This is a genomic window from Methanomassiliicoccus sp., from assembly GCA_012719175.1.
Taxonomy (GTDB): Archaea; Thermoplasmatota; Thermoplasmata; order Methanomassiliicoccales; family Methanomassiliicoccaceae; genus UBA6.
On record JAAYAX010000011.1, the window covers coordinates 115344 to 229125 of the forward strand.

Consider the following 113782-nt stretch of genomic DNA (forward strand, 5'->3'; position numbering starts at 1 on the left):
CTATCCTCATCACCATCAACGAGGACGGGCTGATCGAGGAGAGCGACCACATCAACAACAACATAACCAAGGCCTTCGTCATCGATGCCCCCAACGCCAAGATCGACCTGAACCCCCTGGAGGGTTCAGACTACAAGCCTGGTGAGAGCATCCTGGTGACCGGCAAGGTCACCAATGAGAACACCAGCGAGGCCATTTCCGGCGTGACCGTCACCGCCTACCTGGTCAAGAACGGACAGATGGTTGGCGAGCCCTTCACCGCCAAGACCGGCGCCAAGGGTACCTACACCATATCCCTGTACGTGCCTGACGGTGCCAGCGGCGACTACCAGGTGCACACCTCGGTGACCATCGGCGACAAGACCACCAGCACCTTCAAGAACGTCAGCATAAAGGGCGTGACGGAGGGCGGCGTCCCCTGGTACCTGTACCTGGTGATCCTCGCGGTCATCGCCGCGGCCATCTTATTCTTCTCCGTATGGCTGTACAAGTACGGCCTGGGGAAGATGGTGGAGTGCGGCGAATGCGGCGCTCTGATACCTGAGGCCTCGAAGCGCTGCCCCAAGTGCGGCGTGGAGTTCGAGGTCGGTACCGCGAAGTGCAGCGAGTGCGCAGCATGGATACCGTCCAACTCCTCCACTTGTCCAGAGTGTGGCGCCAAGTTCATCAACGAGGCCATCGCGGAGGAGGAGAACGCCTACCTCGCCAAGATGAGGGAGCAGTACGATGCCTACGCCGAGACCTTCCGGGCCGAGGCCAAGGTGGCCATGGGCAAGAAGTACTCCGACACCAAGTTCACGGAGTGGTGGAAGAAGCAGCCGACCTTCGTCAGCTTCGAGAGCTGGCTGTCCAAGGAGGAGGAGAAGCGCAAGTTCAGCGGATCCTCCTGCCCCACCTGCGGAACCCTCAACCCCCGCGGCGCCACCATCTGCCACAAGTGCGGCTCCAACCTGGAGCAGCCCAAGGCGGAGGAGCCCAAGGCGGAGGAGCTGAAGGTGGACGCGGCGCCGGCACCGGCCGAGGAGGCCAAGACGGAGAAGGCTCCGGCCAAGCCCCTGAGGCGCATAGTGCGCCGGCCAGTGGAGAAGAAGGCCGTCCCCAAGCTGGAGGACATGAAGCCGGTCGAAGGCCAGGAGGCTCCCCTCGAGGAGAAGCCGGAGGAGAGTCCCGAGGGGAAGAAGCCTGAGAACTGAGGCTAGGCGGAAACCTCTTCCTAAACCTTTCCTTCTTTTATCTTTATCCTATCTGCACCAACTCGTTATCGCAATCTTTAATCGACACCGGAATAATGTCGGGTGGATGAACACGAGCTGTCCGCAGTGCGGGGGCGGTGTGCCTGACGGTGACAACCTCTGTCCCTTCTGCGGCGCTTTTCTGGAATCAAGAACAGATGCCGAAGTCGCAGGGGGCAAGGACGCCACCAACCTCAAGACCGAGGTCCTGCGGTGCCAGAACTGCGGCGTGGTGATGAACGGGGGGGAGAGGTTCTGCGGCCGTTGCGGCTTCCTCGCCGATGATCCATATGTCTGCCAAAGCTGCCAGGCCAAGATCGGCCCGGAGGACCGGTTCTGCACCAGCTGCGGACGTCTGCTCCGCCCGGACAAGCTGTACCGGTCCCGGTCCCGCCCCATCGCCGCTCTGATCCTGGGACTGGTTCCCGGATTGTTCTCGATATGGGGGCTGGGGCAGTTCTTCAACCTGTCATTCTACAAAGGAGCGCTGTTCTTCGTCCTGGGGGTGGCACTGCTGCTGGTGGCGCCCACCGCGCTCATAGTGACAATAAGCGGACTGCACGACCTGGCGGGGATCGCCGTCCTGGGCGCGGTGCTGTGGTGCGCTCTGTGGGTACTGCAGGCGATGGACGCGTACTGGGGTGCAGGCGGAGAATAATAAAAGAAAAAAATCAGGGAACGGCTCAATCGGCCATCTTTTCCTTGACCTCTTTCATGACCTTCTCGGGGTCCTTGTAGTACGCGGACACGATCTTGGCCACCTGTCGGTAGTTGTTGACCCCGATCTTCTTCATGTACTCCAGGATCTCGATGCGGCGCCGCACCTCCCTCTCCATCTCTCGGGGGGACCAGTTGCGCACCGCGCGGACCTTCTCGTAGGTGTAGGAGTGCCCGGAATAGGTGAAGCTGTCGTCCGCGGGGTTCCATGTGAACACCGAGTTGGTGATGAGCTCCCCGGTCTCGGGGTCCATGCCCACTATCTCCGTCAACCCCTTGACGCGACGGGTCATCTTCGTCCCCACCTTCACCTGTCCCTGCAGCAGCACCAGGTTCAGTGCGGTGAGAAGGGCACGGGGCAGATCGATGGGTTCGTTCTCCAGCCTGTGGACCATGGCTTGCACGTCCTCGGCGTGGAAGGTGGAGTAGGATATGTGGCCGGTGGCCATGGCCTGGAAGACGACGTATGCCTCCTTGCCACGGACCTCACCGACCATCAGGTACTGGGGTCTCTGCCTCAGCGCGGCGGTGAGGAGGTCGAACATATTGATCGATCCGCTCAAGGCCCCGCTCTTGCCCCCGAACCCCTCCCTGGTCAGGCCAGGGATCCAGTTCTCATGGGGAAGGTTCAGCTCCCTGGTGTCCTCGATGCTAACGATCTTCATCTGAGGAGGGATGAACAGCAGGATGGCGTTGAGGGTGGTGGTCTTCCCCGACGCCGTTCCCCCGCAGACCAGCATGGATGAGCCGAACTCGACGGAGATCCACAGGTATGACATCATCTCCGTGGACATGGTCTTGAACTTCAGCAGGTCGACGGGGGTGAAGGGGTTGTCCTTGAAACGCCGGATGGTGAACGACGATCCACGCTTGGTGACATGCTTCCCCAGTGTGGCGTTGAGCCTGGAGCCGTCGGGGATGGTGGCGTCCAGCAGGGGGTTGGCCACCGAGATGTGCTTGCCGCACTTCTGGGCCAGCCACACCACGTAGGCGTCCAGTTCCTGTTCGTCATCGAAGGTGATGTTGCTCTTTATGCTCCCATACTTGCGGTGGTAGATGTACAGGGGGATGCCCACGCCATCGCAGGACGCGTCCTCGATGCTGGGATCGAACATCATGACGTTGATGACCCCGTATCCGGTGAAGTCACGGCGCAGGAAGTACAGGATCCTCTCCTTGGAGATGGGGTTGAGGTTCACGTTGAGCTTGGACAGCACCCTCTCGGTGGCCTTGTTGAGGATGTCCCTCTTCTGCTCCAGGTCGTTGGTCTCGGCCAGATTGAGGGATATGATGAGGGAGCTCTTCAGGAGGTCCAATACGTTGTGCTCGTCCTCCGTTAGCATGGGCTCGATGACCTCATATAGGTACTCCCCGGCCACGGTATCGTACTTTATCCTGACGAAGGAGTACGGTTCCTCTATGGGTGTGACCTCCACCTCCTCTATGTTGGGGTCGGAGATCTTGGGTATCTCGGTTATGGCCGACGCTTCCGTGGTGGTGCCGGAGGGCAGCCTGACCCTCATGGGCTTGCTTCGGACCTTCACCAGGAAGGACATATAGCGGGAGGCCACGGAGAGCTTCTCCTTCTTGACCTTATTCTCGTCCTCGAACAGAGGCTCGATCTCTTCTTGCCGCATCGCTTCGTCCATGTCAGATCAACCTCGTTCCTAATAGACCTATCAGCAGCATGATGAAGCTGTGCTTCAGGCCAGTGGATATCTGCCCATCCGAGAGCACACCTGCCAGTATACCATCGCCGAACGCGTGTATGACCACGGATATGATGAACAGCAGCTGCACCGTGGGTATGATGTTGACGCGGATGGTGGCTATGGAGCTGGTATCGATCCCTGCCTTCTCTGCGCCCTCGGCCACCGCCGCCCCCGCCTCTGTCATCTTCGGCAGGAAGGTGGAGTTCAGGATGAAGATGGTGGCGATGAACACCGCGAACGCGATGTAGATGACCATCATGTAGGTGGACATGGCGATCTTGCGCTCGGCCTGGTTGAGCATGTTCTCGCGGGCATCGTGGGCGACCATAGTGAGCACGTCCGCGACCGATCCCCCGGCGTCGTTGGCCTTGATGATGATGGAGGTCATTCTCCTGATCAGGGGTGTGTCCACCCTCTCCGCGAACAGGCGCATGGCCTCGGATGCAGGCACCCCCCAGTCGATCTGGGCGGCCATCCGGCGTATCTCCGGGGTCAGCTTGCCGTAGCGGCCCCGGGAGGCCACCTTGATGGCCTGGGCCAGGGTCATGCCGAAGCGGCCGGCCTCGGCCACATCCCGCAGGAACTCCGGAAGGCGCTTCTCGATCTCCTGTATCTTCTTCCTCCGGGAGGACACGTAGAACCCATATGGCCCGCTGATGGCCATGAGCGCCAGGCTCACATAGTCTATCCATAGCAGGGGGGTGTCCAATCCGCCGATACCGTCCAATAGTCCGATGACCAGTAGTATCGCCGCTATCACCGCGGATACCATGAGGATGGTGCGGCTGTAGTCGAGCTTCTGAATGTCCAGTTGATCCAGGTCCATTATGTCCTCGGCCATGCCATCACCTCACATCGTTGACTCCTTGGTCATGTTCCAAATGAAGAATATGAAACCGAACTGGCTCATGGGGATCATGAGCCCGATCACCAGTTGCAGCAGAAGTATGGTCATGGAGCTGTCCCCGCCACCACCCGGGACAATGGCCATTATGGCCATGATGACCACCAGGAATAGCGGGAACGCGACCACCACGGTGACGAACGACTCCGCCATTAGCCCCAGGCTTTCCAGCTGGGACTTCATCTCCAGCTTTCCCTCCTTCTCGTACTGCTCCGCCTTCTGCAGGAAGTAGGGCTTGAGCTGCCCACCGGAGGTGGAGCTGGTGACCACGCCCTGCAGGAACTCCTGGAACTTTACCGACGGCGTCCTCTGGGCGGCGCGGTTGATGGCTGTAAGGATATCGATGCCCAGGAGCTCAGTGTCACGAGTGATCCACTCCGCCTCGTGCTTTATCTCACCATAGATGTCCTGCTTGGCAAGCTCCTTGAAGATGACGTCCACGTTGACATCAGCGGACGCCATTGCGGAGATGAAGCTCATGGCCGCCCCTATGCGCTTGTTGATGTCGCGGGCACGGGTCTTGGCCTTCGAGCCCGGGATCGACATCAGGACCATGTACGTGAGCAAGGGAGGCATGGCAATGAGCAGTACGGTGAACACCAGCACCAGGGCCGGTTGGACGTTGAAGAAGGCCAGGAGCAGACCTCCGAAGAGGGCGGCTATGGCCGTGCTGATGGCGAACACGATGAAGGTGCTCATCCAGACGTAGGCTACGTACTCCTCGGGCCTCATCCTCATGTGGGCCTGCAGAAGTTGCTGCTCCAGCTTGGGATTGGGCTTAGCTCGTAGCTTCGCCGCCTTCCCCATCGTCCTCCAGCACAGCATCTGATAGGGAGTGAGGGCGATGTAGTCGGGAATGACCCCTTCAGGCAACTTGATGATATGGGGTCCCCAGACCTCAGTATGCTCCGAGGTCCTCTTGGTCTTCATGTAGTTCTTGTTCTTGGCATCGAACTTGGTGAATGAATCGGAGATATCAGGCGCCAACGGCGATCCCCCCTTCCTGCAGCTCCCGGCGGACCTTGGTAACGGTCTTGTCCGGGTCCTTGAGGTACTGGTTGATCAGCTCCCAGATCTTGTGGTGATCGGTGATATCTCTGAACACCATGTACTTGATGAGGTCCACCCGCCGGTCGAACTCGGCGGACATCTCCTCGTTGGTGAGGTTCTTCATCTCCATGATCTTGTCGAAGAGGAAGCTGTGGCCCTTGAACACGAAGCGGTCCGTGGCCTGGTCCCACTCGTACACCGTGTTGGAAATGAGCTCATTGGTGTCGGGCTCGAAGCCAACGATCTCGATGACCTGCTTCATGCGCCTGGTGAGGTCCTGGCCTACCCTGACCTGAGATTGTATGATGACGTTCCTGAGGGCCGTGAGCAATATACGGGGACAGTTGATAGGCTGGTTCTCCAGCCTGTTGACCATTGATTGGACGGAGTCGGCGTGCATGGTGGAGTAAGTGGTATGCCCGGTGGCCATGGCCTGGAACATAGTGTACGTCTCCTTACCTCGGACCTCTCCCACGATGATGTAGTTGGGCCTCTGACGCAGCGAGGCCCGCATCAGATCGTACATGTCGATCTCTCCTGCGGTCTTCCCGTCCGGACCCCTTTCTCCCACACCGGACCGGGTCGTACCCGGGATCCAGTTCATGTGCGGGAGGTTGATCTCACGGGTATCCTCCATGGTAACGATCTTGGCGCCGGGAGGAATGAACAGTGCCAGGGAGTTCAGCGTGGAGGTCTTCCCCGACGCCGTGCCGCCGCAGATGATCATCGATTCCCCGTTCTCCACGCCCAGCCAGAAGTACGCGATCATCTCCGCGCTGGCGGTCTTGGACTTCACCAGGTGCACGGGGGTGAAAGGCTTCTCCTTGAACCGCCGTATGGTGAAGGTGGAGCCTCTTGTGGTCACCTCGCGGGCGTACGTGGCCTGTATACGGTGACCTTCCGGGGATGTGCCGTCCAATATGGGGTTGGACACCGAGATCTGCTTACCCGATCTCTGGCCAAGAGCGACCACATAGTTATTGAGCGCATCCTCATCATCGAAGATCAGTCCGGTCTTGAGGCTTCCGTACTTGCGGTGGTATATGAACAGGGGGATGCCCACTCCGTCACAGGAGATATCCTCGATGTTCTCGTCGCGCATGAGGATGTCCACCTTTCCGTAGCCGACGAAGTCGCGCAAGATGTAGTAGTTGAGCTTCTTCTTCAGCAGAGGATCGACCTTCATCCCCCTGCTGGTGAGATATGACTCCACGCTCTCCACCAAGTATTCCTTCTTGTCCAGGCTGGTGAGCTTGGTCCACTCGTACCCCAGGGCACGTCCCAGGGTGTCCTTGATAAGGAGGAGGAGCTTCTCATCATCCTCCGTGAGCTGGGGCTCCAGCGACTCCATGAAGTACTCGCTGGTCTCATTGTCATAGGTGATGCGGGCGTAGCTGTATGGCTCCAGCACCGGGTACAGCTCGACCGATTCCACATGCGTGTTCTCTATCTTGGGTATCTCCGTGATGATGGAGCCTACGCCCTTGGACCACTCGATCTTCTGCTTGACCTCGGCCTTGGAGAGCATGACCCTGCCGGCCCTGTTGGGAGCCACCCTCCGTATGAACTTCAGGTACCTGTCCCGCGCCTTCTCCACGGCCCTATCCTTGGGGGGCTCAGGATCGACCATTTTGGTCCTCTTCCCCTTCTTGTTCATCGGTTCGGCCTCATGCATGTTCTCACCTCAGGACGTCAGCATGGTCATGCTGACGTAGGCACGGTTGTAGGCGATGGTCCCACAGTTGTTCAAGGTCAGGCTTATCTGCACAACATCATCGGAGGCGACCACAGGGAGCGCGGGCGTGAGCACGTAATCCGTACCTGAGACCAGGCCTGCACCGGCCAAGGCGTCATTGAAGTATCTCCACCATGCCGCACCGTAGGTGGTGTTCATGGTCATCTTCCATGTCTTGTCCCCGGCCGCGGCGTACGTCTGTGCATCTATGTACAGCAGGTCCAGGCTGAATCCCACGGTCTCCGAACCGGTCAAGGACTGGTTGGTACCGATTATGTCCACCTCAGTGAAGCCCACGTTGATGCTCCCGGCGTTCTTGGATATGTCCAGGTTAGGGAAGGCCCTCATGGTTTGGCCATCCTGCTGCTTGATGAGGATGGCCCCGTTTTCATACGCTATCCACTGCTGCACGTAGTACCGGTTGGGCGCGTACAGTTCTATCTTACCCCCACCGGAGACGTCCACCTTGATGTCCTCAGTGGTGGTCGCGTAACTGAACTGAATGTTCAATCCGGTTGTGCCCACTCCTTGTGGGACCCGCGATATCAGTCCAGCTGTGGGAGTGGCGAACACCGGCACCCCCTCCGAGCCCACGGTTATAGGCGCGTACATGTTGAGCGAGGTATCTCCCGTCGTCCTCTCCTGGGCGATCATGCTGTCGACCTTCCCCTTGAGCTCTCCGAACTGGTCCATGACCTTGTTCATGTGCGAGCGCTCATTGTCCAGCATCCATGCGGGGACATAGGAGTTGACGATCAGGGACATGAAAGCCAGGAAGACCAACAGGGCCATGATCGTACCGATGGTGGAGGCGACCCCCTGGCGGTCCTTCTTTAAAAGAGCTACCCTGCGAGATCTTGTCAGAGCCCTAGTGCGCACTGGTACCACCATGATCCTTTACTCCACAATCGAGCTTTGAAAAACATGGGCTCCATCTTAAAGCCTTCTAGCTGGATTGCAAAAACACATAGTGACATGTTGGAACAGATAATTATATTCAAGATGACACATGAATAAAGTTGCATGGCCATGGCCGGCGGGGTGATTATCAGAAGCGTGAACGAAGGCCCTCACGGCCCGGTTCAGACCGCCTTCCTATCGTTTATCGGAACGCTTTGCCGACCTCATGCATTCTATTTTCTTGGGTCGGCTCGACTAGGAAGATTTATAATGCGGGTGCCGTTTACTCACCGGCAACGCCGCAGTAACTCAGCTGGGAGAGTGCAAGACTGAAGATCTTGAAGTCGCTGGTTCAAGTCCGGCCTGCGGCACTCCTTCTAATTTTCTGATCCCTGGTGCAAATCTCTATTAGTGGTCCCGGTTATCGCCTCTGGGGCGCAACAATGCAGCTATTGGGTTTTGAGACCAACACCATCGAGGCCAAACGCTTCTCCAAGGCTGGAGAGCATATGGCGAACATCCGCATAGATCACAACAGCACAGTCACTCAGATCAGCCGTTCCTCCGACAGGACGGCCTCCGTGGAGTTCAGGTTCACCGTCAACTACGTGGGGATGGGATACATCAAGATAGAGGGGAACGTGCTCTTGGAGGGCGAGGTCGATCCGCTCATAAAGGAATGGAGCGCCACTTCGTCGATGCCCAATGAGGACGCGAACATCGTTCACAATATCGTGGTCTCCAACTGCATTCCCACCGCGCTTCTCATCGCCCGGGACATAAGGCTCCCTCCCCCATTCCCCTTGCCCCGCATCAACATCGAGAAGAAGGCCGGGCCCGCCCCTCGCACCCAGCCGGGGCCGGAGTTCGCCTGAGGGTTGAGCTTAAGGAATGTCGGCATGCACAATGCATCGACCTGAGCCCGTCCCTCTTTGATCGGAGGGCGCACCCTCACTTGATGTGGTCCAGAGCGAAGGACCCGATGCTTAGGCCATGGCGGGTGGCAGTATAGCGGATATACGACCGTGACTGCACATCCGTTATTCCCTTGATCATGAAGAACAGCTTCAGCTGGTCGACCTTGAAGTCCACCATTCCGTCCATGATGGAGCCGAGCATCTGTATCTCCTGCTCGCCGTGCATACCTTTCTCGATGGTATACATGGAGACGGCCCGGTCCCTCTTCCTCCGGCCGCAGAAGGGGCTAAGGAAGCGGAACGCGGTGTTGGGATCAGAGTAGGCGATCAACGTGGATATGGTGCGGAAGGCCAGGCGATAGTACTCATGCTTCTCCCGGAACGCCTTGGCCGCTTCGTCCACAGCCTCCATGATCTTGTCGTGGGCGGTGGGCTCGTCGATATATACTGTATATTTGTCGACGGTGGTGTCTCCCATGCTTCGGGAGTAGGAGTCGACGTACTTGACCAGCCCCAGGGCCTCGTAGTCCTCGTATGACGGGAGGACCAGCTTCATCTCCTCCCTCAGGTCCGAGGTGGTCTTGTCGGTGGACACCCATATGGCAGGGATGCCCTTCTTCAGTCCCTCGGCGATGAACTGGTTAACCATGGTCTCCTTCCCCACGAAGGGGGGGCCGTGCACCAGCACGTTCGAACCGAAGGGTATGCCTCCCAGAAGGAGGTCGTCCAGGCGGGGGTTGCCGGTCTTGACCTTTGCAGAATCGGCCTCCAGGGCGATGTCCGCCTCCTTGTGCTTGAGCTCCTCTTCGATGGCTCCCTGTTCCCTGGTCCTCAGCTCCGCTTCCTTGTTGCGGATGTACTCCTCTTTGGCCTTGAGGTCCCGCTCCTTCTTGTCGACCTCTGCCTTCAGCTCGTCCAGGCGCTTCTTCAGCTCCGCTTCCTCCAGGCCTCCGGTGATGCGCTTGGCCTCTTCCAGGCGGCGCTTCTCCTCGGTGACCTTGCGCTCGCGGAAGCTGAGGTCCTCCTCCCTGCGGGCCAGCTCGTTCTCGCGGTAGCTGATGATCTCCTTCAGCCCTTTGAGCTCATCCTCCCTCTCGTTCAGGAGGTCCCTCAAGCTATTGACGGTATCCTGCATCTCCAGGACCCTTCTCTCCCGGTCCTGGTAGCCCTTGAGCTTCTGCTCCATCTCCTTGTTGGCCTCTGGCTTGGACATCTTGGAAAGCTTCAGCTCGTCATCTCTCAGCTTGATCTCTATCTCCTTGGCCCTCAGGTCCGCCTCCGTCCGCTCCAGCTGGGCACGGAGCTCGGCCTCCTTCCTCTGCGCCTCAGCGTCCTTTTCGCTGATCTCGGCCTTGTACCGTTCCAGCATGACCGGGTCGCCCAAACCGTTGAGGTTGATGGCCCTCTCCCTGGCCTCCAGATCGTTCTCCCTCTCCCGAAGCTGCGCCTCCCTCTCCTGAAGCGACTCCGGGGTCGTGGCCGAGGCACGCTCCCTGAGCTCACGGTTGACTGTGGTCAAACGCTCGACCTCGGCCCTCAGGCCGGCAACCTCCTGGTCGCTGATCGAACCTCCACCGGAGGATAACGTCTTCTTAAGGGAGGCGATCTCCATTTCGTACAAGGCTATCTTCTGCTCCAGGGCAGGGTCCTGGTCCAGAACGTTGGTGGTGCCATAGAAAGTAGGCTGCTGAGAGGGGTCCTCCTCCAACCATGCCATCAAGGTGGACTCTCCCGCCATCCACCTGCGCAGATCGTCAGCTCTGGCTGCGGCGATGTCCCCTGTGCTTGGGACGATGGCGGTTGAATCTCCGTCGGCCTCGGAGGCACCCTCCTCTCGGGCCTTTCTTTTACGTGCCAATTGCGCACCTGTGGTTATTGAGTATCTTGGAGAGCGTTTGAGGGCATATTAACGATTTCCTGCTATTTTATTCTCAATTGATAATACGTCCCGCCCCTATGGGGCGGGGTAAAAAACGGCCTCAATCTGACCCTATCCAGCATGCTAATCAGTCCGGATAGCTAGAAACAAAAACATATATACCGACATCCTCATTCGATTAGGATAGCGAGAGCGTCGCGTGGAGTTCTAAGCATGGAGAAGCAGATACATGTCAAGATCGACAAGAAGAGCGACTTGACTCTCCGTGAGGTGCTCAGGAAGATCGAGGAGATCCAGGCCGAGCATCCCGAACTAGACGTCTTCTTCGACGGGGACATATATGCGATCTGCAGCCGTCCCCGCAAAGTCCCCGAAAAGGTGTGATCACTCTAACGGTCTTCGCATCCTCCGCTCTCGATGCTGCCACATCCCCTTCTAGTAGGTTAAACTTCTGGTGCCTTGCCTGCTTCTTCCTCGTCACCAGCATCGCTGTCCCGCTTCCCAGACCCTGGCGGCCACGGGTAAAATGAGCTAAGCTTAATAACGCTGATATCATCACCATATATTGACGGGCGGCCGATGACCTGAGCAGGGCGTACCTGACGGTCTGTCGATGCTTTCGTCGAAGTGCTGAGTGGATGATCATGAAGAAGAAAGACCTCCTCAAGAAGACCGTCAAGCACGTTGACGCGACCAAGTACGACTCCACGCCTATCATTGACAGCATGCGCGAGATGTCTTTCACCTCTCGCGACACCGCGCGGGCAGCGGATATCCTGAAGATGATGGTGGAGGACAAGGATTGCACCACCTTTCTTACGCTTGCGGGGAGCACTAGCGCCGGCGGTTGCATGAACGTCTACGCGGATATGATCAAGTACAACATGATCGACGCCGTGGTAGCTACCGGGGCCTCCATAGTCGACATGGACTTCTTCGAGGCCTTGGGCTTCAAACACTATCAGGGAACGCCGTTCATCGATGACCACATGTTGCGAAACAACTACATAGACCGCATATACGACACCTACATAGACGAGGAGCAGCTCCAGAAGTGCGATTCCACAATAAAGGCGATCGCTGACAAGTTGGAACCGCGCCCCTACTCCTCCAGGGAGTTCATCAGGGAGATGGGCAGGTACCTCACCAAGAACGCCAAGAAGAAGAACTCCCTGGTGGAGCTGGCGTTCAAGCACCACGTCCCGGTGTTCTGCCCCGCGTTCTCGGACTCCAGCGCCGGCTTCGGCCTGGTGATGCATCAGGCCGCCAACCCCAAGGAGCACATATCTATAGACTCCGTGAAGGACTTCTTTGAGCTGACGCGCATCAAGATGAACGCCAAGACATCAGGGCTGTTCATGATAGGGGGCGGGGTCCCCAAGAACTTCGCACAGGACACCGTGGTGTGCGCGGAGTGCCTGGGAAAGGACGTCCCCATGCACCAGTATGCTGTGCAGATCACCGTAGCCGATGTCCGTGATGGCGCCTGTTCCAGCTCCACCCTGAAGGAAGCAAGTTCCTGGGGGAAGGTGGAGACCACCTATGAGCAGATGGTCTACGCCGAGGCCACCACAGTGGTGCCGCTCATATTCAGCTACGTCTACCACAACACGGACCTCAAGAAGCGTCGAAAATACGAGTGGGCGAAGATGCTGGACACCAACTCGGACCTTGCGTGAGCAGGTCCCACCCTCTCATCCTTTTTTTCGGGCGTACCTTTTATGGGGTAGCAGGCAATGGCGCCAAAGGAACACCATGTCACGCCTGGGCCGTCCCACCATCGCCTTGTACAACTCCTACGATCCCCGCAACTTCCGTGAGGCCCACCGCCGCGCGCTGGCAAGGGCGGGACCCCTGGCCCTGGCCTTCGACTTCAACCTCGTGACCTTCGGGTTCCCCTTCCCCCAGGAGCTGGGCACTCCCCAGGAGATCGCGGACTGGGTCGCCACCACCACTTCCATAGGGGAGAACGGACAGTTCCTCAGGGAGCTCACGTCCAAGGGGCGGTTCCAAACCTTCCCCTACCCCAACCGGGGCTTTCCCCCGCAGCTTGGAGAGGCGGTCCTGACCACGCGCAAGCCCGAGGAGGGTAAGAAGGTGAGCTTGGACGAAATCATCATCCTTCTGAGACAGGGGCGGAGCGTCATGGTGGTGTTCGGGCTGGGCCCCAAGGGCGCTCCCCGAGAGGTGTTCGATATGGTCCGTAAACACTTTGACATCACCCCTGGAGGCTTCTCATTGGAGACCTGCACCGCCATGGGAGCGGTGGTGGGGGCGATCGCCCATCGGCTCGCGGTGTAGGCCATCCCACCGCCATCTGGAAGGTGCTAGCCATATCCATCTGGATGTATTATTATAGGCTGATTACCAATAAAGCGAACAAGATACTAACTGTTATATCGTAACCTCGTCCAACGGGTCTCGGGGACCGAGCAGGTCCATCCTCGGCAACCTGAGGAGAGATGGGTACATGATCAAGAGAAGAGCAATCATCGCGTTTCTGGCGCTGACAATGGTCGCTGTCATGAGCAGCGGGGCATTGTACGCGTATTTCAACGATACCGAGACCAGCAGCGGCAACTCGTTCACTGCCGGTACCATCGATCTGACCGTGGACGCCCAGAACCCATGGGCTGCTACCGCGTTCACGGCCGAGAACCTGGTGCCCGGTTCCACGGGATTCAAGACCATGCTGCTGACCAACGCTGGCAACTCCCCCGGTACCCTGACCGGACGCCTGACGAACATCAACAATGGAGCAGGCTCCACCCCCGAGCCGGAGGCGCTTCTGGGCACCGATGCTGGTGAGCTTGGGGACAACATGATGATAACCGTGTGGGTGGACAGCAACAGCAACGGTATCGTCGACGGGACGGAGACCACCGCCTACACGGGCACGGTCAACTCCGCCACCACCAGCTGGAACCTGGGCTCGCTCGCAGGAGGGGCCACCTCCAAGGTGTCCGTCAAGTATCTGGTCCCGACCTCTGTGGGAAACGTGATCCAGGGCGACATCTGCACCTTCAGCATCGAGTTCACCCTGACCCAGACATAGGCCTGGACGCATTATTCCATGGAGGGTTGAGGTGAGGTTCAGGCCACGTCAAATAGGGATCGTCGCGATAGCAGCGTTCCTAGCACTGGCGCTGGCGGGTTCCCTGGCCCCGGCCTTAGGATGGAGGATGGACGTGGTGCGGTCCGGAAGCATGTCCCCCGCCATCAACGTTGGGGATCTAGCAGTGACCTCCCCGGAGCGGCCGGAGGACCTGGCGGTGGGCGATGTAGCCTGCTACCGGACCTTAGATGGCTCATTGGTGTGCCACCGCGTCATCGCAATGGACAGTGCCAGCGCCATCATGGTCACCAAGGGCGATGCTAATGAGGATGCGGACCCGTATCCCGTAGCCTATGGGGATGTGGAGGGTAAGGTAGAGCTCACCGCACCCTACCTGGGTTACGTGGTTAACTTCCTGCAGGGACCGCTCGGGTGGGCGGCCATCGTCCTCTTGGGGGTGCTCATCATCGTCAACGAGGCCAAGGGAGAGAACGGCAAGAGCGACGCCCAGGGCCCCAAGGAGGGAGGCGAGTGATCCCCAGAAAGGTATGGGCGATCATGCTCGCGGCCGTGACGCTCATCTCCTTAGGTACAGGGGAGATCGCGTGCCACTACGTGGACACCGAGGTCTCATCGGTGATCTACACGTCTGGGGGGATACCCCTGCTGTGGAAGCAGACCAGCATGGAGGATTACGCCAGCGGCACAGCGACCGGCACCGACGTTACTTCTTATCCAGGTGACATCATGCTCCAGCCATCGGAGACGGGATCCTTTACATCAGCGGTCTTCGACACGGGTAAGGCGGGAACGATATTCGACCACGCGTTCTGGGACCGTATCCTCCCCGCAGGAACCTCGATAATCGTAGAGGTGCGAGCGAATGATACCCTCTCCGGAGGAGTCCCGAACGATGCCTGGGAGGACCTGGGAGATGGCACCCATGCCTCTCTCGAAGGATTGACCGGACGATATGTGCAGTGGCGCGCCGTTCTGACCAGTGAGGTGCTGGGCGAAACCCCGGTGCTGGAAGAGGTGAGGCTATACTACCGTCTCGCTTAGGGCGAAGGCATAGGCTCACCCGAGCAGCGGCCTGTCTTATCGCTTTAATGTTCCTCGTCTCCTTCCCCCTGCCGGGGGCGGACGCTGCCAGCGGGGCCGTGGACCTGGTCCTGGGGGGACAGGGGAGCGTGGCCTGGAGCGCCGGCTCCATGATGCCCGGGGACACAGGTACCACCACCATCGAGATCCGCAACGCCGGCTCCATCACCGCCAACCTGATGATATGGATAAGCAACGTCCAGGAGACCGATCTGCGGGGCGACGGGGCGGCCCTAAGCAAGTACCTGCAGTTCCATTTATCATCCAACGGCCTCCACACCTCCTTGTCCTTACCTTCTCCCCTGAAGGACCTCCCGGACCACCCTGCCGATGAGAACCAGCTCCTGATCGGTCCGCTGTCCGCGGGGGAGTCGGTGACCGCCATATGGTCCTGGGAGTTCGTGGATACGGGCACTCCGCAGAACGACGCCCAGGGCGATGGCCTCAGCTTCAGCATAAATTACCTCCTGGTGGACATACCAGTGGGCGGGAGCTCGTACAACTTCGTGATCGTTGACTTCCTGGGGAAGGAGACCGTGGTCGGCACCGACATCAACGGGAACACCCTGGAGACGGTGATCGCCACCGACCGGACAGGCCGCTTTAGCCTCCACCTTCCGGAGGGGACCTCCATCACCACATCCGACAGTATGGTACCCACCAGGATCACCCTATCCGTGGCCAACGCCTCGCTGTTGCCCACCGGCCCCCCGGGGGCGGAAACGGTGGCGGCCTACAGCTTCGATGGACGCCTAGGCAACGGTACAATAGTGAAGGTGAACTTTTCCCCCATGCCGGAGATCGTAGTGGGGCTTAATACCTCAGCGCTGCCCCGGGGCTCCACCATCCTGGGCCTGTACCAGCTGAACGGAGGTTCCTGGGGTCGATTAACGCCGATATCGGAGACCACCGTGACCTGGGAGGTAAGGAGCTACGTGAGCAACACCGGGGCCCTGGCAGTGTTCGTGGCCTCGGGCGGCACCGTGGCCCGCCTGGCCGTCCATGACTTCAAGGTCACCATGAACGTCAACGAGATGTGGTGGCCCCTGGTCCTGATGACCAGCCGCGGAGGGTCCATCACCGCGACCATGGCGATAGTGAACGAGGGGAACAGCTCTGGAAGCTATGACCTCACTATGATCCTGGACGGGGAGCAGGTGGCCTCCGAGAAGGTCGCCCTGGAGCCGGGGGAGGCCAAGAACATCACCTTTCGGGCCACCAACCTGGCTGACGGCGCGCACGAGGTGACCGTGGGCGGTGAGACCCAGAGCTTCGTAACCGGCACCACGGTGGAATGGCCATCCCTCATCGTCCTCGTCACGGCGATCGTCGCGGGGGTGTTCCTGCTGACCAGGAAGAGGAAGCCCAAGAAGGAGATGCCGGAGATCCTGAAGACCGACTACAAGAAGAGGGTCGTCCGGGAGCTGGGGGAGATGAACCTCTCCTATTCCGAGCTGTCATCCCTTACCAATATCGAGGACGTGCACCTGCAGAAGGTCCTGGAGGAGCTGCTGGAAGAGGGCAGGTTGGTCCATTTCCGGGAGAAGGGGACGGAGATGTGGTCCCTTGCCGGTAAGCGTTGACGCCCGACCGGCCGTGGGGACTCTCAGTACTTGTTGTAACGTATGTCGAGCGACGGCACGGTCACTCCCTCCCCGGAGATGACCGTGCCCACGACGCGTGCGCCATCCCCATAGATGGAGCGGACCTTCTGAGCCTCCTCGGGAGGGCACACCAGAGCGAAGCCCATGCCCATGTTGAACGTCTGGTACTGCTCCGCCAGCTCCAGCGAGCCGATGTCCGCCAGCACCTGGAAGATGGGATTCACGGGCATGGGGTCCTCGATCACGATGCCTATGCCCTTGCGCATACGCAGGAAGTTGCGCAGCCCACCGCCCGTTATGTCGATCATCCCATGCACCGTGCACTTCTCCACGATCTCCAGCACCTTGCGGACATAGATCTCCGTGGGGGTCAGCAGCTCCAGGCCGATGCTCTGTCCCAGCTGCGAGAAACTCTGGTCCAGGCCGATGCCGTTGGACTCCAGGACCTTTCTCGCCAGTGTTAGGCCGTTGGAGTGCACGCCCGATGACGGCAGCCCCACGATAACGTCGCCGGGGGCGACCTTGGAGCCGTCGATGATGCGCTCCTTCCGCACCATGCCCAGGCAGCAGCCCGAGAGGTCCAGCTCCTTCATTATCTCGGGAAGCACGGCCACCTCCCCTCCCACCAGATCGCAGTTGGCCAGCTCGCACCCGCGGTTAAGGCCGATGCCGATCTCGCCCATGAGCTCAGGGTCCGGGTGGTCAATGGCGAGGTAGTCCACGAAGGAGATGGGCTCCGCCCCCACGCAGATGGTGTCGTTGACGTTCATGGCCACGCAGTCGATGCCGATGGTATCCCATTTGCCCATGGCCTTGGCCACTAGGAGCTTGGTGCCCACGCCGTCGGTGCACAGGGTGAGGGCCACGTCGCCGAAGTCAATGAGCCCGGTGAACTGTCCCGGGAGGTCGATCATCCTGACCGGTCCCGACCGGCGGAAGACCAGCTGCTTGACCAGTGCCTCGATGGCCTGCGATTTAGCATCAATGTTCACTCCCGCCTGGGCATATGTGAGGGGCTTCTTGCTGCCGGACATACTGACCGATACGGTATCCTCTCCAGGACTTGAAACCTTTTATCGGCAGGAGGATAATCTTTAAGGACGAGGCGAGAATTGCTCATTCATGAGCAAGCGCTGGCTTAAGGAGAGGAAGCAGGACTTCTACTACCGCAAGGCCAAGCAGCTGAACTACCGCTCGCGGGCCTCGTTCAAACTTCATCAGATAAACGAGCGCTTCGGCATCTTCCAGGAGGGCGGATCGGTGGTGGACCTGGGTGCGGCTCCCGGAGGATGGCTGCAGATCGCCAAGGAGCGTGTGGGGCCCAAGGGGAAGGTGGTGGGGGTTGACCTGCAGCACATCGCACCCTTGGAAGGAGTGAGCACCATTCGCGGGGACATGACCCGGCCGGAGACGGTGGAGGAGCTCAGGTCCCTGCTCGGGGGCAAGGCCGATACGGTCATCTCCGATATGTCCCCCAACATCAGCGGCAACTATTCTATCGATCATGCGCGGTCCGTGGACCTGTGCACCCATGCCCTGGAGTTCGCCCTCCGGACCCTGAGGCCCGGCGGCTCCCTGGTCATGAAGATATTCGAGGGGGACATGATGAACGAGTTCATCTCGGAGGTCAAGAAGAGCTTCTCCTCTGTCCGCCTGCACTCCCCCAAGGCGTCCCGTTCCAGCAGCTCGGAGATCTATATCGTGGCCAAAGGGTTCAAGGGGTATAGGGAGGCGGCCGCTCCAGATGATGGCGGACCCGCTGGCCTAGAGGCCTGATCCGCAACTTAATATCAATACTGATTTCTAGATATTTACTAATTATATACTTACCTAGATGATTTCGTATTAGGGAGCGGAGAACCCCCCCTAATCAGAACCTCAATCGATCATCCATTTTTCCTCCGCCGCTCCCACCTTTTTCTCCTCACTATGTTCGCTCTCCCTATCCTATCGGCACGTCTGGAACGTAGGGGTGATTCTTTAAATTCAACCCCTGCTATTCCTTGAACCATGATTACCTATCTCACGATAACATTCAATACCGAGGGTGCCCGCCCATCAGAGGTCATGGACGCCCTTCACGGCCTGGGTTTCGAGCCCACCACCGGAAGCTACGATTTCATCTACCGGTGGGGCAACAAGGCGACGGTGGAGGATGCTATCTATCTCGCTGACAAGGTGCATCAGACCCTCAAGGGGAAGCATGTTCTGTTCAAGCTGCAGACAGTGAGCGACTACCTCTGAGGAGCCATGCCGACAGGCAAGATCGTGTGCATAGGTCAGAACTACCGCGCTCACGCAAGGGAGCTCAACTCCCAGGCCCCGGAGGAGCCCATGATCTTTCTAAAGCCCTCCTCCGCCCTGATAGGGGACGGGGAGGACATCATGGCCGGGGACGTGGGGAGGGTGGACCACGAGGTGGAGCTTGCCCTCATCATCGGCAGTACCGCCAGGAACGTTACCGACGAGGAGGCGTTGAGCAAGGTCTCACACGTCGCCGTGTTCAACGACGTGACGGCCAGGGACATGCAGAACAAGGCACGCAAGGCCGGGGACCCCTGGACCTTATCGAAGAGCATGGACACCTTCGCCCCCATGTCGCAGCCCGTCCCCTATTCTTCGGTGGAGGATGTTCATCGGCTGGAGCTCGTTCTTACAGTCAACGGACAGGTAAGGCAGAAGGGGAACACCGCGGACATGGTGTTTCCTCCCGAGAGCCTGATCTCCTACATCTCGAGGTTCATGACCCTTGAGGCGGGGGACATCATAGCCACCGGAACACCCGAGGGGGTCAGCGCGCTCCATGACGGCGACCTGGTGGTGGCGTCCATCCCCGGTGTGGGGACGGTCAGCAACCGGTTCCGGAGAAAGTGATCAGTCCCAGAAGCGCTTGGTCCTGGCGTACGTGAGCTCGGCACTGAGGATGTCCCGCAGAAACTCGTCCTCGTCCTCATAGAAAGACGACAGGACGCGGGCGGCGGTGTCCGGCCCTATGCCCCTTCCGGCCAGGGTGACCATGGCCCTCTTCCCATGCTCCCTGACCAGGCTGGCGTTCTTGAACATCCTCTTGATCTCCTTCGTCTCCTCCTCATTGGGCTTGGCCTTCTTGAGAAGGGCGATGTCCTGTTTGTTGTAAGGCAGGAGGGCGGCCACCATCTGCCCTCCGCAGCGGGGGCAGAATATCCGGTCAGGCGCATCCTGAGGCTTCATACGCCACTGGGTATGGCAGTTGACGCAGGACATGCTCATGACCTCTGCCTCCAGCCTCTTCTTGAGCGCCATGAGGATGGTGTGGTCGGCACGCTGGGGCATTATAAGCTCTCGGGAGTGCTGCAGGCCCGCACGACCCATGGTGGTCAGCCCCATGGTGCGGAAGGTTATCTCCCCGCTCTCGATCCGCCGCATGGCCTTGACGGTGCCTTCAACGTCGAAGTCCTCCCACAGCACCTTCCTCACCGCCTCCTCGAACAGCACCGTGTCCTCGTAGGCCTCGGCCAAGCGGGTGAAGTTCACCTGCCGGTAGTCGGCATCGCGCTCGATGGCGCCGAACTTCTTGGCCACGAACACGAACCTGAACCTCAGGTAGGAGGAGGACTTCAGGACCAGACGGACCAGGCTCTCCACCCCCTCCGATCTAATGGACCTCAGGGTCTCGATGATGAGCTTGGGGTCAATGTCCCGGGGAAGCTCGATGACAATGCGGTAGGGGTCGGTGTGCACCCCCACGCTCTCCCCCAGGCGCGCTGTCAGCAGGACCGAGAGGATCTTAGAGATGGTCTCGTTGACCTGGGTCCCGAAGCACATGTTCAGCACCGCCATGCGCTTCCCCATCTCCAGCGTCACCATCTGGTCGGAGGGCACCGCCCCGTCCGCGTCCTGCTTGCCCAGGTACACCTTCAGTGCCTCGATGGCATCGGCATCCCCGGTGTAGTCGGCGTAGGAACGCGTGCGGCGGAGGCGGCCCACCTCCTGGGCCACCTCGAAAGGTACAGGCAGTTCCTCGCCCACCCACGAGGGGATGGAGCCGATGTCGCGAATCTGCTCCACCAACAACTCATCCTCCCTGACCTCCACGATCCTCCACGTCTTACCGTGGGTGATGAAGGCCGCGTACGGCTCGGCGAAGGACACCACGAACGACTCGTCCAAGGTTCCCATGATCCGCCGCGAGGAGATGTCCCGTATGAGGAACGTGCGCTCGTCCGGGATCATGGACAGGTTGTCGTAGAAGTACCGCATCCCCCGGTTGCTGCGCCGGTACTTCTCCTCGTTATCGAAGAGCAACCCTATCCTGGTCAGCTGCTCCATGACATCATGGAACTCCTCCCGTGGCAGGTTCCGGAAGGGGTAGGCCCGCTTGATGACCTGGTAGGCCAGCTCCTTCTCCACCTGCCCTACCATGGCCATCGCCACCAGCTGGTTGGCCAGCACGGACAGTGGCCTCTCCCGCACCCGGAGGTCCTCCAGCTCCCCGGCCATGGCCCGCCGGGCAATGACCAGGCTCTCGGCGACCTCATCCGGATTGGAGGCCACTATAGCCCCCTCGGAGCGCTCCCCCACCGAATGTCCCGCCCTCCCCATGCGCTGTATGAGGCGGGAGACCTGGCGCGGGGAATTGTACTGGATAGCGTAGTCGACGGAGCCGATATCGATGCCCAGCTCCAGGGAGGAGGTGCAGATGAGGCCCTTGAGACGCTCGTTCTTGAAGTCCTCCTCCATCTCGATGCGCACCTCCTTGGACAGCGATCCGTGGTGCACCCCCACCTTGAACCCCTCGTCCCAGATGTGGAAGCGGGCGGCGATGGCCTCGGCGGTGTCCCGGGTATTGACGAACATCAGGGTGGAGCGGTGCTCCTCGATGAGGTCCTTGCACCGCCTCATCCCCGAGATCAGGTGCGGGTCGCTCTGCAGGCGGCCGGCCAGGTCCCGGTCCTCATCGACGACCGGTGGCGACTGCACGTTCACCTGCAGGTCCTTGGAGATGTGGGCGCGGACGGTCCGCACTTCCCGTCGCTCTCCTCCGAGGTACCTCGCCACCTCCTCCACTGACCCCACGGTCGCGGATAGGCCGACGCGCTGGAACTCCCCGGATATCTCCACCAATCGCTCCAGGGCGACCGCCAGCTGCGCTCCCCTATCGTTGCTGGCAAGCTCGTGGATCTCATCGATTACCACATGCTTCACGCGGGACAGATGCTCCCTCAGCCTCTTACCGGTGAACAGCACCTGCACCGTCTCGGGAGTGGTTATGAGAACGTCCGGAGGGTCCCGGGACTGATGCTGCCGCTCCGTCTGGGAGGTATCCCCGTGCCTCACCGCCACCTTCAGGTCCAGAGCGTCCCCGAACTCCGTGAGCCTCTTCAGCATATCCCGGTTGAGAGCCCGCAGGGGCGTGATGTAGATGCATCTTATCCCCTTGCCTGGGGTCTTCATCAGCTGATGGAAGATGGGCAGCATGGCGGCCTCGGTCTTCCCTATGCCGGTATGGGCCACCAGGAGCAGGTTCTCGCCCCGAAGGATATAGGGAATGGCCTCCTTCTGAGGGCCTGTGGGCTCATGGATGTCCTTGTCCCGGAGGACCTGCTGGATACGTTGATCTAGCTGCTCAAAAACCATGGCCAGGCGACAATTCGAGGGCACTTCGGTATTTCAACCTATCGCCTGGTTGTTCGAACGCGATATCTGTCGACAGCAGCGCGTACAGTGTAGCATAAGGAAAAAAAGGTACGTCTGGAAAGGGTTTACGCTTTCTGTGCGGAGGCCTTGGCCTTCTCTGCTGCAGCCGCAGGCTTGGCAGCGCCCTCGGCCTTCGCCGGCCTTGCCGCCACCTTGCCTTCTGCCTTGGCGCCCTCGGCAGCGGCCGGAGCGGCATTGGGATCGGTGGCATCTAGCAGCAGCTCAGATATGTCCAGCACCTTGATGTCCGCGCCGATCTGCTTGGCCCCTGCCTGAAGGTTGAGGACACAGAACGGGCAAGTCGTTACCAGGATATCCGCACCGGTGGCGATGGCCTCCTTCACCCTCTCCGCGGCTATGTTGACGGCGAGCTGGTTGTACCCGCTCTTGTAGCCGCCTCCCGCGCCGCAGCAGCGCGAGCCCATGCGGTTGCGGGGCATCTCCACCAGCTCCACGCCGGGGATCTTCTTGAGCACCTCTCGGGGGTCCTCGAACACTCCTCCGTGCCTACCTAGATGGCAGGGGTCGTGGTAGGTGATCTTGGCCTTGATATCCTTGGTGAACTTGAGCTTCTTCTCCTTGATCAGCTTGTTCACGAACTGCGAGAAGTGGTACACCGGGAAGGAGGGGTTGGAGAAGTACTTCCCGTAGTCGGTAGAGGAGGTCTTGAAGCAGCCGGCGCAGGTGGTGACCATGGCCTGGGCCCCCCTCTTCTCGACGGCCCGGATGTTGTGCTGTGCGAACTCGGTGGTGAGACCGGTCTGCCCGGTCCTGAGCATGGGGGAGGTGCAGCAGTACTCCTCTCCTCCCAGAATGTCCAGCTTAACGCCGGCGCGGTGCAGAACGGTGGCCCCGGCCTTGGCGATCCTCTGCATCCTGTACGATCCGGTGCAGCCCGCGTAGAAGATGATGTCGGGATGTTCGGTGTGGGGTATCTCTGACGGCCACCAGTCGCCGCGCTTCTCCCTCGGCTCGTTGTAGGGGTTGCTGAAGTCCTTGATGCTCTGGGCGAGCTTGGAATGCGCCGGCAAGGGACCCTTCCCCTGGTCCACGACCCACTCCCTGACCTTCTCCCAGAACTCCGCGAACTCGATGTTGACGTGGCATACGGTCTCGCACTGGGCGCACCCGGTGCAGCTGAACAGGGCGTCCACGAACTCCTGGTCGACCTTAACCTTGCGTCCCAACAATGTGTCCATCGGGGAGCGCTTCATCAATTGTGTAAGGTAGAATACCTTGCCCCGGGGAGTAACGGACTCCCACGGCGTCTGCTCGTAAGTGGGGCAGACCCGTACGCAATAACCGCATTGCAGACAAGCAAGAAGTTCCCTATTGATATCCGGCATCTTTACCATGGGTGTACCTCTAAGAATTAGAGCCTGTTATCACCTGTTAATAGCGATACGGAACCACAGTATGGAAGAAAACGTCTTTAAACTATCGACGGAACAGAAACGGACATTGGAGGATGTCCAGATCCATCCAGGCACCCCCTACGGGGCATCGCCGCAGGACTTTCATCCATCCAGGATGGGTTCGTAGCCATACCAGCTTCCGCCCCTTTTCAGGTACTCCAGGTTGTCCTCGAGGGTCTTCTGATGCCCTCTCTCCCACTCCACGAGGCGCTGCATCAGCGCCTTCAGCTCCGGGTCCCGGGTCAAGGAAGCGACCTCGCCGTACATGCGCACGGAGGCCTTCTCCACCTCAATACCCATCTCCACCGCCCTTATCTCATCCTGGGAGGAGAAGCATGCTCCTGGGGGGACATCGGGGAAGGGACGTTGGGGAACGATATTGGCGTACTCCGGGTCCGGAGCGATGGTGTCTACGTTCTTTCCCGGGAAGATCCTGTCGACCTGCCTTATCAGCCAGGTACGGTGGTCCTTCTCATCCTTGGCCAGGCTACGGAGGATCAGCTTTCCCTCCTTGTCCTTGACGCACTCGCTCATCCGCAGGTAGAAGTCCCTCCCGTAGGTCTCCACCTTTATGGCCGCCGCGAGCAGGCCCAGCTGTTTGTTGAGGATCTGCTGCTCCATCTTCCAATCGCTTCTCTCAGAACCCATATCCCTCACTCAGTAAGAGATTGATGCCATCGCTATAAAAACATCTTACCATTATTGCCTCAAAAGGTCAGCATAAAGGCTTGCTCAAGGCACGTCCAGAGGACCTCCGGTACCTGCGAACTATGGTAGCTGACGAGGAAATATTTATGAATGACCAGTGGTTTGCCCGCCAAGAGGGCATGGCCAGAACGTTAGAGGTTGAACATCGAAAAGGAGCGCCGCCCCTCAAGCTGGTCCTTCGATGAACGGTCAAGAGCTTTTCGGTTTGTTCATCCTTACCTCGCTCCTAGGAGCGCTGGCATCGCTTTCGATGGGAAGATGGTCCAAGGCCTGTCGGGTGGTGTCCTTCTCTTTTTCCACCTTATCCTCCATGTTGGGACTGGCCCTGGCCCTGGAGGTGCTGCTGGGGAGCGGGACCGTCGTCCTCACCCTCCCCACGGCCGTGGCCGGCTTCGGCACCTTCTCCTTTGTCATCGATCAGTTATCAGCATTCTTCCTGCTGGCCATCTCTATCCTGGGAGCATGCGTATCCATCTACTCACTGGGCTACACCAAGGAGTACGAGGGCAAGTACAGCCTGGGGACCATGGGGCTGCTGTTCAACACCTTCCTGCTGAGCCTGGTCCTGGTAGTATCGGCGGACAACGCCATCCTTTTCCTGATAATGTGGGAGACCATGTCGGTCTCCTCTTACCTGCTGGTCATGTACGAGAACAGGAAACAGGACAGCGTGTCCTCGGGTTTGCTGTACGTGGTCATGACCCACCTGGGCACCGCCCTCATCACCGTGGCGTTCATCATAATGTGGCTTAACACTCCCGGCGACCACTCCTTCGACTTCTCGGCGTTCCGGGAGCTCGGCGCTCTGGGCGCGATGCCGGAGCTGGCGAGGAACGTCGCGTTCATCCTATTGCTCATCGGCTTCGGCACCAAGGCCGGCCTGGTGCCCCTGCACGTGTGGCTGCCCCAGGCCCATCCTGCCGCTCCCTCCAACATCTCGGCCATGATGTCCGGCATCATGGTGAAGACCGCTGTCTACATGCTCATCCGTTGCTACTTCGACTTCCTCGGCACCTGGGACACGTGGTGGGGCCTCCTGGTGCTTCTCATCGCCTGCATATCAGCGCTGGTGGGTGTGCTGTACGCCTTGATGGAGGAGGACCTGAAGCGGGCCCTGGCCTACTCCACGGTGGAGAACATCGGCATAATCTTCATCGCCCTGGGGGCGGCCATGGTCTTCGAGTCCTACCATCTGGTCGATCCTGTGGCCAACGCCCATCTGGGCGACCTGGCGGCGCTGGCCCTGATCGCTGCATTGTTCCACACCCTTTCCCATTCTCTCTTCAAGGGCCTGCTGTTCATGGGGGCGGGGGCAGTCCTCCATGCCACGCACACCAAGAACCTGGAGGAACTGGGAGGCCTGGCCAAGAGGATGAGGTGGACGGGGGTGCTGTTCTTCATCGGGGTGCTGTCGATCTCCGCCATCCCTCCCTTCAACGGTTTCGTCGGGGAATGGCTGATGTTCCAGTCCCTGCTGCTGACGCAGAACATCACCGATCCCATGGTAAACCTACTTCTCCCCGTGGCCGTGGCCGTCCTGGCCCTCACGGGGGCACTGGCAGCCGCCTGCTTCGTGCGCATCTTCGGAGCTACGTTCCTGGCCAGGCCGAGGAGCAGGCACGCCGCGGAGGCCCAGGAGGTCCCCCGGAGCATGCTCGTGGGCATGGGGATCGCCGCCGGGCTGTGCGTGCTCACCGGCGTTCTCTCGATATTGATAGTTCCCGAGATCGACAAGGTGACCTCCTCCCTCCTCGGTGTGAGCATCGCCGGGAAGCTGGTCAACGGCCTCATCCTCAGCCCGCCAGCAGGGGAGTTCTCCAGCATGAGCCCCCTGGCCATCGGCGTTCTGCTAATGATCGCCATACCCGCATCCCTGGCCATCTCCCGTTTTCTAGGCGGCAGGCACAAGGTCGTGACCGGGGACACCTGGGACTGCGGCACCCCCCTAACGTCGCGCACCGAGTACAGCGCGTCCGGGTTCTCCGAGCCGATCAACCGCATCTTCAAGTCCGTGTACCGGCCGCACATCGAGGTGAGGACGGAGTACACCACATCCTCGCTCATCAAGAGACGGATCTCCTTCTCCCGTAGCATCGAACCGGTGTTCGAAAGATATCTCTACGCTCCCACGATCGGCCTGGTATTGGCGTTGGCCAGACGCCTGGGGTTCATCCAGAGGGGAAGCATACAGGCCTACCTGGCGTACATCTTCGTCGTCCTCCTGGTACTGCTGGTGGTGTTCCGATGATCGTAGAGGTCCTGCAGACCATCCTGCTCGTGGCCATCGCGCCCCTCATCACCGGCATCATCCGCAAGGTCAAAGCCTATCTGCAGAGCAGGACCGGCCCCAGCATCCTTCAGCCCTACCGGGACCTGAGGAAGCTGTTCTCCAAGGGTTCAGTGGTATCAAAAGATGCCTCCTGGGTCTTCACCATCACTCCCTACGTCTGCCTGTCCGCGATCATGGTGGCAGCCCTCCTCGTCCCAGTAATCTATGCCCGGACGTTCGGGTTCGTGGGCGACCTCATAGTGCTCATCTATCTCCTATCGATGATGCGGTTCTTCATGGCCCTGGCGGCCCTGGACACCGGCTCCGCCTTCGGGGGCATGGGGTCCAGCAGGGAGATGTACATCTCCTCCATCGTGGAGCCCACCATGCTGCTGTCCATCTTCGCCATGGCCCTGGTCGCGGGGACGACCTCCCTGGGCAACATCGCCGACGGCATCGCCACCAACGGCTGGGACCTGGTGGCCCCCACCCTGCTTTTGGCCGCGGCGGCCTTCTTCATCGCCACCTTGGCAGAGAACGCCAGGGTGCCCTTCGACAACCCCGCGACGCACCTGGAGCTGACCATGATCCATGAGGCCATGCTCCTGGAGTACTCGGGAAAGCAGCTGGCGCTGATGGAGATATCCTCAATGACCAAGCTCATCATCTTCCTGGCCATCCTTTCCAACGTATTCTTCCCCTGGGGTATTGCCACCGACCTCACGGTCCTGTCCCTGACCGGTGGCCTGCTGGCCTTCCTGGTGAAGGTCCTGGTGCTGGCAGTGACGATCGCGGTCATCGAGTCCGCGACGGCCAAGATGAGGCTGTTCCGCCTGCCCAACATCCTGACCGTGGCCTTCATCCTCTCCCTTCTCGCTGTCATGTCCTTCTACATACTGGGGGCGACCTGAATGGCTTTCTCCACCACCACCATCATCGACGGCCTGGCCGCGGCCATCCTGCTCACCACCTTCATAGCCATCGCCAGCAACCGTATGTTCTCCCTGGTCCGCCTGTTCGCCCTGCAGTCAGTGGCCCTGGGGCTGCTGGCGATGTCCGTGGCCTCCATCACCGGCGCGGGGCACATCTACGCCGTGGCGGTCCTGACCATCGGCATAAAGGGAGTGGTCATACCCTGGATGCTGCTGTACGTTATGGACAAGATAAGGACCACCAAGGAGGTCGAGCCCCTGGTCAGCATACCCCTGTCCCTACTGCTGTGCGGGGTCCTGACCGCAGTGGCGTTCTACATAACGGAGCCCATAATCTTCACCAGCGGGACCATCACCACCATCACCAAGAACTGTCTGGCCATCTCCCTGGCGGTGGTTCTCATCGGCTTCTATACCATGATCGCGCGCAAGAAGGCGGTCACCCAGATCATGGGGCTGCTGACCATGGAGAACGGCCTGTTCCTCGCGGCCATCTCCGTCACCTACGGAATGCCCATGATCGTGGAGCTGGGCATCTTCTTCGACATTCTGGTCGCGGTCCTCATCATGGGCATGTTCGCCTTCCGCATAAACAAGACCTTTGACAGCGTGGACACCACCATCCTGAGGAGGCTGCACGATTGATCGAGTATATCCTCCTCATACCCCTGATCATCGCCGCCTTATGCTACCCTCTGCGCAGGAGGGCCTTGGTGGAGGCGGTGGCGGTGGCAGGCTCGGCGGTGACCCTGATAGCATCTCTGTCGATCTCCTACGAGGTGTTCACAACCGGGACCCTGGACGAGGGCCTGCTGTACATGGACGCCCTGTCCGCCTACGTTCTGCTCCTGGTCTCCCTGGTCGGACTCCTGGCCTGCTTTTACTCCATATCCTACCTCCGCCGGGAGCTGGAGGAGGGGGAGATCACCGAGCTGAAGCTCAGGAACTACTACATCTTCTTCCAGCTCTTCGTCTTCACGATGCTCCTGGTCACCGTCTCCAACAACCTGGGCATCATGTGGATCGCCATAGAGGGCACCACCCTGGCGTCCGCCTACCTGGTAGGTCTTTACGACCGTGACACCTCCATCGAGGCCGCCTGGAAGTACCTCGTCATCTGCTCCGTGGGCATAACCCTGGCCCTTCTGGGGACCATCATCGTCTACGCCTCCTCCATACAGGTCCTGGGCGAGGAGTCCAACGCCCTCAACTGGTCCACCCTGCAGGCCAACGCCTCCGCCCTGGACCCAGGGCTCCTGAAGATATCATTCATATTCATTCTCGTGGGGTACGGCACCAAAGTGGGGCTGTCACCCATGCACACGTGGCTGCCCGACGCCCATTCTCAGGCCCCCACCCCTGTCTCGGCCCTGTTGTCCGGGGTCCTGCTGAACTGCGCCATGTACGGCATCCTCCGCTTCCACATGATAGTCTCCGGCTCCTCGCTCGGTGCCGGTTTCTCAGGCGGACTTCTGCTCTTGTTCGGCATAATATCCGTGGCCACCGCGGGGGCCTTCATCATAATGGCCAAGGACTACAAGCGGATGCTCGCATACTCCTCCATAGAGCACATGGGCATCATTGCCATCGGCTTCGGCTTCGGGGGCTTCTGGGGCATCTTCGGGGCGCTCTTCCACATGCTGAACCACGCCCTCGCCAAGACCCTCCTGTTCTTCGGTGCGGGTAAGGTCCTGCAGCGCTTCCACACCAAGGACATCGACAAGGTGCACGGCCTCATCAAGGTCCTGCCGGTAACTGGTGCGCTGTTGCTAGGCGGAGGGCTGGCCATCACCGGGTGCCCGCCCTTCTCGCTGTTCCTGAGCGAGTTCATGATAATGGTCGGGGGGCTCAGCTCGCAGAACTATCTGGGCACCATACTATACATCGTGCTGCTGATCATCGTGTTCGCGGCCTTCCTAAAGCACATCGGGGGCATGGTCTTCGGGGAACCACTGCTGGAGGAGAGGCCCTCCAAGGAGAGGCGGGGCACCGATGTGGTGATGATGGCGGTCCTCCTGATCGCCATCCTGGCGTTGGGCCTGTACGTCCCCGAGTTCTTGAACGAGGTTCTGGACCAGGTATACCGCCTGTTCGTGCCAGGGGGCGGAGCATGACCGTGGAGAAACTGCGCCGGATCGTGGAAGAGCTGCCTCCGGAGCTGTACTCCAAGGTGCGTGCTGCGAAGGTACGCGGCAACGACCTGCGTCTGCTGACCGGGATAGACGACCTCGCTTCCCTGGCCAAGCACATCCACGGAGCACACCAGGCCTCTCTGGTCACCATGCACGCCACCGATGACCGGGCGGCGGAGGACTGCTTCAAGCTCTACGTGGTGCTGTCTCCCCGAGGGATCGACGCCTACGTCACCATCATCGCCCCCCTCGAGCCCCGCTCCCAGAGGTTCGTGTCCCTCACCCCTCAGATCAATGAGGCGGATTGGTACGAGAGGGAGGTCCAGGACATGTTCGGCCTGGAGGCCGTCGGCCATCCCGACCCCCGACCACTGGTCCTTTACGATGATTGGCCCCAGGGCGAGCACCCTTTGCGGAAGGACTTTCCGCTGGACCGCCGGCCACCGCGGGTCAGGAGCGCGTACCATTTCACCAAGGTCGAGGGCGAGGGCGTGTACGAGATACCCGTGGGCCCGGTGCATGCGGGGGTCATCGAACCGGGCCATTTCCGCTTCTCCGTAGCCGGGGAGCCCATCATCAACCTGGAGGTACGGCTGGGGTACGTCCATAAGGGGATAGAGAAGATATCGGAGAGCACACCCTATTGGAGGGGGACCCACCTCGCCGAGCGCATATCCGGGGACAACTCCGTCGCCCACTCCACCGCCTACTGCCAGACCGTCGAGGCCCTTGCCTCGGCGGAGGTACCGGAGCGCGCGGAGTACATCCGCACAGTGATGCTGGAGCTGGAGCGAATATACAACCTCATCGGGGACATATCCGGCATTGCCCTGGACACGGCCTTCAGTGTAGGCGCCGCCAACGGCTACCTGCTGAGGGAGAAGGCCCTCAACCTCAACGAGTGCCTGACCGGCTCCCGGCTGCTGCGCTCGGTGAACGTCATCGGCGGGGTGAGGAAGGACCTCTCCGCCAACGATAGGGAGAAGACCCTCTCTGCCCTCGTGCGGCTGAAGCTGGAGTTCGAGGACCTGGTGGACCTGATGATCACGTCCACCTCGCTTCTGGACAGGGTGGAGACCACGGGTAGGCTGTCCATGGAGATGGCCGTGAGGCTCAACGTGGTCGGCCCAGTGGCGAGGGCTAGCGGTGTCGACCGTGACGTCCGCAGGGACCATCCCTACGCCGCGTACGACAGGCTGAACTTCCTGGTGCCCCGGGGAACGGCCGGCGATGTCAACGCCCGGACCAGACTGAAGATGGACGAGGTGAGGGAGTCGTTCTCGCTCATCGACCAGGCCCTGGACGGCATGCCCGCCGGCCCCATCCGTACAGTGGTGGACAACATCCCCGCGGGGGAGATAGCCATGTCCCTGGTGGAGTCCCCCCGGGGGGAGCTGGTCCACTGGATCCTGGCCGGGAAGGAGAAACCTTACCGGCACAAGATACGGGACGCGTCCTTCTGCAACTGGCTGGCGATGGAGGAGGCGGTCCTGGGCAACATCGTCCCCGACTTCCCGTTGATCAACAAGAGCTTCAACCTTTCATATTCGGGGAACGACCTGTGAGGTGCCAAGATGTTCAAGTTCCTTAAGCTGGGAGTGCTAAAGAGGGGGGTTCAGACCAAGCCTTACCCGCAGGAGCCTGTGGTGCCCTACGATGCCTTCATGGGTCTGCCGGAAGTAGACGGGGCGGCGTGCGACCGCTGCTCGCATTGCGTGTCCGTCTGCCCGGTGCAGGCCATCTCCCTGACCGAGGAGGGCGTGGAGATATCCACGGCCCGGTGCATCTTCTGCGGTGACTGCGCGGAGGCATGCCCCAAGGCCATCAAGATGAGCCGGGAGTTCGAGCTGGCCGCGACGTCGAAGGAGGACCTTAGGGTGGTGTACCGCCATGGATGAGGAGACCGAGAGGCTGGGGGAAGAGCTCAGGAACAAGGTGAGGGAGGTCTTCGGCCGCTCCCTGGCCATTAGAGAGGTGGACGCGGGCTCGTGCAACGGCTGTGAGGTGGAGGTCAACTCCCTAACGAACGCCATCCACGACATCGAGCGGTTCGGTCTGCACATCGTGGCCTCCCCACGCCATGCGGACATGCTGCTGGTGACCGGTCCGGTGACCCGCAATATGGAGCTTCCGCTGCGGCAGACCTACAACGCCACTCCCAGTCCCAAGATGGTGGTGGCCATGGGCTCTTGTGCCATATCCGGGGGCATATACCGCGGATCCTATGCGGTCCTGGACGGTGTCGATAAGGTGCTCCCCGTGGATGTTTACATCCCTGGCTGCCCTCCCCGCCCCCAGGCCATCATACAGGGGATAATGGTGGCCTTAGGCAAGATGGAGGAGAGGAAGGGTCTTTAAGCCTGACTTGGCGGAGGCATATGGGCCCTGATCAGCTGTCTCTTTGAACCATCGCGGTTTCCGGGATCAGTGATCGCTCCCATATCAAATGCGATGGACGATCATAGATCATATGTACGGAGGGTAGTTACAGCCCGGCCGCTATTCGGCCTAACGATTCTCTCCTGGAAACGCTCTTTATGGGAAAATGCCGAGCGTCTCATCATTTCACTACTATCACCGAGCAGGGACTGTTGCGGACCACATGCTCGGACACGCTGCCTATGAGCACCCGGTCCAGACGTGACTTCTCTGAGGTCCCCACTATCAACAATCCTGCGTTCAAGCGCTCGATAGTGAACACGATGGTCTCGTTGGGGGAGCCGCCCTCAAGCAGCGCCGTCACATCCACCCCATGGTCCGTAGCCTGGTCCACGATGGCGTTGAGCTTCTTCTTCGCCTCTCGTATCTGGGACTTCTTCTCGTCGTCCGAGAGCTTATCGCTGATGACCATGAGCACCACCAGCTTGGAGCCCAGCTGCTTGGATAGCTCTATAGCTACCCACATGGCCTTCTCTGAGCTCGGCTTCCCATCAGTGGCCAGTACAACGTTCTTCCCCTGCAGGGTGTAAAAAGGAGGGACGTCGGGTTCCATGGTGCACAATAATGAGGAGATAGGACATAAGCCCTTGCTGGCACCCTCTTACTTGACCACGATCACGGTACAGCCGGAATTACGCACCACGTACTCGGACACCGAGCCGATGAGCACCCGGTCCAGGGCGGTCTTGCCCGATGTGCCCACGATGATGGCCCCGGCCTTGATCCTCTCAGCTGTGGCCAGTATCGTTTGGTAGGGTGATCCTCCTTCAAGCAAGGTGGTCACTTCCAACCCCCGGTCTAACGCCAGGTTCTTTATGTCGACGAGCTTGGCCATCCCCTCTTTGATAAGCTCCGTCTTCTCCGACTCGTTCTTGGGACTGACCACGTACACCACGAACAGCTTCGACGATGTGAGGGCGGCCATCTCGATGGCGTAGTTGATGGCCTTCATCGAGTGTGGCTTTCCGTCCGTCGCCAGCAACAGGTTCCTTCCCTGTATCTGACCTTCCGAGGTCTCCTCCATGATCGGTGGAAGGTGGAACTGCGAAATAAAAGGTTGTTCCAGCGGATCAGACCAAAGATTCAGCGTCCTCCAGACCACTGATGGTGCGAAGTTAGAACTAACCCTAGGCCGATAATAGGCCGCATGGAACCGGTGGAGCTGTTGGCGGTTGTTCTGATCATCGTTCCGATCCTCGGCGCGATGGCCAGTTTGCTCACAAGGGGTAACATGGGGCTCAAGGTAACAGTGGCCCTGACCACCGGCGTGATCTCCGTATCATCACTGGCCCTGTTCCTGCTCATCTCTCCAGGTACTTTCCAGTCGGAGATCGAGGCCTCCTCCCTCTTTCCCATGGGCCCGGCCATGATCGCCATCGATCTCCTGCTGGCAGCTCTATTCGTGTACATAGGGTGGCGCATCCGGAGCTATCTGGTCATGGGCATCGCCACCGCCAACCTCGTACTGGCCATCCTGTTGGACGTACTGACAGGCTTTCAGGAGGTCAACCCTGCCCTGGTGATCGACCATCTGGCGGTCATCATGGTCCTTATCACCAGCCTGATAGGCTCCATCATCGCCATCTATTCCCTGAGGTACATGGAAAATGACCTCCACCGGCCCCGTTTCTTCGCGGCGGTGCTGCTGTTCCTGGGTTCCATGAACGGGGCCGTTCTGTCCAACGACCTGCTGTGGCTCTTCGTGTTCTGGGACCTCACCACCCTATGCTCCTTCCTGCTCATCGGCCATACCGGGACGGACGAGGCCAAGAGGGCGGCCCGCTGGGCCTTGACGGTCACTCTAGGGGGAGGGCTGGCGTTCATATTCGGTACAGTGCTGGCATTCCATTACAACGGCTCCCTCGCCCTGACCGCCTTCCCCATATCAGGGGCCAACGATCTGGCGCTCCTCCCTATGGCCCTGCTGTCGGTGGCCGCCTTCACGAAGTCCGCCCAGGTCCCGTTCCAGTCTTGGTTGCTGGACGCCATGGTGGCCCCCACCCCGGTCTCCGCCCTGCTGCATTCGGCCACGATGGTCAACCTCGGCGTGTACCTCCTCATAAGGATGTCCCCCAACCTGGCGGGATCGCCCTCTCTCAGCGCCGTCATCGCCCTGGTGGGAGGAGTGACATTCCTAGCCTCATGCATTCTGGCCATCACCCAGAGCAATGCCAAGAAGGTGCTGGCATGGTCTACCATCGGCAACCTCGGCCTCATCACCATGTGCGTCGGCATCTCCACGCCACTGGCGGTCACTGCCGCTGTCGTTCTCCTCCTGTATCACGCCATCTCCAAGGCCTTGATGTTCCTGTCAGTGGGGGTGGTCAAAGAAAGGTTACAAAGCGAGGACATAGAGGACATGCAGGGCCTACGCACCTCCATGCCCTTCGCCAGCACGGCGCTGTCCATCGGCATCCTGACCATCGTCCTTCCTCCCTTCGGCATGTTCGCCTCCAAGTGGTTGATAAGCGAGGCGGCGGTGACCTTCCCCTTCCTCATGTTCTTCCTGGGGGTGGGCTTCGCGGGCATGGTGGTCTTCTACTTCAAGTGGATGGGGACCATCCTCTCCGTCGGTCCCGGGGTCCGCTCCACCCCCTTGAAGGGCGATCCCCTGGCCCGCAACTACTTCTGGACCCTGGGAACCCTTATGGTCGGTGCCGTGGCCCTGTCCGCCCTGATAGGCCCAGTGCTCCGCAGCCTGGTGCTGCCCTTCGTCGAACGGCACTTCCCGCTCCCCGTGGGTACTGATGACCTCACCCTTTTCACCTCCTCGGGGGAGTTCCCGGTGTTCCTGTTCCTCCTCTTCGTGGCCATCATCGTCTTGGGCCTGGGTATTATAGTGCGTCCGGAGGAGGAAGAGGTGAGCACGCCCTATGCGTGCGGGGAGACCTTTGAGTTCGAGTACCGCGGCAACTACTACCTGGGGGAAGAACACGTGAGGCAGGGGATCGCGCTCACCGAGGCCGTGGGAGCCGTCCTGGTGGGAGCCGTCCTGCTACTGCCTCTCCTTCTGGAGGTGCTGTGATGGAGCCCGTGACCCTGCTTGTGCAGATAGCGATCATCGTCCTCGCCCCCATTGCGGTGGGTCTGCTGAGGGGTGTGGACAGGAAGCTCACGGCACGGATGCAGAACCGCCGCGGTCCCCCCGTGGTGCAGCCGTTCTACGATATGGTCAAGCTGCTGTCCAAGAAACCTATCCTCATCAACAACCTCCAGGTGACCTTCGCCGCCACCTCCCTGCTGTTCCAGGTCGCTGCCCTGGCCCTGTTCGTGGCAGGAGGGGACCTGATTATCGCCTTCTTCGTCTCCGGGGCGGGGGCGATATTCCTGGTGCTGGGGGCGTTCAGCGTGCGCTCTCCCTACTCATATCTTGGGGGTCAAAGAGAGCTTCTTGCCATCCTCGCCTACGAGCCGGTTCTGTTCCTGGCCATCTTGTCCCTGGGCATGCGCGGCTCCTTCCTGGTTAGCGACATCCAGGGCGGCCTGCTGGTGGACCTCCCCCTGGTGCTGCTGGCCCTGATCCCGGTGATGGTGATACTGCTGGAGAAGTCGCCATACGACGTCCCTGCCGCGCACCAGGAGCTTATATCCGGGCCATACGTCGAGTATTCTGGACCCTACCTTGCCATCATGGAAGGGGCCCGCTGGTTCCAGTTGGCCTTTGTTCTGGGGGTGATAACCCTGTTCGTTTGGCACGATAATACAGCGGTCTCGTTGTTAGGGAAGGCGGCCATCGTCCTCCTCGTGCTCCTCGTCACCATCGTCATAGATAACATCACGGCCCGCCTGACCCGGGAGCGGATGGTCATGTTCATGCTGACCGTGGGGATCGCCCTGGTGGCCGTCAATATGATATACCTTACCATTTTCCCGGAGGGGCTGATCTGATGGGGCTCGTACAAGGATCGAGGAAGAGGTCACCGTGGATCCTGCATTTCGACACTGGTTCCTGCAACGGCTGCGACCTGGAGGTGTGGGCGCTGCTCACACCGCGCTACGATGTGGAGAGGTTCGGCGCGGTCAACAAGGCCAACCCCAAGCACGCCGACATCCTGCTGATCACCGGACCAGTCACCAAGAGATGCGAGGACCGGTTGCGCAACCTCTACGAGCAGACCTCGGGCCCCAAGCTGGTGGTGGCATGCGGAGATTGCGCCTCCACCGGGGCGCCCTTCCATAATTGCTATAATGTGTGCGGGGGAGTGGACAAGGTGATCCCCGTGGACGTCTACGTGCCGGGGTGTGCAGCCCGACCGGAGGCCCTCATTGACGGCCTAGTGCTAGCCCTTTCTCTATGGGAAAAGAGGATGGAGGATGAAGGATGACAACGGAGGAACCGCAGTTCGACCGCAGTGACGTCATCGACGTTCGGAGGCGTTTCAAGGGCTTCCTGGATGCCGGGAGCAGGTTCATAGCCCTGGTGGTCCGGGATAGTGAGGACGGCAATTTTGAGCTCATTTACGTTTTCGATCAGGACGAGAAGATGACCGACTTCCGGTTCGCCATCCCAGTAGACCAGGAGGTGGACTCGGTCGCTGACATCTACCCCGGGGCGATGACCGCGGAGAGGGAGGCGGTGGACCTGTTCGGGGTGAGGTTCAAAGGCGTTCGCCCCGGCCTTTTCCTCGTTGAAGGGAAGAGCCCCCCCGAACCGCTTAGGAAGCGTCAGGCCGACGTAAAGGGGGGTGACGTACCTGGCTAGAGCTACTGTGATCCCCTTCGGCCCACAGCACGCCGCGTTCCTGGAGCCCGTGAACGTGAAGCTGGTGCTGGAGGAGGAGAAGGTGGTGGGCGCGGAGCTGAACCAGGGATACAACCATCGGGGCATGGAGCACGCCCTGTCCCTGGACTACAAGAAGTCCCAGTACCTGTGCGAGAGGGTCTGCGGCATCTGCTCATATCATCACTCTTCCTGCTATTGCCAGGGGATGGAGGCCATCTACGGCGTGGAGGCCCCCCTGCGCGCCCAGCTCATCCGCACCATCATGATGGAGTGTCAGCGTCTGACATCTCATCTTCTGGCCCTAGGCCATATAGCCGAGGCCGTTGGATATGAGAACCTGTTCATGCAGTGTTTCCGGGAGAGGGAGTTCGTCATGATGCTCGTCAACCGCCTCTCCGGAAACCGGGTGCATTACAGCATGAACGTCATCGGCGGGGTCAAGAGGGACGTGGGCCCGGAGCAGGTCAAGGACGTGGAGGCTACCATGAAGGAGGTCCGTCCGCGACTGGAGGAGCTGCAGAGGGTGTTCCGCCGGGACAGCACCCTAGGGAAGAGGACCCATGGGGTGGGCAGCTTCCCGAAGCCGGCGGCAGAGAGCTGGGCAACGGTGGGGCCCGTCTCCCGGGCCTCCGGGATCCCTCGGGACATCAGACAGGACGGCTTCGCCGCCTATTCCGAGGTCAAGTTCGCTCCCATAGTGCGGGAGGAGGGGGACATCTACGCGCGCATGATGGTGCGAATGGACGAATGCCTGCAATCTGTAGACATCATCGAGGAGTGCCTCCCCCTCCTGCCAGACGGCCCCGCGGCGGTGCAGGTCAAGGGCCACCCCACCGGGGAGACGTTCTCTAGGGTGGAAGCTCCCAGAGGAGAGCTCATGTACTACATCCGTGCCAAGGGAGCGCTGGCTCTGGACCGTATCAAACTGCGCACCCCGGCCCTCATGAACGTGCCGGCCCTGCTGGCGATGCTTCCGGGATGCCAGCTGGCGGACGTACCGGGGATAGTGGTCTCTGTGGACCCCTGCATATGCTGCACGGACCGGTGATCACATGTCCATGCTGACCTCCTCCCTCAAGAACCTGTTCCGGCGGCCGTTCACCACCCGCTATCCTCATGCTCCCGCGGATATCCCCCCTGGTAACAGGGGGAGGGTGATGTGGGACATGGAGAAATGTATCTTCTGCCGCAGGTGCGAGCGCTCCTGCCCCACCAACGCCATCACCACCAACAAGGAGGCCAAGACCCAGAGGGTGGTGCGGAACCGATGTATCGCCTGTAATGTCTGCGTGGAGGTTTGTCCCACCCAGACCCTATCCATGGTGGCCGAGTACTCCAAGCCCGACGTAGCTCCCGTTGCCCACGTTTTCTCCGTCGACCTCCCGCGCCATGAGTATCGTGTCGAGCACCTTCCAAAGCATGGCGGGAAGAAGGACGCAGAATGATCACTCCCGAGGAGTTGAGATAAGAACGAAAATATAATAATATGTTTAATCTCTCTACCTGGAGAGGTCCAGTTTTGGCCAGAGGCATGAAGACGTTCACACTGAAGGTACCTAACAAGGAACTTTACAGGATAGTCAAGAGGCTGGACGACAAGGTGGGACCGCATTTTCCCACCAGCGGTGTAGCCTTGGTCAAGTACTCGCCCGATGAGCTGTGCGAGGATGTCGAGGATGTGCGCCTGGTCACCATGGGTACCAGGGACCGCGTCCGGACCACTCATAACTTCAGCCCCCGGGCGGACGGCCGTACGGATGTCATGATCGAGCTGGAAGTGTCCCTGCTGAAGGGAGGCAACATGTCCGTCGATATCAACTTGGCCTTGTGGACCATAACCTACATGGCCATAGAGTCCGCCTATCTCGAGGGCAAGGGGGAAGGGCACGTTGCAGCTACATCGGCCTCCTGAGATCTGTCGCTGAGAAAGATCACTGTGATCCGTCGGCCTCAGTGGCCGCATATCTCCAGAGAAGGCCAAGCCCCCCTGCCACAAAAGCGATCGACAGGCCCAGGGAGATCCCGATATCATCATCCATGAGCTTCAACGCCGCGGCGGGGCCCCCGGACGAGACACCATCTCCCACTAGGAGGGCGGCCAGCACCATGGCCGAAGCTGTGGTAGCGATGAGAATACCTATGCATATGCTGTTGAATCTCAGGGGGGTCAACATTCAATGGACGTGCCCCAAATATTTCAATGTGGCCTCTTGGCTCTCAAGGTCAGTAACTACCTAGGCCTTGATCGACCTCCCCCACCGGTGCGCTGGCTTAGGCTAGGACCTTTGGGTCCTGCTCCAAACGCTATAACCGCCGTCAAGCACCAGTATTTCACGATACCCGCGGGAGGACAGTAGGTCGGCCGACCTGCGCGCCCGGTTGATGGTCCGGCAGTAAACGATCACCGTCCGCTCCTTGTCCAGCTCTCCGCTCCAAGCTTCCAGCTGGGACAGGGGCCGGGACATTGCCAGCGGTATGTGCCCGGCATCATACTCTCCTTTCTCCCTCACATCCAGGAGGTAACAGCTCTCCTCCCTGATCTTTTGCTCATAATCCTTCAATCGGTCCATTGGGAGGAGAGTGAATCTGCTCATGCCCCATACCTTACGCGGACGTGACATAATACTTCCCCCTAACCTCGTATCTCCAACTCCCTGTCCACACGGCCGGTGGACCGCAGAGCATGGATGTCTCTTGCATCGGAGAGGAGGAAGATCAACTGGCGGGAAGGGAACAGGTCCAGTATATGGCGGTACTGCTCCATGAGATCATGGCTCTCTCCAAGCGGGTCGGCCATGATGACCGGGCAGACTGGCGCGTTCTCGCGGGCGAACGCCAGGGCATGGCTCAGAAGGGCCAGCCGGGCCTGGGACTGGGACGGGGGGCCGCTGAGAGTAAGCTCCAAACGCCCTTCAGGACCGTAATCCAAGGCATCAACGCCTCCTTCCGGGCACAACCTGTGGAACAGACCGGTGGTCTCCTTGGCGCACCTCAGGGAGAGGTCGCTGGTGCACCAGTTATCGCTGCACTGCACGGCCCGCTCAGGACCGCTGCGGCGGCCGTGAATGATCTGCATCAGGTCCGAACCGTCTATTAGGTTGGCATGAACGCATGCTTCCGGGAACAGCCTCTCCTGGTGCTCAATGAACTCCTCTGTGTCATCCCCCTCGGCGACGATGCTGGTATCGACAGACCTTCTCAACCTCCACCCCCATCCCTGCTGCGCCGTCCTCCCCTCCTCCTTGGAGAACAGGGCGTAGCGCTCCAGCGACTCTCCGTTCACGAACGTCAACGACACCATGACCTGGGCCATCCCTGAGCCCAACACATCCACGTTCGGGACCTGACCAGGATCAGATACCAGCTCGTTGCCCAGAAGGCACCAGGATATTGCCTCCAGGAGTGTGGACCTTCCCATCCCGGAAGGGATGGCGATGAGATTCACGCCGGGGTCCAGGGGGAGCTCGATCTCACCATGGAAGCGGCGATAGTTCACAAGGAGTATGGAGGTAAGCTTGGCCATGTTCTCTGCTATGTGCGGAAACGATTAATAAGTTAAGATTGGCCTGGTAAGTCGTCAGGAACGGTCGAGCACATCATCATTAGATCCCTACTGTCTCTTCCTGACCCTGTCCGGGGAGTAGGGCAGCATGATGCCAAGCTTGCCTTCGATGTCCTCGATGCGCCCGCACAGGTCGTCAACCTCCATGTCCCTCTTGTTCCTCTCGATGTTGGTCTTGAGCTCGTAGTACTTGAACGTCCCAATGGTGATAGGTATGGACTGGGCCAAGGACGCGGCGGTTATGACAAGATAATCGTTGTCAAGGTTGAGGGCCACAAGGCCGATGAACGCCATGGGGACGATGAGGGCCAGATACCACCAAGAAAGGCCTGCTTCCTGCCCCATCTCCCTCCCCTCGACGGCGCGGGTTATGACCATGAAGGCCACGAGAATGAAGATGGGGATTATGATGAAGAACACCGCCAGCTGTAATATCATGTCCCCAGTGAGGCTGAACTCTGTCAATGACCTGCCCTCCCGCCACATGAATCACAGGACCTACCATGATAAAAAGTAATGGTGACAGGCATTAGCATTCCTTCCACCGGATCTTTACGGTCGCTTTGCGTGTCGTGGAGAATAGGAGCGTCCCTGAACGGCCATTTTCATCGTACCATCGTGGCATGTGTGCGCCTAGGACCTTCGCTTGTTCTCGCTGCATGCTGTTTTTTTATTTATCATTTATCATATTCACGATATCGCTCCGCTGACGCTTAAATTGATGATATGCCTGGACATTAGCAGGGAATACCATGGGGATGGGAATGAGGGCGTTGTGATGAGGAACCTATATGGGTGAGGCATCTTCAACCTCAAATGAATAATCATCCATCATCTATCGGAAGAAGCCCCTTGGACCTCTGCCCACGTTGTCCGTCCTCTTATGCTCGGAGACCCCCATCATAGGCCGTACCTTGAACCTTACTTCCTACATGTTCGATGACCTGTATTGGGTCCATAATAGTGTCCCTATCTTCGGGATACTTCATATTTCTCCATAGCGTTGTTAAAACTCTGGAACATATGAGTTATTATCACATAAATTATTATAATCATTTAATATTAATATCAAGAAGGACCTTACTTTACCGTGCTCGTACGGATCTATTCCTCATCCTCCGACAGTCATGCCAAGGACCTGCACCAAAGGTTCCGGTCCAACGGCCCTTGTCCATATGGACATAGTGAGTTCATCATAGGCAAGGTCAAGGATGTGGAGGAGAGAACAGGCGGTTTCGTGTTCTTGGTGGAGATCACCAATCCCGCGGCGGTCGAGTACCTTAGAGCTCATAACATAAACGAGAACAAGAGAGGCCTAAGCTTCTATCTGAAGCTCATCAAGGGGAGGGGGCCGAGGCGTGGGGCGGGCCGTCTACCATACCAACGTGTTCCTTGAGATGACCTAGGGTCTCCCCTTTCCCCTTACAGACCTGGTCAAGCCATAGAGGCCTTCTCAGGTCGTATCATGCTATGATAACTAAATGATTAATTATATAGATAAATATAATATTATTATCATACTCCGTCCTAGAGCGCACCAACCATCTCCTCGCAGAATCACTCTTGATGGGCATTGTATCGTGGGGCGCCTAGGGCGGTTTTAAAACATCCTCCAATCGATCACCTTCTGATCTATGCGCATGGACACCCGGGGGCCGTGCCCACCTCTGAAAAATCATGATGTCCTATGAACGAAAAACGTTTATTTATATAACTCAAAGTACTGGCGTCACCAAGGAATGGAGATATTCTATCATGGACGAGAAGCGCATCGAGGACAGGCAACTGGCCTTCCTGGTAGATGGAGATAATGCCTCTGCAACATTGATAGAGGAGATGTTGGCAGAGGCCTCCAAGTATGGGTCGATCATCATCCGGAGGGTCTACGGCAACTGGACCGTGGGAGGGCAGGTCAACACGTGGAAGACCAAGCTCAAGGAATACGCGCTTACACCCTATCAGCAGTTTCCCAACATCTCCAACCGGCATGTCACGAAGAACGCCACTGACATCGCCCTCATCATCGATGCCATGGACATCCTCCATGACGGCATCGTGAAGGGCTTCGTCATCGTGTCCAGCGATTCGGACTATACTTCTCTGGCCATTAAGATACGGGAGCACGGCCTGTTCGTCATCGGGATGGGAAAGAAGGAAACACACGATTCCTTCCGCCGAGCCTGCGACGTGTTCGTATCCACCGAGAACCTGGGGAAGGAGCCCGAAGAGGAGGAGGACAAGGAGGCGCCACAGGCCCCCAGGAGCCATGCCAAGCCGAGAAGGGTCCCCAGGGATGCCATCGACATCCTCAACCGGGCCTTCGAATATGCGGTCAACGATGATGGGAGAGCGCTGAACGGGGACATCGGTGCGGCCTTGCGCCGCCTGGACCCCGCGTTCGATACCAGGACCTATGGGAAGCAGTCCCTACTGAACCTCATAAATGAACTGGACGATCTGTATGAGGTGGAGAGGTCGGATAGAGGGGCCATATATGTGCGCCGCAAGGGAGAGCCCCTCCCCCCTGCACTGGAGGAGAAGCCTCTCAATCAAGTAAAAGGATTGGAGGACCGCTCTGGGCAGAACGGTCGTTCTGCGATCGATGCCCTCCCCCTGCTTCTAGAGGCTTACAACATCGTGGAGAAGAACGGTGACGGCACGGTAGAGACCTTCCGCCTGTTCAAGGCCGCCAAGAAGCTGGACCCCGGCTTCGATAGTTTGAACTATGGGAAGGAGAAGATCTCCCATCTTCTGGAAGCCCTTCCTGGACACTTCGAGCTACTCGGCCGGCGTGGAAAGAGCATGCTGGCCCGAAGGGTGGACAAGAAGGCGGAAGAGGAGATCGTGGAGAGCGAGGAGATGCCGGCACCTGAACCGGAACAACCCACTATCGTCCAAGAGGAGGTGCCGGAGGCGGCCCCCCTTATCGAGCCCCAGTCACCACCGAAGAGCCAGATAGACCTGCTTAAAGTGGTCACCTCGGCCTTCGAGAACACGGTCAAGGATGATGGCCGGTCGTACTTGCCCCAGATGAGCAAGGAGGTCAAGCGGTTAGACCCCACTGTGGACTTCAAGAGCCATGGGAAGGCGGGCCTTCGCGAGTACCTTGAGGAGTTCAGCGATGTGTTCACCCTTCACAAGGAGGGCCGTAACATCTACGTGAGCAAGCGTAAGGGAAAGAGGCCCTCTCAGCACATCAGCGAACTAGTGAGGTAAGATACCTTAGAGGGCGGACGGGAGGGCCCCGTCCGTTCCATATAATTTCTTCTTAATACTAAGCCCCCTCACGAGCTGTCCTTTAACGGAAACTCACCTGGAGATGAGGCTTATGGCCCAGGTGACGCCCCCGATGATCAGCAGCGAGGCTAACACGGCGCCGAAGTTCTGATAGAGGCTGAAGTCGTTGGCAAAGAAGAACAACCAGATCACCATGAAGGTGAGCCAGGAGATCACCGCGATCCCATTGAGGGCCACCTTCCATTTGGACATGCGGATTATTGGAGGATAACCGGGGGCCTGCTGGACCATGGGCGGTCTCTTCATGACCCAGGTGACCCAGGTCAGTGTTAGTAATGCTGTCAACAGGAGCAGGGAGACCAGAAACACCGCCAAATTCTGGGCCAGTCCCATCCCCGAGGTCAGGAAGAACAACCAGATGACTATGAAGATCAGCCATCCAAAGATCGAAACGATGGTGAGGGTCACCCTCCACATCAGTTCCTTCTGAAAACCGGCCTGCTGTCCCATCATACTGTTCCTCACCTCTAACTTTTCCTTGAGATTTGATTCTTTGTCTAGTGTAGAGGCCTAGGCTACAAGTCTACGGGGCGATCATTTCCGACTCTCCTTGAGGGCCTTGAACCTTCTGACCTCTATGTTGTGCTCCCGTATCATCCCCTGAGCCTTGTAGAGCGAGAGGAGCTTACGGTGGGCCGTGAGGTCCACAGGCTCCAGTTCCACCAAGGTCTCCATCTCCCCGATGGAAGCCATAAGGAGGCCCTTGCCCTCATATAGCTCCGCCTTCCGCATCAACGCCATAGGGGTCCTAGGCCTGAGCGCCAACGCTCTCTCGAAGAGCTCCAGCGATTCCTCGGTAAGACCTGAGGCGGCGCTATCCTCCGCCCTCTTGAGATATGACTGGTGGCACTCCTCGGCATCAGGGACGTGGAGGTCCCCTTCCTCCAGGGAGGCTAGGAGATGCTCCGTCTCCATCATGCTTGCCCCTATGCTGCTGGACAACCGTTGCATTATAGAGGCGTATTCTGCATAGTCGTCCTCTGTCCCCAGCTCCCCCCGATGCCTCAGGCAGCGCATGCCTATCATGCTGACCAGAGGCCAGGTGAGGGGATCCTGGATGTGCCATAACGTAGCCAAGAGCTCCGTCCATCGATGCCCTTGGGCCTGGGAACGGTGGAGATGTCCCCTCGAGACCTCCCTTTCCATTAGCTCCTCCAGGTCCATGAGGGCCCCCTTGGCCTCCCCTGGGGAATCAGGAAGGCTGGCAGCCCGTCGCAGGGCAGGTTCCAGGACCTCCAAGGGTACGCTCATGGCCAGGTCCTGAAGGGTTGCCGATACGCTCCTCTCGGGGAAGATAAATGTGCTCGCCTGTGATGCTTCGTCCATTCGGTACTTGAGAGTCCCCAGGTTCCACCTTCCCTCTACGAACTCAGATACGGTATTCAGCAGGGTGGTGACGGCCAGGTCCCTGGCCTCATCACCGTCAGCATGGTCCCAGCGCATAGAGCTGTCGCGGTACTGGTAGTAGGCACAGCGCCACCATGTCACCACATCGTCCTGCTCTTCCATGGACTTCCCTAACGCAATGGCCGAGGTCACATCAGCTTCTTGAAGTTACCCATTTCATCGTACAGGTAACCGGAGAACCGGAACTCACCGATTGCCCCGCTCCTCCGAATGCGCCCCTTCAGGTCGGTGAGGACGGTGGCGGCGATATCGCGGGCGTAGCTGCTCGCGGGAAGGGCGACGGTCACATCCCCGAACTCATTCGCCACGAACACATAGTCCTCCATATTGCATTGCAGAGCTGCGGTCTCCGCTGTTTCTATGAACTCGAAGGCCACCACCTTGCCTTGCCTCTCGGTCTTCACCACTGCCCGAGGGGAGTGTTCGTCCACCACATGCAATGCCCTGACGGTCGGGTCCTGCTTCTCCAGCTGGGCAGCCCTTCTACTGGCTAACATCTCCAGGAACGCCTTGGTCTCCTGCTTCACGGTACTCTATCCGAGCATGATGCCTAAAATATTTCCGAACTAGCGCTTACTTCGAACCTTCCCTATGGGATCTCCTCAGGGTTCCAAGTGGTATGCAGCCCTTCGTTGAAGGAATCCATGACGGCCTCATCTACCAAGGAGATGGTGAAGTCCAGAGCTCCGGCGTTCTCGACCAGGCGCTCCCGGTGTACTGATTTGGGTATGACCACCATCCCCTTTTGGAGAACCCAGCGGATCATCATCTGTGCGGGGGAACGCCCGTACTTCTTAGCCAGCTCCAACAGGCGGGGATCTTTCAGCCTGCTGCCGCGGGTCAGGGGGCTGTGCGCTTCCAGGACCACCCCCTTATTTCGGCAGTAGGAAAGCAGCTCCTTCTGATACAGGAAGGGGGAGAACTCCACCTGGTCGACCGCCGGAACGACATAAGAGCGGCCGATCGTCTCCTCGAGATGCTTGATGGTATAGTTGCTGACCCCGATCGCCCGGGCCATCCCTTCTTCCAGGAGGCGTTCCAGCGCTTTCCACGTCTCCTCCCTCTCGCCGCGAGGCCAGTGGACAAGGTACAGGTCCACATGGTCCAGGCCGAGCAGCTTCAGGCTCCTGTCAAAGGCGGCCAGCGCTTCCTTCCTCCCATGGTCGGTGTTCCATAGCTTGGTGGTGATGAAGAGATCCTCCCGCGGCAACCCGCTCTCGCGTATAGCCCTACCCACACCTTCCTCGTTTGCGTAGTATGAGGCGGTATCGATATGGCGATACCCGATGTCCAGGGCCTGACGGACGACACTGTACGCCTGATCGTTGGGGACCTTGAAGGTCCCCAGGCCGAGGACCGGAATCCTGACGCCGTTGTTGAGGGTGATGGTGCTGGCTAGCGTTAGATCTGACATGCGGGAGAACGATGGGAGGTACAAGGATAAAGAACGTGGCAAAAAAAGGAGGAGGAAAGGGATTGGAAGAGGTTTACCCGCCTAGGGGAATGGTGGATATCTGGCCGCTGATTTGGTCCCGGTACTGGAGGGTGAAATCATCGTGTACCCCGGAGATGTAGAACTTGGCCAGGAACTGGGCTTCCTGCCCCACCGCGAGCTCCTGGGACTTAAACTCCATCGCCGTGGTGTTGGCAGCTACCTCCTCCGCTCCATTGTTCAGGACAAGGTAGGCTGCGTTGACCGTGTACCTCACGTTCCAGTTGTTGGTGGCCTTCACCAGGACAGCATAGAAGGAACCGTTGACATCACTATCTCTGGCCCCAACGCCTGCCTGGAAGGACAGCGAGCCGGTGATGGGCACGTTCAACGGATAGATGGTCACGGGCGAAGATATGGCCTTGCCGGTGTCAAGATCATAGGCTTGGAACACGAACGTATAGTTCAGGGTGTCCGTGAACTGCACCGTGAAGGTCCTAAGGCCGTCCGCAGAGCCGTTGCTCTTATAGCTGCCCACGTCACCGCTCAAGCAGTAATAGAGCGAGTAGAGGCCGTCCCTGTAGTTCCTTGTGAAGTTGACATCCTTGTTGTTGGAGGTCTTGACCACAATGTCATTTAGGGCTATCTCCTGTTGTTTCTGAGCGAACATCTTGAACAGTACATTGCCGACATACCCGTTGTTGGGTGCGCTGCTAATGTTGAACTGGTAGGCCCTGTTCCAGCTGTAGTTGTAGTTGCTCTCTCCCTTCCCAGGATAATCGACGTTCAGGGTGACCTTCTTGTCAGCGTCCGAAACACTGTCCGTCCAGAAATTGACGGTCAGGGTCTTGTTGACAGAATCAACGGCGTCGCTGGCCGTGTCCCCCCCATCATTGTCATTGTCATCAGTGTCACCGTTGCTCGGGAACAAGCTGTTCAGGTTCAGGGCCACGAAGACCCCAGCGATGACCACTATTGCCGCCACAGCAATCGCGATGATCATGTTCTTCTTCATGTTCTCACAGGTCCGTTGTAATCGGTTTGACCTTTATTTAGAATAGGACATATAAATATTTAGGTCCCATCCACCTACGATTTGTAATATCCAGAAAGATATTTTATCTTACGCATGTCAGAATTCCCCAGTCATAATCAGGCGAACATGTTAGGCGGCGGCACTTTTTAGCATCAAGCCCCAGAACGTTAGAGTATTTTTCCAGTAATTAAGGAGACATTAAGTTATACTCGATACCCTTAGACTGACACGTGGTCCTTCCTTCCTTTGACAGCGTTATGGCCTTCATAGGTTATGCCCTGCTGGCCATTGTCTCTTTCATCCTCATATTGGGGATGGTGATGTTGGCGGTCGCCCTCATCTCCATGCGACGAGGACGTTTCTACCTTCCATGGCTGCTTCGGCCCGGCCTCATAATGCTGGAGGGTCTGGCGAAGACCATATGGAAGATCGGTAAGGTGGACGACAGGGAGATAAGCGCCTTCTCTATACGCATGCGCAATCAGCTCAACCGGGAACGTTTCAGCAGGGTGCCCATGAAGGATAGGGCGGTGTTCCTGCCACAATGCCTGCGGTCCTCCGAGTGCCCCTCGCACCTCACCACCGAGGGTCTGGTGTGCAAGCGATGCATGCGGTGTGACATCGGCAGGTCCATAGATGAATTGGAGGCCCAGGGCTGCAAGGTGTTCATCGTGCCCGGCTCAACCTTTCTTACGAGGATGGTCAAGAAGTACCGGCCTCAGGCCATCATCGGAGTAGGTTGTCTGATGGAGGTCAAGGAGGGGTTGGACATGCTGGAGCGGAAGAACCTCCTGGGGATGGGGGTCGTTACTACCAAGGACGGCTGTGTGGAGACGACCCTGGATTGGAGCGCCCTGATGGAGGCCGTTACCTTACAACCTTCGACCGATCACTAATTTTGGCCATATTTGCTCCGGGTGAGCGTGAGGGCGAATCGTTGAAGTATCTGGGCTCCAATCAAAGTTCATGCGGACGGAGGAGAAGACGTTCAGGGACACCCTCGTCGGCGATGTATACGAGCTCATCGTCAAGAGGCCGACAACGGTCGCCAGGGATGCTAAGATATCCAAGATAATCGAAGGCATGCTGGAAAATACCGTCTCTCGGAAGGTCTACGTAATCGATGAGGAAGGAATGCTCCTGGGCATGGTCAACACCGATACCATCCTCCGCCTTATCGGTTACCGTACCGGTGTCAGAGATAAGGGGGCCCTCTCCTTCTACCGCTTCCTCAGGGATACGCTCAAGCAGGATATCGCTGACCTCGTGACCCCCACACGCTCAGTGACCAAGGACGATCGGCTGGTGGACGCGCTGGAGATCATGATAAAGGACCATGTCAATGACCTCCCCGTGGTAGATGCCGAAGGGCGACTGATAGGGGAGCTGGTGAGCTTAGAGCTCTTCTTGAAGGGCAGAGAACTGTTCAATAGTGAGGCCGACAAGGGCGGGTCCCCGGGATCACCATGAGTTGGTTGGACACACCGATCTTCGGCACATTCACCGCTGAGATACTGATAGTCTTCCTGCTGGTCGTCCTCATAGGTGCGCTCATCGGAAGGATCTCGAATTACCTGATCCGCCGGACGCTCGACGAGAGGGTTGGGCGCAGGATGTCCAAACTCATCGCCCGCCTGGTGATGTACTCCATCCTGATCGCAGCCATCAGCATAGCGTTCAGCCAGGTCCTTAAGCAAGAGCTGACCGGTCTCATCATCTCGCTAGGCTTCGTTGGAGTAGCCCTCGCCTTCGCATCCCAGCAGATAATAAGCAATATTCTCTCAGGCATAATCATCTCGTTTACCCGGCCGATCCAGCTGGAGGACTGGGTGGAAGTAGGGCAGGCCCCCACGACCGGAGTTTGCCGGGTAAAGGACATCAACCTATTGAACACCGTTCTAAGGGATGTTGAAGGGCGGATCATAATGATCCCCAACTCCCTCATCCTCAACGGAAAGGTGGTGAACTATACCCAGGCCGGCTTCGTGGCCACTCAGATCAATCTCTGGGTGGACCCCAATAGCGACATGGACCTGATCAGAAGCATCATCTATGATGAGGCCGATCGCGATGAGCGCATCCTCCCGGGAATAGAAAGCAGGGAACAAAGGGGCATCATGCTCAAGCTTTTCCGCAGTCCCGGTTTCAGGAACCTTCTGGACCACAATGAGGATCTCAGTAAGCTCGATCCTCAGGTCAACATCCTGGACCTTCACGGCAGCAAGATGCGCCTTAACATCCGCATCTGGATCAGGGAGATAAATAACCGCGATGATATTGTGTCCAAGTACATCTCGGCAGTTAAGGACAGGTTCAAGGAAGCTGGAATCGAGCTGATGGACCCTTGAAGGGCACTTTGGGCCCTACAGTCTCCTCTGAGCAAGGGCGTCAAGCAAGGCCCTGGTCTGCTCCACCGGCCAGGGGGTCAGAGGTTTCAGGGACTGAGGGTCGAGCTCATAAAGGTTGTCGAACTGGTGACGCTTGGTGCCGATGCGGGCGGGGACCTGAACCTCCAGCCCCTTGATGTGCAACATGGACGTGGCCTTGTAACCCTTCATCTGCCCCCATTCCAGGGACTCCCTGGGCTTGTAGCTCTTGTTGAGCACCCCTTTTTCCTGGAGGAAGATAAGGCGGTGATCGGTGGCAAGTAGGAGCCCTCCTATCGAATTGGAGGTGGCGTCCTCATCTGATGAGTACCCCTGGTCCAGGGCTGCTCTCCATACCTGGAACACGCGCTCCCCCGGTCTCAGGCCCGCCGCCGGAAGTACCAGCGGGGAGAGGGCTGCGATAGGTTGGAAAGTAGGGGCGAAGGATGGAGACACCGCGGGTGTCGATGACGGGACCGCACCGTCCTGAACGAAGTGGTCCTTTGATGCTCCGCAGTTGGGACAGAAGTTCACATTACCGGGTACCCAGGTCTTGCATGTCTGGCAGATCATAGCGATCGCTCCATCAAATCCTGACCATGTATTATCCTTACCGCACTGAAAACTCCATTCCAATAACACGAGGGGGTGTTGGGAGGTCTCATGACCATAAAACCGTAAAGATGGTCAGGGGGGAACTCGCTCTTACCGGGGCCGTTGGTATCTCCGAAAATATGGAGTTATACGAGTCATTAAGTCGGATGACCGTTTTTTATCACAGGATGGGTGACGTAGGAACACAGCACATACTGGACATAGACCATGTCTTCTCCATCCTCACTTACCTGGAGTCCCGAAGAGGGGAGAAGGTGATCGCCTGCGAGCTAAGGGCCATAATGCCCAACTACGGCCGTATGATGACGATCGTGAGGCAGCTGGAGGAGAAGGAGCTCATCATAATAAATGTGGAGACGAAGCCTCGTAAGTCCTACTTGCTGTCACTGACCCCCCGGGGCAGGACCGTGGCCAAGAAGCTGGAGGCGTTGGATGAGCTCATACTTTCCCCTACGGACGACGGTGAAGTGAGCGGTAAGTAGAACGCATTTAAAAATTGGGGGAAGGCTCGGCGGACCCATCAATGAAAGGAGATGGGATGTGCCGGAGGTGACGTTCACCTCTTCCTTCTAAACAGCCACACCGTGCCTCCGACGAACGCGATGACGACGGCTCCCAAGATGCCTAGAAGGATCGGGTCCTCGGTCACTGCCCCTAGAACGTCAGTGGAAAGGCTTCCCACCGTGAAGTTGACAGTGCCCTCTATGCTGCGGCCAGATATGTCCGTGGCTCTGACGGTCACATTATGCGATCCCTGCTCCAGTCCGGTAAGCGTGACAGACGTCGCATTAAGTGCCAGGTCTAGGAAGCCCTGTCCGTCCAGGGAATACTTGAGGCTGCTGATGGCGATGGGGTCGGCCACGGCGAAATTGATGGTGGCGTGATTTCCAGCATAGGCCTTGCTCTGGTCCTGGAACACTATCTGGGGCGAGCCGTTGGTGACCGCGACGGTCGAGCTCTTCGTGGCCTCCCTATTGCCGGCCTTGTCCATCGAGTAGTACTCGACGGTGTGCGAGCCTGATGCCGATAGCCCCACAAGACCGGTGTAAGCTTTCCATGACCCGCCGTCTATGCGGTACATGGTCGAGTTGACCCCGGAAGCTGGATCGGTGGAAGTGAGGCCGAGGGCGACCGCCCCACTGTATGAGGTACCCACCTTATCGCCGATGAAGGATACGGTGGTGATCGGCGCTCCGGTATCCACCATTGTCGTGGCATCGGCAGCATTGCGCTTGGTCTCCAGCCTACCTTCATAATCCTTCCCCTGAGTGAAGAACTCATAACTCCCATCAGAGGGGGCTGTGAACGAGATGGCGTTGGAAACGAAGGCTCCGGACGGCTTCAAATCGTTGGTGTACTTAGTCCACTCCCCGGTCCCGTTGATGCGGTAGTAGAGGTAGACCCATTCCATGGTCATCCCCAGGGGATCGTTGTCCTCCACCTGTACAGTGAACTCGCGATCGGTCTGATAGGCCGCCATGCTGCCGGCGGACGTGACCAGGGGCACCGACTCCACGGGATCGCTGCCAACGCAGCTGATGTTGTCCAGATATACGCCTTCCTTCATACCCCCGTCCTTGACGCTGATGCCGTAGGCGTTGAAGGCATTGTTGGCGTCCCCTCCGGTGGGAGCGATGGTGCCGGAAACGAACTCGAAGCCCAGCCATGTGGCTGCGTTGGGTACGTTCACAGTCACCTTGGTCCACGTCTTGGCGGTAGCCTGGGCATAGCTGTCGGTCCAGGCGACATGCTTGCTCATGGTGGCGTTGGACCCTGTGTAGTATATCACATTGAGGAAGTCGTACCCCACCGACTCGCCCGTTCCTGGCTGCACAGCATCGGAGCGCCCGGTGTCTGAGTAGAACCAGAAAGTCAGGGTGACGGTGCTATAGTAGGCGAGACCCATCGAGGACACGTACTTGCGCATGATGGCATCCATGTTGGTATCGTAACGCAGCACCAGGCTCGCAGGGTTGGAGGTATTGCTCCCCAGTATGTTCCCGTTCAACGGCTGATCCCCGTTCCCGTCGGTATAATGGGTATTGTAACCGCTTTTAGCACAGTATGCAGCGTGTGTGCCAGCATAGCTCTCATGCGTGGTGCGGCACCAGGTGTCCAAGCTGGCAGCGGTGTTGGCATCGAACTTCGACCACTGGACGTCCCACCCCTCGAAGGAAGGCTCCTCCACATACTCGGTGAAGAACGTGGTGGTCTCGGGCATGTCCGATGCCGCCGTCGGGGTCGGCAATAAGGTGAGAATGATCGAAGCGCACATTAGCACAGCTATAGCTGTCGTGATCCTGCCTGCGTTCACAGAGGTCGATTTCTAATCGGTGCTATAAATACTTTATAGAGAAATTACATATAAATATTAAAATACTAGATTCTCTATACCGCCGCCCCTTTAGGACCTGAGCACAAGAGTGTCAGCTATCGTCCAGGTAGGGTTCTTTACGACATCCAGGACCGCCGTCCATTTTTCTAACTGGCATGTCGGCCAGTGAGAACCGGCACTAATATGTTGTAAATATGAAGCGGCCTTCGACCGAGGGCGATCATCAGTGATCAAGTCCCTACTTTTCGCGGAGGAGCTGCTCCACGAAAGACCCCACCTTGGCCTGCCAGCCATCCTCAAGAGGTCCCTTGAGTTCCTTCACGAACACTCTCACGTCCGCCTCCTTCACCAAGCCCTTAGAGCTCAGGATCTCTGTCAGCACAGGAATGCTAGTGTACCATCTCTCCTGCTCCTGGGGTGATGGCAGCTCCCCCGTCTTCTTGTTCGGCTGCGGTGCACCATGGGTCGCGAACAGTGCGTATCTGGTGCCTTCGGGTAGACTCACTTTCTTGATGAAGCGACGCATGCTCCCCAACGGTTTCCCTACCCTGGCAGGGGTACCGAATATGTACAGGTCCGCAGGGGGCAGCTCTTTTGGACGTACTTCCTGGTAACTATGTACGAAGGCCTGATGCCCCTTAGAGGCCATCGACCTCTGGATCTCCTCCGCCACCATCTTGCCGTTGCCGTACTTGGATGCATGTACTATCTCTACTCTCACTCGCTCACCGCCTGAAAATTCAATATGAGGCTGATCCGATAAGAATTTTATTATATGAGAAATTTTGATTAGACGGCCTCTGCTCCTTCCACGAACCGTCGACGTTTTTTCTCGTCATCTCGTCGAATGGCGGTGGAGGCCCCCGGTTATATTGGCCCAGTTCTCAGTTCCCGCTTAAGAGCAGTCGGTCGACAGTAACGATGCTCGTCATCACTATCACATTTCTCGCTCCTAGTTCCACCGGGGAGAGTAAATTGTACTTCCTCCCTTTTCATGTACATCATGCCTTGTGAGATCATCTCCCCCTGGATCAAGGAGATGGAAGACCGCCCAATGGGCGAGCCACTAGTCGATGATGAGAGAACGGACATCGTCATCGTTGGCGCGGGGATCGCCGGGACCTCCACTGCCTACTATTTGCTGCAGGAGAGCGACCTCCGCGTTTCTCTCTTGGAAAGGACCAAGGTCGGTTATGGCGCGTCAGGCCGGAACGGTGGTCAAGGGATCGCGTCCGTGGAACGTAGCTTCAAGGACCTTATGGGTACACATCCAGGCGCAGAGATCGCCTCCATGCTCAACGACATCGACCAGGGACACCGGATGGTGGATGAGATCTGCAGGCACATAGGTCTTGAAGACGGTCTCTTCAAGACCACCATCTGGACCGGCCTCTCCTCTCTGCTGGAGATACAGCGTCAGTTGGAGGAGATGAGGCTGCGGGCCCAGTACGGCGCTCCCATCCATCCTTTGATGATAGATAAGGAGACAATCCCCCTGGTCGAGATCGATCCGGGGCTGGCTGATATGGTCTCGACCACGACCACCTCCAAGTTAAAGGAGGTCCTCTGCACCAGGGACCGGTACATCGCTGCTTACCCTGCACCAGCGTCCCTGGCCAACAGCGGGCGGATCAGCCAGACAATCGCCCGGCATCTTCTAGATAATTATCCTGATAGGTTCGTCCTGCACGAAGAAAGCCCTGTCACCAGCATCTCCTTCACGGACGCGGTGAAGGCTCGTTCACAGGAGGGTAGCGTAACGGCCGACGCCGCCGTGATATGCACCAACGGTTATCCTCCCCCGGAGATCGAATCATATGAAGTGCCCTTGATCTCCAGGTCCTTGCGAAGGTATGTGGCCTCCATGGTCGCTCACACCTCCGAGGAGAATAATGCTCCAGGAGCTTTCACGTACTTCCATGAGGAGGGGGACCCTGAGCAGGAACCGTACTTCTACCTCACCCGGCGGTCCTTCCTTCTGAACGGAAAGGACCTGGTGACCGTGGGCGGGCCCCAGCAGCCCATATCGGAGGAGCTGGACCACGGGGCGGAGTACCCCTCTGGCATCTACGCCAGGATCGACGGTTTCCTCTCTCGTTCCTATCCCCGCAAGCTCCGGGAGGAGGAGATGATGTGCTGGAACGGCCCCATGGGCTACACTCAGGACGGCATGAGGCTGGTCGGTCAGGACCCCCAGGTGCCTGGATTGTGGTACAACACCGCATGCAACGGAATAGGGTTCCTCCCATCCATAGTCGGCGGATGGAGGGTCGCAGCAGAGCTGAAGGAAGCACTATCCAGATAGGCGCCCGTGCAAACATGGGGTATGGAAAGGAGCCTATTGCAACTAAGCAACTAGATCCATACAGGTTCCCAGGTCCGGGTTGCAAAGGACGGTCCGATATCGGAGACGGTGTTACCCGACACCGATGTCGAACTTTTTCCTACGAAGACCGGCTGGCTCCAGGCCTTAAGCCCATCAGCGGAGACCTCCGCCCGGACATAGCCCTCGTTTCCCTTCACGGTATAGTTGGCATAACCGCCGTTCACGGTCTCCAGCAGCCTTCCGTCACGACCGTAGAAGCTGATGCAATGGGCGTCGGGACTGCTGACGGTGAAGGTCGTCCCGTTGAACCTCAGTTCATCGAACATAGGCCCCTGGGTAGAGTAGAACGACCCTCGCTTTATTGCGTTTATCACGTTGGCGGTGGTCAGCTTTCCGCTCAGCCTCACCTCTATCCACCCCTTGTCGTACGTCGCCGATGTATGGGCATCATCGCCGGCCGTTCCCCAGACCACCCTGCCTGTACTCAGGATGTCGTCCCAGAGGGATACCGCATCACCGCTCAGGAAACCATCACTGTAGCCGTTGTAGATTTCGATCGCCGTGTAGTTCCGTAGCTCCTTCAGGTCGTTCAGGTCGTAGGAGAACATGAACATGGTCGGATGGTTAAGCACCACGATGCCGCTCTGGGAGGTGATGCTGTCGATCCTCTTCTGCTGCGGCAGGTCCTCCGAGGGAGCCGAGGAGATGTTAATCCCGTTCATGTGCGGATTATATTGAAGCCCTGACTCGGTGGAGCCCTTGCCATACTCCTGCCCCAGCACCAGGACGCTGCCACCCTTGATCTTCGTCACTGTGTGATGATCGCTGATGGCGATGAACTTGTATCCAAAGCTGGCATATCTGGCGACGACGTCCGAGGGAGCGAGCTCGCCGTCCGATCGCGTGGAATGGCTGTGCAGCTGTCCCTTGTACCAGGTACCTCCGCTGGCATATGGATTATACTCCGCGAAGTCGACATTGTCGCTGGGCGAGGGGAACAGCGTGCTGCTGAGAGCTGACCACACAGGCACTATGGCGACGGCCATCACCACGATGGCAACGATGATAAGAACGATCGAGCGTGCCTTCATCTGCCTCTGCTCCTAGGCAGGTCGACATTAATAATCTTGTCCCGCGAAGGGCCTAAGACCACCGGCCGCTCGGACGAGGAGTACAATACAGGCGCCAGAGGCAGAACCTGAATAGCATGGGCGCTACGTTGAGATGTCATCGGCATAGGGTCACATAGCGATCAGTAACCGGCAAGGATGCCATCGATCAGACGAACCTCGGCCTTGCGAAGGTGCTCTGTCACCGTGGACGTGGAGAGCCCCAGGGCCTTGGCGACGTCCTCCGCTCCCGCCTCCCGGGGGTAACGGTAGTACCCCATCTTCTTGGCCGTGACCAGGATCGACCTTTGCTTTTCGGTCAGAAGGGATAAATGGTCACCATCGGTGAACGACGTGTTATGAATGCTGATCTTGGCGTTCAATCCGAACTCCTTCAACAGTTCTAGGGCTTTCCTGATCGGCTCATCCTCGCCTATGAAGCTGTATACTATCTTATCGCGAGATATTTTCATCGGGTGGGTCCAGGTCAGGTCTAGGTCGGCATCCTTCCGGATATCATCGAACCCTTCCGGCATCCTGACCTTCATCAGGCAAGTTACCTCGTTGCCCTTCTGCTCCATGACCTCCACGATCTTAATGTCGAACAGGTCCGTGGACTTTATGTCCTCCACCGTGGACCCGGGGGCCAGTCTTATCTTCAACACCACGATCTTCAAGCCCTGCTGGAGATCCAATCGGAGCAGCTCGACCATCTCCATCTCCTCCATATGCTCCATCAGGGGCCGCATGATCTCCCCGAGCCTCTGATCGGGAACCATCTCGATCGTGATCTTGCGCATGATATCACATCTATGTCATACGTATTTAAAATGCCGTGAATCAACGGCACAACATCCTTTCGTCCCCACGTCCTTATTGTAACCAGGGAGAAACATGAGCTTCCTTAATGTGATGGCGCTTTCCAAGGCCTTCCGCAGCGGGGACGAGGAGACATTGGTCCTGTCGGACCTGGCATTGTCGGTGGAGAGGGGCGAGATGGTGATGATCATGGGCCCATCGGGTTCGGGGAAGACCACCTTGCTCAATGCCATCGGTGGCATCGAACGGCCGGATGCGGGGAGCATCATAGTGGACGGGCGGGAAATCACATTATTGGACCGCAACGGACTCAATGATTACCGCCGCACCGATGTCGGCTTCGTCTTTCAGTTCTATAATCTCATACCCACCCTCACCGCGCTGGAGAACGTAATGCTGGCTATCGAGGGAAGGGGGTTCACTAGGGTGGATGCCAGGGAACGGTCCATAAAGGAGCTGGAGGCTGTGGGTATGGTGGAAAAGCTCGACAGCTTTCCCCAGCAGCTCTCTGCTGGACAGCAGCAGAGGGTGGCCATCGCCCGTGCCCTGGTCAAGAGGCCCAAACTGGTCCTCGCCGATGAACCGACTGGGAACCTGGATGAAGGTAGCGAAGGTGTCGTGCTCGACGTTCTCACGCGAGCAAGCAAGGAGCTGGGGACGTCCTTCGTGGTGGTCTCACACAACTTCCGCCTCCGGGAACGCATGGACCGATGCTATGAGCTGAGGCGCGGTCGGCTGATCGAGGCATGAGGAGGCCCTATGTCCCTCACCTTCAAGATGATGCTGCGGAGGCTGCGAGGAAGGAAGCTCAGCCTGACACTATCCTCGTTCATCGTCGCCTGGGCACTGGCCATGATGGCGGCGGGGCTGTATAGCTCAGAGGCTATAGAGACCAGCGCCTCCTCCTACCTGGACGACAGCCGCATGCCAGACCTACTGGTATCTCTGTACGAGGGGCGGACTCCAGAGGAGATCAACAGCGCGCTCGCATCCCTTCCCGTGCAGGCCTATGATCTCAGGCTGAAGGAGACGGGGCAGGTCCTGGTGAACGGAAGCTGGTCCCAGGCCACCATAATCGGCATCTCTGATCCCTCCCGGACGGACATCAGTCGCCTCACTTTACTGGAAGGTCGGTTGTTCTCCACCCCCTCAGAAGGCGTCGTTATCGCGGGGGGCAAGGACATCGGGGGAACGGCCCAGCTGCTCGTGAACGGCACATCCCTGAGCGTAGACATAACGGGCGTGGTGCGCTCTCCGGAATACCTTTTCAACGAGCTACAGGCCGGAGCCATCATCTCCGGGTCAGGCGGGGCAACGATCATTTACATCCCCCTGCCCACGCTGATGTCGGCATCTGGTAACAACATAAACGACATCGCGCTGATGGTGGACGGTGGCACCAGGGAAGAGATCGCCGCTTCTCTCGTATCCCTGCCCGTCTCTTCCATGACCTTCAAAGAGGACCACCCCACTGTCGTGTTCATCGACATGGGAGCGAGCAAGATGGCGGTCATGCTGCCATCAATTAGCCTGGTGTTCGTGCTCATAGGCGGCGTTTCCATATTCATCACCATGTATCGCATGGTGGTGAGCGATTCCAGGAACATAGGGGTCCTGATGTCCCTGGGAATGGAAAGGTGGCGCATCGCGGTAACCTACCTCGGGATGGGCATGGTCACGCTGCTGGTGGGTGGATTGCTGGGTGTCCTGCTGGGTTACGGGTTCACGGTGGCTATGACATCGCTGGCTTTGCAGATGATGGGCGATATTCCCGTAGTGCTTCCGCTCAGCCCTATCCCCTTCCTCATAGGTTTCGTCATCACCGCACTGGTGGTCCTGACCGCAAGCCTGGTCCCGGTGCTTTTTGTGCTGCGACAGGACATCCGGACGGCCCTGAGCTACGTACCTCGATCGCATATCTGGGCGTGGAAGGGTCGGGGCAGGTCCCTGTCGACAACCCTGGGGATGCGTAACCTTCTCCGCGAGCCCAAACGTGCGGTCGCTATCATGATCGCGGTCGGCCTCACCGTGGGCGCTGCCGGCTCATGGTTGGTCCTTCTCGATTCCTCCACGTCGTACATTGACGGACAATCCTCCTCTTATCTCTGGGACGTCTCTATATCCTTCACGTCCCCCAGGGATCAGAGCGAGGCGATGGAACGGTTCGGGGACGAAATGGTAGCGAGGATCATGCCCTACACCATCCTTAGCGGCCTCGCCTCTCACGATGGGCGGTCCACAGGGATAGTGATGACATCATCCCCTGATATGGGCGGCATAAGGGCCTGGGAACTGCGCTCTGGGTCCCTGGACTTCAGCGGTGCGGTCATCGCCAAAAAGCTGGCCGACGAGCTGGGGGGCGGAACAGGAAGCGTGCTCAGCCTTGCGTTCGGCGGGAAGAACATAGACCTTATGGTGACAGGCATCGTGGATGACCTGCAGACCGACGCAGTGTACACCAGCAACGAGATGGCGCTATCCATCATCGGGGAGGACGTGTGTCAAGGCATTTATGTTTCCCTAAACTCAGGCCAGGAGGCGTCCAGCTACATCTCTACCGTATCCAGCGATCCCTGGGTAGCAGGAGTTCAACCACGGGAGGACGTCGTGGGCTCGGTACACGACCTGCTGGCCAGCGCGCTCTCCCTCTTTTACGGCTTCTTCGTGCTCAACCTCCTGATCGCGCTAGCGGTGGCGACATCAGCCGTCGTGGTCTCGGCATCCGAGAGGGACCTGGAGTTCACAGCAGTGTCCTCCCTTGGCCTTCCACGCTCCTTCACAATAAAATCCCTGCTGGTGGAGGCTGCCCTCCTAGGCATGGTGTCGTCCCTGCTGGCGGTCCCTTTCGCCCTACTCATGGCCCAGGTGTTCGCGGGTCTGATGGAGGAGGCCGTGTTCTACATCCCCGTGGGGATGACCATCGCTGCTGCCCTGACCGTCCTCATTGTGGGTTGGGCGTTCACAACGCCCTCGGCCGTCTGGCCCATCCGTTGGAGCAAGAGGCTGGACATAGCTCGGACGCTCAGGGAGAGGCTCCAGTAGGTCCGTCGATGGTGAGAATGGGAGGGAGAGCACCACTTCGACAGCCTTTCCCCCGGTCCGGCAAGCTGGTCTCCCTCGGTGCGATGCGGTGCAGAGGCCAGCAGGGCGATCAACTGTAAGAAAGCAATATTGCCAGATATATGACGTATAGGACCACCAGGAACACGCCCTCCCGCCTACCGATGCCCTCGCGACGGTACACGATCCCTGCCAGTAAGGTGCCGAAGAGGAGTAGGGGAACTATACCCAGCAAGATCTGGGTTTCTGTCAACGTTAGGGGCCTGATCATGGCACCAACACCAAGGACCAACAAGGAATTGAACACCAGCGTTCCCAGGGCGTTGCCGACGGCAATGTCCGCCCTCTTCTTGTAAGCAGCGACCAAGCTGGTGGCAAACTCAGGGGTCGTGGTGCCCAAGGTAACGATAGTGAGCCCAATGAGGAACTCGCTCATCCCCAGGCTCGTGGCCACCTCCGTGGCTGACCGGACAGCCGCATCGGTGGCAACGATCAATATGACCGCGCCTACCAGCACGAAGGACAGGCTTTTCAGCGGGGGCTCCACATCCGGTCTCGCAGCCTCGAACTCCTCCACCACCACCCGGGAGGGCCGGCAGCAGTAGAGCGACCGCACCAGCAGGGCTACGTAGAGGACAAATAGAGCGACCATGACGATACCCTCCACAGCTCCGAGGGTGCCATCATAAGCGAACAGCAACAGCACGAGCAGCGACGCCAGCATGAATATGGCCTCTCTCCTTATCTCCTCGAACCTGACGATGATAGGGGTCAGGATGGCACAAGCACCTATGATGTAAGTGGCATTGGATATGTTGGCCCCTATGACATTGCCCACAGAGAGCGAACCCACACCCTCCAGCCCTGACAGCACCCCCAGGACCAGCTCTGGTAGGGATGTGCCAAATGAGACGATGGTCAGTCCGATTACCAGTGGAGGAACGCCGAAGTGGGCAGCCAGTTCCGACGCGCCCTCGACAAGCCACCGAGCGCCGAAGTAAATGGCAACGACCCCGATCAACAAAACCAGCAGGGGGACTATCATCTAATGTAACTAACACCAGCATAAATTAAAACATCGGGTTATCAAGGTCGGATCGACGTCGGTACCTGGCATAAGAGGAGTGGGCCCGGTCGGATTTGAACCGACGACCATCGGGTATCTCAGGTCCCATAGGGACTCCTATGAGCCTGACGCTCCACCGGACTAAGCTACGGGCCCTATGAACGAGGTAAATTGGACCTTGAGATATATACTTTATTGAACCACGGATGAGGCTTCCAGCAATGGCCGCACCACAATCACCGCTATATAGTGGCCGTTCCTAGTAAGAAATGGCAAGGTCATCATGACAGAAGAGAAAGCTACCTTTGGGGCTGGTTGTTTCTGGGGCGTTCAGGCGGCGTTCGACAATATCGAGGGGGTCACCTCCACCACCGTGGGCTACACGGGAGGGACCCTGGAAAATCCTACCTACCGTGATGTGTGCGGTCATCGGACCGGTCACGCCGAGGCGGTGGAGATCAGCTTCGATCCGCGCATCGTGAAGTACGACGAACTGCTGGAGGTCTTCTGGAGGATACACGATCCCACCACCCTGAACCGCCAGGGTCCGGATGTCGGTGACCAGTACCGCTCATCGATATTCTACCACACGCCGGAGCAACGGGAGAAGGCCGAGCGTTCCAAGTCCGAGCAGCAGGCCAGTGGCCGCTACAGGAACCCCATTGTCACCGAGATCGTCCCAGCTGGTAAGTTCTGGCGAGCTGAAGAGTACCATCAGAAGTACCTGGTCAAACACGGTCGTGCGGCATGTCACACGAGGTAGTCAGGAAATGCCTTCGACGTTGATCCTACCGTCTTCGGATCACGCCGCGCGTGACAGGGGGATTCTAAATGGTAGATAGCGTGATCGATGCAAGAGACCTTGAGGCATTGTGCGAACTGGCCAGGTCCAGGGGGGCAAGTGGCGTCAGTACCATGGATGCGCGCGGAGTCGTCCTGGACCCCCGGGTGCGCCTGAAGTGCACCGTCCCTATGTGCGAACACTATGGCCATAACCTCATGTGCCCGCCCAACTTCATGCCCTTACAAGAGTTCGGAAAGGTGCTGGAGAGGTACTCCCGGGCCATATTGGTACAGTACCCCATCCCCGTGCGCTCCTTCACCATCGATGACAGCGCCCGGGGCATGGAGCAGGCGTACGCGGACAAGGAATACTATCAGCAGCTGCTCTGTTCGGAGATAGCGTTCATCGATCTCATGGGGCTGCTGGAGAAGGAAGCCATGAGGGCAGGGCACCGCTTCGCCGCGGCCTTCTCCGGCGGGGCCTGCCGCCTGTGCGACGAGTGCGTTGGCCAAGGTTCGGGAAAGAGCTGCCGGCACCCCTTCCGCTCCCGGCCGGCGACGGAGGCCATGGGCATAGATGTGTTCGAGACCGCCAGGAACGCGGGTCTGCCTTTCGACCTTCCGCCCAAGGACCGCCCGGTGTGGAACGGTCTGCTCCTGGTCGATTGAAAGGGTGAGGCATGGACGACATCCTTTTCGAGGAGGTCCAGCGCTTCCGGCAACCCTGGATCCTGGCCCTGCTGCTGGGGATGTTGGCGATCTTCGCCTGGGGCTTCGTCCAGCAGATCGTCCTTGGGGTTCCGTGGGGTAACAACCCGGCGTCCGACGCGCTCATGTGGGTCCTCCTACTGTTTATCAGCGCGCTGGTCGTATTCATCCTCACCATCCGCCTGGAGGTGACGGTGTCCGTCGCCGGACTTAGCGTAAGGTTCTTTCCCGTCCATCTGAGATCCCGTCATTTCGGTCGGAGCGAGATCGTGGAGCACCGCGCAATGGCTTACCATCCGCTTCGAGACTTCGGAGGTTGGGGCATAAGGTATGGACGGACTGGCTGGGCGTACATCGTCCGGGGCACGGAGGGTGTACTGGTGCGGACCTTCGACGGTAGGCAGCTGCTCATCGGCTCCCTGAGGGCGGTGGAGCTTGACGCCGCGATCGGCGTGATGTGCAAAAGGCGAAGCGATTTAAGGTAGAAGAGTGAGGCGCCGTCGAACGGGCTCGAACCGTTGACCTTGTGATGACCGTTCCCCTGTTCAGGGATTAACAGTCACACGCTCTACCAGCTGAGCTACGACGGCGTGTAGGCAAGGGAAGTACCAACTGATATTAATGAATTTCGCTCCTATACCAACTGCGTCTTAAGCTCCTGGACGGTCTCTTCCATCATGGCCAGCAGGTCCTTGAGGTGCTCCATGAAAGGCCTCAGCTTCTCGGTGGTGACCGCTCCCTCCGGGGAAGGCTTGATCAGCCCCTCCTGCTCCAGAATCCTCATCGAGTAACGGACCTTGTGTTGAGGGAAATCAAGGAGCTCCGACAGGCGGATGATGCCTATGGGCTCGTTCTCCATGATCGCCTTTAGCATCTGGACATGCCGTTTAAGAAGATCTATCTCGCTCTCGATCTTGCTCGTCAGAACACTTCCGCCCTTCATTTATTACCCCTTCCCTCAGTGTGTGCCATGATAACACTGGAACATATAATAGGGTTTTCCGAACAGGTGGGCTTGTGCTGTGTTCATTGTTTCTTCGCGGAATCAGAACCAGTTTTCAGCGCCCTTGAAATAATACCTCCCAGCTCCTCGTTCGGTGAGTGAAATGGCGGACGCTGAGATCGTCAAATGCAAGGCCTGCGGGAGGAAGATGTCCAAGCAGCGCTCCACGGACCCAGGAGCGCCCAAGCCCGGTTATGAATGCGCCCAGTGCCATGAGTGGGTGTGCGGTGACTGCACCGATTGGAACGCTTCGGACAACACCAAGAAGGTATGTTCTCGGTGCTCGGGGAGGACCGCCCCCCGCAAGTGCGGATGCGACTGATCGTGATACCTCCACACACATAGTGCCCCATCACCGCTGAACGCCCACAGAAAGGCATACTCGGGACCGGCCGGAACATCGTCATATTCGCCAAGCATACCAGAGCCATAGCCCTGCCCCTGATAGTGGGATTTTATTAAGCTCACAGGCCCACGTACATCATCTCCCGGAGGCCCCCCCGCCCCCGGAACGGCCTCCGCCAAACCCTCCCCTGCCCCCGCTCATGATGGCGATCAGGAACAGCAGTGGTCGAAGGGCCCATCCCTTGGTGACCACCGCCAGGAATATGTACGCTACCCCCACCAGGGCCCAATCGCCCCAGGTCAGGGGTATCCAGGAGATCGGATAGGTCCTGTCAGTCCCGCGATCCCCGGAGTACTCGGTTTCCATAATCATGCCCATGGCGAAGGTGAGCTCGAAGAGGCCGTCGCCGTAGCCTCCCGCGGTCATATTGGGTAAAAGGTACTCCTGGGCCAGCCGATTTACTCGCACATCGGTCAGGATGCCCTCCAACCCATAGCCGACCTCTATCCTCCAGGAACCGTCATCGGTCGCTACCACCACGAGGACTCCATTGTCCCTTCCCTCCTTGCCTATGCCATTGTACTGGAAGGTGCGCAGGGCATAGTAGTTTATGTCGTAGGGCTGGGTACTGTTCACGACCACTACTGCTATCTCGCAGGAGGAGTTCAGGTTGACCTCATAGCAGATCTCGTCGATATAGTACAGGTCGCTCTCCGTGAGCACCCCCGCAAGGTCGGTAGTGTAGTACTTCAGCTCCGGTATCCCCTCGTCCCTTCCTGTGTCCGATGGGCGGAGCACCATGTAGGTGGCCGCTATGGTGCCTCCGATGACGATCGCTAGGACAGCAAGTCCCACCACCACCCGGACGGACGATCGCAAACCCTCTCACTGCCCCTGCTGGAAGTAGGAGGCCTGCTCGAAACCGAAGGTACCGGCTAACATATTGTTGGGGAAGCTGAGGATGGCGGTGTTGTACTCGTTCACCGCATCATTATAGAATATCCTGGCTGCGGCAATACGGTTCTGCGTCCCCTCCAGAGACACAATTATATCTCGGATGGTATCGGTCGACTGGATGGCAGGGTACGATTCCACCACGGACATGAAGGCCCCCATCTGGACCATGAACTCGGTACTGAAGTTGACCTGCTCGTTCACCGAACGGTCGGCCATGGTGTTCAGCCACTGAGTACGGAGGGAGGTGATGTTCTCCAGCAGCCCCTGCTCGAAATACATGGACACGTTCTCCTGTTGTAGGAGCTGCGGAACCAGTTCGACCTGGCGCTGGATCTCGACCTCGATATTGCTCCACTTGTTGTTTACGTTCTGATCTTTAGAGATCAGGGAGTTGTAGGAGAGCACTACCGTGAGCACCAGGACGACGATCACCGCTAGGGCGACCACTCCGACCAGAAGGCCCTTTCTTTCAACCATGGGCCGAACCAGACCCTGCCGGTTAATGAACCTTAAGTTGTAGAAATGAATAATTGGTAAAAATGAAAGGGTTTGGATGGTCCATTATTGATTGAACCAAGCCTTCGTAGACGCCATCATCAGGTACACCAGGATGAGGATCGGAATCACTAAGGAGATGATTCCGCTAGCACCCGAGGTGAATAATGAGAATACGCCGCTGATGATCTGCAGTACTGCGAATATCACTCCCAATATCCACGCCCACTTCTTGCCCTTCAGGAAACCCCAGGCGAGGATAAATGCGACAATAGCGAAGATGAGCATGACCGCGCCGATGGCCACGAAGACCCAGGGGCTAAGGTCCAGGAACCACTGGGGAACATCTGTCCCCAACTGAGAGATTAGGTCCTGACTATTGATCACCGCGCCTATGGCGAACATTCCCAAGGCCCCGAAGAGAAGAAGGATCCCTCCCAACACTTCGAGGATCGCGAGAATGGTCACTCCAATGGGCCTTTGCCTTTGCTGGGGCATGGGATAATAAGGTCCAGGCTGCTGCTGGTATGGCTGCTGAGGATACGGTTGCTGTTGATATTGCTGGTCATATTGCGGGGGTTGATAGGGTTGCGGCTGTCCCGGTTGTTGATCTGACGCCATAAGGAATGAATGAGCGGTCCTAATAATAATTAATTTCTAAAAAAATGGATATAGAAGGTGTTTCTACCGTCCGAAGAAGGCCTTTACCTCTGGCCTCATCAGATAGTAGACGATGATGGCGTTGATGAGCAGGCTCACGATGCCGGTGAATCCACCGCCTATAAGGCCCAGTATCCCGAAGATCACACCCAGTATGCCGAAGATGAGTGCGAGCAACCATGCCCATTTCTTCCCGGTCCACAAGCCCCAGGCGATTATGAGCTGGAATAGGCCGATCAAGATCGTGAATCCGCCAAAGACTATCCCTAGAGGTGCAAGGATCCCTGTCGACGTGACCCCGATCGCGGCTACCCCACCTATAAGGGTCATGATCCCGCCCAGAGCGTTCAATATCGCCAATATCGTGACTCCGAGCGGCCTGGTCTTTCCCGGAGCAGTCCCAAATGCCTGATTGGCAACTGTCATCCAGTTCCAATTATAATTTCGATTGATAAAACTATCTGGCTGAGTTCAGATTCTGGTGATAACCGGGTCATAGTGATTATATAACCAACGAGGAATGGAACGTGCATGCCCGCCATCCTCGTGCAGGACCTGAGAAAGAAGTATGCGGCCGTCAACGCTTTGGACGGGGTCAATTTCACCGTCCCCAAAGGCACGTTCTTCGGATGTTTCGGTCCCAACGGAGCCGGCAAGTCTACCCTTCTGAAGGTCCTCACCGGGCAGATACCACAGACCAGTGGCAGCGCCCAGGTACTGGGCCTTGAGGTCCGGGACCATGGCGTTAGGGTGCGAGAGATGATAGGCATAGTTCCAGAGGTGGAATCACCACCCAGCTACCTTACCGCCTACGAGTTCCTGTACTTCGTGGCTCAGGTCCGGAAGATCGACGATATCGAGAAAAGAATCGACAGGTGGCTGAGCTTCTTCGATCTGGAGGAGACGAAGGGGACGCTGTGCAAGGACCTCTCCAAGGGTATGCGCCAGAAGGTCATGCTATCGGCGGCGTTCATCCACGAGCCCGAACTATTGTTCCTCGACGAGCCTTTCGTGAACCTTGATCCCATATACCAGCACAAGCTCAAGGAATACCTGCTGGAGCTGAGGGGGCAGGGGCGTACCATCTTCCTTTGCTCCCATATCCTGGAGATGGCTCAGAAGCTATGCCAGGAGATGGTGATACTCAACCGCGGAAAGGTCGTGGCCAGCGGTCGCGTGGAGGACCTGACGGTGAACGAGGACCTGGAATCGCTGTTCCTGCGCATGGTGAGCGAGGATGCATCTACTTAAGCTGATGCTGCGGGAGGAGTACCGCCTTCATGTTTCCTACTCCTCGGCCCGCATGTTCGTGGCCATACCCGTGTTCGTCTTCGCCATAGCGCTGGTGATGTCCCTTACCTTGACCAACATCCAGAGCACCATCGGGCTGAAGGACCTCATCACGAATCTCAATGCCGGCGTCTTCCTTTACGGCATCAGCGTGGGGACCATCGGGTTCATGGGCCGGACCTACGTTGAACGGCGGCAGGGCAAGAACAACTATATCGTGGCCATGCCCGCCCTCCTCCCCATGTCCTACTCCTCGACCTTCCTGGGCATGTTCCTCAGGGATGTCCTCTTCTACCTCGCGCTCATGTTGGGGCCGGCCTTCCTGGGCCTTATCACCGCGGCCGCGATCGTCCCCTACTCCATGATATCTGTGGCCTCCGTGTGCACCACCATGGTCCTCTCCTTCATGTTCGGCATCTCCCTCAGCTTCGCCATCTCCGTCATAGGCTCCCGGGACCGCATCGCCTTCGCGGTGCTGGTGATCGCCTTCCTGGCCCTGCTCATCGGGTTCGGTGGGCTCCACCTCTACGGGATGGAGGCCATCCTGCCGTCCATCGGGTTCCAGATGTCGCTTCCACCGTTCGGATACGACCTGGGTACGGCCTTCTCCTTCCTCGTACTGACCATATGCGCCTTCGTGGGCTTCACGGCCTTGGCGGTGCTGTGCGTTGCCGAGTCCTATGAGGGGGAGGCGAAGAAGAAGGTGGCACAGAGCGTCATCCTTCCGTCCTATAACAAGCGTTTCGCCTTCGCCCGCTCCTACCAGCCTATCCTGGCCAAGGAGTTCGTGGACCTGAAGAGGAGCGGCACCTTAGGCAAGATGGTGTTCACCTTCATCGCTCCCCTGGCCTTCCTCAGCTTCACCACCTGGTACGTGAACAACGGTCTCAACGTCCCTGTGGGCTTCAACCTCGTGTTCTACGCCGCCATGGTGGGGTTCTTCGGGGTGATGCTCTACTCCTGGCTGACCAACATGGACGTCGTCGACTACTACGAGACCATGCCGGTCAGCGTGCCCAAGGTCATCCGCGCGAAGCTGATGATGTACCTGTTCCTCACCACCGGGATATCCACCGCTTTCGTCCTCATGATAGCATTCCTCAACGACGAGACCAGGCTACTGTGGCTAGCCCTACCCGTGCTGTACGTCACATCGGCCTATATGGTGGTGTCCATTTCCCACCTCACCGGGTTGCACCCTAACTCCTTCCTGTTCAATCCCGACGTACTGCTCAAGTTCTCTCTCATCTCGTTACTTCCTGACATCTGCCTCACCATCCTCTCGTTCTCCGTGGACCGGGACCCGGTGGTGTCCATCGCGGCCATCATAATGGTTTTGGGCTTCCTGCTCTTGGTGACCTTCCTGTTGCTCAAGAGGTTGGACAGGAAGTGGTCTAACACAGGATTTAATTGAGCGGAGGTCGTCATAGGCTGAAATGGACATCGGATTCGTCGCCAGAAAAGCAGTGCACATATCCGCCCCCTTGTTCCTGGTTTACTACTTCCTTCCCACACCTCTGTGGCCTGGCGGGATATCGCGCGAGTCCGGCCTGCTGCTCGCCCTGGCCCTGGCGATGGCCTTCGAGCTATCCCGCCTAGTGCTGGGGTTCCGGGTCCTGGGCATGCGGGAGTACGAGGCGGATCAGATGTCGGCGGGGGCGTGGGCGGCCATCGCCCTGACCTTCGCCTTTATCTTCTTCCCACTGGAGATGGCCGCGCCGGTCATCATAGGAATGGCTCTGGTCGACCCCGTGATAAGTGTTGTCAGAAATACCAGATGGTATCCCTGGCTGCCCTACCTGATCCACGCAGCCATCATGATAACGGTGCTATCGCTCCTCCTTCAGCTGGATCTGAGGATCGTGCTAGTGTCGCTGGCAACGTCGGCCGTGGCCATCGCCGCCGAGGGCATCAAAACAAGGTATGTGGACGACGACTTCCTGATGATCGCGCTGCCGCTGATCGGCATGGCGGTCCTTCTCAGTGTCTAATCCTTCTTTTGCTTGCGCCATACGACAGTGCCGAAGAAGCCCTTCTTGGGGTAACGGTCGTAGTGCTTGATGAAAGGCTGGTAGGGTCCCTCGCACTCCTTGAGGGCCTGCTCCTCACTATCAAAGACCTTGCCGTTCCAAGCGCATTGATACTTAACATCACTGGGCTTTTTAGCCATCGGGACGTGTAAATCAACCGCGGTAGATAACCTTTGAGGTCGTACCTTTCCCCCCGGGGGCATATGCCCCTAGAATGTGGCGGTAGTCCTTTATATTCATACAAACTAATCAGGTCGTCTATGAACAGAATCAAGGTTATCAACGAGCCATCGGAACTTGTACCGATGCTGCGGGCTGTTGATACCCAGATAAAGAGAGAGGTCCTCAAGGAAGTTACTTTGGAGTGGAGGACCACCAAGGAGATCGAGGCCAAGTTCGGGGAAGAAGGGTCGAACGCTTTGAAGTTCTTTGAAAAGATGAAGCTCGTGGAGACCCGCTGGCAATCTACGAGCGGGTCCTTCCCGGAAAAGGCCTACCATACCTATTACACCTCTTTTCATATTAACGCCTCCTGGCCTGTTTATGAGATCTCTGACGTCCTTGCTGCCGCCATGATGCCGGAGGACGAGTTCGAGAAGCTGGAGAAGCAGATATTCAAAGAGGTCGGGCCCGAGGGGCGCTTCGCCGGGGATATCGCCGAGAAGCTGGGCATAACATCCACTATGCTTCGCAGCCTGGTCAAACGCTCTGTGCGCCTGGACTACCGCGGGCACCGCATTGAACGCCTCAAGGAGTAAAGGTTCCGATGACCGAGATCTATATCCTTAGGCTCGGCCATCGCCCGGAGAGGGACAAGCGGGTCACCACCCACGTGGCCCTGACCGCGCGCGCCTTCGGTGCCCAAGGGATCTATGTCTCCACCCGCGACGAGGAACTGGAGCGGAGCGTGAGATCGGTGGTCAAGCGTTTCGGAGGGGACTTCTGCATCACCACCGGGGTTAAGTGGAAGGAGCTGCTGCGCAACTTCGAGGGTACAATGGTCCACCTCACCATGTACGGCACTCACATCGACGACGCCCTCCCCCATATACGCAACGCGATGACCGAGAGATTGCTCATCGTGGTGGGAGCGGAGAAGGTACCCCCGGAGGTATATCAGGCCGCCACCTTCAACGTCGGCATGGGAAACCAGCCGCACTCCGAGGTCGCCGCCCTGGCAGTTTTCCTGGACCGCCTCAAGCAAGGGGAGGGGCTCAGGGCCGATTTCCAGGGGCACATGAAGGTGATCCCCTGCGCACGGGGGAAGAAGGTTGTCACCGATACCGAATGAGCAACAGTGCCTCGATCTTCTCAGGGCCCAGGGGACGACCGACAGGGTGATGAAGCACGTGTGCACGGTCACCCGGTTGGCCGTGGCCATAGCCCGGAGCTGCAGAGCCGATATGGACCTGGTCCGGGCGGGGGCGTTGCTACACGATATCGGAAGGTCGAGGACGCACGGCATCCAGCACGGTGTGGTGGGGGAAGATATCGCCCGTTCCTTGTCGCTTCCGGAACCTCTTGTCCTGATCATCCGCAAGCACGTGGGCGCCGGGATCCTGCCGGGGGAGGCCGTAGCGCTGGGGCTGCCGGACCGGGACTACATGCCTTCGACGTTGGAGGAGAAGATCGTGTGCCACGCCGACAACCTGGTGGGGGATGATCGCTACTTATCCTCCCAAGAATCGTACCAGGACTTCCTACGCAAGGGGTTGGACGATGCCGGGAGGAGGATGTTGGACATGCATCGGGAGCTCTCCGAGGTGTGTGGCGGGGACATAAACAAGATCGTTCTGGAGCTTACGTCCACAGCAGAACATGGCCCGTGCTCGAAATATCTGGAGATGAGGATACAGAAATGGTCCGAGTGAACCGCTAACCGTTCCAAATATATTCAAGGTCGGGACATATCAACGGCAACCCTCGGTCCCGGTAACGAGAAAAACGCTCTCCCTTTGGGGAAGCCCGTCCGAAGGAGAAGCTCAGATCTTGGCGGCCGGCTTCTTCGTGGTGACCCTCTTGGGGAAGTACTTCAACAAGATGATGTCGCCTACCGACTGGATCCATCGGAAGGGAACGTTCACGGCCCTTGACTCTTCGACCAACAAGGGGTTTGTCTCGCTGACGAACAAACCATCCACACGCTTGTTCTCGAGATCTATAACGAGGTTGTTGACGTTTCCCAAGAATATCCCGTTCGACGTGTAGACCTGCAATCCGATCAGTTCAGACGCTTCCTCTAGCATGAGTCATCCCATCGTGGTATCCTCTTCCTCATTTTAATAGCTTATGTACCCATAACGCTGCTGGAAGAGTAAGACCCTCCGTTTTTTTGATAACCTGACCTTGTTTTGGAAATGTATTTATGACAGAAATCGTAATACGGTTTTTCATATTATTTGCATAACCGATGGTGGACACATGGATGATCTTGATGAGATAAGGGAGAGGAAGAGGCAGGAACTGATGAGAGAGGCAGAGGCTGTCGAGGATTGGCCCTCGCAGCCCATGGATGTCAGTGACGCCTCCTTCAACGACTTCATAAAAAGATACAGAGTGGTGCTCGTGGACTGCTGGGCCCCGTGGTGCGGACCGTGCCGCATGGTGGCGCCGATTATCGACGCCCTGGCCCATGAACTGAAAGGGAAGATAGCATTCGGCAAGCTCAACACCGACCTGAACCCCCGGACCTCCATGCGGTTCCAGATCGAGGCCATACCCACGATGCTTGTGTTCAAGGACGAGGAGATGGTGGACAGGATAGTGGGGGCCAAGCCCAAGGACGACCTCGCCAGACGCCTTAAGGCGTTCCTCTGAGGAAACCCCTTCAATTTCTACATATCGGTCTGCGGAGGCACGAAGGTATTAGAACCCGTCCAGCCCATTGATGGTGGGGGATGCGATTGGACGCTGATATCACCATCATAGGGATCGGCCCGGCTGGCCTGCAGGCGGCCATCCACGCCGCGCGGAAAAAGGTCAAGGTCGTGGCGGTAGGGAAGACAGAGAACTCTGCACTGATGAAGGCCGAGGTCGAGAACTATCTTGGCCTGGAGTCGATGTCCGGGAGGGACATACTTCGTGTGGGCAGAGAACAAGCTATAAGGTTCGGTGCCGAGGTCCTGGAGGAGGACGTCATCAAGCTCACAAAGGAGCAGGACATCTTCTTGACCGTAACCGACAGTGACCGTGAGATACGGTCTAAGGCAGTAATACTGGCAATGGGCATATCGCGGGCCAAGCTGAACATACCTGGAGAGAAGGAGCTTCTCGGCAAGGGGGTCAGCTACTGTGCCTCCTGCGATGCTGGTTTCTTCAAGGGGCGTCCGGTGGCGGTAATTGGCGAGGAGAGCGAGGCCGCGGAGTCCGCCATCCTATTGTCGGAGATAGCCTCCCAGGTCTACTGGGTGCATAGAGAGCTCAAGGCTTCCCAGCACATGCTGGAAAAGGTTAAAAGGACTAAGGTGGAGATGGTGCCGGGCAAAGCGCTGCGCATCGTCGGCGACCCCACCGTCAACAGCCTGGAGGTGGAGGGCGGAAGGACACTAGAGGTCAACGGCGTGTTCATCGCTCTCGGCGCAAAAGGATCGATCGAGCTGGCCCTGGACCTGGGGGTCATGCCAGATCCCAGCGGAATGATAGCCGTGGACGGAGACTGTCGCACGGAGATGGAGATGGTCTACGCCTGCGGTGACGTCACGGGAAACCCTTGGCAGCTCGCCCGGGCGGTCGGCCAGGGGTGTGTCGCGGGGGAGAACGCCGCCAAGGCCATCCGTCAGGGGAAGTGATCCCGTGTCCCTGGAGAACGAGCTGGTGGCCGGCATCCTGCGTGAGGAAGGGGGTTTCCGCGAGGCATTGAGAAAGGTACTGGAGGAGGACCTGAAGATGAGCATCCATGAGTTCTGCTCCCAGACCGGCCTGTCGCCATCCACGATCTATAAGATCATGCAGGACCAGCGTGAGCCCAACCTACGGACGGTGAGGGACATCATACGCGCCGTCCGCAGGATGGAGACCAAACCTCACGGCAACTTCATCGCTGTGATCGCCGCCCGCCCGGTCCTCAGCAGGATCGAGGAGCGGACCGTCAGGCTCAACAACCGCGACATACGCGTCAAGGAGTATCCCGCCAACAGCATGGAGGATGCCATCGTGGCTGCGGTCATGGCCGAGAAGGACGGGGCGCTGGCCATAGTCTGCGCACCAATCGTGGCGCCGACGATACAGAAGATCCTGACCATCCCGGTATCTATCGTCATACCGAGGGACAGCATCCTCCACGCCATAGAGGTGGCCGCTCAGAAAACGCTTTAGTTCCCCTGCCTTTGCTGCTCCAGCTCGTCCAGGATGGTCTTCCTGAGGTTGATGAAATCTGGATGGGCACGGTCCCGGGGTCGGGGCAATGAGACCTTATAGATCTCCTTCACCTTGCCTGGCCGCCCGGTCATGACCACGATCCGGTCAGAAAGATACACGGCCTCGTCCACCGAGTGCGTGACGAAGATGACCGTCTTCTTGGTCTCTTCCCAGATGCGCAACAGCTCCTTTTGCATGAGGTTCCTGGTCTGAGCATCCAGCGCACCGAAGGGCTCATCCATGAGGAGGATCTCCGGATTGGACGCCAGCGCCCGAGCGATACCGACACGCTGCTTCATCCCTCCAGAGAGCTGGTTGGGGTGGGAGTTCTCGAAACCAGTGAGACCAACAAGGTCGATGAACCTTTTTGAGATCTCGTTCTTTTTCGCATCATCCATCTTTTGGACCTCTAGTCCGAACTCCACATTCTTCTTCACCGATCGCCAAGGTAACAGGCCGAACTCCTGGAACACCATGCCTCGGTCGGACCCCGGTCCGGTTATGGGGTTGCCCCTGAGAGTGAGCTCTCCAGAGGTGGGGGACTGCAGCCCTGCAATGATCCTCAGCACTGTGGTCTTGCCGCATCCTGAAGGTCCCAGGAGGCAGATGAACTCCCCCTCCTTGACATCAAGTTGGAAACCCGAGACCGCAATCATCTCGGTGTCGTCCTTGGGAAAGGTCTTGATCAGGTTCTTGATAGAGAGGATCATTCCATCCCCATCCATTTTTTCACTCGGCCCTCGATTAGCGTGCCAGCTACCAATGTCAGAATTCCGAGGATCGCCACTGCGATCATTCCAGCGAACATGATATCATATCTTCCCACGGTCTGACCTCCTACGATTATGGCACCCACTCCACCACCTTGGGCTGCCAGCATCTCGGCGGCCACTATACACATCCAGCCGACCCCCAGACCTATCTTCACTCCAGCCATCATGTAGGGGATGGAGGAAGGGAACATCACCTTGCTGAACACCTGCCATCGGTTCGCCCCTTGGGTCTTGGCAGCATCGATAATAAGGGGATCTACGCTGCGCACTCCGAAGATGACGTTGGATAGGACCGGGAAGAACACACCTATGAATATTGTCAGGATAGGTCCCCAGAAGAACCCTGCCGCCAGCAGCAAGAAAGGAACCCATGCTATCGGAGGTATGGGCCGTAGTACCTCCACTGTCGGCCAGGCCAGGGCATTTGCATACTCAGAATACCCGATTATTAGTCCTAGCGGCACAGCGATTACCATTGCTAAGATGAAACCAAGCAGGAAACGCACTAAGCTCGCATAGATGTTAGCTAAGAGAGAAACGCGTGTAGCAGGGTCCTGCGTCCATGATTGGACCAATGCCTCCCAGACCTCCGGGGGCGTCGGCAGGAATTGATATCCCTGCCCCTGGAAGTATAGCGCCAGCATCCACCAGATCGCCAGGAAGATGGGGAGGGAGATGATCGATAGGGATGTTTTAATAAGGTTCTCCCTCGTGAGAAAGCGTTTTCTTAGGACCCTCATGTCTAACAAAGATGACATCGTTTCTTCTCCTTCAGATGGATAATAATAAAAAAAGGTTTGGAGGTGGTTTAGGATTTTACCACTTCATATCCATAGCGATCCGCTATCTCTAAAAGAAGCAGATACTGGATGGAGGATATGCCCGGTTCTCCGATCGTCGTACCATCAAGATCATCGATGCTCTTGATATCGTTGTTGACGATGAGAGCCGAACCCTCGGTGTTCGCGAGAGCGACTATGGAAACGTCCAGCTTCTGGTTGGCGACGTTGAGAATGGTCGGGGGCGCTCCCAGATAGCCGACATCCATGTCATTTCCAGCAAAGCCGGTCATGACCGCGCCACCGTTGGCATAACCGCTGCCCGGCATGGCGGAGGGAGCCACGGCGTTTATTCCGTAGGCGGCGAACACGCTGCGGTCGCCAAGGCCGAGTAGGCTTCCCACCTCTGCGCTCATCGCCACTACCCTGGAGAATTGGTGCAGGTCACCGTTAAGGTAGCCGATCCTGACGGTCGTCAGGGGAGAACCGGAAGCCACGGGCATCACCGAGCTGACCTCGGCCAGGAGAGAGGTATCGACCAGTCCATTCACGAAGGCATCCACATCGGGAACATCGGATGCCTTGATGAGGCTGGAGGAGACATAGGAGTTGGTGAAGTTCTTGAAGTAATTCTCCTGTGCGGCCGTCAGGTCGTACTCGATGGTCATATGCTCGAGAGCGGAGGCCACAACGGTGGTGTTGCGGTTACTGAACGACGCTCCCAGGGTGAGCAACAAGCTGTAGTTTGCCTGACCCTCTGTCGTGTTCTTGTTCGCAACAGTCTCCACTATCCAGTTGTTGGCCTCGATATGGGCCTTGAGGACGGCTAGGGCAGCGTCCCTGTCGGAGTTGATGAACGTCTGGTCCATGGCAACGACACAGCATGGATGGTCCGGCCATATATCTCCGGACCACAGAAGGGCATGGCCAGTTCCGTTGGTGATGGAGTCAGAACAGTATGGTTCCCAGCTCACTCCACCATCTATTTGGCCTGATTGTATGTACGCTTGCTGATTAACAGGTGCCACATCGAGATACTTGATCGTCTTGGTGGTAGCAGTGGGATTCAAAACTCCCGATAGTGCTACACCAGCTACGACAATAATCGCGGCGATGGCGACCACGGCGGCTATGAGGTAACTTTTCTTCAATTGTACACCTAGGTCGTCAACCGAAGTTTTGTTATAAATGATTTATGTATAGTTAGGAAATAATTAACCCAAAGGTGTAAAAGATTCTGACATTTCTACAATTGTATCTTCATCTGGCTATGTTCTATTCTTATTAGAATTGATAATGAGATATTTCATGAACTAAATAATAAATTTTAAAATATTAATTTGAAAGCACTATAAATATTAAATCATTTAAAGCAATTATTCAGTGTTAAACGTTAGCTACTTGGTTTTTTAGACACTTACTATAACAAAAAAAGCTAATAGTTTAATTTAATATTGCTGGCCGACACTAATGTTCGAGCTCAACGTGGAAAGCAACACCCCTCTCACACCTTTGACGGATGTTGATGAGATCGCCCTGCAGTTCCTCACCCACATAGGGTACATTCCCAAGGGGTACAACCCCAAGACCAGCGTGGTCGACACCCAGGACAGTGTCCCCTACCGCCTGTTCATGGACTGTTTCGTTCGGAACATGAAGAGGCCATGGCTGGTGGAGGAGCTGGCCGCGCAGCTGAGGACCACCAAGCCCACCATATACCGTCACCTCAACAAGCTCAAGGCAGTCGACATACTGGAAGAGGTGGAGACGGAGCGTGACGGGTCCTTAAAGAAGGGCTATCGCATCCGCTATGGGGACCTGCGCAAGGCATGGAGCTTCACCGAAGCTAACGTGGAAATGGCCATGCAGAACTATCGGCAAACGGTGGACCACCTGCAGAAGCTGATCGAGGAGGAGAACAAATGGCAGTGAAAGATAACGAGCAGTTGATAACCATTGGTTCCAAGTACCGGATAATGAGCATCGGTGGCAAGGACGATACGATGACCTCCACAGGAGAGTTCCGTGGCTACGCTGCCTTCGCCAACGAGACCGCGTTGGTCCTCAAGCTGGACGCTTCAGACGGACAGGAGGAGGGGCGCATCCGTTTCCTTCCCTACCGCGCGGTCATGTGCATCGACGTCCTGGAGATGGCCTCCAAGGAAGTGAAGGAGAAGAAGGAAGACAATCAGGTCTACTATCGATGATCATAAGGTGCTTTATTGGGCTATCATGAGGACCTCGTCAGGATGATCCTGGATGGGGAGATAGAGGACAAGGAGGGGCTGCAGCGGGCCAAGATCTCCCTGTGCCGGAAATATTCTCTACCAGGAGTGCCGCGCAACTCCGAGATATTGGCATCGGTCAGCGATAAGGACCGGCCAAGGGTTCAGGAGCTGCTGCGTCGCAAGCCCGTACGCACGCTATCCGGAGTGGCGGTGGTGGCGGTGATGACCTCCCCCGCCCCATGTCCCCATGGGAAGTGCATATACTGCCCTGGAGGGGTGGAGAGCGGGTCCCCGCAATCGTATACTGGCAAGGAGCCTGCGGCCCGCAGGGGGGCGTCCTTCGACTTCGACCCTTACGAACAGGTGCGGGGACGCATAGAGCAGTTGGAGGCCATAGGCCATGGTACGGACAAGATAGACCTGATAATCATGGGCGGCACCTTCACCTCCCGCCCCCAAGATTACCAAACAGACTTCGTCAAGCGCTGCTTCGACGCCATGAACCGATCTCGGTCCGATGGTCTAGAGGAGGCCCAGCTCCTCAACGAGCAGGCGCCGCACCGCTGTATAGGCATGACCATCGAGACCAGGCCAGATGCTCTCACGGAGCAGCAGGTGGAAATGTCCATGTCCATGGGCATGACGCGGGTGGAGATGGGCGTCCAGATACTGGACGAGGACATCCTGAGAGAGGTGAACCGCGGCCATGGTCTGCAGGCGGTGATCGACGGCACCCGTATGGCGAAGCGACACGGGCTCAAGGTCTGCTACCATCTCATGCCCGGCCTCCCCGGTTCGTCCCCTGAGAAGGACCTGGCCAGTTTCCGACGGGTGTTCGAGGACCCAGACTTCCGTCCGGACATGCTGAAGCTGTACCCTACTCTGGTGGTCAAGGGGACCAAGCTGTTCGACATGTGGTCCAAGGATGAGTACCGACCGTACACCACGGAGGAGGCGGTAGAGGTCATGGCGGAGATGAAAAGGATCGTACCGCCGTGGGTGAGGATCCAACGCATCCAGAGGGACATACCGGTACCGCTCATCCACGCGGGGGTGGACAAGGGGCACCTGCGAGAGCTGATAAAGGAGCGCATGAGGTCCCAGGGCCACGGGTGCCGGTGCATCCGCTGCCGAGAGGTCGGCCTCATGGGCATCAGGAACTACGGCCCCGAGGACGTATCGATCAATGAGACCTACTACGATGCTTCTGGCGGCCAGGAGCACTTCATATCCCTGGACATCAAGGACCGGGACGCTCTAATCGGTTACGTTCGCCTGCGCACCGGGAATAGTCCCCTGGCCAGCATAAGGGAGCTGAAGGTCTTCGGACGCATGGCGCCCATCAGCCAGAAGGGAGATGGATGGCAGCACCACGGCCACGGGAAGGAGCTCGTGTCCCTGGCCGAGGAGAGAGCGCGGGAGGAGGGATGCAGGTCGATCAGGGTCACGAGCGGGGTCGGCGTGCGTAACTACTACCGGGCTATCGGCTACCAGAGGGTCGGAGCGTACATGGAAAAGCGATTGTTCTGAGGGTAAAGATGAATAGGTGAAGACCCCGTACCCCCTCAATGTATACAGGCTCCAGGGGAAGGATAGTAAGGTCTGTAGAGGAATGGAGGGAGAGCCTGACCGCAGATCAGTTTCGCATACTGCGGCAGAACGGCACCGAGAGACCTTTTGTGAACCAGTATTGGAACAACCATGACATCGGGACCTACGCATGCGCGGGATGCGGAAATGAGCTGTTCCTGTCCGAGAACCAGTTCGACTCCGGCACGGGTTGGCCTTGCTTCTCCTCTCCCTGCGGAGGGGATTCGGTGGAGACCAGCCTGGAGGTGCGGTTCGGAAGGAGACGCATCGCCGTGTCCTGTGCTCATTGCGGAGGGCATCTCGGCCACGTGTGCGATGACAGCTCTCAGATGACCGGACTAAGGTACTGCATCAACTCCGGCGCCATGACATTCTTCCCGAACAGGAAGCTGAAGAAACTGAAGAGAAAATAAGGTTCGGAGGGGATCTTACCCGGTCCCCGACGGGCATTCTCCTTCAGGCGTTGGAAACGGACATGACCACGACGTCTCGGACCGCCCTCATCTCGCTGAACGGGAGGACCAGGCGTCCCTGGGGATCGGTCTTGTAAAGCCTGGTCTCTACCTCTTCGGCAGGTACTACCAGCACGTTCTGGATATCTCCGGATGAGGTGTTCACCAAAAAGTTCTCGATCATGCCGAGGATCTGCCCATCGTTGGTCATTACGGTCTTTCCCTTGAGCTCTGTAATGAATTTTCGCATTCAACCATCCCATCTGAGCATTAGTGCGACTGGTATATGCAATAGGTTGTCAATATAATAATCTATCGCGCTGTGCTCGAGCATTGGCCAGCATCCTCTGCGAGAGACGGAGATCTTACAGCCCGCCCCCCTTCAAACGATCCTCCCGGGGGATCGCCGCACCAAATGACAGAGTGTAGCTAAGGGCCCTTCGAAGACCATGGGACCGGCTCGGTCCATCACCGATGGAAGCAGCACTCCGGTGACCTCATGGATGCTGGAAGTAGGATAGGGAAACAAATGTGTTCATCCAGAATCGGTAATCGAGCTGGAAGGGATGGTGAGAAGTTATTAGGCCGTGAGAAATGGTCGGCCTAGGAGAGCGGCAGCGCCTTCGTCAACATTATGGGCGACACATGTGAGTGATGGGGACCGCGACCTGCGACGCCGTGCATGACATCGCGGGCAAGGTGTGGGACCTGTTCCATCTTCTCATATGCAACATCCGCGTGATCGAGGATGACAGGATGATCCTCAGCCCCATCACATCATGCTCAATACACGAGCTTGGCTCCAGGGAGCTTAAGCTGCTGAGGAAGGCGAACGAATGGCAGATATAGCCTGTTTCGTAGTGCGCAACACCACCTCCAGGGCCGAGGAGATGACCGCCCCGGTCAACTTCAAATTGGCCGCCCAGCAGCTGGGCCACCGGATGAAGTACCGGATGAAGTATGTGTACCGCCAGGATATAGATCGCAACCCCCTCCTTCGATGCCCTCTTCATATGTCCCCTCACGGATCCCCTCAACGCCACCTACGTGGCCTCCAGGATGGCGGAGCTTCATGGCATGAAGGTCATCGACGATCCCGATTTCATCATCATCCGCTGCGATAGTATCAACATGTTCATGCATCTTCTCCGTGCCGGCATCAAGATCCCCGAGACCCGGTTCGTCGAGAAGAAGGAGCTGGACAGACGTACGATGGAGAGCCTCTTCGAGGAGCTGGGAACGCCCTTGATCCTGAACGCACCGCACGCCTAGTTCTCCATGCACGTGGACAAAGTGGAAAGCGTGCCAGCTTCCAGGAGACCGCGAAGAAGTACTTCCGCAGGGCGGATAAGATCGTGGTGCAGCGCTTCATTTACTCACGCTTCAACTGGAGGGTGACCACGCTCAACGGCAAAGTGCTCTCCGTCTGCAAGTACGTGATGCCCGGGGACTCCTGAAAGATTCAGCGCAACGACAACGGGTACATTGTCTGGGCTAAGATAGAGGCCGTGGACCCTGATCTGGCGGACCCGAGGCTGCTGGACGTCGGCGTAAAGGCCTCCAGGGTCATTGGGAACGTCCTTTACGGTGTGGACATCAAGGAGGTCGATGGTGAGTATGTCGTCATCGAGGTTAACGACAATCCCAACGTCGATGCCGGGGGCGAGGACGCTCGCAACCCTGAGGTCTACGAGAGGATCGTATGCTATCTGGCCAGTGAGGTTTGATGTGTTCTGGGCATCATCCTTAAGTGATACAAAACCCTAGAGATGCGTGGCGATGAAGCTTAGGCGCCTTGCCCCCTCACCTGTCATTTCCGCTCCGGTAGCTGGTTCCACTTCACATAGGTTCTGGACCACAGCCTTGGTGCTGGCTCTCCTCTTGTTGTTTGCATCGGCCTTGGCGGTGTATCTGGAGAGGGGAGGCTCGTCCGGCGGAACACATGAGGCTTTGAGCGAGGACGAGAGATGGGCGCTGGCCGCGACCTACTCCCCCGTGCTGCGGTTCTCGATAGATGAGAGGACCTTCCCAACTGACGTGGGGTATTTCATCGAGAGGTCCCACCTGATCGACCGTTCGCGTGCGATCATAGCGGAGCACCCCCGCTCTGATGACCTGTCCTTGGCCGGCCTGGGCATGTATCTCGACAACTACTTGGGATCGGGCGATGACCTGGGGGTGATCACCGCATATGAGAATGATATATCGATCGTCCAGTCCACGGTTTACATACGCATCGTGGAAGGGGACGGCAGAGTCGCCTTGCAGTACTGGATGTTCTATGTATTCAACCTCGGGACCTTCAACTCCCACGAGGGGGACTGGGAGATGGTTCAGGTGGTTCTCGACAGGGAAGACCTCTCACTCCATAGCGTGGTCCTGAGCCAGCACCATGGTTACGGGCAGGTTGATTGGGCCAAGGGCGTGGAAGCGGAGAACGGGACACATCCTGTGGTGATCGTCTCCTGCGGTAGCCACGCGAACTATTTCCCCGGCACCATGAACATCCTCGCGGGGGACATTATAGACGGGTCGGGGGAACGGTGGGAGCCCCAAGACTATGTTCTCATCCCCATAGGGGAGGAATGGAGCGGTCACGTTCCTGAGTGGCTCCTATTCCAGGGCCACTGGGGTGAGCCCGGGGGCATATGGGCAGGCATTCTGGGCACGGAAGGGCCTCGTGGCCCCATGTACCGCGAGGACGGGTTGATGTGGGATGCCCTGTCCTGGGGCTCGTGACCGCTCAGCGGTACACGCCGGGGTCATGCCACTTTTGGGGAAGCCGGTCCATCGAGCGCGCGAAGTCCTCGTACCACTTCATCACATCCTTGCTGGACGATGGACGTATGGTCTTCAGGGCGGCATCGAAGTGCTTCATGGTGATCCTGTCAGCGTCACGTGACTCCCTCATGGCCACCATGGCCGCCTCCCGGCAAAGGGCCTCCAGGTCAGCACCAACGTAGCCTTCGGTACGAGCCACCACGTTCTCCAGGTCCACACCCACCAGGGGCATTGTCCTGGTGTTTATCTTTAGAATGCTCCTCCGCGCCTCAGCATCCGGTACCGGGACCAGGGCCAGGCGGTCGAACCTTCCCGGCCTCAGGAGCGCGGGGTCCACTATGTCCGGACGGTTGGTGGCGGCCACCACCGTGACCCGGCCAAGGGACTCGAATCCGTCCATGGACGTGAGCAATTGGTTAACCACCCTCTCGGTGACGTTGGACTCGTTGGACAAGCCTCTCCTCGGAGCGACCGCATCCAGCTCGTCCAGGAACACTATGGCCGGAGCCACCTGCTTGGCCTTCTTGAAGATCTGGCGGATGGCCTTTTCGGACTCGCCCACCCACTTGGACATGATCTCGGGACCTTTGACGTTGATGAAGTTGACCTTGCACTCGTTGGCCACCGCCCTGGCCAGAAGGGTCTTACCAGTACCGGGAGGGCCATACAGCAGCACTCCCCGCCCCGGTTTGATGCCCAGCCGGGTAAAGCACTGAGGGTCCTGCAGGGGAAGCTCGATCATCTCCTTCAGCATCCTCTTCACGTCCTCCAGGCCGCCCACGTCGTCCCAGGTCACGTTAGGTATCTCCACTGACACCTCCCTCATCGCCGAGGGCTCGACCTCCAGGAGCGCCTCCTTGAAATCCTGTTGGGTGACCTTCATCCTCTCCAGCACCACCGGCGGCACGGGCTTGTCAAGCTCGAACTCGGGCACATGGCGCCTGAGGCATTTCATTGCCGCCTCCCTGGCCAGGGACGCCAGGTCCGCCCCCACGTAGCCGTGGGTGCTGTTGGCCAACATGTCCAGGTCCACATCGGAGAGGAGAGGCATCCCTCGAGTGTGGATCTGCAGGATCTCCTTGCGTCCGCTGAGGGTGGGCACCCCGATCTCGATCTCCCGGTCGAAGCGTCCTGGTCTCCGGAGCGCGGGGTCAATGGCGTCCTCGCGGTTGGTGGCCCCTATGACGATGACCTGCCCCCTTCCCCCTAGCCCGTCCATTAAGGTGAGCATCTGGGCAACGACCCTGCGCTCGGTCTCGCCCATGACCTCCTCACGCTTCGGAGCTATGGAATCGATCTCATCGATGAAGATTATGGAGGGGGCGGTCTTCTCCGCCTCCTCGAACTTCTCTCGGAGCTTCTCCTCGCTTTGCCCATAGTACTTGGACATGATCTCCGGACCCTGGATGGAATAGAAGTTGGCACCCGATTCGCTGGCCACGGCCTTGGCGATAAGCGTCTTGCCGGTGCCGGGGGGGCCGTACAGCAGAACGCCCTTGGGGGCGTCGATGCCAAGTCGGTCGAATAGCTCGGGGTGCTTGAGGGGCAGCTCGATGATCTCCCGTACCCGCTTCAGCTCCTCCTCCAGGCCGCCCACGTCATCATAGGTGACCGATGTCGTGGTAACCTCTGCGGCCTCTATAGGCTCGGTCTTAACCACCAGCTCAGTATGCCCGCCGACCACCACAACGCCGGTGGGAGCGGTGCTTATGACCACGAAGGGCAGGAAACCCCCCATGAGGGCTATGTTGGGGATGATCATGGCGTCCCCCTTGACCAGCGGGCGGTTGGTGAGCCCCTTCTTGAACAGCTCCTCCACACCTTGACCGAACCGCACTCTCTTTCCAGGAGGTATCTTGGGTGCCACCACGACCTTGGCCGCGGGCTGGGTGTCGGCCTTCATCACCGCCACCTTCTCCCCGATGCTGACCCCCGCGTTGGAGCGGATCATGCCATCGATGGAGATGATGCCCCTGCCCTCATCCTCGTTCGAGGCCCGGAAGACCTTGGCTGCGGTCCTCCTCTTCCCCACTATCTCAATGAAATCCCCCATGTCGACATTGAGATCCTTCCTCGTTTGGGTGTCTATCCGAGCTCGTCCCAGCCCGACCTCTGATTGGTGCTGAGCGCTCTCCACCTTAAGGGTCACTGATTCTACCAAAACCATCCCCCGCGACCCTGAAATTTCCCCTTTGATATTAATCCTATGTTCATGAAATACACCGGCCGAAAGCGAAAGTCTAATCTTGGTCATACCATTGGCGTGGAGCATGGAAATGGCCCCCGAATGCATACCTTGTCTCCTTAACCGGGTCCTCTATGAGGTCGAACAATGCGATCCGAGCCGTAACGGGGCGGCCATGAGGGACTCCCTGCGAATTTTGAAGGAAGGGTACGTCCCCGGGGCCAACTCCGCAGAGGTGGCCACCCGGGTCCACGAGCGTGCCTATAAGGTCATGGGCTGCGAGGACCCCTACCTCGGCCTAAAGATAAAGAGCCAGGAGGTAGCCCGGGAGCTCTACCCGAGGGCCCAGTGCCTGGTGGAATCCTCCCGCGATCGGCTGGAGGCGGCTACGCTGGCGGCGATCGCCGGGAACGTCATGGACTTCGGCATCGCCGGCCTGGACGATCCCACCGCGCTCAGCAGGCAGTTCGACTCCCTCATCCGCCAGGGGCTAAACGTGAACGACCTGGACAGGATGCGTGCCATCCTATCCAAGGCCCGTAGGGTTCTGTATCTCCTGGACAACTGCGGAGAGGACATCCTGGACACCCTCCTGGTGCAGGAGATAAAGGCCTTCGGTCCGAAGGTCATCGGCGTCGTCAAGGGGGAGGCCATTCTGACCGACGTGACCATGGAGGATGCCCGCCGCTCGGGAACGATGAGAGCATTCGACGAGGTACTGACCACCGGCATGTTCGCTGTGGGTATCGACGTGGACCGCATGGGCGACCGTCTCCGCAGGGAGATGGAGGGGGCGGACCTGATAATATCGAAGGGCATGGCCAACTTCGAGTCCCTGTCCGATTCCCAGTTCGGACCCATAGCATACCTCATGAGGGCCAAGTGCCGCCCCGTGGCCGAGGCCGTGGGGGCGAAACGGGGCGACAACGTCCTCCGAGTGGTGGAAAGGGGTTCGAAGCCCAGTGTCCTCTCGTGACATGTCGGAAGACCTTATAGAGAACGGTGAGGTTCTGACGTAGGGCGCCTGTTCTCAACAATCGCTCTTGCAGGAAAAACGGTTATAATGACCAGTATAATCTGGGGGCGTCATGACCGGTTCACCGCTCACGCTTCGCATGACAACTCCTGAAGTTGCGACCATAGCTTCGAGGTCGATCGCGTGATGGGCGAGATGACCGCGGTGATCCTCGCCGGCGGAGAGGGGACCCGCTTGCGGCCGCTCACCAACACCCGGCCCAAACCTCTGCTTCCGGTTCTGGGGAGACCGTGCCTGGAGTACGTGATACGCGCCCTGGTGGACGCCAACGTGGGCACCGCATATCTGACATGTGGCTACCGCTCCCGGGATATGGTCGACGCTCTGGGCAGCGGCAGGCAGTTCGGCATCGACCTCCGTTTCACATTCGAGGACCACCCTGCAGGAACGGCCGGCGCGGTGAAGCTGTTGCAGAGCAAGCTCAGCGGCACGATTGTGGTGGTCAGCGGGGACGTGCTCGCCGACGTCGACATCCGCTCCCTGGTGGAGTACCATCAGCAGAAGGGAGCCCTGGCTACCATGGCCTTGACCACCGTGGACAGGCCTGAGGAGTTCGGCATCGTGGGGCTTGACGATGATGGCCGTATTGTACGCTTCAAGGAGAAGCCACGGACCGAGGAGGTGTTCTCCAACCTCATTAACGCTGGCATATATGTTCTCGAGGCCAGGGTGCTTGAGGACATCCCGCCGGGGGAGAAGTTCGACTTTTCCAAACAGCTGTTCCCCAAACTCCTGGATCGTTCTGAACGGCTGTACGGCATGCCGCTGACCGGCCTGTGGAAGGACATAGGCAGGCCCCGTGACCTTCTGGAGGCCAACATCAGGATGGCCGCAGGGAAGGGGCAGGAGATCGATGTGGAAGGGGCCTGCACGAGCGGCCCCATCGTAGCCACCCGCTTCCGGGCCTACGGCTGCAGGATCGAGGGCCCGTCCTATGTGGGCGAGGGAGTCTCCATCGGCACAGGGGCCACCCTCTCCTGCTGTGCCATCGGGAACGGCGCGGAGGTAGGAGAGGATGCGATCATCACCGACTCCATGCTCATGGACGGCTGCACCGTGGGGAAAGGGTCGAAGATCGCCGGTTGCGTTATAGGAAAGGATTGCTGCATTGGCGATGACGTTCACCTGACGAATATCCTCATGGGGGACCACGTGCACCTGGACGGACCCATGGAGGTCAGGGACAGGACCTTGGAGTAGGACGACCAATTGAAATATTTAGAGCTGAATGGGCTCGCATGAAGGTGACTCTCGGCAAACACGAGCTGATGCTCTTCGCCTCCGGCGTTCTCTGGGGGACGTCGTTCGTCACCATCAAGATCGCCCTCAACAGCGAGGTCGACCCCGTCTACTTTGCTCTCCTGCGGTTCATAGTGGGTACCGCGGCCATAATGACCATTGTGATCTGGTTGAGACGCTTCGATGCCAAGGTTCTGCTGTACCCACCGATCATCTTCAACTCCTTCCTCAACGCCCTCTCCTTCGCCCTGCAGAACGTGGGCATGGAGTCCACCTCCGCCACCAACTCGGTGCTGTTGATGAACACCAATATCGGAGTGGTGGCCATACTGGCCGCGATCTTCCTGGCGGAAGCTATCACTCCGCGCATCATCCTGGGCATAGCCCTGGGGTTGGTTGGGGTGCTGTTCATCTCCACCGATGGGGACCTCTCCGCGATCTACAGCGGAACCTTCTGGGGCAACCTCCTGGTTCTAACCGCAGGATGGGTATGGGCCTTCTACATCATCATTCAGAAGAAGGTTCTGAATCGGAAGACCGACGTCCTCATGGTCACCGCGGCCATAATGGCCAACACCACGCTGTTCCTCGTGCCCATGACCATGCTGTACACTGCCAGCTATGCCATCCCTACAACGGGATGGATAGCGGTGGTGTACATCGGGTTGGTCTGTACCTTCGGAGCCAATCTCCTGTATAACGCCGGTCTCAAAGGCGTCAAGGCCAGCATATCCTCTGTGATACTGCTCATGGAGGTGGTGTCTGGCATGTTCTTCGCCATACTTATCCTGGGGGAGATGCCTACCATCATTACCGCCATGGGAGGGACACTGGTGCTCATATCCATCCTGATCATCTCCCTCGCCACCAGCGGGCCCATCAGGAGACCGAAGCCTAGCTCTTGAACTTACCCAGCACTTCCTTGGCCCGTTCAGGGACATCGGCCGCTATCGCGATCTCCTCCACGTTAGAGCCCTTATTGCCTAGGATGTACAGCGATTCTATGTTCACGCCGGACTTCGAAAGCAGCTTCGTGACCTTGGCCAGCTCCCCCGGTCGATCGGGCAGGGCCACGATCTCGATCTCTCGTTCGGCGAAATCCATCTTCGCCGCCTTCAAGGCGCTTCTGGCGCTAGCCTCGTCGTCGGTGACCACACGGATCATCGGCCGCGAGGAGCCCAGGTCGGTCGATATGCCTCGAATGTTGACCGCGTTCTTGGACAACACCTCGGCGATCCAGGCAACGTCGCCAGGCTTGTTCTGGACGTAGACCTCGAACTCATGCGTCATTGTCCACATATTCATCGGGCCGGGCTATTATAACTATGCAATAGACATTCACAGTCCTTTGAATCAATAGAGAATGCAAGCCCCCTCGCATCCGCCTCCAGGTCACCGGGCGTAGTACCTCACGGCACACGATTGGACCGCATCGTTCCGGGGTATGACCCCATAGCAGACGTACAGGCCACTATGGGTGAATGAGGCGTTCAGGACGGACTCTATGGCGCTCCCGTCAGAATAGACGATATGATAGGTAAGGTCCCCTGTCCACCAGGGAACGTTGAGGGCAAGCACCTTCTCCAGGTCCCAGGCGAGGACCTCCTCGCTGGTGGAGAGAGGTGGCGGGCCCATGTTCCCGCCCATCACCATCACTGAACCTTGACCGATAGGGATTATGCCCACGGTCCCCAGCCAGCTACCCCGCTCGTACTCGAAGCCGATGGAACGGCCTCCCAGGGCCTCCAGGTCTGACAGCTCGAACGCGTTGTCGGGGGCGACATATCGGAACCCCAGGGCATCGGCAATAGGGGTGGACCTGCTGTTCACGCCGCTGTCGTATGAAAGCTCGGTGAAGTCTAGCCTCATGGTGGTGTTGGGGCTGCTTTCGTTGGACCGGGAGTAAATGAACGGTACAGAGTTCTCCCCTATCCCTATCCAGAGCCCTCCTTTCTCCACCCAGTTCAGGGCCGGGGCGGCGTAGAAGTCCGGGAGGGAGGTCGAGGGCCCACATATGAGCACCGCCTGGGGATCGGAGAACACCTTCGGCAGGCTGTCTGTGCTGATGATGGAGGACACCGTGCTCGCACCACAGAATCGCAGCTCGTTGTTGAGATGGTCAACCAGGGTGTACTGGGACACCTTGACATCGAAGTCCAAGCTCTCGGTGACCAGTACGTAAATATCGCCGTCCCCTGCTCTATTGGTCCCCAGCATAAAAGCCGAATAGCTCTGATCATGGCTAGATGAAGGGATGCGGTAGTCCAGGACCATCTGGCCCGAGCCGACCTCCTCAAAGGAGAGGGCCGGTCTGGGCGGCGGTCCTCCGGAGAGGGCGACGCTGCTGACAGCGAGGACGGCTACCAGAGCTGTCAGCGCCACCACGAGGTTATTGCGCATGTTACCGCCTCCTGAGCAACGTCGTTAGCCTCTTCACCGGGTCCAACCTCTCAGGGAGCAGGGCTAACATCAAGGCCCCGACCCCTATGACCGTGGGGATGATGCGAGCACCCTCTGCGCTAATGCCCCCGGATCCAGTGTAATAATCCACGACCACCTGGTTGATCAGATCCGTTGGCACCGCCCCCGTGTAAACGGAAAGTGGGTAGAGAAATGCCATGTAGGATTGGAGGGCTATCCAGAAGACCACTCCTACCACCGAAAGGGCGAACACTATGTGCTCGAAGCGGTGTTGATAGACGGAACATAGCAGGAGGAACGGAAGGGCCCACAGCAGATAATGAGCATGAGTCACTGGCTGGAACAGCAATAGCACCAAGAATACCGACATCGAGCCGAATATCATCTGTTCCTCGTGCCGTTCGTGGGACGACCTCAACATGATGAAGACCCGGAGAAGTATGAGGAAAAGTATCAGGAACATCAGGTAGCTGGTGACTGTATTCACAAGAGCGAACTCGTCCTGGGGAAGGGTGGAGCTCTCGTTCAAGAGCACGTTCCCGGTGCGAAGCAGGCCCCAGATATTGATGCCTCCCATGTCGTTGTTGCTCATGCGGCCGTTGATGAAGACCATCAGGGAAGGGTTCAGGAAAATGGAGATGACAATGCTTGATGCTCCACCGATAGCGCCAATCATGAACAGGATGGGGCTCTTCAGCCGGTCCCTGAGGTCATCTCGTGATGCGAGGTTGATGATCAGTTGACCGACAAGGTAGGCGAAGCAGAATAGACCCAGGTAGAGCGGGTAGAGCTTGATCGCAACTCCAAGGCCCACGGCGAGGCCTGCACTTAGATACCTGTGGCTATACATGGCGTAGAGGGCCAGCAGGGTCAGGAAGACAGCCAGAACATCGAAGTTACCGTAGATCGAAGACACGAAGATTACAAACGGGTTGAGGAACCAGAGTATGAACACCCGCCTTCCACTTTCCTCGTCCCTTATTTTCCGAACGAACTGGTACAGAATGACCGCGCAGAGATAGTCGGCCAGGATGAGGGGGAGTTTGTAGGTGAGGTTGAAACCGGGGGAAGTGACCGCGGGCACCACCATGTTGGTGACCCGTCCCACCTCCACCATGGAAGGAACGAACGTTACCCACTGGGTGGGGTCAGAGAACAATGACAATATGATGCTGAAGGGATACTCGATGAAGTTGAAGGCGGGGGGGTAGGAATATACCATGTGGCCATAGGGCCCCAGTCCGGCCAGTTGATCGACGATTCCCTGATAGAAGGGATAGGTGTCGTAGGTCCAACTGGTCCAGGGAGCCACAGCGATTCTGATGGCGAAACCTGCGATGATGACCCAGAGGAGCTTGCGATCTGGGTAGAGAACATCCTTGATCCTGAGTAGCAAGTTACCTGACATGCTCAGCTCGCTTCCTGGCCGGCCCCCCTCCATATTCTAGCATAGTAGATATATGAAACGGCCCGCCGTGCCGGGCAAGCCTCAGGCAGAGATGAAAACCGCGGCGACGAGGAGCAGGACGAACATGCTTAACAGCATTACCTGGCCAGACCTTTTAAGGATGAACGTATTTGCCAGGGCCGCTGCCATCTTCCCCAGGACACCGCACTGGCGAAGGATCGAGGTTATGACGAGGGGGCTCAGTTTGGAGGCGCCATCCCTACGGTTGCCGAACTGGTATTCGACCTCCTTGACCGTACAATCCTTCGGGACGAACTTTAGGAGGTCGAACAGAACCTTATAGCCCTTACTTTCGAAAGACTTCCCATGCTTCTCGATGATCTCCTGGGAGCTTTTCGTATGGCTTCCGAACAGCCCGCTCATGATGTCCTGAGGGTGCGGTTGCCGGTGAAGCCGTAGGTAGAGATGTGCCATTGTTTGGGCGGCATCCGAGGAGACCCTTCTCGAACCTTTTAGAGCCTGCTTGTGATGCCTCTTCCCTATGACCATCCCCGCCCCTCTATCGAGCTCCAACATCATGTCCTTCAATACCTCGGGAGGATGCTGGAAATCAGCGTCCATGACCAGGTAGAAGGGCGTTGTGGTGATGAGTATGCCATCGACCACGCTCGCAGTGAGGCCCCTAACCCTTCCATCACGCACCACGATCCTGACGTGTGGATCTCTACTGGCGATATCCTCCACCGCCTGTACGGTGCCATCCTTGGAACCATCGTCCATGACGAGGATGTTCATACCAGAGTATAGCTCAGAGAGGCGACCTATCATCTGACCTATGTTCTTTACTTCTTCGTAGGTTGGGATGATAGTAGTAAAAAGTTCATTAGCTGTCGACATCACCACGTTCTCTGCCGCCCGTAAATCCTCTAGCGGTTGTCGTTATATATCCTTTTCGACAATATCGCCCCCGCTCCTTGTCTGGGAGGGAACAAAGACAACGCCTGGATGACCGTGCTCAGATGATGTTTTAATCCCTTTTTCCAATCATATCCGCTAAGCTGGCCCTATATATCAGAGGATAAGGACACACCGAACAAGGGTTTTCGATGAAAGCCTCTGCCATTTGACCGAAAGTCCTATAATAACAACCCCATTTCTCTTCCAGATGGCTCATCCCATATGCCCGTCATCCGCAGCAATATTTCCTGTCCATATTGTGCAGAGGGAGGAGGCGGTCTCCAGTGAGGGGGAAAAGGACCGAAATTCTGAGGAAAACGCCGTGCCCGGATATGGTGGGCCGGCCCTCCCGTGGGGGTCCATTGTAGCAAGAAAAGGCTGCATCAAGGGGTGCGGGGCTCCATGAGGGTTGCGGTCCTGTGCAGAAGGCTGGATGGAAAACCGAGGAACGGGTTCGAGAGGTATGCGCACAATCTCGTTGCTGGTCTCAAGGGGGCGGAGGTCGATCCCCTGCTGCCCAACCAGGACGTTCGCCTGCCCATCATGCCCTCGGGGTCCTTGATATCGCCTCCATATTTTGATATCGTACACCCTTTGATACGGATACTGAAAGGCCAGCTCCGGGCTGACGTCTTCCACGCGGTGACCGATTCCCAGGCCATTATGTTCCCCTGGCTCAAGGGGAAGAAGATAGTGACCATGCATCATGTGGACAAGACCCCTGCTGATTCTCTGTCCGAGGCCGTCTTCAGGGCCTTCTACGGACTCGGCACCAGGATCGCTCTTCGTCAAGCGGACAAGATCATCTGCATCTCCTCCCAGACCGAGCGGGAGGTTAAGGAAGCCTACGGGGTCGCCGCCGATCGAATAGTGACGATCCCTCAGGCCCTAGCTCCCAGCTTCCGGCCACTTCCAGCTGTGGTCAAGGAAGGAACCATAGGGTACATTGGCGCTTTGAAGAAGAGGAAGAACGTGGAGTTCCTGATAAGGGCATACGCCCTCTATGTCAGGAAAGATATCGTCTCCCCGTTGAAGCTCGTTATCTGTGGAGAGGGAACTGACCGTCCCTTCCTGGAGAACCTCTGTACGGAATTGGGGGTCTCCGATCGGGTCGAGTTCAGGGGTGAGGTCAGGGAGGATGACCTGGTGGCAACGTACAACTCCTTCTCCCTCTTCGTTCTCCCCAGCCATCAAGAGGGATTCGGGTTTCCCATCATCGAAGCGCAGGCATGCGCGGTGCCCGTCCTGACCGTAAAAGGGGCTCTGATACCTGATGAGGTCTCCATGACCACCGTCAAGTGCAGCGACGAGAAGGATATGGCCGATAAGATGGAGATGATATTGTCTGATCCAGACCTACGAGAGAGGGTGATCGCCGATGGTCTGCGTCATGCCACTTCCTTCTCAGTGGAAGAGCTCGGCGCCCGAACCAAGGCCGTCTACAGATCGGTCTATGGGGACTGAAGGTCCTTGTCGGGGAGCTTCTTTTGAGCGCTGGCCTTGGGTATCCTATCACTGGACTTGTTCAGACGGTGGCGCAGGAAAATATCCATGGTCTCCGAGAAGATGCTCTTCACAGATCGGAAGCCTATGCGTCCTCCGAGGGGTCTGCTGAAGTTTAGCTCGATAGGGGCCTCGACTATCTTGAAGCCATCCGCATCGGCGTTCACTAGCAGTTCGAGGTCGAAGGCGTAGCGGTCCACCTTGCTCTTATACATCTCCTTGATGAGGACCTCTCGCTTGGCCAGTTTGAAGCCTGGCTGGGTGTCCGTGAGCTTCAGGCCGAACAGGGCCCGGACCATTATGTGATAACCGTAGCTGAGGAGCCTCCGCTTCGGAGGGTAGTCCACTTTGGAATATGGATGACGCTTGGAACCGATCACCATATCGGCCCCAGTGCGCTCCATGGTTTTTATGAAAGTCGCGGCATGCCGGGGGTGGATCTCCAGGTCCGCGTCCATGAAAATAATGAGGTCTCCTCTCGCCTTCAGCGTCCCCACCCTTAGAGCATTGCCCTTTCCGGCATTCTTACCGTAGGTTACTGGGACCACCTCAGGATGGACCATCGCCAGCCTGTTAAGTTCCTTCAAGGTGTTGTCACTGGAACCATCATTGACGGCGATGATCTCGAAAGGCTTTTTAAGCTCTCCCAGGGACCTCAGGCACTCCTGAAGGTTCCTGTAGATGCGCTCACCCTCGTTGTAGCAGGGGATGATGACGGAGATGAGGTAAATTTCATTAGAAAGGTAACGTCCCCTTTCGGAGACATCGACTGCGTCAATATCGTTCAAAGGCTGATTGGCATCTTCGGAGGGAGCAGGAAATTCCGCTCTCCCTTCGAGGGCTTCAATATCATCTTCTACGATCATGTACGAGGCGTCCGAATTGGCAAATGCGTTTGAAGGGTATCAATGGAGAAGCCCATTTATAATTTGCGGCTGCAAGGTACGATTTGTGGATATCATCTAAAAGGGTCGGACGGTTAGGCTCATTTCAGCAGGGCCTCGAACTCCTGGGAGCTTTTATCCCAACTGAACCTCCGAGACCACTCTAGGGCGTTCTCGCTGAGCTTTGTCCTCATGTCCCCTTCGGAAAGCAGCATATGAAGGCCTTTTGCCATTGATGTGGGGTCCGGTTCTACCAGTATGCCATTGTATCCATCTTTTATCGAATCCCTCAGGCCAGGTATGTTATAGCCTACTGCGGGGGTCCCCAGGGCGTTGGAGTCGGTCACCACCTGTCCCCATCCCTCCCTCACGCCCGGGACCGCTATGGTCCAAGACCTGGCCACCAGCTCGTCCCGGACCGCCTTGTCGACATATCCTCTAAATTCCACGTCTGGATACTTCTCACGCATTCCTTCCAGTAGGTATCCATCACCCACGACTGTTAATCTCAGTGATGGATGAGTGTCCTTAAGGATGCCATATGCCTCCGCCACATCCTGTGGCCGCTTGGCCTTCTTCAAACGACCTACGAATATGATGGAAGGCTCCGATGTCTTCGTAGGGACCGCGTTCAAGGTGTCCACGTTGAGGCCGTTCGGGACCACGTGAACGTCCTTGAAACCAAGTCCCAGGAGCTCGTTCTTCGTGGAATCTGACACAGTGATGGTCATCGTATCTCGATACTTCTTCAGCCAGTGATGTTCGAAGTAGTGATAACCTGCCCATGCTACAGGATATGGCATCTCATAGTACCAGAACTCCCTGGCGAGCTGATGAATGAGGGTCACTACCTTCTCGCCCCGCCGTACGTACCGGGGCGTCATGAAGGGGACGGTGTTGATCTCGTCGATTATCACATCGTAACGTTCGGGATCGGTCTCATAGAAACGCTTGGCGCGGCGATATACAGAAAACCTATCTCCCTGACGCACCACCCTTATGCCGTCGATCTCCTCTTCGTTCAGCGCCCCGGGGTATCCGCTGGTGAACAACGTGGCCTCGTGACCCTTGGCGCAAAGGCGTTTCAAGATCTGGTGAGTATACCACTCCGCTCCTCCGCCGGCCGGGTTCCGGATGTCACGCCAATTAAAGCAAAGTATGCGAATGTGCGCTCACCGGAAAGGGGATTGGGTCGATGGTCTTATCTCTTTTGGTAGCTAAAGGAGCTGCCAGCAAGCTCTAAAGGTCCGAAGCATATATTATAAATACAAATCGCTTTGTCGGTTCGACCAGGCCTAATCAGACTCTTCTGGCTATAAACCATGCAGGGGATAGGTCAGGGCTTTCAGAAGGATGAGCATGCGAGTATTGGTGGTCGGTTCCAACGGGTTCATCGGGTCGAACCTTGTACGCCGCCTTCGGGACGACGGAAATGAGACCATTGCCATGGTCAGGCCTGGAGGGAACCTATATCGACTTCAAGCACAGGGCATCCAGGATCACGTTGAGTGCGATATCATGGACCTCTCCAGCATCAGCAAGGTGCTGAGGGAGGAACACCCTGACATGGTGGTGCATCTGGCGACCAGGTATGTGGTTCAGCACCGTCCAGAGGAGGTGGCAGAGATCACCATGACCAATGTCGGGGGCACCATCAACCTCTTGGAGGCCGTGAGAGCACAGGGCGACATCGGCCTTATCAATACCAGCAGCTGCTTCGTCTACTCCCCGAAAGTGTCACCGTTGTTGGAGTCAGATCCACTGGACCCATTCAACCTTTATGCCTTGACAAAGCTGCAGGCGGAGGAGGCTTGCCGCTTCTATTCCAGCCACTATGGGTTAGGTATAGTCAACCTCCGTTTGTTCCCTCCCTATGGTCCGGGCGATAATGTCAGGAAGATGATCCCCAGCTTCATAAGGTCGATTCAAGCGGGGGCACCTCCCTCGATGACCAGGGGAGAACAGAGGTGGGACTACATCTTCATAGATGATGTCATTAACGCTTATGTAAAGGTCCTCGAGGGTTTTGAGGAACTATCGAGAAAGGGCTTCGAGAGTTATAATATCGGGACTGGAGATACCACATCAGTGCGATCGATCGGTGAGATGATATTGGAACTGATGGGTTCGAAGATCGAACCACTGTGGGGGGCCCTGCCGGAGCGGTCAAGGGAGCTAACTTACCTATGCTCAAACATAGATAAGGTTAAAAAGGCGATCGGCTGGGCACCACGCACGACTTTACGGGAGGGGTTGATCTCTACGATCGATGATCTCAAGAGAGAGGCAGGGGGCTGATACTCATGGCTGAGATAGCGGGAGTGGAGGTTAAGCAGTTAAGACGTATACCAGATGAAAGAGGGACGATCTTCCACATGCTGCGCAGTGACGACCCCCTCTTTGAGGCGTTCGGAGAGATATACTTCTCCACAGTCTATCCCGGAGTGATAAAGGGATGGCATCGCCATAAAAAGATGATACTGAACTATGCTGTCGTCTCCGGGAACATCAAGCTAGTTCTGTACGACGATAGGCCCGGCTCGACGACCGAGGGCAATGTGATGCAACTCTTTATCGGGGATAACAATTACTCGCTCGTGAAGATACCTCCCATGATATGGAACGGGTTCAAGGGCGTGGGCACGAACATGGCCATCGTGGCCAACTGCTCCTCGATCCCCCATGATCCCTCTGAGATCGAGCGCATGGACCCCTTCTCGGAGACGGTACCGTACCAGTGGGACCTGAAGCATGGTTGATATGACGATCCAAGGGATGACAACATGAAGGTAGTAATACTGGCTGGAGGCATGGGTACCCGTCTGAGCGAAGAAACGGTCATCAAACCCAAGCCGATGGTGGAGATTGGGAGCATGCCGATCCTCTGGCACATCATGAAGATCTATTCCTCCTATGGTTATACCGACTTTATCATATGCCTCGGTTACAAGGGGTATATGATAAAGGAGTTCTTTTCTAATTACATGCTGCACATGTCCGATGTGACCTTTGACCTCCGCAACCGCACCATGGAAGTGTCCAGGGATGAGGTGGAGCCCTGGAGGGTCTCCTTGGTGGATACCGGAGAGGATACCATGACCGGGGGCCGGATAAAAAGGGTGGAGCATATGGTGGGCGATGGGACCTTCCTATTGACCTACGGTGATGGTGTGGCGGACATAGACATCACTAAATTGACCGACTTTCACAGGTCCAAGGGCAAACTGGCCACGGTCACAGCGGTGCGGCCACCGGGACGTTTCGGAGCGCTGGAGATCGGAGAGGGAGATATCGTTAAGAACTTCCATGAGAAACCGTTGGGGGACCGCAGCTACATCAATGGCGGCTTCTTCGTGTTGGAACCCGAGGTCTTTGACACCATAAAGGGTGATGCGACCATATGGGAGCGTGAACCCCTGGAATCATTGGCAAAGGACGGACAACTGGCATGCTACAAGCATGATGGGTTCTGGTATGCCATGGACACTATGAGGGAGAAGAACCAGCTGGAAAAGCTCTGGTCTGGCGGGGTTGCACCATGGAAGAAATGGTAGACGATAGCCCACTGGCCATTTTCGATGGCAGGACCGTTCTGGTCACCGGGCATACTGGATTCAAAGGCACCTGGTTGTCCCTTTGGCTGAAGATGCTGGGGGCAAGGGTTGTGGGTCTATCCCTCGCTCCCCCCCAGGGAGAACCATCTATGTTCGAGAGCGTCCGTCTGGAGGGTAAGATAACCAACATAATAGGGGACATCTGCGATCGAGAGATGGTCCGAGAGATCATTCACGAGCACCGCCCTTCAATCGTGATCCACATGGCAGCACAGACCCTGGTGAACCGTTCGTACAGGGAGCCGAGGGAGACGTTCGACACCAATGTGCTGGGCACGATCAATATTCTTGAAGCCATCCGTATGGAGGGTGGCGTTAAGGCCTGCACCGTGGTCACCAGCGACAAATGCTATAGCAACGACGGTCGGGACCGGGCTTACGTTGAAGAGGACTGCCTCGGGGGCAAGGACCCGTACAGCGCCAGCAAGGCAGCGGCGGAGATAGTGACCGCATCTTACCGCTGGTCGTATTTCTCTACTCCGGATAACGCCATGGCCTTGTCCACGGCAAGGGCAGGAAACGTCATCGGAGGAGGGGATTGGGCAGAGGACCGCATCGTGCCCGACATTGTTCGAGGCCTCCTCACTGGGAAGTCCATTCCTGTCCGCAATCCCGCCTCTGTCAGGCCCTGGCAGCATGTGCTGGAGCCTCTGAACGGATACCTCATGTTGACGGCCAAGATGTTTCTGGAGAACGAGACCTTCTCAGGCCCCTGGAACTTTGGACCGGACCACCGCAACTGCACCGTCCAGGACCTCGTGGAGAGGTTCATCAAATCATGGGGTGAAGGTTCCTGGGTTTATTCTGGCAAGGCCTCGGACAGGCAGAAGGAAGCGCGAACGCTCCGATTGGACAGCACCAAGGCCAAGAGAGGTCTGGGCTGGCGGCCCCAACTGCTCCTCGATCAGGCGGTTGACCTGACCGTGGATTGGTACAAGGCCGACACATCAGAAAGCTACGACATGGGCGAGTTCTCGGAGCAGCAGATCAGAGAATATTCCTCCATGTCCACCACTGAGAGCAGGGAGTAGGACCATGGATGAGCTTCCCTTTGACCCCTTGGTCAATCATAACGCCGACACCACTGCTGCGGCGCAGGAGCTTCGCAGCTCCATCCTAGAGCTGGTAGGAAGATACTTCGATAGCGTGAACGGTGGCCGTAGGTTCGAGCCCGGGAAGACCTACCTCCCGGCGGCCCAGAAGGTCCTTGACGCCGATGATATCCGATCCCTGGTCTCGGCCAGCTTGGATTCTTGGCTGACAACGGGACGCTTCAACGATGAGTTCGAAAGGCGCTTGGCGGAAGCTGTGGGCGCCAGGCACGCCCGAACGGTCAACTCCGGTTCCTCCGCAAATCTACTGGCAATATCGTGTCTGACCTCCCCGGCGTTGAAGGAGAGGAGATTGCAGAAGGGCGATGAGGTGATCACGGTCGCGGCCGGATTCCCCACCACTGTTAACCCCATAGTCCAGAACGGCCTGGTCCCTTCCTTTGTGGACGTGGGACTGCCGAGCTACAACATCGACACCGAAGCTATGGAGGACGCTATCTCGGAAAGGACCAGGGCGGTGATGGTCGCCCATACTCTGGGGAACCCGTTCGACGTGACGAAGGTTAAGAGCATTTGCAGGAAGCATTCCCTGTGGCTTATCGAGGACTGCTGCGATGCTCTCGGATCGCGTTTCGAAGGACACCCCGTAGGCTCGTACGGGGACATCGGGACCTTCAGTTTCTACCCTGCCCACCACATCACCATGGGCGAGGGGGGTGCCGTGTCCACGACCAACGACCAGTTGGCCGTCCTGCTGGAGTCGTTCCGGGACTGGGGCCGGGATTGCCGCTGCCCTCCCGGTAGGGAGAACGTCTGCGGGAACAGGTTCGGCCACAAGTTCGCGAGCCTCCCCGAGGGATACGATCATAAGTATGTCTACTCCCACCTGGGTTACAATCTTAAGATAACGGATATGCAGGCGGCCATCGGTCTCTCCCAGTTAGGGAAGCTACCGGAGTTCGTGAAGAGGAGGAAAGAGAACTTTTCTAGAATGAGGGATGCTCTCTTCGATCTAGAGGAGGACATTATTCTGCCTGAGGCCACCCCCGGCAGCGAACCTTCCTGGTTCGGTTTCCCTATTACCGTAAAGGACACAGGGGGCAAGGGGGCCAAGAGGCACACCCTGATCGAGCACCTGGATAGGAAGAGAGTGGGGACCCGCCTTCTATTTGCGGGCAACATGACCAAGCAGCCATGCATGGAGGGGGTAGTGCACCGTGTTCATGGAAACCTAATCAATACCGACAGGATAATGTACGACACCTTCTGGATCGGTGTCCATCCCGGTCTTACGGATGAGATGGTGGACTATATGGCGGAGGCCTTGAAAGGGTTTTTCCGCTGACCTCACTCCCAGCCAGAGGAGGCTGAAGTAGGCTAATAGACCAACCAATCAGCTTCTTTAATTAGGGAGCGTTATACGCCGCATGGCCTTCGCGCGCCCACAGGTCGCCTTCCTCATCCTTAATTGGAACAAGTGGGAGATCACCGTAGAGTGCCTGGAGTCGGTTATCCAGAACAGGTTCCGTGATTATGAGGTGGTCCTCGTCGAGAACGGCTCCAAGAACGACTCTTTTGAAAAGATCCTCTCATATTGCAGGGGAGAATTGGAGACCAGCTCGCCGTTCTTCAAATACAGCAATGACTCCAAGCCCCTGCCGGTTCGGACCGTGAAGATAAAAGAGGACGGGAGCTTCCAGATAGAAGAGGGTCATGGGCCTATGCGTGAAGGTCCAGGGCTGACGTTGATCAAGGTCGAGGAGAACCAGGGATATGCCGAGGGCAACAACATTGGCATCAGGTTCATCTCCCAGCACGTAGACCCTCAGTATGTACTGTTCATGAACAATGATGTGGTGGTCGATCCCGACTTCCTATCGCCATTAGTGGATAGGATGAAGGCCACAGAGGATGTGGCCATGGCTGCGCCGAAGATCAAGTACTACGAACTAAACGGCTCAAGCAACATAATCAATTGCGCAGGGTGCTTCTTAGATATGGCCAGGGTTCGTTCGCAGAGGCGGGGGAGGGACGAGGAGGACCGTGGACAATATGACATCGAAGGAATGGTGGATTTTGCGGACGGGGCCTGCTTCCTCATGAGGATGTCAGTGCTCAATGTCACTGGTGGCTTCGATAGGTCCTTCTTCACGTACTGGGAGGAAACGGACCTCAGCATACGCACGACGCGACTCGGTCACAAGATCATCTATGTACCCAGATCGGTAGTGTGGCATCGTGAGACGTACAGCATCGTGACCGAAAGCAAGGAGTATTATATGGTCAGGAACAGGTACAAGTTCATACGCAAGAACGGGACTCGTTGGCAGGCCAACAGGTTCATGGCCTATCACCTACTCGTACTTCTGGTCCCGACAGTGTTGGTGTACGTGCGTGATGGTGAGACGCAAAGGGTGAGGCCCTTCCTGAAGGGCACTGTGGACGGTGTCCGCACGTTGATGGACCATAGCGAAGGTTAAGCATGGGAGCAGCCTATCCGATTGCCCCTAACTTGATATATCCCCTAACAGCTGGCCCAATAAACCAATATTGGAAGGTTAATAAGTGGTGGTCTAAAGATGATAACCATGATCGCCCTGGGTCCGGTCGAGTCGAACTCGAACGGCTACAGCATTCGTATCGGGCACCTCATGGACTCCCTGCTGAGGCATGATGAGGTCACCCTCATCGAGTTCAATATCGCTGAACCCCGGGGCGGGGGAGAGACCAGATACCATAGGATAGAGTATGATGCGGTCTACCGGGAACACCGTATCGGGGACCTTCTCAACAGGACCATAACCTTCAATCCCTTGGGACAGCTCAAGATGCAGCTCGTGTGTTTGAGGGGGCTGTGGAGGAACAGGGACCTCATAAAGAAGAGCGACGTCGTGTTCATAGAGGGAGCGCTGTTCCCCTTTGCTATCGTCCTATGCAAGCTTTTGGGAAAGAAGGTCGTCATGGACACCCACTGCGTCAACCTCAAGCTGGCCATGGACTTCAAGGGACATAATCGGACCGCCTATCTTCTCCGCCGAATTGCCTGGGGCCCCCTGGAGTATTTCGCATATCGTTTGTGTGATGTGATCGTTTTCGTATCGGAAGAGGAGGTGGGGTTCTCTGAATCCACCCTGCGCATGGATAGGCGAAAGGCCTTGGTGATCCCTAATGTTCTGGACATTCCTCCTCTGTCAGTGACTGACGGTGAGCTCGAGGAGTTCAGGGATAAGTACGGGCTCAAGGGCCGAACGGTCGCCACGTTCGTGGGGGACCTGACCTCCGTCCAGAACAAAGATTGTGTCAATTTCATCGTTGACGAGCTAGCGGACCGGGTGAGGGATGTTCGCGAGGACATCCGTTTCCTCATAGTGGGCAAGGGGGCTGACGCCTTCCCCGACCCGCCAGTGAACATGGTGTTCACGGGATATGTGGACAAGATAGATCCAGTGATAGCAGTGACGGACATCTTCGTCGCCCCCATGAGAGTAGGTGCAGGCACCAAGACCAAGGTTCTGTTGTTCATGGGATACTCCAAGCCGATACTGACCACTGATGTTGGGATCGAGGGCATCGACGCCCAGGGCAGGGAGGACGTGATGGTCCGGGACCTCTCAGGCTTTCCCGAGGCCCTTCGTACCTTCCGGCAGCGTGAGGGCCAGAATATCTCTCAGAGATGCTGCATGAATGCATCTCAGGCATATTCCCCCGAGGTAATGCGGTCCAAGGTCGACGAGCTATTGATCAACCTAAAAAAACAATGAGAGGGGCTCTGTCCATATGGGAATGAGGAATGTGATCTGGACATGGTTGGAGGAGAGGCGGTACATTTTTGCCGCTGCGATCCTCATTTCCCTGGCCCTGACCTGCATCATATTCTTGTCGTTCCTCCTGAAGGCCGGAGTGGTCAATACCGGCGATCTGACCTGGCCATACTTCAACGAACCCGGCCTGACCGGCCTGTATCTTGACAACACCCAATCGGGCCTCATCCCCAGCCAGATGCTGGTGTATTCCTGGCTGTTCTATCTCCCCCTGGATACCGCCATCCAGGAGCGGCTCCTGTTGATGGGAGTATTCTTCCTAATGGGTGTTTCCTGCTACTACGCCACTTTCAGGATACTGCAGCAGGAGGGGGCCGAAAAGAAACTGGCCTATGTGGTGGCAGGGGCCGCCACCGTAGCTTATGTGGTCAATCCCCTGAACTTCTACTACTTGGTCGACCTGTTCCTCCTCATCGGCTTCGCATTGGTCCCTGCCCTGATCTACGTAGTGCTACGGTTCCTGAGGTCAGAGGGTTCCATCAAGGACATCGTGGTCCACGGGGTACTGACAGGAATCATAATGACCGCCTCCTCCGGGGACCCCAGATGGCCGATCTGGAACCTTTTCCTGATCATGATCATCCTTTTAGTGTACCTGGTCTTGGGACGATTCAAGGGCTTGTCCAAGAGCGTGGGATTCCTCATCATCACTGGCATCTGCTTCACTGCCCTGAGCGCCTTCTGGATTGTGCCAACGCTAGCGGCATCGGGCCACTCCACCCTCCTTACCCGTTCGAACCTATCCATCAACTTCTACTACGTTCTGAACAAGTACGCGACGCTGGACAATACCATCATTCTTCAATCAGATTTCTGGACGCCTTCCCGCGAGCTGTTCCTGATCAGCGATACGTTTCTGAACAGCATCTGGAAGACCGCGCAGATGGTCCTGCCGGCCTTAGCTTTCATTTCGATCCTGTTCTTCAGGCGGAATCGCACCGTGATATCACTGCTCATCATATCCTTGATCGTCATATTGCTGGCCTCCGCCCCATTGTCCCCCCTCCAATTTTTAAAGGACGCTTATCAGTCACTGGTGTTCGAGGCTCCCTTCGGCATCGCCTTCCGTACCTCATACAAGTGGCTGCTCATCCTGGTATACCCATATGTACTCCTGGCATCGTTCACCATCCTTGGCCTCTCCAGACTGCCGTCCAAGTTCAACTTGAAGGTGCCAAGGTTACGCCTGGACGGCCGGAGGCTGACCAAGGTGGTCGCGGGGTCGTTGGTAACGCTCCTGGTAGCCTCCAGCCTCATCGCGGCATGGCCCCTGGTCACTGGGGATTGCAGGGGGGTGATCGCACCGGAGGAGCTTGCTAGCGACTATGTTGAGGCCTTTGACCTCATTCAGGACGCTTCCGGCGGCGACCTCGGCTTCAAGATACTCTATCTGCCTACCAACCCATACATGGGGTTCGAGGCACCGGGCTTGGCCGACTCCCCCTACCTTCATTACATAATAACGAACCTTGAGAGCGGAAACGTGACCACTGCAGGAGGGCTGCTGGCCCCCTTGGGGGTGAAGTACATCATCCTGGACAAATTCGATTATTCCAAGGATGTCATGGAATCGTCATTGAGGAACCAGACCGATCTCATGATCCGTTTGGACGGGGAGCGGCTCCTGGTCCTTGAGAACGGGGAGTTCGGCGACCTGTTCCGTTTATCAGACCTGGCCTTGAGCTTCGACGGTATCGAGGGCGGGGCAGCACTGGCAGCCTGGGATGGCTGGGTCCAGACGGACCAAGGTTTCCTGGACCTCGAGGAAGTCTACGACCAGGCCCCATATCTGCTGATGGGTTCCGGTTATCCTTACAATCTGATTGCCTCCAGATCTATCACATCATCTCCTTTCAAGTACGTGCCCTACTACGGGGACCAGTCCTGGACCTGCCTGGTGGCGTACAACCCGTCGAACTACGAATGGTACCAGGCCTTGAAGACCATGGGCCTGGAGAATTGGGACCTGGACTACGGCGAGGGGCTGGCGTACACCAATGTTAGCTTGACCTATCCCCGAGACCTGCCCATATCCGACACCGCTTTGGTCAAGCAGTTCGACCTTTCGAACAGGTCCACGGTCCAGGAGTTCATCGATAACAACTACATGGAGCAGTTCGGTGCCCGGATGACCTATACTCCGGAGCTGAGCTACATGAAGGTGAAGCTCCTCGACTCCACCGACGGGTGGAAGACCATCTGCTCACCCCTGGTGAACGTCTCCTATGGTCAAACATACGCCATCAAAATGAACATGGCCTCCGATAACGGCTTCGAGATTCACATCAAGGTCGCCGAGTACGATGAGAACGGCACCCTCCTCTCGTTCAAGCCCATGACGGGACTGGGGAGTGGTAAGATCCCCTGGGGCACGGTGCCGATGAGCTATGTGTGCAATAACACCGAGGTGAAGAAGATCAGCATCCAGATATGGCACGGTTCCAGTCCCACCACGCCACTGCCTAACGCCATATCGATAGCGGACATCTCCATTTATGACACCAGCAAGCTGCTCATCTCTCCCCGCCTGGATGGCAAGATCGAGGTGGCGTCAGGGGGTGAATATCTCCTTAATGTGAGAACGTTGAGCAGCCCCCAGGGTGGTAACCTGACCGTGGTAATCGACGGGACCACAGTGAGATTGGAGACCAAAGGTAAAGGAACCGTCATGAAATGGTTCAACTGTGGGACGATGAACCTGTCCGCGGGAACCCATGAAGTGTCTGTATTGAACACGGACGGCCTGAACGCAGTGAACCTCATCTCCCTCATAGATGTAGGCGAGTACAACTCCCTTCTGGAGAGATATAACTCCCAGCTTTCAGAGAAGGCCCTGGTCTATGTTCTGGACAACGGCGTGAGGACTGGCGCCACCGAGCTCGTGATGAACAACGACACCTCGAAAGGACCCTTAGGCCAATACCTGGCGATGGACACTGAGATCGAAGTGTTCGTGGATGGCTACTATCGCTTCTATGTCCAGAGTAACAGCAACGTTTCATTGTGGCTCGATGGTAGTGAGGTGGAGAGCCTGAACGCCCCAACCCACTACGTGACGGTCTATCTGGAAGTAGGAGCCCATAACATTACATTTCTGGCAGAGGACCCGTCTAACTCTTCAGGCGAGGTTCTCCTGTTCTCCGCCAATGCCGGCGATACCATCGCCTCGCTAAACGAGTTCGGTAGCACGTTGGGAGGTATCTCGTCAATGGAGAAGGAGAGCGCTTCATCTTACGATCTGAGATTGTCCACCACCGGGCCGTCCTTTCTTATTTTCAACAACGCCTTCGATTCAGCTTGGTCAGTGACGCCAGAGGGAGGGGAGACGGTCTCCTCGTTCCCGGTCAACACCGCTATGAACGGCTTCATAATGGAGGGAAGCGGCAACATATCGCTCTCCCTGTCATACTCCCTTGACAGGCATTACATTCTGGGGATGACCATCTCCCTCATCGCACTCGTTACCATCATCGCCGGTGCCATAATCTATTACTCTGGTGCGGGGACAAGGTTGATCATAAAAGTTCGAGGCAAGCGGAACGGAAGAGGTCAATAGGCGCTTTACCACTGATGTCTCAGTGTCGTTCTAAACCCCCTTACCCGGGTATTTTCTCTGCCCCCTCCACCCCTTCCAGAGGAATAGGCCTGGAACCAGTAGGGCCGTGCCTATCACAGCTATCGGGATCCCGGAAGCAAGCCATGATTGTGGTTTGTACTCGACGGTGACGTCGGCATCCCCTGAGACGTTGATGATGAAGCCGTTGAGATATCCCCCCACCGGTCGGGATACCACCTCCTGGCCTTCGAAGGAAAGCGCCCAATCCCCATCATAAACGGTCCCTGTTACCACTAGTATCTCTCCGTCCCCGTTCAAGCGAACCCGGTAGTGGGTAGGGTCGGAAGTGTCTACAGAGGTAACGTTGACACTATCGGTGCCATCATCGAAAATCCCGGACAGCTCTGAGGCGTTCGCGGAGTGCAACCATAGGGAGTCGAAGATGGCATTCGCACCTCCAGTGTTCCTGACCGCCACCAGGTGCTCTCCGGTGGTCAGATTTACAGTGCCGACATAGGTGCCGTCGAGGAAGTCGCCGTTCGCCTGGAATGGCGTCCCATCTATCAGCACCTGAATATCGCCATCGCCCACGGCCACCATCCTCAGGACCCTCCCGTCCAGGACGTTCATTGTGCCCGTGACCTCCTGGCCAGGCGATAGGGAAACGGCCGATCCTTGGCTGTATCGCCCGCTGTAATGCAGGTTTACTTCAGGATCACCCCCCATGTTCCTCCCCGCTTCCATTACGTACACGTTCTCCGAGGAGGACAGGATCGAGCTTGCCGACGAGAGAGCCGTGTCCCATCCGACCCCATCATTGATCATGATCAGATTCACCGCATTGAATCCGCCGATGTTCCTCAATGACAGAATGTGCTCTCCTGCAGCCATGTGAACGTCTTCCAGCGTGGACCAACGGAATCGGTTGAGGGAGGAGCCAGCGTCGATGGTGGCCACCTCCTCACCGTCCAGGGCTAGAACGAACGAGCCCCCCTGGACGTTCTCCAGGTACCGCGTGGATATCAAGTAGTTACCCTCCGAAGGCACCTTCACGGATAGGTCCAACACCGAACCCGCATCGGTGCTGTTGGCCCACGTCAAGACCAGGCCTCGCCCATAGTCAAGGTCCCATCCCTCGATCCCCATCTGCAGTAGGTAATCCCTCCAGTTGGCATGCAGCCGGTCCAGGGTGGAGGCCTTTGACCACATGCTGTCGGGATCGTGATGGTCGGTGCTGTCGAAGGGAGAGATCACTTGACCTTTGCCTTCCAGAAGCACCAGGTCCTCGGTCTGCGCGTTGGATATCAGCAACGTCCCGGTGGAGAATGACGATCCTTTTTCCTGCTGGGGGAACAGGATCCCTGTACGAACGGGATCGAAACCATCGACCCAATTCAGGGCGCGAAGATCGTCAAGGCTGCCCAGGACGGTCACCTTGTTCTCGGTGGCATAGGCTCTCACCGCCTCCCCCATCACCTCGTACACATGAAGTGCCCCATCATCGCGAACAAGGGTCATGTCCTTCTGCCAGGCCAGGGATGATCTCATATCCTGGGTCAGGTCCAGCAAGGAGGGTATGTCGTCCCTCAGGACGAGGTACTTCACGCCCGCTGTGGACAGGTACCGCCCGAAGTGATCGGTCTTGTTCTCAGCGAGGGTCTGGCTCAGGAAGGACCGGTAATATGCTCCATAAAGCGAGGTACCCCCGATGTCCGGTTTTCCAGAGTACATGTTATCGAGGTTGGCGACCATCTTTGTGGTCCAGTTCGTGGCGAGACCGGTCGAGGTGGGCAGCCACAGGACATTGAAATCCCCTTCCAGACTAGCCAACCAATCATTGGTGTCCAGGTATTCGGACGGTATCTCCACTGGAGCATATATGTCATTGAGGTAACCGTTGACACTGGGTCCCGCGTAAACGGCGAAGCAAGAGAGCACCATGGCCACCACAACCCCCGCGGCCACGGCCTCGTTACGCATCTCTGAGCCTAATTTCCACTTACCCTTGAGGCGATCGGTGAGGCCAAGGATGGTCAGCACCATCAGCATGGAATAGATCAGGAACAAGGGACCGGACCACTTGTCCGGGTCCCTCAAGACCCATCCCAGAAAACCAAATGGAGAATCGAACGTGAGCCACACGTAGATGCCACCCAGCGGCCAGTTGGTGCCCAGGGATAGAAAAGTGAAGATCAACGCCATTCCCACAAGAAAGAGCGTGAGTCGGTCCCGCCGGAAGACCAGGGCAGCGTAGGCAACGACCGGCACCACCAGGCTTACGATCTCCCACACGATCTCCAGGCCCCCATGGGCCACTATGTCCACCCTAGGCCACCAGTAACCCACCCCCCTGATCACATTAAATGGATCGGAATTGAAGCTGAGCATGTCCAGTACCTCAACGGTGAGGACGCTGGAAGGTCCGCCGGCACCTTCCAGGATGGAGAGGATGTAAGGGACTATCCAGTACATGCTGCTGACAAGGAACACCAGGGTCAGGAGGGACAGCGACTTGAGGGACGACGCTCGCTGCTCCCAGGTGGAACGCCCAACCACATGATAGGCGAAGGCTCCTGCGATCAGGATACCTAAGAACAAGGTATAATGGACCGATGTCGATCCCACCGTCCACAGCAGGCCTGTGAGCACCAGCGTCTTTACGTCATGGTCACCGAGCCCTTTCATGGCCCCGATGAAGATGATAGGGGCCAGCGCGTATCCTGTCCACAGGAAGTAATGTTCGATGCGGTTCATCGACCAAGGATTGAACATGTAGACGACGGAGACACACACAGCGGCTAAGACCAAGGCCACGTCCCCCATTCCTGGCCATGCCTTTCTGCCAATCCATAAGGCGGCCACGTATGAGGCCAGGCCTGCGACGGTCAGGGTGCCCAAGATCATCATCTTGATGAAGGTCTCAGTAGGAACCCCGATGATCATGGCCAGGTTGATGGGTATGCCAAAACCCAGCAGCCGGTCGGTCTTGTCCAGGTTTGAATATTGGCCATACTCTGTCCACATCGGATAAAGCTCAAAACGATCCAGTTCCCTAGGTGTGTTGAAGTCCCCGTACATGATGGTTCCGGGCGAGAGTATTATGTTAGATCCTACGAAGCAGACCAGCAAGACAATTAGGGCTGCTCCCAGTAGCACGACCCTATATTTCAGAAGGAACGCTTTGAACCGTCTAGGAATTCCCGAGATATCTAACCAGTTCATTCTGAGCGAGGAGGATATATCCGATTCAGTCATAAACCTCTTCTTCACAGCGTTGTGGAGGACAGAAGGATGCCCTGCCCTCTTAGCTCCTATCTCTTAGGACGACCGAAGGCATAACCTAGCTTGTACGGGACACCTTTCAGTACCAACAGCAGATTCGCCTTAAGGGACCTCATAGGTTCCTGAGGATCGAACCGGCGAAAATGTTCCTTCGAGCCCACCAGTTCCTGGTAGCAGTCCGTATCGTGCATCCGGCGAACATCCATGCCGTACTTGTAGTTCTTCTTCCACAGCTCCCTCAGGTCCTTAGGTTCACGATGCCAGATACCTTCCTTGACCAGACCGATGCGGTTGGAGTACTTTGAGGCCTCGTAGAAAATTATCGCGTCCTCATAGGCATGTATATCTGACATGCACTCCGGTAGGATGTTGGCGAAGGCCTTGCCCAAGATATCGCTGCGGTAGAAGCGAGGGCACATCACTCCGCTGATGGCATCGATGTAAGATTCCATGTTCTTATGCAGAAGGTAACGGTCCGCATCGAACAGGCGTTCCAGCCAGGAAGTGGGAGCATATGATCTCTCCTCAAGGCACAGCATGTCGTACCTGTCCGCCAACTGGACGCATCGCTCGATGGTGGTCCGTTCTAGGACCTGATCGGAGTCCATCAGGAGGTGAAAATCACCAGGACGGGCCTGGAAACCTTCTTTCCTCGCCCCCAGGACCTTGCCCTGGTACTGAATGACATCATCCGTGAACTCCCTGGCTATATCGGCCGTTCCATCCTTCGAAAAACTGTCGACGACGGTTATCTCTATATCTTGATAAGACTGGTCACGTACTGATTCCAGTGCAACCCGCAATGTATTGGCGGAGTTCAGTGTTGGAATGGTTACGCTGACCAACATAGCTTACGTCCTGGCAACGAAAGCCTCCTATAATAAAAGACTTTGCCAATGTCGTAGAACCAACTGCTGGTGGCCTGTCACGAACTGCTTTGTGGCCATTGTTGAACTATCTAATTGTGAGCGATATGCCTCCAGAGGTCTGGACCTCCCTGAAGTAGAAAAATATTAAATGCCGTCACAATCTGTAGACATTATGGGATGGCAGCCCCGTATCGCTTCTTTGCGGACATACGTCCGCGATCTGAACTGGCGGCGGCACTTGGCGTTCGCTATCGTCCTGACCGCGTTGACCGCGGTCCTCTTCTTCGGATATCTCTCAGGTCCCCTCCCCACCGGTACCGACTCCGAGGGGCTGGTCATGACCTGGGACATGGGCCTGTCTTCCGGTGGTCTGTTCTCTAGCTGGGAACCATACTCCGCTCTAGGATTTCAGAACGACCCCATACCACTTCCATCGGCCATGTTCACATTGGCCTCTTGGATGGGTCTGTCGGCCTCTGACATGTGCAAGATCATAATGGCAGGCTCCTTCTGGCTTGCGGGCGCAGCCATGTACCTATGCGCACTGAGGATCTCCAGGAGCTACCTGGGGTCAGGGGTCGCAGCCATTGTTTTCTGCTTCAATCAGGTGTTTCTGTCACAGATCCTTGAAGGACACTACTTCTTTGCCATAGGTTTCGCCCTGTTGCCTATCGCGTTCCTTACATTGTACCTGGCTATAGTGGAGGAGAATCGCCGGGCAGTTCTCGCGCTACCTATCGTCTTTTTCACTTACGGCGGCAGCTCCGCTCCCCACATGATACTCATCCTCAGCATATTCATCGTGGTGATGTCAGCCCTCTATTTCATCCAGGACCGGACGCGGCTGCACCGCACCGTGTATCCATTGATCGCACTGGTCCTGCTGGTGATCCCAACCGCCCTTTCCCGCTTCTCCTCAGGCACGGGCATCCTTAACGCGTCCTACCGTCTCAGCGAAGCCCAGTTCTGGAGCTATCGAGACATCTTCTCCGCCCTGGCCCTCCGGTCCACGGAAAATTCGCACATGCGTGGTGGAACGGTCCAGAGCTGGGTCATCGTTGACGGTATGGACGACGTAATGATGATCATTTCCTTAGCGATCCCCATCCTGGCCGTATTGTCCTTGTATTTCAAGGAGCATCGCCAGCTTAAACTAGCCCTTGCGGGAACGGGGCTGGTGATGCTGTTCTTCGCCCTGGGTCCGAACCAGCTTCTGTCCGGGGCGTTCGTCTGGATGTTCCAGAACGTCCCTCTGTTAGATAGCATCAGGGTCTTCTCCCGCTTCGGCATGTTCTTAGGCCTGGTGTACGCTATTTTGTTGGCCCTCCTGATCGCGGACCTTCAGAAACGTCCCTCGGTGAATCTGAGCATCCCCCGATTGCCCAGCCTTCGTGTGCGGCAATCAGATAAGCTAGTGGCCGCTACCGCTGTCATGGTCGTGCTGGTGTCGTCCTCTTCGGTCTTCATCCAAGGGCCGTCATCCTTCACCCTTCCCAATTCCTACGCTGAACCCTTCGAGCTCATATCGACCATCGATGGCGACTACCGTATCCTCACCCTTCCTTACGGGGACGTCTACTACGATACATCGCTGGGCAAGTATGATGGGTACCCTCTGACCCTGACCAACGACCCCGGCTCCTACAGCCAGATAGTGACCGGCAAGGAGGTGGCCTACGGAGATCACAGCGAGGACTACTGGTCTGTGTGGGGAGCAATGATGTCCGAGCACAGGTATGGATACCGTTATCTGCCCATTCTCTTGGGGGACACCGCCAGTGTCCGCTACGTGGTGGCACAGGTGCACTCTCCTGCAGGCGAGCTGAGCGACTTCAGGAACATGACCGGCCTCAGCGAATACGCGGTCCTTGCCGGAAAATCCACCGTCATGGTCAATGAACATTATGATGGTAGAGCACATACCGCCAACTCCTTGACCCTGACCACCGGTGGAAGGGCCGACATCTTGACCGCGATTGCAGGCGGTGTCGTCAACCTCACGGATACAGATCTGGTATTGCTCGGGCAGATCGATGACAGCGCCGTACTTAACGCTCTCTGGGCCACCTCGCCCCATATCATAGTTCAGGAGGGCGATCTCCTGCAGCTTCTCGTCGAGAACGGTGCCTTTAACGAGGGCCAGCTTGTACATCTTGGTGAGTATGCGGAAGATACCTTGGACGACAGCAGCAGGTATTGGATCACCTCTTCCGATACCGTGAGGGACGGGTCATCGCTCCATGACAGTGCATACACCGATGGTCAAAATGTCATGGAGGCCCCATTGACGGCAGGTGGAGCTGGCAGCTACGATGTCTACCTGAGGCATAGGACCGGTCCTGGGTCAGGAAACCTCTCGGTGACCGTTGACGGTCAGGGTGCGGTCGCAGTACCTACCTACTCGCCCTTGTCCAGGGAGATCTGGACCAAGGTAGATACGTATGGTTTGAGCTCTTCTAAAATAACAGTTAAACTATCCTGCGACGGCTCCGGATGGTGCAGTGTGAGCGACATGCTCGTCGTGCCATCAGGGAATGTGGATGAGAAAACATCGGAGATCTCCGAACTGTTGGAGAACAGCTCCAGTTCGGTAACCTTTGTCTATGGGCCGGATGACCTGGCCATGGGGGTACAGGATTGGGGTTTGATGGAAGGCATGGAGGGTTGGGGCCTATCCTACAATGGTTCAGAGGACCCTTCCTTGGCAGTGAACGCGCTGATCCCTTTCGACGGCCTCTGGAGGATAACCCTGAGGACCATGAACGCCTCCACCGCTCCTTCGGCCATGATCGAGGGCGTTCCTATCGACGCCACCGACCTGGGGGACGGCTCTTTCGCCTTTGAGGTCAACCTCATAAAAGGGCTAAAGACCATCGAGCTGAGAACATCCAGTGCGTACTCCGTGACCATCGGGAGCGACGGCCGCGATACCGGGGACGATCTGGCGGAAGCGGTCGTGACATATGAGAGAAAGAGCCCATGGAGCTACGTGGTCAATGTGAGCACGACCTCTCCCACCTTCCTGAAGCTGTCTGAAAGCTTCAGTGATCAGTGGACCGCACACAATGGTTCGGAGGCACTTCTCCACTATCAGTCCGGCTCCCAGGTCAACGGTTATTATTTGCCTTCAGCAGGTAACTACTCCATTACCATCGACTACGACTGGCAGGAGAGATACCAGACGAATCAGGTGG

Annotated in this window: 115 protein-coding genes, 3 tRNA genes and 1 pseudogene (2 of these 119 only partly in view); 70 read left to right on the plus strand and 49 right to left on the minus strand. The window is 57.6% G+C overall.

Features of this window, described 5'->3' with window-relative positions:
• Both GXX95_08300 and GXX95_08305 read left to right on the plus strand, forming a co-directional pair.
• Nucleotides 1–1193 carry the final stretch of a hypothetical protein gene (locus GXX95_08300; protein NLT38143.1) on the plus strand. 5074 nt of this gene lie to the left of the window's left edge, so the window shows 1193 of its 6267 coding nt (coding positions 5075–6267); its start codon lies off the left edge, out of view; it ends in the stop codon at nt 1191–1193.
• Between the two features lie 106 nt (nt 1194–1299).
• A complete protein-coding gene (locus GXX95_08305) occupies nt 1300–1890 on the plus strand; it encodes a zinc ribbon domain-containing protein (GenBank protein ID NLT38144.1) in 591 nt (196 codons plus the stop codon).
• A 25-nt stretch (nt 1891–1915) separates the two neighbouring features.
• Here GXX95_08305 and GXX95_08310 read toward each other — a convergent pair whose 3' ends face one another.
• Genes GXX95_08310 through GXX95_08330 form a run of 5 tightly spaced genes read right to left on the minus strand, consistent with a single transcriptional unit; the run spans nt 1916 to nt 8241 of the window.
• Complete coding sequence (locus GXX95_08310) at nt 1916–3598, minus strand: type II/IV secretion system ATPase subunit (protein ID NLT38145.1); 1683 nt, start codon at nt 3596–3598, stop codon at nt 1916–1918.
• Between the two features lies 1 nt (nt 3599).
• Nucleotides 3600–4502 (minus strand): type II secretion system F family protein, encoded by a 903-nt coding sequence (locus GXX95_08315; GenBank protein ID NLT38146.1) that lies wholly within the window; start codon nt 4500–4502, stop codon nt 3600–3602.
• Nucleotides 4503–4511: 9 nt separating this feature from the next.
• Nucleotides 4512–5495 carry a type II secretion protein F gene (locus GXX95_08320; GenBank protein NLT38147.1) on the minus strand — a complete coding sequence of 328 codons (984 nt, stop codon included), beginning with the start codon at nt 5493–5495 and terminating at the stop codon, nt 4512–4514.
• 46 nt (nt 5496–5541) lie between these two features.
• The gene (locus GXX95_08325; GenBank protein NLT38148.1) at nt 5542–7290 is read right to left on the minus strand and encodes a type II/IV secretion system ATPase subunit; all 1749 of its coding nucleotides are present in this window, start codon (nt 7288–7290) and stop codon (nt 5542–5544) included.
• 9 nt (nt 7291–7299) lie between these two features.
• Complete coding sequence (locus GXX95_08330; GenBank protein NLT38149.1) at nt 7300–8241, minus strand: hypothetical protein; 942 nt, start codon at nt 8239–8241, stop codon at nt 7300–7302.
• Nucleotides 8242–8548: 307 nt separating this feature from the next.
• Here GXX95_08330 and GXX95_08335 point away from each other — a divergent pair.
• Both GXX95_08335 and GXX95_08340 read left to right on the plus strand, forming a co-directional pair.
• A tRNA-Phe gene (locus tag GXX95_08335) sits at nt 8549–8621 on the plus strand.
• 72 nt (nt 8622–8693) lie between these two features.
• Nucleotides 8694–9125: a hypothetical protein gene (locus GXX95_08340; GenBank protein NLT38150.1), complete on the plus strand. Its 432-nt coding sequence runs from the start codon at nt 8694–8696 to the stop codon at nt 9123–9125.
• A gap of 76 nt (nt 9126–9201) precedes the next feature.
• Here the strand turns inward: GXX95_08340 and GXX95_08345 are convergent, their stop codons facing one another.
• Nucleotides 9202–11025: a recombinase RecA gene (locus tag GXX95_08345; protein ID NLT38151.1), complete on the minus strand. Its 1824-nt coding sequence runs from the start codon at nt 11023–11025 to the stop codon at nt 9202–9204.
• Nucleotides 11026–11259: 234 nt separating this feature from the next.
• Here GXX95_08345 and GXX95_08350 point away from each other — a divergent pair, with 234 nt between their 5' ends.
• The 7 genes from GXX95_08350 (at nt 11260) to GXX95_08380 (ending at nt 16785) form a co-directional block, all read left to right on the plus strand.
• On the plus strand, nt 11260–11430 hold the full coding sequence (locus GXX95_08350) for a hypothetical protein (protein ID NLT38152.1): 171 nt from the start codon (nt 11260–11262) through the stop codon (nt 11428–11430).
• Nucleotides 11431–11690: 260 nt separating this feature from the next.
• Nucleotides 11691–12725: a deoxyhypusine synthase gene (locus GXX95_08355; protein NLT38153.1), complete on the plus strand. Its 1035-nt coding sequence runs from the start codon at nt 11691–11693 to the stop codon at nt 12723–12725.
• Nucleotides 12726–12801: 76 nt separating this feature from the next.
• Nucleotides 12802–13347, plus strand: a complete 546-nt coding sequence (locus GXX95_08360) for a DUF531 family protein (GenBank protein NLT38154.1) — start codon at nt 12802–12804, stop codon at nt 13345–13347.
• A gap of 169 nt (nt 13348–13516) precedes the next feature.
• Nucleotides 13517–14101: a hypothetical protein gene (locus GXX95_08365; protein ID NLT38155.1), complete on the plus strand. Its 585-nt coding sequence runs from the start codon at nt 13517–13519 to the stop codon at nt 14099–14101.
• 31 nt (nt 14102–14132) lie between these two features.
• Entirely contained in the window at nt 14133–14636 is a 504-nt protein-coding gene (locus tag GXX95_08370) for a signal peptidase I (protein ID NLT38156.1), read from the plus strand.
• On the plus strand, nt 14633–15163 hold the full coding sequence (locus GXX95_08375; protein ID NLT38157.1) for a hypothetical protein: 531 nt from the start codon (nt 14633–14635) through the stop codon (nt 15161–15163). Before GXX95_08370 ends, GXX95_08375 begins: the two co-directional genes overlap by 4 nt.
• A gap of 47 nt (nt 15164–15210) precedes the next feature.
• On the plus strand, nt 15211–16785 hold the full coding sequence (locus GXX95_08380) for a hypothetical protein (protein ID NLT38158.1): 1575 nt from the start codon (nt 15211–15213) through the stop codon (nt 16783–16785).
• Nucleotides 16786–16808: 23 nt separating this feature from the next.
• Here GXX95_08380 and GXX95_08385 read toward each other — a convergent pair whose 3' ends face one another.
• Entirely contained in the window at nt 16809–17840 is a 1032-nt protein-coding gene (locus GXX95_08385; protein NLT38159.1) for a phosphoribosylformylglycinamidine cyclo-ligase, read from the minus strand.
• An 88-nt stretch (nt 17841–17928) separates the two neighbouring features.
• On the opposite strand from GXX95_08385, the gene GXX95_08390 reads away from it, so the two are divergent.
• From GXX95_08390 to GXX95_08400, 3 genes are all read left to right on the plus strand, one after another.
• The gene (locus tag GXX95_08390; GenBank protein ID NLT38160.1) at nt 17929–18582 is read left to right on the plus strand and encodes an RlmE family RNA methyltransferase; all 654 of its coding nucleotides are present in this window, start codon (nt 17929–17931) and stop codon (nt 18580–18582) included.
• Between the two features lie 234 nt (nt 18583–18816).
• Nucleotides 18817–19050, plus strand: a complete 234-nt coding sequence (locus tag GXX95_08395) for a hypothetical protein (protein NLT38161.1) — start codon at nt 18817–18819, stop codon at nt 19048–19050.
• Nucleotides 19051–19056: 6 nt separating this feature from the next.
• Nucleotides 19057–19680 carry a fumarylacetoacetate hydrolase family protein gene (locus GXX95_08400; protein NLT38162.1) on the plus strand — a complete coding sequence of 208 codons (624 nt, stop codon included), beginning with the start codon at nt 19057–19059 and terminating at the stop codon, nt 19678–19680.
• Here GXX95_08400 and GXX95_08405 read toward each other — a convergent pair whose 3' ends face one another.
• The 3 genes from GXX95_08405 to GXX95_08415 form a co-directional block, all read right to left on the minus strand.
• Nucleotides 19681–22422 carry a DEAD/DEAH box helicase gene (locus GXX95_08405; protein NLT38163.1) on the minus strand — a complete coding sequence of 914 codons (2742 nt, stop codon included), beginning with the start codon at nt 22420–22422 and terminating at the stop codon, nt 19681–19683. It abuts the gene before it with no gap.
• Nucleotides 22423–22547: 125 nt separating this feature from the next.
• The gene (locus GXX95_08410; protein NLT38164.1) at nt 22548–23828 is read right to left on the minus strand and encodes a (Fe-S)-binding protein; all 1281 of its coding nucleotides are present in this window, start codon (nt 23826–23828) and stop codon (nt 22548–22550) included.
• Between the two features lie 171 nt (nt 23829–23999).
• Complete coding sequence (locus GXX95_08415) at nt 24000–24545, minus strand: ferritin family protein (protein ID NLT38165.1); 546 nt, start codon at nt 24543–24545, stop codon at nt 24000–24002.
• Between the two features lie 241 nt (nt 24546–24786).
• Between GXX95_08415 and hyfB the strand changes: the two genes are divergently transcribed.
• The 6 genes and pseudogenes from hyfB to nuoB all read left to right on the plus strand — a co-directional run bounded on the left by hyfB (nt 24787) and on the right by nuoB (nt 32296).
• Nucleotides 24787–26853 carry a hydrogenase 4 subunit B gene (gene hyfB, locus GXX95_08420; GenBank protein ID NLT38166.1) on the plus strand — a complete coding sequence of 689 codons (2067 nt, stop codon included), beginning with the start codon at nt 24787–24789 and terminating at the stop codon, nt 26851–26853.
• Nucleotides 26850–27785: a formate hydrogenlyase gene (locus GXX95_08425; GenBank protein ID NLT38167.1), complete on the plus strand. Its 936-nt coding sequence runs from the start codon at nt 26850–26852 to the stop codon at nt 27783–27785. Before hyfB ends, GXX95_08425 begins: the two co-directional genes overlap by 4 nt.
• A complete protein-coding gene (locus tag GXX95_08430) occupies nt 27786–28451 on the plus strand; it encodes a hydrogenase (protein NLT38168.1) in 666 nt (221 codons plus the stop codon). It begins immediately after the preceding gene.
• Nucleotides 28448–29920, plus strand: coding sequence for a hydrogenase 4 subunit F (locus GXX95_08435; protein ID NLT38169.1), 1473 nt, complete (start codon nt 28448–28450; stop codon nt 29918–29920). Before GXX95_08430 ends, GXX95_08435 begins: the two co-directional genes overlap by 4 nt.
• Nucleotides 29917–31503 (plus strand): hydrogenase large subunit, encoded by a 1587-nt coding sequence (locus GXX95_08440; GenBank protein NLT38170.1) that lies wholly within the window; start codon nt 29917–29919, stop codon nt 31501–31503. The genes GXX95_08435 and GXX95_08440 overlap by 4 nt, the downstream gene beginning before the upstream one ends.
• Nucleotides 31504–31512: 9 nt before the next feature.
• Nucleotides 31513–32296, plus strand: a pseudogene (gene nuoB / locus GXX95_08445) (NADH-quinone oxidoreductase subunit NuoB).
• A gap of 202 nt (nt 32297–32498) precedes the next feature.
• Here nuoB and GXX95_08450 read toward each other — a convergent pair.
• Both GXX95_08450 and GXX95_08455 read right to left on the minus strand, forming a co-directional pair.
• Nucleotides 32499–32930, minus strand: coding sequence for a universal stress protein (locus GXX95_08450; protein NLT38171.1), 432 nt, complete (start codon nt 32928–32930; stop codon nt 32499–32501).
• Nucleotides 32931–32978: 48 nt separating this feature from the next.
• Nucleotides 32979–33401 (minus strand): universal stress protein, encoded by a 423-nt coding sequence (locus GXX95_08455; GenBank protein NLT38172.1) that lies wholly within the window; start codon nt 33399–33401, stop codon nt 32979–32981.
• 123 nt (nt 33402–33524) lie between these two features.
• Here GXX95_08455 and GXX95_08460 point away from each other — a divergent pair, with 123 nt between their 5' ends.
• The 7 genes from GXX95_08460 to GXX95_08490 all read left to right on the plus strand — a co-directional run bounded on the left by GXX95_08460 (nt 33525) and on the right by GXX95_08490 (nt 39012).
• A complete protein-coding gene (locus GXX95_08460; protein NLT38173.1) occupies nt 33525–35402 on the plus strand; it encodes an NADH-quinone oxidoreductase subunit L in 1878 nt (625 codons plus the stop codon).
• Nucleotides 35402–36265 carry an NADH-quinone oxidoreductase subunit H gene (locus tag GXX95_08465; GenBank protein ID NLT38174.1) on the plus strand — a complete coding sequence of 288 codons (864 nt, stop codon included), beginning with the start codon at nt 35402–35404 and terminating at the stop codon, nt 36263–36265. Before GXX95_08460 ends, GXX95_08465 begins: the two co-directional genes overlap by 1 nt.
• Nucleotides 36265–36702: an NADH-quinone oxidoreductase subunit B family protein gene (locus GXX95_08470; protein NLT38175.1), complete on the plus strand. Its 438-nt coding sequence runs from the start codon at nt 36265–36267 to the stop codon at nt 36700–36702. Before GXX95_08465 ends, GXX95_08470 begins: the two co-directional genes overlap by 1 nt.
• Nucleotides 36699–37079 (plus strand): NADH-quinone oxidoreductase subunit C, encoded by a 381-nt coding sequence (locus GXX95_08475; protein ID NLT38176.1) that lies wholly within the window; start codon nt 36699–36701, stop codon nt 37077–37079. Before GXX95_08470 ends, GXX95_08475 begins: the two co-directional genes overlap by 4 nt.
• Nucleotides 37072–38148, plus strand: coding sequence for an NADH-quinone oxidoreductase subunit D (locus tag GXX95_08480; GenBank protein ID NLT38177.1), 1077 nt, complete (start codon nt 37072–37074; stop codon nt 38146–38148). Before GXX95_08475 ends, GXX95_08480 begins: the two co-directional genes overlap by 8 nt.
• A 4-nt stretch (nt 38149–38152) precedes the next feature.
• On the plus strand, nt 38153–38545 hold the full coding sequence (locus tag GXX95_08485; protein ID NLT38178.1) for a 4Fe-4S binding protein: 393 nt from the start codon (nt 38153–38155) through the stop codon (nt 38543–38545).
• A gap of 74 nt (nt 38546–38619) precedes the next feature.
• Nucleotides 38620–39012: a hypothetical protein gene (locus GXX95_08490; protein NLT38179.1), complete on the plus strand. Its 393-nt coding sequence runs from the start codon at nt 38620–38622 to the stop codon at nt 39010–39012.
• A gap of 19 nt (nt 39013–39031) precedes the next feature.
• On the opposite strand, the gene GXX95_08495 is transcribed toward GXX95_08490, so the two are convergent.
• The 4 genes from GXX95_08495 to GXX95_08510 form a co-directional block, all read right to left on the minus strand.
• Nucleotides 39032–39274, minus strand: coding sequence for a hypothetical protein (locus GXX95_08495; protein ID NLT38180.1), 243 nt, complete (start codon nt 39272–39274; stop codon nt 39032–39034).
• A gap of 102 nt (nt 39275–39376) precedes the next feature.
• Entirely contained in the window at nt 39377–39721 is a 345-nt protein-coding gene (locus GXX95_08500) for a rhodanese-like domain-containing protein (protein ID NLT38181.1), read from the minus strand.
• 11 nt (nt 39722–39732) lie between these two features.
• Nucleotides 39733–40623 carry an AAA family ATPase gene (locus GXX95_08505; GenBank protein ID NLT38182.1) on the minus strand — a complete coding sequence of 297 codons (891 nt, stop codon included), beginning with the start codon at nt 40621–40623 and terminating at the stop codon, nt 39733–39735.
• A gap of 87 nt (nt 40624–40710) precedes the next feature.
• A complete protein-coding gene (locus GXX95_08510) occupies nt 40711–41127 on the minus strand; it encodes a hypothetical protein (protein ID NLT38183.1) in 417 nt (138 codons plus the stop codon).
• 625 nt (nt 41128–41752) lie between these two features.
• Between GXX95_08510 and GXX95_08515 the strand changes: the two genes are divergently transcribed.
• Nucleotides 41753–42058 (plus strand): hypothetical protein, encoded by a 306-nt coding sequence (locus GXX95_08515; protein ID NLT38184.1) that lies wholly within the window; start codon nt 41753–41755, stop codon nt 42056–42058.
• Nucleotides 42059–42417: 359 nt separating this feature from the next.
• Nucleotides 42418–43878, plus strand: coding sequence for an NYN domain-containing protein (locus tag GXX95_08520; GenBank protein NLT38185.1), 1461 nt, complete (start codon nt 42418–42420; stop codon nt 43876–43878).
• 93 nt (nt 43879–43971) lie between these two features.
• Here the strand turns inward: GXX95_08520 and GXX95_08525 are convergent, their stop codons facing one another.
• The 5 genes from GXX95_08525 to GXX95_08545 form a co-directional block, all read right to left on the minus strand.
• Nucleotides 43972–44412, minus strand: a complete 441-nt coding sequence (locus GXX95_08525) for a hypothetical protein (GenBank protein NLT38186.1) — start codon at nt 44410–44412, stop codon at nt 43972–43974.
• An 81-nt stretch (nt 44413–44493) separates the two neighbouring features.
• Complete coding sequence (locus GXX95_08530; protein NLT38187.1) at nt 44494–45468, minus strand: hypothetical protein; 975 nt, start codon at nt 45466–45468, stop codon at nt 44494–44496.
• A 26-nt stretch (nt 45469–45494) separates the two neighbouring features.
• Nucleotides 45495–45893 carry a hypothetical protein gene (locus GXX95_08535; GenBank protein ID NLT38188.1) on the minus strand — a complete coding sequence of 133 codons (399 nt, stop codon included), beginning with the start codon at nt 45891–45893 and terminating at the stop codon, nt 45495–45497.
• Nucleotides 45894–45955: 62 nt separating this feature from the next.
• Nucleotides 45956–46780 (minus strand): aldo/keto reductase, encoded by an 825-nt coding sequence (locus GXX95_08540; GenBank protein ID NLT38189.1) that lies wholly within the window; start codon nt 46778–46780, stop codon nt 45956–45958.
• 73 nt (nt 46781–46853) lie between these two features.
• The gene (locus GXX95_08545) at nt 46854–47813 is read right to left on the minus strand and encodes a hypothetical protein (GenBank protein ID NLT38190.1); all 960 of its coding nucleotides are present in this window, start codon (nt 47811–47813) and stop codon (nt 46854–46856) included.
• A 278-nt stretch (nt 47814–48091) separates the two neighbouring features.
• On the opposite strand from GXX95_08545, the gene GXX95_08550 reads away from it, so the two are divergent.
• The 3 genes from GXX95_08550 (at nt 48092) to GXX95_08560 (ending at nt 50182) form a co-directional block, all read left to right on the plus strand.
• Complete coding sequence (locus GXX95_08550) at nt 48092–48730, plus strand: DUF116 domain-containing protein (protein ID NLT38191.1); 639 nt, start codon at nt 48092–48094, stop codon at nt 48728–48730.
• 70 nt (nt 48731–48800) lie between these two features.
• Complete coding sequence (locus tag GXX95_08555; GenBank protein NLT38192.1) at nt 48801–49304, plus strand: CBS domain-containing protein; 504 nt, start codon at nt 48801–48803, stop codon at nt 49302–49304.
• Nucleotides 49301–50182: a mechanosensitive ion channel family protein gene (locus GXX95_08560; GenBank protein NLT38193.1), complete on the plus strand. Its 882-nt coding sequence runs from the start codon at nt 49301–49303 to the stop codon at nt 50180–50182. Before GXX95_08555 ends, GXX95_08560 begins: the two co-directional genes overlap by 4 nt.
• Before the next feature lie 15 nt (nt 50183–50197).
• On the opposite strand, the gene GXX95_08565 is transcribed toward GXX95_08560, so the two are convergent.
• A complete protein-coding gene (locus GXX95_08565; protein ID NLT38194.1) occupies nt 50198–50773 on the minus strand; it encodes a hypothetical protein in 576 nt (191 codons plus the stop codon).
• 209 nt (nt 50774–50982) lie between these two features.
• Between GXX95_08565 and GXX95_08570 the strand changes: the two genes are divergently transcribed.
• Nucleotides 50983–51297 carry a winged helix-turn-helix transcriptional regulator gene (locus GXX95_08570; GenBank protein NLT38195.1) on the plus strand — a complete coding sequence of 105 codons (315 nt, stop codon included), beginning with the start codon at nt 50983–50985 and terminating at the stop codon, nt 51295–51297.
• Between the two features lie 74 nt (nt 51298–51371).
• Here the strand turns inward: GXX95_08570 and GXX95_08575 are convergent, their stop codons facing one another.
• Both GXX95_08575 and GXX95_08580 read right to left on the minus strand, forming a co-directional pair.
• Nucleotides 51372–53036: a hypothetical protein gene (locus GXX95_08575; GenBank protein ID NLT38196.1), complete on the minus strand. Its 1665-nt coding sequence runs from the start codon at nt 53034–53036 to the stop codon at nt 51372–51374.
• Between the two features lie 352 nt (nt 53037–53388).
• Nucleotides 53389–53871 carry a hypothetical protein gene (locus GXX95_08580; GenBank protein ID NLT38197.1) on the minus strand — a complete coding sequence of 161 codons (483 nt, stop codon included), beginning with the start codon at nt 53869–53871 and terminating at the stop codon, nt 53389–53391.
• A gap of 282 nt (nt 53872–54153) precedes the next feature.
• Between GXX95_08580 and GXX95_08585 the strand changes: the two genes are divergently transcribed.
• The gene (locus GXX95_08585) at nt 54154–55455 is read left to right on the plus strand and encodes an FAD-binding oxidoreductase (GenBank protein NLT38198.1); all 1302 of its coding nucleotides are present in this window, start codon (nt 54154–54156) and stop codon (nt 55453–55455) included.
• 50 nt (nt 55456–55505) lie between these two features.
• Here GXX95_08585 and GXX95_08590 read toward each other — a convergent pair whose 3' ends face one another.
• On the minus strand, nt 55506–56567 hold the full coding sequence (locus GXX95_08590) for a CehA/McbA family metallohydrolase (GenBank protein NLT38199.1): 1062 nt from the start codon (nt 56565–56567) through the stop codon (nt 55506–55508).
• 161 nt (nt 56568–56728) lie between these two features.
• Nucleotides 56729–57385, minus strand: a complete 657-nt coding sequence (locus tag GXX95_08595; protein NLT38200.1) for a hypothetical protein — start codon at nt 57383–57385, stop codon at nt 56729–56731.
• Nucleotides 57386–57479: 94 nt separating this feature from the next.
• Between GXX95_08595 and GXX95_08600 the strand changes: the two genes are divergently transcribed.
• A complete protein-coding gene (locus tag GXX95_08600) occupies nt 57480–58154 on the plus strand; it encodes an ABC transporter ATP-binding protein (GenBank protein NLT38201.1) in 675 nt (224 codons plus the stop codon).
• Between the two features lie 9 nt (nt 58155–58163).
• Nucleotides 58164–60446 carry an ABC transporter permease gene (locus GXX95_08605; protein NLT38202.1) on the plus strand — a complete coding sequence of 761 codons (2283 nt, stop codon included), beginning with the start codon at nt 58164–58166 and terminating at the stop codon, nt 60444–60446.
• Nucleotides 60447–60555: 109 nt separating this feature from the next.
• Here GXX95_08605 and GXX95_08610 read toward each other — a convergent pair whose 3' ends face one another.
• Nucleotides 60556–61509, minus strand: a complete 954-nt coding sequence (locus GXX95_08610) for a sodium:calcium antiporter (protein ID NLT38203.1) — start codon at nt 61507–61509, stop codon at nt 60556–60558.
• Nucleotides 61510–61589: 80 nt separating this feature from the next.
• A tRNA-Ile gene (locus tag GXX95_08615) sits at nt 61590–61686 on the minus strand.
• 127 nt (nt 61687–61813) lie between these two features.
• Here GXX95_08615 and msrA point away from each other — a divergent pair.
• From msrA to GXX95_08630, 3 genes are all read left to right on the plus strand, one after another.
• Complete coding sequence (gene msrA / locus GXX95_08620; protein ID NLT38204.1) at nt 61814–62293, plus strand: peptide-methionine (S)-S-oxide reductase MsrA; 480 nt, start codon at nt 61814–61816, stop codon at nt 62291–62293.
• Nucleotides 62294–62361: 68 nt separating this feature from the next.
• Nucleotides 62362–62982: a DUF2284 domain-containing protein gene (locus GXX95_08625; protein NLT38205.1), complete on the plus strand. Its 621-nt coding sequence runs from the start codon at nt 62362–62364 to the stop codon at nt 62980–62982.
• An 11-nt stretch (nt 62983–62993) separates the two neighbouring features.
• Nucleotides 62994–63506 (plus strand): hypothetical protein, encoded by a 513-nt coding sequence (locus GXX95_08630; protein NLT38206.1) that lies wholly within the window; start codon nt 62994–62996, stop codon nt 63504–63506.
• Between the two features lie 10 nt (nt 63507–63516).
• Here the strand turns inward: GXX95_08630 and GXX95_08635 are convergent.
• Nucleotides 63517–63611 (minus strand) — tRNA-Asn (locus tag GXX95_08635).
• Nucleotides 63612–63655: 44 nt separating this feature from the next.
• The gene (locus tag GXX95_08640; GenBank protein ID NLT38207.1) at nt 63656–63964 is read right to left on the minus strand and encodes a hypothetical protein; all 309 of its coding nucleotides are present in this window, start codon (nt 63962–63964) and stop codon (nt 63656–63658) included.
• Nucleotides 63965–64127: 163 nt separating this feature from the next.
• Here GXX95_08640 and GXX95_08645 point away from each other — a divergent pair, with 163 nt between their 5' ends.
• Complete coding sequence (locus tag GXX95_08645; protein NLT38208.1) at nt 64128–64346, plus strand: hypothetical protein; 219 nt, start codon at nt 64128–64130, stop codon at nt 64344–64346.
• Between the two features lie 159 nt (nt 64347–64505).
• Here GXX95_08645 and GXX95_08650 read toward each other — a convergent pair whose 3' ends face one another.
• From GXX95_08650 to GXX95_08665, 4 genes are all read right to left on the minus strand, one after another.
• Nucleotides 64506–65225 (minus strand): TPM domain-containing protein, encoded by a 720-nt coding sequence (locus GXX95_08650; protein NLT38209.1) that lies wholly within the window; start codon nt 65223–65225, stop codon nt 64506–64508.
• Nucleotides 65226–65255: 30 nt separating this feature from the next.
• Complete coding sequence (locus GXX95_08655) at nt 65256–65804, minus strand: LemA family protein (GenBank protein NLT38210.1); 549 nt, start codon at nt 65802–65804, stop codon at nt 65256–65258.
• An 84-nt stretch (nt 65805–65888) separates the two neighbouring features.
• The gene (locus GXX95_08660) at nt 65889–66290 is read right to left on the minus strand and encodes a hypothetical protein (protein ID NLT38211.1); all 402 of its coding nucleotides are present in this window, start codon (nt 66288–66290) and stop codon (nt 65889–65891) included.
• Between the two features lie 216 nt (nt 66291–66506).
• Nucleotides 66507–66842, minus strand: a complete 336-nt coding sequence (locus GXX95_08665; GenBank protein ID NLT38212.1) for a DUF2127 domain-containing protein — start codon at nt 66840–66842, stop codon at nt 66507–66509.
• 171 nt (nt 66843–67013) lie between these two features.
• Between GXX95_08665 and GXX95_08670 the strand changes: the two genes are divergently transcribed.
• Genes GXX95_08670 through GXX95_08680 form a run of 3 tightly spaced genes read left to right on the plus strand, consistent with a single transcriptional unit; the run spans nt 67014 to nt 69763 of the window.
• Nucleotides 67014–67733 carry an ABC transporter ATP-binding protein gene (locus GXX95_08670; protein ID NLT38213.1) on the plus strand — a complete coding sequence of 240 codons (720 nt, stop codon included), beginning with the start codon at nt 67014–67016 and terminating at the stop codon, nt 67731–67733.
• Nucleotides 67720–69186, plus strand: a complete 1467-nt coding sequence (locus GXX95_08675; protein ID NLT38214.1) for a hypothetical protein — start codon at nt 67720–67722, stop codon at nt 69184–69186. Before GXX95_08670 ends, GXX95_08675 begins: the two co-directional genes overlap by 14 nt.
• A gap of 22 nt (nt 69187–69208) precedes the next feature.
• On the plus strand, nt 69209–69763 hold the full coding sequence (locus GXX95_08680; GenBank protein ID NLT38215.1) for a hypothetical protein: 555 nt from the start codon (nt 69209–69211) through the stop codon (nt 69761–69763).
• Here the strand turns inward: GXX95_08680 and GXX95_08685 are convergent.
• Entirely contained in the window at nt 69760–69942 is a 183-nt protein-coding gene (locus GXX95_08685) for a hypothetical protein (protein NLT38216.1), read from the minus strand. The genes GXX95_08680 and GXX95_08685 overlap by 4 nt on opposite strands.
• A gap of 120 nt (nt 69943–70062) precedes the next feature.
• Between GXX95_08685 and GXX95_08690 the strand changes: the two genes are divergently transcribed.
• From GXX95_08690 to GXX95_08700, 3 genes are read left to right on the plus strand one after another with little or no spacing between them, the layout of a single operon-like run.
• Nucleotides 70063–70560: an ArsR family transcriptional regulator gene (locus tag GXX95_08690; protein NLT38217.1), complete on the plus strand. Its 498-nt coding sequence runs from the start codon at nt 70063–70065 to the stop codon at nt 70558–70560.
• 8 nt (nt 70561–70568) lie between these two features.
• Nucleotides 70569–71093, plus strand: coding sequence for a tRNA (cytidine(56)-2'-O)-methyltransferase (locus GXX95_08695; GenBank protein NLT38218.1), 525 nt, complete (start codon nt 70569–70571; stop codon nt 71091–71093).
• A gap of 49 nt (nt 71094–71142) precedes the next feature.
• Entirely contained in the window at nt 71143–71673 is a 531-nt protein-coding gene (locus GXX95_08700) for an HDIG domain-containing protein (GenBank protein NLT38219.1), read from the plus strand.
• 111 nt (nt 71674–71784) lie between these two features.
• On the opposite strand, the gene GXX95_08705 is transcribed toward GXX95_08700, so the two are convergent.
• Nucleotides 71785–72048 (minus strand): photosystem reaction center subunit H, encoded by a 264-nt coding sequence (locus tag GXX95_08705; GenBank protein NLT38220.1) that lies wholly within the window; start codon nt 72046–72048, stop codon nt 71785–71787.
• A gap of 175 nt (nt 72049–72223) precedes the next feature.
• Here GXX95_08705 and trxA point away from each other — a divergent pair, with 175 nt between their 5' ends.
• The 3 genes from trxA (at nt 72224) to GXX95_08720 (ending at nt 74116) form a co-directional block, all read left to right on the plus strand.
• Nucleotides 72224–72619, plus strand: a complete 396-nt coding sequence (gene trxA, locus GXX95_08710; GenBank protein NLT38221.1) for a thioredoxin — start codon at nt 72224–72226, stop codon at nt 72617–72619.
• A gap of 80 nt (nt 72620–72699) precedes the next feature.
• The gene (locus tag GXX95_08715) at nt 72700–73590 is read left to right on the plus strand and encodes an FAD-dependent oxidoreductase (GenBank protein NLT38222.1); all 891 of its coding nucleotides are present in this window, start codon (nt 72700–72702) and stop codon (nt 73588–73590) included.
• Between the two features lie 4 nt (nt 73591–73594).
• Nucleotides 73595–74116 (plus strand): helix-turn-helix domain-containing protein, encoded by a 522-nt coding sequence (locus tag GXX95_08720; protein NLT38223.1) that lies wholly within the window; start codon nt 73595–73597, stop codon nt 74114–74116.
• On the opposite strand, the gene GXX95_08725 is transcribed toward GXX95_08720, so the two are convergent.
• From GXX95_08725 to GXX95_08735, 3 genes are read right to left on the minus strand one after another with little or no spacing between them, the layout of a single operon-like run.
• Nucleotides 74113–74883, minus strand: coding sequence for an ABC transporter ATP-binding protein (locus GXX95_08725; GenBank protein NLT38224.1), 771 nt, complete (start codon nt 74881–74883; stop codon nt 74113–74115). The genes GXX95_08720 and GXX95_08725 overlap by 4 nt on opposite strands.
• Nucleotides 74865–75689, minus strand: coding sequence for an ABC transporter permease (locus GXX95_08730; GenBank protein NLT38225.1), 825 nt, complete (start codon nt 75687–75689; stop codon nt 74865–74867). The genes GXX95_08725 and GXX95_08730 overlap by 19 nt, the downstream gene beginning before the upstream one ends.
• Before the next feature lie 50 nt (nt 75690–75739).
• A complete protein-coding gene (locus GXX95_08735) occupies nt 75740–76861 on the minus strand; it encodes an ABC transporter substrate-binding protein (GenBank protein NLT38226.1) in 1122 nt (373 codons plus the stop codon).
• 319 nt (nt 76862–77180) lie between these two features.
• On the opposite strand from GXX95_08735, the gene GXX95_08740 reads away from it, so the two are divergent.
• Genes GXX95_08740 through msrB form a run of 4 tightly spaced genes read left to right on the plus strand, consistent with a single transcriptional unit; the run spans nt 77181 to nt 79941 of the window.
• Nucleotides 77181–77642 carry a helix-turn-helix transcriptional regulator gene (locus GXX95_08740; GenBank protein NLT38227.1) on the plus strand — a complete coding sequence of 154 codons (462 nt, stop codon included), beginning with the start codon at nt 77181–77183 and terminating at the stop codon, nt 77640–77642.
• Entirely contained in the window at nt 77633–77917 is a 285-nt protein-coding gene (locus tag GXX95_08745; GenBank protein ID NLT38228.1) for a hypothetical protein, read from the plus strand. The genes GXX95_08740 and GXX95_08745 overlap by 10 nt, the downstream gene beginning before the upstream one ends.
• A 15-nt stretch (nt 77918–77932) precedes the next feature.
• On the plus strand, nt 77933–79468 hold the full coding sequence (locus GXX95_08750; protein NLT38229.1) for a tRNA uridine(34) 5-carboxymethylaminomethyl modification radical SAM/GNAT enzyme Elp3: 1536 nt from the start codon (nt 77933–77935) through the stop codon (nt 79466–79468).
• A gap of 38 nt (nt 79469–79506) precedes the next feature.
• Complete coding sequence (gene msrB / locus GXX95_08755) at nt 79507–79941, plus strand: peptide-methionine (R)-S-oxide reductase MsrB (GenBank protein ID NLT38230.1); 435 nt, start codon at nt 79507–79509, stop codon at nt 79939–79941.
• A gap of 43 nt (nt 79942–79984) precedes the next feature.
• Here the strand turns inward: msrB and GXX95_08760 are convergent, their stop codons facing one another.
• Nucleotides 79985–80230, minus strand: a complete 246-nt coding sequence (locus GXX95_08760) for a PRC-barrel domain protein (GenBank protein ID NLT38231.1) — start codon at nt 80228–80230, stop codon at nt 79985–79987.
• A gap of 404 nt (nt 80231–80634) precedes the next feature.
• On the opposite strand from GXX95_08760, the gene GXX95_08765 reads away from it, so the two are divergent.
• From GXX95_08765 to GXX95_08780, 4 genes are all read left to right on the plus strand, one after another.
• Entirely contained in the window at nt 80635–80829 is a 195-nt protein-coding gene (locus GXX95_08765) for a hypothetical protein (GenBank protein NLT38232.1), read from the plus strand.
• A 210-nt stretch (nt 80830–81039) separates the two neighbouring features.
• Nucleotides 81040–81252: a hypothetical protein gene (locus tag GXX95_08770; GenBank protein NLT38233.1), complete on the plus strand. Its 213-nt coding sequence runs from the start codon at nt 81040–81042 to the stop codon at nt 81250–81252.
• Nucleotides 81253–81488: 236 nt separating this feature from the next.
• Nucleotides 81489–81707 (plus strand): hypothetical protein, encoded by a 219-nt coding sequence (locus GXX95_08775; protein ID NLT38234.1) that lies wholly within the window; start codon nt 81489–81491, stop codon nt 81705–81707.
• 52 nt (nt 81708–81759) lie between these two features.
• Complete coding sequence (locus tag GXX95_08780) at nt 81760–82719, plus strand: hypothetical protein (protein NLT38235.1); 960 nt, start codon at nt 81760–81762, stop codon at nt 82717–82719.
• 4 nt (nt 82720–82723) lie between these two features.
• Here the strand turns inward: GXX95_08780 and GXX95_08785 are convergent, their stop codons facing one another.
• Nucleotides 82724–84922, minus strand: a complete 2199-nt coding sequence (locus GXX95_08785) for a CDC48 family AAA ATPase (GenBank protein NLT38236.1) — start codon at nt 84920–84922, stop codon at nt 82724–82726.
• 109 nt (nt 84923–85031) lie between these two features.
• Here GXX95_08785 and GXX95_08790 point away from each other — a divergent pair, with 109 nt between their 5' ends.
• The 3 genes from GXX95_08790 (at nt 85032) to GXX95_08800 (ending at nt 88126) form a co-directional block, all read left to right on the plus strand.
• Nucleotides 85032–85922, plus strand: coding sequence for a DUF89 family protein (locus tag GXX95_08790; GenBank protein ID NLT38237.1), 891 nt, complete (start codon nt 85032–85034; stop codon nt 85920–85922).
• 186 nt (nt 85923–86108) lie between these two features.
• Nucleotides 86109–87182 carry an NDP-sugar synthase gene (locus GXX95_08795; protein NLT38238.1) on the plus strand — a complete coding sequence of 358 codons (1074 nt, stop codon included), beginning with the start codon at nt 86109–86111 and terminating at the stop codon, nt 87180–87182.
• Between the two features lie 38 nt (nt 87183–87220).
• Nucleotides 87221–88126: an EamA family transporter gene (locus GXX95_08800; GenBank protein NLT38239.1), complete on the plus strand. Its 906-nt coding sequence runs from the start codon at nt 87221–87223 to the stop codon at nt 88124–88126.
• On the opposite strand, the gene GXX95_08805 is transcribed toward GXX95_08800, so the two are convergent.
• The 4 genes from GXX95_08805 to GXX95_08820 form a co-directional block, all read right to left on the minus strand.
• Complete coding sequence (locus GXX95_08805) at nt 88116–88511, minus strand: ACT domain-containing protein (GenBank protein ID NLT38240.1); 396 nt, start codon at nt 88509–88511, stop codon at nt 88116–88118. The two genes, GXX95_08800 and GXX95_08805, sit on opposite strands and share 11 nt — an antisense overlap.
• A gap of 102 nt (nt 88512–88613) precedes the next feature.
• Nucleotides 88614–89621: a hypothetical protein gene (locus GXX95_08810; protein NLT38241.1), complete on the minus strand. Its 1008-nt coding sequence runs from the start codon at nt 89619–89621 to the stop codon at nt 88614–88616.
• A gap of 1 nt (nt 89622) precedes the next feature.
• Nucleotides 89623–91050 carry a DUF2029 domain-containing protein gene (locus tag GXX95_08815; GenBank protein ID NLT38242.1) on the minus strand — a complete coding sequence of 476 codons (1428 nt, stop codon included), beginning with the start codon at nt 91048–91050 and terminating at the stop codon, nt 89623–89625.
• Nucleotides 91051–91131: 81 nt separating this feature from the next.
• Nucleotides 91132–91947: a glycosyltransferase gene (locus GXX95_08820; protein NLT38243.1), complete on the minus strand. Its 816-nt coding sequence runs from the start codon at nt 91945–91947 to the stop codon at nt 91132–91134.
• A gap of 462 nt (nt 91948–92409) precedes the next feature.
• Here GXX95_08820 and GXX95_08825 point away from each other — a divergent pair, with 462 nt between their 5' ends.
• Nucleotides 92410–93471, plus strand: a complete 1062-nt coding sequence (locus tag GXX95_08825; protein ID NLT38244.1) for a glycosyltransferase family 4 protein — start codon at nt 92410–92412, stop codon at nt 93469–93471.
• On the opposite strand, the gene GXX95_08830 is transcribed toward GXX95_08825, so the two are convergent.
• Nucleotides 93459–94298 (minus strand): glycosyltransferase, encoded by an 840-nt coding sequence (locus GXX95_08830; protein NLT38245.1) that lies wholly within the window; start codon nt 94296–94298, stop codon nt 93459–93461. The two genes, GXX95_08825 and GXX95_08830, sit on opposite strands and share 13 nt — an antisense overlap.
• Before the next feature lie 197 nt (nt 94299–94495).
• The gene (locus tag GXX95_08835; GenBank protein NLT38246.1) at nt 94496–95560 is read right to left on the minus strand and encodes a glycosyltransferase family 4 protein; all 1065 of its coding nucleotides are present in this window, start codon (nt 95558–95560) and stop codon (nt 94496–94498) included.
• Between the two features lie 193 nt (nt 95561–95753).
• On the opposite strand from GXX95_08835, the gene GXX95_08840 reads away from it, so the two are divergent.
• From GXX95_08840 to GXX95_08875, 8 genes are all read left to right on the plus strand, one after another.
• Entirely contained in the window at nt 95754–96692 is a 939-nt protein-coding gene (locus GXX95_08840) for an NAD(P)-dependent oxidoreductase (protein ID NLT38247.1), read from the plus strand.
• A gap of 5 nt (nt 96693–96697) precedes the next feature.
• Entirely contained in the window at nt 96698–97153 is a 456-nt protein-coding gene (locus GXX95_08845; GenBank protein NLT38248.1) for a dTDP-4-dehydrorhamnose 3,5-epimerase, read from the plus strand.
• A gap of 24 nt (nt 97154–97177) precedes the next feature.
• A complete protein-coding gene (rfbF, locus tag GXX95_08850) occupies nt 97178–97948 on the plus strand; it encodes a glucose-1-phosphate cytidylyltransferase (protein ID NLT38249.1) in 771 nt (256 codons plus the stop codon).
• Nucleotides 97942–99039 (plus strand): CDP-glucose 4,6-dehydratase, encoded by a 1098-nt coding sequence (rfbG, locus tag GXX95_08855; protein ID NLT38250.1) that lies wholly within the window; start codon nt 97942–97944, stop codon nt 99037–99039. The genes rfbF and rfbG overlap by 7 nt, the downstream gene beginning before the upstream one ends.
• A gap of 4 nt (nt 99040–99043) precedes the next feature.
• Nucleotides 99044–100405 carry a lipopolysaccharide biosynthesis protein RfbH gene (gene rfbH / locus GXX95_08860; GenBank protein NLT38251.1) on the plus strand — a complete coding sequence of 454 codons (1362 nt, stop codon included), beginning with the start codon at nt 99044–99046 and terminating at the stop codon, nt 100403–100405.
• Nucleotides 100406–100487: 82 nt separating this feature from the next.
• The gene (locus tag GXX95_08865; protein NLT38252.1) at nt 100488–101540 is read left to right on the plus strand and encodes a glycosyltransferase family 2 protein; all 1053 of its coding nucleotides are present in this window, start codon (nt 100488–100490) and stop codon (nt 101538–101540) included.
• 99 nt (nt 101541–101639) lie between these two features.
• Nucleotides 101640–102821 (plus strand): glycosyltransferase family 4 protein, encoded by a 1182-nt coding sequence (locus GXX95_08870; protein NLT38253.1) that lies wholly within the window; start codon nt 101640–101642, stop codon nt 102819–102821.
• A 16-nt stretch (nt 102822–102837) separates the two neighbouring features.
• Nucleotides 102838–106437: a hypothetical protein gene (locus GXX95_08875; GenBank protein NLT38254.1), complete on the plus strand. Its 3600-nt coding sequence runs from the start codon at nt 102838–102840 to the stop codon at nt 106435–106437.
• 30 nt (nt 106438–106467) lie between these two features.
• On the opposite strand, the gene GXX95_08880 is transcribed toward GXX95_08875, so the two are convergent.
• Together GXX95_08880 and GXX95_08885 are read right to left on the minus strand one after the other, a co-directional pair.
• The gene (locus GXX95_08880; GenBank protein ID NLT38255.1) at nt 106468–109692 is read right to left on the minus strand and encodes a hypothetical protein; all 3225 of its coding nucleotides are present in this window, start codon (nt 109690–109692) and stop codon (nt 106468–106470) included.
• Nucleotides 109693–109748: 56 nt separating this feature from the next.
• Nucleotides 109749–110567: a glycosyltransferase gene (locus GXX95_08885; protein ID NLT38256.1), complete on the minus strand. Its 819-nt coding sequence runs from the start codon at nt 110565–110567 to the stop codon at nt 109749–109751.
• A gap of 193 nt (nt 110568–110760) precedes the next feature.
• Here GXX95_08885 and GXX95_08890 point away from each other — a divergent pair, with 193 nt between their 5' ends.
• Nucleotides 110761–113782: the 5' portion of a hypothetical protein gene (locus GXX95_08890; protein NLT38257.1), read on the plus strand. It continues 86 nt past the right edge of the window; 3022 of the gene's 3108 nt are visible here — the first part of the coding sequence; its start codon is at nt 110761–110763; its stop codon lies off the right edge, out of view.

Coding starts and splice junctions, on each gene's coding strand:
- GXX95_08305 (NLT38144.1), top strand. CDS start 1,300: ATGAACACGAGCTGTCCGCAGTGCGGGGGCGGTGTGCCTGACGGTGAC.
- GXX95_08310 (NLT38145.1), bottom strand. CDS start 3,598: ATGGACGAAGCGATGCGGCAAGAAGAGATCGAGCCTCTGTTCGAGGAC.
- GXX95_08315 (NLT38146.1), bottom strand. CDS start 4,502: ATGGCCGAGGACATAATGGACCTGGATCAACTGGACATTCAGAAGCTC.
- GXX95_08320 (NLT38147.1), bottom strand. CDS start 5,495: ATGAAGACCAAGAGGACCTCGGAGCATACTGAGGTCTGGGGACCCCAT.
- GXX95_08325 (NLT38148.1), bottom strand. CDS start 7,290: ATGCATGAGGCCGAACCGATGAACAAGAAGGGGAAGAGGACCAAAATG.
- GXX95_08330 (NLT38149.1), bottom strand. CDS start 8,241: ATGGTGGTACCAGTGCGCACTAGGGCTCTGACAAGATCTCGCAGGGTA.
- GXX95_08340 (NLT38150.1), top strand. CDS start 8,694: ATGCAGCTATTGGGTTTTGAGACCAACACCATCGAGGCCAAACGCTTC.
- GXX95_08350 (NLT38152.1), top strand. CDS start 11,260: ATGGAGAAGCAGATACATGTCAAGATCGACAAGAAGAGCGACTTGACT.
- GXX95_08355 (NLT38153.1), top strand. CDS start 11,691: ATGAAGAAGAAAGACCTCCTCAAGAAGACCGTCAAGCACGTTGACGCG.
- GXX95_08360 (NLT38154.1), top strand. CDS start 12,802: ATGTCACGCCTGGGCCGTCCCACCATCGCCTTGTACAACTCCTACGAT.
- GXX95_08365 (NLT38155.1), top strand. CDS start 13,517: ATGATCAAGAGAAGAGCAATCATCGCGTTTCTGGCGCTGACAATGGTC.
- GXX95_08380 (NLT38158.1), top strand. CDS start 15,211: ATGTTCCTCGTCTCCTTCCCCCTGCCGGGGGCGGACGCTGCCAGCGGG.
- GXX95_08385 (NLT38159.1), bottom strand. CDS start 17,840: ATGTCCGGCAGCAAGAAGCCCCTCACATATGCCCAGGCGGGAGTGAAC.
- GXX95_08390 (NLT38160.1), top strand. CDS start 17,929: ATGAGCAAGCGCTGGCTTAAGGAGAGGAAGCAGGACTTCTACTACCGC.
- GXX95_08395 (NLT38161.1), top strand. CDS start 18,817: ATGATTACCTATCTCACGATAACATTCAATACCGAGGGTGCCCGCCCA.
- GXX95_08400 (NLT38162.1), top strand. CDS start 19,057: ATGCCGACAGGCAAGATCGTGTGCATAGGTCAGAACTACCGCGCTCAC.
- GXX95_08405 (NLT38163.1), bottom strand. CDS start 22,422: ATGGTTTTTGAGCAGCTAGATCAACGTATCCAGCAGGTCCTCCGGGAC.
- GXX95_08410 (NLT38164.1), bottom strand. CDS start 23,828: ATGCCGGATATCAATAGGGAACTTCTTGCTTGTCTGCAATGCGGTTAT.
- GXX95_08415 (NLT38165.1), bottom strand. CDS start 24,545: ATGGGTTCTGAGAGAAGCGATTGGAAGATGGAGCAGCAGATCCTCAAC.
- hyfB (NLT38166.1), top strand. CDS start 24,787: ATGAACGGTCAAGAGCTTTTCGGTTTGTTCATCCTTACCTCGCTCCTA.
- GXX95_08425 (NLT38167.1), top strand. CDS start 26,850: ATGATCGTAGAGGTCCTGCAGACCATCCTGCTCGTGGCCATCGCGCCC.
- GXX95_08430 (NLT38168.1), top strand. CDS start 27,786: ATGGCTTTCTCCACCACCACCATCATCGACGGCCTGGCCGCGGCCATC.
- GXX95_08440 (NLT38170.1), top strand. CDS start 29,917: ATGACCGTGGAGAAACTGCGCCGGATCGTGGAAGAGCTGCCTCCGGAG.
- GXX95_08450 (NLT38171.1), bottom strand. CDS start 32,930: ATGGAACCCGACGTCCCTCCTTTTTACACCCTGCAGGGGAAGAACGTT.
- GXX95_08455 (NLT38172.1), bottom strand. CDS start 33,401: ATGGAGGAGACCTCGGAAGGTCAGATACAGGGAAGGAACCTGTTGCTG.
- GXX95_08460 (NLT38173.1), top strand. CDS start 33,525: ATGGAACCGGTGGAGCTGTTGGCGGTTGTTCTGATCATCGTTCCGATC.
- GXX95_08465 (NLT38174.1), top strand. CDS start 35,402: ATGGAGCCCGTGACCCTGCTTGTGCAGATAGCGATCATCGTCCTCGCC.
- GXX95_08470 (NLT38175.1), top strand. CDS start 36,265: ATGGGGCTCGTACAAGGATCGAGGAAGAGGTCACCGTGGATCCTGCAT.
- GXX95_08475 (NLT38176.1), top strand. CDS start 36,699: ATGACAACGGAGGAACCGCAGTTCGACCGCAGTGACGTCATCGACGTT.
- GXX95_08485 (NLT38178.1), top strand. CDS start 38,153: ATGTCCATGCTGACCTCCTCCCTCAAGAACCTGTTCCGGCGGCCGTTC.
- GXX95_08495 (NLT38180.1), bottom strand. CDS start 39,274: ATGTTGACCCCCCTGAGATTCAACAGCATATGCATAGGTATTCTCATC.
- GXX95_08500 (NLT38181.1), bottom strand. CDS start 39,721: ATGTCACGTCCGCGTAAGGTATGGGGCATGAGCAGATTCACTCTCCTC.
- GXX95_08505 (NLT38182.1), bottom strand. CDS start 40,623: ATGGCCAAGCTTACCTCCATACTCCTTGTGAACTATCGCCGCTTCCAT.
- GXX95_08520 (NLT38185.1), top strand. CDS start 42,418: ATGGACGAGAAGCGCATCGAGGACAGGCAACTGGCCTTCCTGGTAGAT.
- GXX95_08525 (NLT38186.1), bottom strand. CDS start 44,412: ATGATGGGACAGCAGGCCGGTTTTCAGAAGGAACTGATGTGGAGGGTG.
- GXX95_08530 (NLT38187.1), bottom strand. CDS start 45,468: ATGGAAGAGCAGGACGATGTGGTGACATGGTGGCGCTGTGCCTACTAC.
- GXX95_08540 (NLT38189.1), bottom strand. CDS start 46,780: ATGTCAGATCTAACGCTAGCCAGCACCATCACCCTCAACAACGGCGTC.
- GXX95_08545 (NLT38190.1), bottom strand. CDS start 47,813: ATGAAGAAGAACATGATCATCGCGATTGCTGTGGCGGCAATAGTGGTC.
- GXX95_08550 (NLT38191.1), top strand. CDS start 48,092: ATGGCCTTCATAGGTTATGCCCTGCTGGCCATTGTCTCTTTCATCCTC.
- GXX95_08555 (NLT38192.1), top strand. CDS start 48,801: ATGCGGACGGAGGAGAAGACGTTCAGGGACACCCTCGTCGGCGATGTA.
- GXX95_08560 (NLT38193.1), top strand. CDS start 49,301: ATGAGTTGGTTGGACACACCGATCTTCGGCACATTCACCGCTGAGATA.
- GXX95_08565 (NLT38194.1), bottom strand. CDS start 50,773: ATGATCTGCCAGACATGCAAGACCTGGGTACCCGGTAATGTGAACTTC.
- GXX95_08570 (NLT38195.1), top strand. CDS start 50,983: ATGGGTGACGTAGGAACACAGCACATACTGGACATAGACCATGTCTTC.
- GXX95_08575 (NLT38196.1), bottom strand. CDS start 53,036: ATGCCCGAGACCACCACGTTCTTCACCGAGTATGTGGAGGAGCCTTCC.
- GXX95_08585 (NLT38198.1), top strand. CDS start 54,154: ATGCCTTGTGAGATCATCTCCCCCTGGATCAAGGAGATGGAAGACCGC.
- GXX95_08590 (NLT38199.1), bottom strand. CDS start 56,567: ATGAAGGCACGCTCGATCGTTCTTATCATCGTTGCCATCGTGGTGATG.
- GXX95_08595 (NLT38200.1), bottom strand. CDS start 57,385: ATGCGCAAGATCACGATCGAGATGGTTCCCGATCAGAGGCTCGGGGAG.
- GXX95_08600 (NLT38201.1), top strand. CDS start 57,480: ATGAGCTTCCTTAATGTGATGGCGCTTTCCAAGGCCTTCCGCAGCGGG.
- GXX95_08605 (NLT38202.1), top strand. CDS start 58,164: ATGTCCCTCACCTTCAAGATGATGCTGCGGAGGCTGCGAGGAAGGAAG.
- GXX95_08610 (NLT38203.1), bottom strand. CDS start 61,509: ATGATAGTCCCCCTGCTGGTTTTGTTGATCGGGGTCGTTGCCATTTAC.
- msrA (NLT38204.1), top strand. CDS start 61,814: ATGACAGAAGAGAAAGCTACCTTTGGGGCTGGTTGTTTCTGGGGCGTT.
- GXX95_08625 (NLT38205.1), top strand. CDS start 62,362: ATGGTAGATAGCGTGATCGATGCAAGAGACCTTGAGGCATTGTGCGAA.
- GXX95_08630 (NLT38206.1), top strand. CDS start 62,994: ATGGACGACATCCTTTTCGAGGAGGTCCAGCGCTTCCGGCAACCCTGG.
- GXX95_08640 (NLT38207.1), bottom strand. CDS start 63,964: ATGAAGGGCGGAAGTGTTCTGACGAGCAAGATCGAGAGCGAGATAGAT.
- GXX95_08645 (NLT38208.1), top strand. CDS start 64,128: ATGGCGGACGCTGAGATCGTCAAATGCAAGGCCTGCGGGAGGAAGATG.
- GXX95_08655 (NLT38210.1), bottom strand. CDS start 65,804: ATGGTTGAAAGAAAGGGCCTTCTGGTCGGAGTGGTCGCCCTAGCGGTG.
- GXX95_08670 (NLT38213.1), top strand. CDS start 67,014: ATGCCCGCCATCCTCGTGCAGGACCTGAGAAAGAAGTATGCGGCCGTC.
- GXX95_08675 (NLT38214.1), top strand. CDS start 67,720: ATGCATCTACTTAAGCTGATGCTGCGGGAGGAGTACCGCCTTCATGTT.
- GXX95_08680 (NLT38215.1), top strand. CDS start 69,209: ATGGACATCGGATTCGTCGCCAGAAAAGCAGTGCACATATCCGCCCCC.
- GXX95_08685 (NLT38216.1), bottom strand. CDS start 69,942: ATGGCTAAAAAGCCCAGTGATGTTAAGTATCAATGCGCTTGGAACGGC.
- GXX95_08690 (NLT38217.1), top strand. CDS start 70,063: ATGAACAGAATCAAGGTTATCAACGAGCCATCGGAACTTGTACCGATG.
- GXX95_08695 (NLT38218.1), top strand. CDS start 70,569: ATGACCGAGATCTATATCCTTAGGCTCGGCCATCGCCCGGAGAGGGAC.
- GXX95_08700 (NLT38219.1), top strand. CDS start 71,143: ATGAAGCACGTGTGCACGGTCACCCGGTTGGCCGTGGCCATAGCCCGG.
- GXX95_08705 (NLT38220.1), bottom strand. CDS start 72,048: ATGCTAGAGGAAGCGTCTGAACTGATCGGATTGCAGGTCTACACGTCG.
- trxA (NLT38221.1), top strand. CDS start 72,224: ATGGATGATCTTGATGAGATAAGGGAGAGGAAGAGGCAGGAACTGATG.
- GXX95_08715 (NLT38222.1), top strand. CDS start 72,700: ATGCGATTGGACGCTGATATCACCATCATAGGGATCGGCCCGGCTGGC.
- GXX95_08725 (NLT38224.1), bottom strand. CDS start 74,883: ATGGATGGGGATGGAATGATCCTCTCTATCAAGAACCTGATCAAGACC.
- GXX95_08730 (NLT38225.1), bottom strand. CDS start 75,689: ATGTCATCTTTGTTAGACATGAGGGTCCTAAGAAAACGCTTTCTCACG.
- GXX95_08740 (NLT38227.1), top strand. CDS start 77,181: ATGTTCGAGCTCAACGTGGAAAGCAACACCCCTCTCACACCTTTGACG.
- GXX95_08745 (NLT38228.1), top strand. CDS start 77,633: ATGGCAGTGAAAGATAACGAGCAGTTGATAACCATTGGTTCCAAGTAC.
- msrB (NLT38230.1), top strand. CDS start 79,507: ATGTATACAGGCTCCAGGGGAAGGATAGTAAGGTCTGTAGAGGAATGG.
- GXX95_08760 (NLT38231.1), bottom strand. CDS start 80,230: ATGCGAAAATTCATTACAGAGCTCAAGGGAAAGACCGTAATGACCAAC.
- GXX95_08765 (NLT38232.1), top strand. CDS start 80,635: ATGGGGACCGCGACCTGCGACGCCGTGCATGACATCGCGGGCAAGGTG.
- GXX95_08770 (NLT38233.1), top strand. CDS start 81,040: ATGGCGGAGCTTCATGGCATGAAGGTCATCGACGATCCCGATTTCATC.
- GXX95_08780 (NLT38235.1), top strand. CDS start 81,760: ATGAAGCTTAGGCGCCTTGCCCCCTCACCTGTCATTTCCGCTCCGGTA.
- GXX95_08790 (NLT38237.1), top strand. CDS start 85,032: ATGGAAATGGCCCCCGAATGCATACCTTGTCTCCTTAACCGGGTCCTC.
- GXX95_08795 (NLT38238.1), top strand. CDS start 86,109: ATGGGCGAGATGACCGCGGTGATCCTCGCCGGCGGAGAGGGGACCCGC.
- GXX95_08800 (NLT38239.1), top strand. CDS start 87,221: ATGAAGGTGACTCTCGGCAAACACGAGCTGATGCTCTTCGCCTCCGGC.
- GXX95_08805 (NLT38240.1), bottom strand. CDS start 88,511: ATGACGCATGAGTTCGAGGTCTACGTCCAGAACAAGCCTGGCGACGTT.
- GXX95_08810 (NLT38241.1), bottom strand. CDS start 89,621: ATGCGCAATAACCTCGTGGTGGCGCTGACAGCTCTGGTAGCCGTCCTC.
- GXX95_08815 (NLT38242.1), bottom strand. CDS start 91,050: ATGTCAGGTAACTTGCTACTCAGGATCAAGGATGTTCTCTACCCAGAT.
- GXX95_08820 (NLT38243.1), bottom strand. CDS start 91,947: ATGTCGACAGCTAATGAACTTTTTACTACTATCATCCCAACCTACGAA.
- GXX95_08825 (NLT38244.1), top strand. CDS start 92,410: ATGAGGGTTGCGGTCCTGTGCAGAAGGCTGGATGGAAAACCGAGGAAC.
- GXX95_08840 (NLT38247.1), top strand. CDS start 95,754: ATGCGAGTATTGGTGGTCGGTTCCAACGGGTTCATCGGGTCGAACCTT.
- GXX95_08845 (NLT38248.1), top strand. CDS start 96,698: ATGGCTGAGATAGCGGGAGTGGAGGTTAAGCAGTTAAGACGTATACCA.
- rfbF (NLT38249.1), top strand. CDS start 97,178: ATGAAGGTAGTAATACTGGCTGGAGGCATGGGTACCCGTCTGAGCGAA.
- rfbG (NLT38250.1), top strand. CDS start 97,942: ATGGTAGACGATAGCCCACTGGCCATTTTCGATGGCAGGACCGTTCTG.
- rfbH (NLT38251.1), top strand. CDS start 99,044: ATGGATGAGCTTCCCTTTGACCCCTTGGTCAATCATAACGCCGACACC.
- GXX95_08865 (NLT38252.1), top strand. CDS start 100,488: ATGGCCTTCGCGCGCCCACAGGTCGCCTTCCTCATCCTTAATTGGAAC.
- GXX95_08870 (NLT38253.1), top strand. CDS start 101,640: ATGATAACCATGATCGCCCTGGGTCCGGTCGAGTCGAACTCGAACGGC.
- GXX95_08875 (NLT38254.1), top strand. CDS start 102,838: ATGGGAATGAGGAATGTGATCTGGACATGGTTGGAGGAGAGGCGGTAC.
- GXX95_08880 (NLT38255.1), bottom strand. CDS start 109,692: ATGACTGAATCGGATATATCCTCCTCGCTCAGAATGAACTGGTTAGAT.
- GXX95_08885 (NLT38256.1), bottom strand. CDS start 110,567: ATGTTGGTCAGCGTAACCATTCCAACACTGAACTCCGCCAATACATTG.